General features: G+C 70.8%; 93 protein-coding genes and 6 pseudogenes (1 of these 99 only partly in view). 51 read left to right on the forward strand and 48 right to left on the reverse strand.

What is annotated here, in order from left to right; all coding sequences use genetic code 11:
- From RM704_RS45510 to RM704_RS06935, 4 genes and pseudogenes are all read right to left on the reverse strand, one after another.
- Window positions 1-36, reverse strand: a pseudogene (locus tag RM704_RS45510) (helix-turn-helix domain-containing protein); its annotated part reaches 111 nt to the left of the window's first position; the annotation flags it as partial.
- Window positions 31-404: pseudogene (locus tag RM704_RS06925) on the reverse strand (site-specific integrase); the annotation flags it as partial. The pseudogenes RM704_RS45510 and RM704_RS06925, both read right to left, overlap by 6 nt.
- Before the next feature lie 581 nt (window positions 405-985).
- Window positions 986-1,474: a MarR family winged helix-turn-helix transcriptional regulator gene (locus tag RM704_RS06930; RefSeq protein ID WP_033532268.1), complete on the reverse strand. Its 489-nt coding sequence runs from the start codon at window positions 1,472-1,474 to the stop codon at window positions 986-988.
- A 207-nt stretch (window positions 1,475-1,681) separates the two neighbouring features.
- The gene (locus tag RM704_RS06935) at window positions 1,682-2,149 is read right to left on the reverse strand and encodes a cupin domain-containing protein (RefSeq protein ID WP_033532267.1); all 468 of its coding nucleotides are present in this window, start codon (window positions 2,147-2,149) and stop codon (window positions 1,682-1,684) included.
- Between the two features lie 551 nt (window positions 2,150-2,700).
- Here RM704_RS06935 and RM704_RS06940 point away from each other — a divergent pair.
- Window positions 2,701-3,054: an oxidoreductase gene (locus tag RM704_RS06940; protein ID WP_107072460.1), complete on the forward strand. Its 354-nt coding sequence runs from the start codon at window positions 2,701-2,703 to the stop codon at window positions 3,052-3,054.
- Between the two features lie 258 nt (window positions 3,055-3,312).
- The gene (locus tag RM704_RS06945) at window positions 3,313-4,224 is read left to right on the forward strand and encodes an alpha/beta fold hydrolase (protein ID WP_063774543.1); all 912 of its coding nucleotides are present in this window, start codon (window positions 3,313-3,315) and stop codon (window positions 4,222-4,224) included.
- Window positions 4,225-4,498: 274 nt separating this feature from the next.
- Here the strand turns inward: RM704_RS06945 and RM704_RS06950 are convergent, their stop codons facing one another.
- On the reverse strand, window positions 4,499-6,481 hold the full coding sequence (locus tag RM704_RS06950; RefSeq protein ID WP_033532265.1) for an AfsR/SARP family transcriptional regulator: 1,983 nt from the start codon (window positions 6,479-6,481) through the stop codon (window positions 4,499-4,501).
- A gap of 140 nt (window positions 6,482-6,621) precedes the next feature.
- Between RM704_RS06950 and RM704_RS06955 the strand changes: the two genes are divergently transcribed.
- The 6 genes and pseudogenes from RM704_RS06955 to RM704_RS06980 all read left to right on the forward strand — a co-directional run.
- Entirely contained in the window at window positions 6,622-7,500 is an 879-nt protein-coding gene (locus RM704_RS06955) for an alpha/beta hydrolase (protein WP_033532092.1), read from the forward strand.
- Between the two features lie 425 nt (window positions 7,501-7,925).
- Window positions 7,926-8,249: a hypothetical protein gene (locus tag RM704_RS06960; RefSeq protein ID WP_033532091.1), complete on the forward strand. Its 324-nt coding sequence runs from the start codon at window positions 7,926-7,928 to the stop codon at window positions 8,247-8,249.
- A 152-nt stretch (window positions 8,250-8,401) separates the two neighbouring features.
- Window positions 8,402-9,802, forward strand: coding sequence for an FAD-dependent oxidoreductase (locus RM704_RS06965; protein WP_033532090.1), 1,401 nt, complete (start codon window positions 8,402-8,404; stop codon window positions 9,800-9,802).
- A 102-nt stretch (window positions 9,803-9,904) separates the two neighbouring features.
- Complete coding sequence (locus tag RM704_RS06970) at window positions 9,905-12,001, forward strand: ATP-binding protein (RefSeq protein WP_052146537.1); 2,097 nt, start codon at window positions 9,905-9,907, stop codon at window positions 11,999-12,001.
- Window positions 12,002-13,389: 1,388 nt separating this feature from the next.
- On the forward strand, window positions 13,390-14,640 hold the full coding sequence (locus tag RM704_RS06975; RefSeq protein ID WP_052146536.1) for an eCIS core domain-containing protein: 1,251 nt from the start codon (window positions 13,390-13,392) through the stop codon (window positions 14,638-14,640).
- Between the two features lie 210 nt (window positions 14,641-14,850).
- Window positions 14,851-15,076 (forward strand): annotated as a pseudogene (locus tag RM704_RS06980) (IS5/IS1182 family transposase); the annotation flags it as partial.
- A 58-nt stretch (window positions 15,077-15,134) separates the two neighbouring features.
- Here RM704_RS06980 and RM704_RS06985 read toward each other — a convergent pair.
- Window positions 15,135-16,079, reverse strand: coding sequence for a hypothetical protein (locus RM704_RS06985; protein WP_052146535.1), 945 nt, complete (start codon window positions 16,077-16,079; stop codon window positions 15,135-15,137).
- A complete protein-coding gene (locus RM704_RS06990; protein ID WP_033532088.1) occupies window positions 16,076-16,432 on the reverse strand; it encodes a PadR family transcriptional regulator in 357 nt (118 codons plus the stop codon). Before RM704_RS06990 ends, RM704_RS06985 begins: the two co-directional genes overlap by 4 nt.
- 167 nt (window positions 16,433-16,599) lie before the next feature.
- Here RM704_RS06990 and RM704_RS06995 point away from each other — a divergent pair, with 167 nt between their 5' ends.
- Entirely contained in the window at window positions 16,600-17,820 is a 1,221-nt protein-coding gene (locus tag RM704_RS06995) for an alpha/beta hydrolase family protein (protein ID WP_033532087.1), read from the forward strand.
- A 665-nt stretch (window positions 17,821-18,485) separates the two neighbouring features.
- Here the strand turns inward: RM704_RS06995 and RM704_RS07000 are convergent.
- Window positions 18,486-19,169 (reverse strand): helix-turn-helix transcriptional regulator, encoded by a 684-nt coding sequence (locus RM704_RS07000; protein ID WP_033532086.1) that lies wholly within the window; start codon window positions 19,167-19,169, stop codon window positions 18,486-18,488.
- 83 nt (window positions 19,170-19,252) lie between these two features.
- Here RM704_RS07000 and RM704_RS07005 point away from each other — a divergent pair, with 83 nt between their 5' ends.
- From RM704_RS07005 to RM704_RS07015, 3 genes are all read left to right on the forward strand, one after another.
- On the forward strand, window positions 19,253-19,690 hold the full coding sequence (locus tag RM704_RS07005) for a membrane protein (RefSeq protein WP_033532085.1): 438 nt from the start codon (window positions 19,253-19,255) through the stop codon (window positions 19,688-19,690).
- A 374-nt stretch (window positions 19,691-20,064) separates the two neighbouring features.
- Window positions 20,065-21,924 (forward strand): glycoside hydrolase family 15 protein, encoded by a 1,860-nt coding sequence (locus RM704_RS07010; protein WP_078937514.1) that lies wholly within the window; start codon window positions 20,065-20,067, stop codon window positions 21,922-21,924.
- The gene (locus RM704_RS07015; RefSeq protein WP_033532083.1) at window positions 21,921-22,403 is read left to right on the forward strand and encodes a hypothetical protein; all 483 of its coding nucleotides are present in this window, start codon (window positions 21,921-21,923) and stop codon (window positions 22,401-22,403) included. Before RM704_RS07010 ends, RM704_RS07015 begins: the two co-directional genes overlap by 4 nt.
- A 170-nt stretch (window positions 22,404-22,573) precedes the next feature.
- Here RM704_RS07015 and RM704_RS07020 read toward each other — a convergent pair.
- Window positions 22,574-22,669 (reverse strand): annotated as a pseudogene (locus RM704_RS07020) (SDR family oxidoreductase); the annotation flags it as partial.
- On the opposite strand from RM704_RS07020, the gene RM704_RS07025 reads away from it, so the two are divergent.
- The gene (locus RM704_RS07025; protein ID WP_033532082.1) at window positions 22,638-22,823 is read left to right on the forward strand and encodes a hypothetical protein; all 186 of its coding nucleotides are present in this window, start codon (window positions 22,638-22,640) and stop codon (window positions 22,821-22,823) included. The pseudogene RM704_RS07020 and the gene RM704_RS07025 sit on opposite strands and share 32 nt — an antisense overlap.
- Window positions 22,824-23,211: 388 nt before the next feature.
- Here the strand turns inward: RM704_RS07025 and RM704_RS07030 are convergent, their stop codons facing one another.
- The 5 genes and pseudogenes from RM704_RS07030 to RM704_RS07050 all read right to left on the reverse strand — a co-directional run bounded on the left by RM704_RS07030 (window position 23,212) and on the right by RM704_RS07050 (window position 27,232).
- Window positions 23,212-24,462, reverse strand: coding sequence for a PP2C family protein-serine/threonine phosphatase (locus RM704_RS07030; RefSeq protein WP_033532081.1), 1,251 nt, complete (start codon window positions 24,460-24,462; stop codon window positions 23,212-23,214).
- Between the two features lie 364 nt (window positions 24,463-24,826).
- Window positions 24,827-25,068: pseudogene (locus tag RM704_RS45515) on the reverse strand (transposase); the annotation flags it as partial.
- A gap of 4 nt (window positions 25,069-25,072) precedes the next feature.
- Window positions 25,073-25,315: a hypothetical protein gene (locus tag RM704_RS07040; RefSeq protein WP_052146534.1), complete on the reverse strand. Its 243-nt coding sequence runs from the start codon at window positions 25,313-25,315 to the stop codon at window positions 25,073-25,075.
- Between the two features lie 124 nt (window positions 25,316-25,439).
- Complete coding sequence (locus RM704_RS07045; RefSeq protein ID WP_033532080.1) at window positions 25,440-25,859, reverse strand: hypothetical protein; 420 nt, start codon at window positions 25,857-25,859, stop codon at window positions 25,440-25,442.
- A 353-nt stretch (window positions 25,860-26,212) separates the two neighbouring features.
- Window positions 26,213-27,232 carry a helix-turn-helix domain-containing protein gene (locus RM704_RS07050; protein ID WP_063774542.1) on the reverse strand — a complete coding sequence of 340 codons (1,020 nt, stop codon included), beginning with the start codon at window positions 27,230-27,232 and terminating at the stop codon, window positions 26,213-26,215.
- A gap of 116 nt (window positions 27,233-27,348) precedes the next feature.
- Between RM704_RS07050 and RM704_RS07055 the strand changes: the two genes are divergently transcribed.
- The 6 genes from RM704_RS07055 to RM704_RS07080 all read left to right on the forward strand — a co-directional run bounded on the left by RM704_RS07055 (window position 27,349) and on the right by RM704_RS07080 (window position 33,808).
- The gene (locus RM704_RS07055) at window positions 27,349-28,284 is read left to right on the forward strand and encodes a LysR family transcriptional regulator (RefSeq protein WP_033532079.1); all 936 of its coding nucleotides are present in this window, start codon (window positions 27,349-27,351) and stop codon (window positions 28,282-28,284) included.
- A gap of 287 nt (window positions 28,285-28,571) precedes the next feature.
- On the forward strand, window positions 28,572-28,877 hold the full coding sequence (locus RM704_RS07060; protein WP_078937541.1) for a hypothetical protein: 306 nt from the start codon (window positions 28,572-28,574) through the stop codon (window positions 28,875-28,877).
- A 104-nt stretch (window positions 28,878-28,981) separates the two neighbouring features.
- A complete protein-coding gene (locus RM704_RS07065; protein ID WP_192829857.1) occupies window positions 28,982-29,137 on the forward strand; it encodes a hypothetical protein in 156 nt (51 codons plus the stop codon).
- Window positions 29,138-29,229: 92 nt separating this feature from the next.
- Complete coding sequence (locus RM704_RS07070) at window positions 29,230-31,563, forward strand: DUF6624 domain-containing protein (protein WP_052146533.1); 2,334 nt, start codon at window positions 29,230-29,232, stop codon at window positions 31,561-31,563.
- Window positions 31,560-32,723, forward strand: a complete 1,164-nt coding sequence (locus RM704_RS07075) for a hypothetical protein (protein WP_033532077.1) — start codon at window positions 31,560-31,562, stop codon at window positions 32,721-32,723. Before RM704_RS07070 ends, RM704_RS07075 begins: the two co-directional genes overlap by 4 nt.
- Window positions 32,720-33,808 carry a JmjC domain-containing protein gene (locus tag RM704_RS07080; protein WP_033532258.1) on the forward strand — a complete coding sequence of 363 codons (1,089 nt, stop codon included), beginning with the start codon at window positions 32,720-32,722 and terminating at the stop codon, window positions 33,806-33,808. The genes RM704_RS07075 and RM704_RS07080 overlap by 4 nt, the downstream gene beginning before the upstream one ends.
- 176 nt (window positions 33,809-33,984) lie before the next feature.
- Here the strand turns inward: RM704_RS07080 and RM704_RS07085 are convergent, their stop codons facing one another.
- The 4 genes from RM704_RS07085 to RM704_RS07100 all read right to left on the reverse strand — a co-directional run bounded on the left by RM704_RS07085 (window position 33,985) and on the right by RM704_RS07100 (window position 37,157).
- Window positions 33,985-34,890 (reverse strand): NmrA family NAD(P)-binding protein, encoded by a 906-nt coding sequence (locus tag RM704_RS07085; protein WP_033532076.1) that lies wholly within the window; start codon window positions 34,888-34,890, stop codon window positions 33,985-33,987.
- A gap of 164 nt (window positions 34,891-35,054) precedes the next feature.
- Window positions 35,055-35,252, reverse strand: coding sequence for a hypothetical protein (locus RM704_RS45520; RefSeq protein ID WP_033532075.1), 198 nt, complete (start codon window positions 35,250-35,252; stop codon window positions 35,055-35,057).
- A 51-nt stretch (window positions 35,253-35,303) separates the two neighbouring features.
- Window positions 35,304-35,798, reverse strand: a complete 495-nt coding sequence (locus RM704_RS07095; protein WP_078937512.1) for a MarR family winged helix-turn-helix transcriptional regulator — start codon at window positions 35,796-35,798, stop codon at window positions 35,304-35,306.
- A gap of 132 nt (window positions 35,799-35,930) precedes the next feature.
- Window positions 35,931-37,157, reverse strand: coding sequence for an acyl-CoA dehydrogenase family protein (locus tag RM704_RS07100; protein WP_033532074.1), 1,227 nt, complete (start codon window positions 37,155-37,157; stop codon window positions 35,931-35,933).
- A gap of 63 nt (window positions 37,158-37,220) precedes the next feature.
- On the opposite strand from RM704_RS07100, the gene RM704_RS07105 reads away from it, so the two are divergent.
- The gene (locus RM704_RS07105) at window positions 37,221-38,048 is read left to right on the forward strand and encodes an SDR family oxidoreductase (protein WP_033532073.1); all 828 of its coding nucleotides are present in this window, start codon (window positions 37,221-37,223) and stop codon (window positions 38,046-38,048) included.
- Window positions 38,049-38,301: 253 nt separating this feature from the next.
- On the opposite strand, the gene RM704_RS07110 is transcribed toward RM704_RS07105, so the two are convergent.
- Complete coding sequence (locus RM704_RS07110) at window positions 38,302-39,393, reverse strand: DNA polymerase III subunit beta family protein (protein ID WP_078937540.1); 1,092 nt, start codon at window positions 39,391-39,393, stop codon at window positions 38,302-38,304.
- A 74-nt stretch (window positions 39,394-39,467) separates the two neighbouring features.
- On the reverse strand, window positions 39,468-41,468 hold the full coding sequence (locus tag RM704_RS07115; RefSeq protein ID WP_033532072.1) for a serine/threonine protein kinase: 2,001 nt from the start codon (window positions 41,466-41,468) through the stop codon (window positions 39,468-39,470).
- 661 nt (window positions 41,469-42,129) lie between these two features.
- Between RM704_RS07115 and RM704_RS07120 the strand changes: the two genes are divergently transcribed.
- From RM704_RS07120 to RM704_RS07130, 3 genes are all read left to right on the forward strand, one after another.
- Window positions 42,130-42,945, forward strand: a complete 816-nt coding sequence (locus RM704_RS07120) for a sulfite exporter TauE/SafE family protein (protein ID WP_033532071.1) — start codon at window positions 42,130-42,132, stop codon at window positions 42,943-42,945.
- A gap of 899 nt (window positions 42,946-43,844) precedes the next feature.
- Window positions 43,845-46,772: a glycosyl hydrolase 115 family protein gene (locus RM704_RS07125; protein ID WP_438828903.1), complete on the forward strand. Its 2,928-nt coding sequence runs from the start codon at window positions 43,845-43,847 to the stop codon at window positions 46,770-46,772.
- 564 nt (window positions 46,773-47,336) lie between these two features.
- Window positions 47,337-47,693, forward strand: a complete 357-nt coding sequence (locus RM704_RS07130) for a VOC family protein (protein WP_052146530.1) — start codon at window positions 47,337-47,339, stop codon at window positions 47,691-47,693.
- 243 nt (window positions 47,694-47,936) lie between these two features.
- On the opposite strand, the gene RM704_RS07135 is transcribed toward RM704_RS07130, so the two are convergent.
- Entirely contained in the window at window positions 47,937-49,076 is a 1,140-nt protein-coding gene (locus RM704_RS07135; RefSeq protein WP_033532070.1) for a PucR family transcriptional regulator, read from the reverse strand.
- A gap of 86 nt (window positions 49,077-49,162) precedes the next feature.
- Here RM704_RS07135 and RM704_RS07140 point away from each other — a divergent pair, with 86 nt between their 5' ends.
- Both RM704_RS07140 and RM704_RS07145 read left to right on the forward strand, forming a co-directional pair.
- Window positions 49,163-50,218, forward strand: a complete 1,056-nt coding sequence (locus tag RM704_RS07140; RefSeq protein ID WP_033532069.1) for a ferredoxin reductase — start codon at window positions 49,163-49,165, stop codon at window positions 50,216-50,218.
- 7 nt (window positions 50,219-50,225) lie between these two features.
- Window positions 50,226-51,344, forward strand: a complete 1,119-nt coding sequence (locus RM704_RS07145) for a fatty acid desaturase family protein (protein WP_033532068.1) — start codon at window positions 50,226-50,228, stop codon at window positions 51,342-51,344.
- A gap of 431 nt (window positions 51,345-51,775) precedes the next feature.
- Here RM704_RS07145 and RM704_RS07150 read toward each other — a convergent pair whose 3' ends face one another.
- From RM704_RS07150 to RM704_RS07160, 3 genes are all read right to left on the reverse strand, one after another.
- Complete coding sequence (locus RM704_RS07150) at window positions 51,776-52,102, reverse strand: hypothetical protein (RefSeq protein ID WP_052146529.1); 327 nt, start codon at window positions 52,100-52,102, stop codon at window positions 51,776-51,778.
- Window positions 52,103-52,232: 130 nt separating this feature from the next.
- A complete protein-coding gene (locus RM704_RS07155) occupies window positions 52,233-52,916 on the reverse strand; it encodes a class F sortase (protein ID WP_311590193.1) in 684 nt (227 codons plus the stop codon).
- Window positions 52,909-53,724: a DUF4397 domain-containing protein gene (locus RM704_RS07160; RefSeq protein ID WP_033532066.1), complete on the reverse strand. Its 816-nt coding sequence runs from the start codon at window positions 53,722-53,724 to the stop codon at window positions 52,909-52,911. Before RM704_RS07160 ends, RM704_RS07155 begins: the two co-directional genes overlap by 8 nt.
- 331 nt (window positions 53,725-54,055) lie before the next feature.
- Between RM704_RS07160 and RM704_RS07165 the strand changes: the two genes are divergently transcribed.
- The 3 genes from RM704_RS07165 to RM704_RS07175 all read left to right on the forward strand — a co-directional run bounded on the left by RM704_RS07165 (window position 54,056) and on the right by RM704_RS07175 (window position 56,593).
- On the forward strand, window positions 54,056-54,706 hold the full coding sequence (locus RM704_RS07165) for an RNA polymerase sigma factor (protein ID WP_078937511.1): 651 nt from the start codon (window positions 54,056-54,058) through the stop codon (window positions 54,704-54,706).
- A gap of 224 nt (window positions 54,707-54,930) precedes the next feature.
- Complete coding sequence (locus RM704_RS07170) at window positions 54,931-56,007, forward strand: MerR family transcriptional regulator (RefSeq protein WP_052146528.1); 1,077 nt, start codon at window positions 54,931-54,933, stop codon at window positions 56,005-56,007.
- A 373-nt stretch (window positions 56,008-56,380) separates the two neighbouring features.
- On the forward strand, window positions 56,381-56,593 hold the full coding sequence (locus tag RM704_RS07175) for a DUF6480 family protein (RefSeq protein ID WP_033532065.1): 213 nt from the start codon (window positions 56,381-56,383) through the stop codon (window positions 56,591-56,593).
- 579 nt (window positions 56,594-57,172) lie between these two features.
- On the opposite strand, the gene RM704_RS07180 is transcribed toward RM704_RS07175, so the two are convergent.
- The 3 genes from RM704_RS07180 to RM704_RS07190 form a co-directional block, all read right to left on the reverse strand.
- A complete protein-coding gene (locus RM704_RS07180) occupies window positions 57,173-58,501 on the reverse strand; it encodes an enolase C-terminal domain-like protein (protein ID WP_033532249.1) in 1,329 nt (442 codons plus the stop codon).
- A gap of 77 nt (window positions 58,502-58,578) precedes the next feature.
- The gene (locus tag RM704_RS07185) at window positions 58,579-59,916 is read right to left on the reverse strand and encodes a gluconate:H+ symporter (protein WP_033532064.1); all 1,338 of its coding nucleotides are present in this window, start codon (window positions 59,914-59,916) and stop codon (window positions 58,579-58,581) included.
- Window positions 59,917-60,073: 157 nt separating this feature from the next.
- Entirely contained in the window at window positions 60,074-61,060 is a 987-nt protein-coding gene (locus RM704_RS07190; RefSeq protein WP_052146527.1) for a 5-dehydro-4-deoxyglucarate dehydratase, read from the reverse strand.
- A gap of 115 nt (window positions 61,061-61,175) precedes the next feature.
- Between RM704_RS07190 and RM704_RS07195 the strand changes: the two genes are divergently transcribed.
- On the forward strand, window positions 61,176-61,964 hold the full coding sequence (locus RM704_RS07195) for an IclR family transcriptional regulator (protein WP_033532063.1): 789 nt from the start codon (window positions 61,176-61,178) through the stop codon (window positions 61,962-61,964).
- Between the two features lie 235 nt (window positions 61,965-62,199).
- On the opposite strand, the gene RM704_RS07200 is transcribed toward RM704_RS07195, so the two are convergent.
- Entirely contained in the window at window positions 62,200-63,459 is a 1,260-nt protein-coding gene (locus tag RM704_RS07200) for an NAD(P)/FAD-dependent oxidoreductase (RefSeq protein ID WP_033532062.1), read from the reverse strand.
- A gap of 955 nt (window positions 63,460-64,414) precedes the next feature.
- On the opposite strand from RM704_RS07200, the gene RM704_RS07205 reads away from it, so the two are divergent.
- The 9 genes from RM704_RS07205 to RM704_RS07245 are packed head-to-tail and all read left to right on the forward strand — an operon-like array spanning window position 64,415 to window position 79,256.
- Entirely contained in the window at window positions 64,415-65,932 is a 1,518-nt protein-coding gene (locus RM704_RS07205; protein ID WP_033532061.1) for an acyltransferase domain-containing protein, read from the forward strand.
- Window positions 65,929-72,147: an SDR family oxidoreductase gene (locus RM704_RS07210; RefSeq protein ID WP_033532060.1), complete on the forward strand. Its 6,219-nt coding sequence runs from the start codon at window positions 65,929-65,931 to the stop codon at window positions 72,145-72,147. Before RM704_RS07205 ends, RM704_RS07210 begins: the two co-directional genes overlap by 4 nt.
- Before the next feature lie 19 nt (window positions 72,148-72,166).
- Entirely contained in the window at window positions 72,167-73,186 is a 1,020-nt protein-coding gene (locus RM704_RS07215; RefSeq protein ID WP_033532059.1) for a 3-oxoacyl-[acyl-carrier-protein] synthase III C-terminal domain-containing protein, read from the forward strand.
- An 8-nt stretch (window positions 73,187-73,194) separates the two neighbouring features.
- Window positions 73,195-74,655: a cytochrome P450 gene (locus RM704_RS07220; RefSeq protein WP_033532058.1), complete on the forward strand. Its 1,461-nt coding sequence runs from the start codon at window positions 73,195-73,197 to the stop codon at window positions 74,653-74,655.
- Between the two features lie 4 nt (window positions 74,656-74,659).
- Entirely contained in the window at window positions 74,660-75,769 is a 1,110-nt protein-coding gene (locus tag RM704_RS07225) for an aromatic ring-hydroxylating oxygenase subunit alpha (RefSeq protein WP_078937507.1), read from the forward strand.
- Between the two features lie 38 nt (window positions 75,770-75,807).
- On the forward strand, window positions 75,808-76,698 hold the full coding sequence (locus RM704_RS07230; protein WP_033532057.1) for a 3-hydroxyacyl-CoA dehydrogenase family protein: 891 nt from the start codon (window positions 75,808-75,810) through the stop codon (window positions 76,696-76,698).
- Complete coding sequence (locus tag RM704_RS07235; RefSeq protein ID WP_192829856.1) at window positions 76,689-76,997, forward strand: acyl carrier protein; 309 nt, start codon at window positions 76,689-76,691, stop codon at window positions 76,995-76,997. Before RM704_RS07230 ends, RM704_RS07235 begins: the two co-directional genes overlap by 10 nt.
- Window positions 76,990-78,099 carry an acyl-CoA dehydrogenase family protein gene (locus tag RM704_RS07240; protein WP_033532056.1) on the forward strand — a complete coding sequence of 370 codons (1,110 nt, stop codon included), beginning with the start codon at window positions 76,990-76,992 and terminating at the stop codon, window positions 78,097-78,099. The genes RM704_RS07235 and RM704_RS07240 overlap by 8 nt, the downstream gene beginning before the upstream one ends.
- Window positions 78,096-79,256, forward strand: a complete 1,161-nt coding sequence (locus RM704_RS07245; RefSeq protein WP_033532055.1) for an HAD-IIIC family phosphatase — start codon at window positions 78,096-78,098, stop codon at window positions 79,254-79,256. Before RM704_RS07240 ends, RM704_RS07245 begins: the two co-directional genes overlap by 4 nt.
- Here the strand turns inward: RM704_RS07245 and RM704_RS07250 are convergent.
- Together RM704_RS07250 and RM704_RS07255 are read right to left on the reverse strand one after the other, a co-directional pair.
- The gene (locus RM704_RS07250; RefSeq protein WP_033532054.1) at window positions 79,234-79,896 is read right to left on the reverse strand and encodes an O-methyltransferase; all 663 of its coding nucleotides are present in this window, start codon (window positions 79,894-79,896) and stop codon (window positions 79,234-79,236) included. The genes RM704_RS07245 and RM704_RS07250 overlap by 23 nt on opposite strands.
- Before the next feature lie 175 nt (window positions 79,897-80,071).
- Window positions 80,072-81,130, reverse strand: a complete 1,059-nt coding sequence (locus RM704_RS07255; protein WP_052146525.1) for a methyltransferase — start codon at window positions 81,128-81,130, stop codon at window positions 80,072-80,074.
- A 375-nt stretch (window positions 81,131-81,505) separates the two neighbouring features.
- Between RM704_RS07255 and RM704_RS07260 the strand changes: the two genes are divergently transcribed.
- Window positions 81,506-82,513, forward strand: coding sequence for a helix-turn-helix domain-containing protein (locus tag RM704_RS07260; RefSeq protein WP_063774541.1), 1,008 nt, complete (start codon window positions 81,506-81,508; stop codon window positions 82,511-82,513).
- Between the two features lie 342 nt (window positions 82,514-82,855).
- Here RM704_RS07260 and RM704_RS07265 read toward each other — a convergent pair whose 3' ends face one another.
- From RM704_RS07265 to RM704_RS07275, 3 genes are all read right to left on the reverse strand, one after another.
- Window positions 82,856-83,773 (reverse strand): alpha/beta hydrolase, encoded by a 918-nt coding sequence (locus tag RM704_RS07265; RefSeq protein ID WP_311590208.1) that lies wholly within the window; start codon window positions 83,771-83,773, stop codon window positions 82,856-82,858.
- Between the two features lie 62 nt (window positions 83,774-83,835).
- On the reverse strand, window positions 83,836-84,897 hold the full coding sequence (locus RM704_RS07270; RefSeq protein ID WP_033532052.1) for an alkene reductase: 1,062 nt from the start codon (window positions 84,895-84,897) through the stop codon (window positions 83,836-83,838).
- Between the two features lie 309 nt (window positions 84,898-85,206).
- Window positions 85,207-85,998: an SDR family NAD(P)-dependent oxidoreductase gene (locus RM704_RS07275; RefSeq protein ID WP_192829855.1), complete on the reverse strand. Its 792-nt coding sequence runs from the start codon at window positions 85,996-85,998 to the stop codon at window positions 85,207-85,209.
- A gap of 509 nt (window positions 85,999-86,507) precedes the next feature.
- On the opposite strand from RM704_RS07275, the gene RM704_RS07280 reads away from it, so the two are divergent.
- Both RM704_RS07280 and RM704_RS07285 read left to right on the forward strand, forming a co-directional pair.
- Window positions 86,508-87,074, forward strand: coding sequence for a TetR/AcrR family transcriptional regulator (locus RM704_RS07280; RefSeq protein ID WP_033532050.1), 567 nt, complete (start codon window positions 86,508-86,510; stop codon window positions 87,072-87,074).
- 142 nt (window positions 87,075-87,216) lie between these two features.
- On the forward strand, window positions 87,217-87,951 hold the full coding sequence (locus RM704_RS07285) for an SCO4651 family lipoprotein (RefSeq protein ID WP_498076430.1): 735 nt from the start codon (window positions 87,217-87,219) through the stop codon (window positions 87,949-87,951).
- 168 nt (window positions 87,952-88,119) lie between these two features.
- Here the strand turns inward: RM704_RS07285 and RM704_RS07290 are convergent, their stop codons facing one another.
- The 6 genes and pseudogenes from RM704_RS07290 to RM704_RS07315 all read right to left on the reverse strand — a co-directional run bounded on the left by RM704_RS07290 (window position 88,120) and on the right by RM704_RS07315 (window position 93,411).
- A complete protein-coding gene (locus RM704_RS07290; protein WP_052146524.1) occupies window positions 88,120-88,905 on the reverse strand; it encodes an aminoglycoside phosphotransferase family protein in 786 nt (261 codons plus the stop codon).
- 230 nt (window positions 88,906-89,135) lie between these two features.
- Window positions 89,136-90,152: a hypothetical protein gene (locus tag RM704_RS07295; protein WP_311590214.1), complete on the reverse strand. Its 1,017-nt coding sequence runs from the start codon at window positions 90,150-90,152 to the stop codon at window positions 89,136-89,138.
- Window positions 90,149-91,792, reverse strand: coding sequence for a serine/threonine-protein kinase (locus tag RM704_RS07300; RefSeq protein ID WP_033532049.1), 1,644 nt, complete (start codon window positions 91,790-91,792; stop codon window positions 90,149-90,151). The genes RM704_RS07295 and RM704_RS07300 overlap by 4 nt, the downstream gene beginning before the upstream one ends.
- Window positions 91,793-92,050: 258 nt before the next feature.
- Window positions 92,051-92,319, reverse strand: a pseudogene (locus RM704_RS07305) (IS5/IS1182 family transposase); the annotation flags it as partial.
- Window positions 92,320-92,481: 162 nt separating this feature from the next.
- On the reverse strand, window positions 92,482-93,051 hold the full coding sequence (locus tag RM704_RS07310; protein WP_033532048.1) for a TetR/AcrR family transcriptional regulator: 570 nt from the start codon (window positions 93,049-93,051) through the stop codon (window positions 92,482-92,484).
- Window positions 93,052-93,201: 150 nt separating this feature from the next.
- A complete protein-coding gene (locus tag RM704_RS07315) occupies window positions 93,202-93,411 on the reverse strand; it encodes a WHG domain-containing protein (protein ID WP_192829854.1) in 210 nt (69 codons plus the stop codon).
- A 243-nt stretch (window positions 93,412-93,654) separates the two neighbouring features.
- Here RM704_RS07315 and RM704_RS07320 point away from each other — a divergent pair, with 243 nt between their 5' ends.
- The 7 genes from RM704_RS07320 to RM704_RS07350 all read left to right on the forward strand — a co-directional run bounded on the left by RM704_RS07320 (window position 93,655) and on the right by RM704_RS07350 (window position 101,118).
- Entirely contained in the window at window positions 93,655-94,356 is a 702-nt protein-coding gene (locus RM704_RS07320; RefSeq protein WP_033532047.1) for an SDR family oxidoreductase, read from the forward strand.
- 127 nt (window positions 94,357-94,483) lie between these two features.
- Window positions 94,484-95,362, forward strand: coding sequence for an alpha/beta fold hydrolase (locus RM704_RS07325; protein WP_033532046.1), 879 nt, complete (start codon window positions 94,484-94,486; stop codon window positions 95,360-95,362).
- A 238-nt stretch (window positions 95,363-95,600) separates the two neighbouring features.
- The gene (locus RM704_RS07330) at window positions 95,601-95,795 is read left to right on the forward strand and encodes a hypothetical protein (RefSeq protein WP_311590249.1); all 195 of its coding nucleotides are present in this window, start codon (window positions 95,601-95,603) and stop codon (window positions 95,793-95,795) included.
- Window positions 95,796-96,192: 397 nt separating this feature from the next.
- The gene (locus RM704_RS07335; RefSeq protein WP_033532045.1) at window positions 96,193-97,938 is read left to right on the forward strand and encodes a CocE/NonD family hydrolase; all 1,746 of its coding nucleotides are present in this window, start codon (window positions 96,193-96,195) and stop codon (window positions 97,936-97,938) included.
- Complete coding sequence (locus RM704_RS07340) at window positions 97,935-99,578, forward strand: AMP-binding protein (RefSeq protein ID WP_033532044.1); 1,644 nt, start codon at window positions 97,935-97,937, stop codon at window positions 99,576-99,578. The genes RM704_RS07335 and RM704_RS07340 overlap by 4 nt, the downstream gene beginning before the upstream one ends.
- A complete protein-coding gene (locus RM704_RS07345; RefSeq protein ID WP_033532043.1) occupies window positions 99,575-100,363 on the forward strand; it encodes an enoyl-CoA hydratase/isomerase family protein in 789 nt (262 codons plus the stop codon). The genes RM704_RS07340 and RM704_RS07345 overlap by 4 nt, the downstream gene beginning before the upstream one ends.
- On the forward strand, window positions 100,360-101,118 hold the full coding sequence (locus RM704_RS07350) for an SDR family oxidoreductase (protein WP_033532042.1): 759 nt from the start codon (window positions 100,360-100,362) through the stop codon (window positions 101,116-101,118). The genes RM704_RS07345 and RM704_RS07350 overlap by 4 nt, the downstream gene beginning before the upstream one ends.
- Window positions 101,119-101,130: 12 nt before the next feature.
- On the opposite strand, the gene RM704_RS07355 is transcribed toward RM704_RS07350, so the two are convergent.
- Window positions 101,131-101,469 (reverse strand): winged helix-turn-helix transcriptional regulator, encoded by a 339-nt coding sequence (locus tag RM704_RS07355; RefSeq protein ID WP_033532041.1) that lies wholly within the window; start codon window positions 101,467-101,469, stop codon window positions 101,131-101,133.
- A gap of 63 nt (window positions 101,470-101,532) precedes the next feature.
- On the opposite strand from RM704_RS07355, the gene RM704_RS07360 reads away from it, so the two are divergent.
- Window positions 101,533-102,399, forward strand: coding sequence for an SDR family oxidoreductase (locus RM704_RS07360; RefSeq protein WP_033532040.1), 867 nt, complete (start codon window positions 101,533-101,535; stop codon window positions 102,397-102,399).
- Window positions 102,400-103,115: 716 nt separating this feature from the next.
- On the forward strand, window positions 103,116-103,805 hold the full coding sequence (locus RM704_RS07365; protein ID WP_311590221.1) for a TetR/AcrR family transcriptional regulator: 690 nt from the start codon (window positions 103,116-103,118) through the stop codon (window positions 103,803-103,805).
- 101 nt (window positions 103,806-103,906) lie between these two features.
- Here the strand turns inward: RM704_RS07365 and RM704_RS07370 are convergent, their stop codons facing one another.
- The 7 genes from RM704_RS07370 to RM704_RS07400 all read right to left on the reverse strand — a co-directional run bounded on the left by RM704_RS07370 (window position 103,907) and on the right by RM704_RS07400 (window position 113,299).
- Complete coding sequence (locus RM704_RS07370; RefSeq protein ID WP_052146523.1) at window positions 103,907-105,595, reverse strand: CocE/NonD family hydrolase; 1,689 nt, start codon at window positions 105,593-105,595, stop codon at window positions 103,907-103,909.
- 58 nt (window positions 105,596-105,653) lie between these two features.
- Window positions 105,654-106,799 (reverse strand): serine hydrolase domain-containing protein, encoded by a 1,146-nt coding sequence (locus RM704_RS07375; RefSeq protein WP_033532039.1) that lies wholly within the window; start codon window positions 106,797-106,799, stop codon window positions 105,654-105,656.
- 1 nt (window position 106,800) lies between these two features.
- Window positions 106,801-107,628, reverse strand: a complete 828-nt coding sequence (locus tag RM704_RS07380; protein WP_033532038.1) for an alpha/beta fold hydrolase — start codon at window positions 107,626-107,628, stop codon at window positions 106,801-106,803.
- Between the two features lie 139 nt (window positions 107,629-107,767).
- On the reverse strand, window positions 107,768-108,793 hold the full coding sequence (locus RM704_RS07385) for an ABC transporter ATP-binding protein (RefSeq protein WP_063774540.1): 1,026 nt from the start codon (window positions 108,791-108,793) through the stop codon (window positions 107,768-107,770).
- Window positions 108,790-110,730, reverse strand: coding sequence for a dipeptide/oligopeptide/nickel ABC transporter permease/ATP-binding protein (locus RM704_RS07390; protein WP_033532037.1), 1,941 nt, complete (start codon window positions 110,728-110,730; stop codon window positions 108,790-108,792). Before RM704_RS07390 ends, RM704_RS07385 begins: the two co-directional genes overlap by 4 nt.
- On the reverse strand, window positions 110,727-111,761 hold the full coding sequence (locus RM704_RS07395; RefSeq protein ID WP_311590226.1) for an ABC transporter permease: 1,035 nt from the start codon (window positions 111,759-111,761) through the stop codon (window positions 110,727-110,729). Before RM704_RS07395 ends, RM704_RS07390 begins: the two co-directional genes overlap by 4 nt.
- Window positions 111,762-111,763: 2 nt before the next feature.
- A complete protein-coding gene (locus RM704_RS07400) occupies window positions 111,764-113,299 on the reverse strand; it encodes an ABC transporter substrate-binding protein (RefSeq protein WP_033532036.1) in 1,536 nt (511 codons plus the stop codon).
- 509 nt (window positions 113,300-113,808) lie between these two features.
- Here RM704_RS07400 and RM704_RS07405 point away from each other — a divergent pair.
- A complete protein-coding gene (locus RM704_RS07405) occupies window positions 113,809-114,804 on the forward strand; it encodes a LacI family DNA-binding transcriptional regulator (RefSeq protein ID WP_033532035.1) in 996 nt (331 codons plus the stop codon).
- 282 nt (window positions 114,805-115,086) lie between these two features.
- On the opposite strand, the gene RM704_RS07410 is transcribed toward RM704_RS07405, so the two are convergent.
- Window positions 115,087-115,212, reverse strand: a complete 126-nt coding sequence (locus RM704_RS07410; protein ID WP_311590230.1) for a hypothetical protein — start codon at window positions 115,210-115,212, stop codon at window positions 115,087-115,089.
- Window positions 115,213-115,343: the final 131 nt, after the last annotated feature.

The raw sequence follows: 115,343 nt of genomic DNA on the forward strand, positions 1-115,343 counted from the left end.
CACCCGTCGGGCCGGGACCTGGAAGGACCAGCCGTTGCAGATCAGCGCGGGCCCGGTGTCCGGGCAGACGTTGCGCGGGAGCACCTCGCCGGGCCGGACGGCGGTGAGGTAACGAACACGGGCCCGGACACACCGTTGAGCAGCCGGCCAGTCAGCAGTCGGGCGGGCGCTACCGGCGCGTCCCACCCGAACGGGCTCACGGTCTCGCAGAGCATCTTCCACAGAGTCTTCTCCCGCAGGTGGACGTCTCGGCTGGCTATCAGCAGGTCAACGGCCAACTTCGAGCGCACCGGGGTGTCCGAGTCCGGCGGCGGCCGCCGCTTCGCCCAGGCCGGATCCTCGCCCCCAGCGCGCTCGCGCTCCGCACACCAGCCCGTCCAGGACAGCACCGCGCCGCGGCGGCTTGCTGACACCTCCTCGAACCGCGACATCGGTGACCGCTCCTATGCGCCGCAGTCACACTGGGCGGCGGACGGCTGGCGGATCGAGTTCCGCTGGATGCGCACACACGAGGACTCGGCCTCGGTGGCCCGGCGGCGGGCGTCATGAGCATGACGCGGTACTTCTCTGGCGGTTGGGGGTGAGCCGCTCACGGACTTGCCCCTCCTCCGCTGCCGGCCACTCGTCATCCGGCGTCGGCACGGGCTGTCGGACCGGTGAGACGCTCCGGTCGTGAGAACTTCTACATCCCACCCGGGCCTGGCGCCGTGTCCGCTTCGCCGTCCAGACGTAGTCCGGCGACCTCAGTGACCTGCGGGTCGGATTAGGTCCTCGTCAGGTCGGCGCGGAAGATCTTGACGATGCCCGCGTCCCAGAACAGCCGCAGGGTCCGCTGAGTCCGGTGAACGCCCTCGTCGATGTGCTGATCCTGCCACCGGGCCGGCGCATCACGGGACGACGTCGCAGGGTGCCGCCGCTGGCCGGGCTGCGATGGGCGGGACGCGCATTGCGCCCGGACGCTGGCGGTGTCCTGTGCCGAAGCGCTTCAGTCTTTCGGCCGAAGCTTCTCCACCGCGGCCAGCAGGTTGTTCTCCACCGCGAGCAGTTGGTCGAGGAGTTCGCGCTGTCTGTCAGCGGGCGCGTCGGCAACCGTCAACTGCTCCAGCCGGTTCCAGACGTCCTCCACCTGTCGGCGCAGCACCTGGCTGGCGACCGTGGGCTCGATGAGGCACGCTCGCTTGTCGGTCGGGTCGGGGCCGCGCCGCACGAAGCCGGCCTTTTCCAGACGTTGGACGGTGCGGGTCATCGTGGCGGCGTCGGAGTCGAGCACCTTGGCCAGCTCTGTCTGGCGCTGCGCCCCCGTCTCCCACAGGTGCATCATGACCAACTCCTGACCGGGATACAGTCCCACGTCGCGCAACAGGGAGCCGGCCAGCATGCGGTGGATCCGTGCGACGCGGAAGATCGCGTGGCTGACGGGACCGCTCACAGCCGAAGCTGGTTGGGTGATCCGCTCGCTGGACACTTCGGCCATGAACACACAACCTTTCCTCGCGCTGAGGGCGTGCCCCGCACCCGCACTCAGCCGCTTGCACCTTACAGCGGAATATGTCCGATCAAGTAAGTCGCTCTCGGGTTCCGCTTGGGGTTGCCCGCGCTCTGGCCGCCCCCCTTCCCGTCATGACGCGCTCTTGGCTGCGGCGCCCGAGCGGCCTTCCACGTGGGGGCGGCGGCTCGCCGTTCAGCGGGGCGGCCCGATGACGACCTGGCCGTAGAGGTCGGCTGCTTCAGCCAGCTTCAGGGGATCCAGCGTGAAGTCCTCCGGCCGCGGCGTGCTCACATCGCGCCCCGCATGACGGAACATGCCCTCGATCCCTCCCGGCGTCGCGATCATCAGCAGGTCGGCGGTGTCGGAGGTGATGCGGTATCCGTGCGGGATGTTGCGAGGTAGGTAGACGATCCCGCCCTCGGTCATTTCCATCTCCTCGCCCCCCGCCCACAGCAGGGCGCTGCCGGACAGAAGCATGAAGACCTCGTCCTCGCGAGTGTGCATGTGGAAGGGAGGGGCCTCCCCCTTTTCGACCCGGAAGCGGCCGACGGTCAACTGGCCTTCGGTGGCCTGGCTGTCGAGGAGGACGGAGAACGTGCTCCCGTCGAGCCATTCGAGAGTCTGCTGCTCCGCCGCTTGTGCCAAGTACGGGATGCTCATGTGGATCATCTTCCTTCCGGTCAGCCCAGAGCAGGGCGCTGCGCCACGACATTTACTTGCTCGGACAAGTAATTGACTCACCTCACCGTACGGCATCACCTTGCTTGCAGCCAAAGGCATCGAGGTTGGGCATGCCTGAACACCGATAGGTCTTGCCTCGGTTCGGCCGTCCCAGGACATGGGGCGGCCGGCGCGTTCCGACCGTCCAAGCGGCGGTGGCGAGCGAGGATGCGGGCCGACGGAGCAGCCCGGCCAGGCGCCCTTCGGGGTGAAGGGCAAAGCGGGATCTCACCCTGCGCGCGAACCCCGCATGCCGCGCGGTCCGCACAAGGGTGGTTCGTCAGCGGCAGGCAGACCTTCGCGGTAGGCGCGCCCCGCCCCCTCCTGACCGCAGCGGCCCCCGGGTACCGCCTGCTTCGTGCGGCCGAGCAGGCCCGCAGAGGGCAGCGCCGGGCTAGGCAAACCAACTTGTGCGATTAAGGATACCCCTCTAGCCTGCGCTTAGTTGTTCGGCTAACTATATCTCCACCGGGAAGCGAGCGATGCACGACATGACTCGTCCCTTCGACCCCGTCAAGATCGGCCGCTCCACCCTGAAGAACCGCGCCGTCATGCCTCCCACGACCCGCAGCCGTGCTTACGGCCCCGATGCCAGCCCGACGCCGCTGATCGCCAAGGATCACGCCCCGCGAGCGAGCGCGGGAGTCATCGTCACCGAAGGCAACCAGCCGTGCGTCATCGGACAGGGGACTTCCCCTCCTTCGGGCAGTCGTTCATCGCCACCGCCGACCTGCCGCACCGTCTCGCCACGGGTGCGCCGTGCTTTGCCCGTCATGAGCAAGGCCATGGTGCCGACGCGGCCGATTACACCGACTCCCCCACTCCCACCTCTCAGCGAAGCCTGAACGGACACGGCAGTACGGACCCGAGGGCCGACGGGTGTCCGCCGCAGCCCCGCCGTCACCGATCGGACCAGACGGACAGCGAACCCCTCCTGGCGGCCCGCATCGTCACTGCCACCGGACCGTCCCCCCTCGGCACACAGCTCGTATCCACGGCCGCCGAGGCGCGTCGAAGGCCTGAGTCGGCGTTGTCGGCCCCCGCCGGTCCGGCGCGCTCTCGCCCGCGCACACCTTTGAACGGCCCCTCCCGAAGGAGTAGACATGCCTGACGATCACGACGATGACCTGCCCGACGGGTTTGCCCGCCATCGGATCACGGCCAACGGCACCGAACTGCATACCATCGTGGGCGGTGCCGGCGAGCCGGTGCTGCTGTTGCACGGCTGGCCCCAGACGTGGCGGGCCTGGCGGCACCTGATGCGGCCCCTGGCCGACCAGGGCTACACGGTGATCGCCCCTGACCTGCGGGGAACCGGCCGCTCGGCCCGGGCGGACAGCGGTTACGCCAAGGACGACCAGGCGGAGGACATGCGGCAGTTGCTCGCCGCACTGGACCTGCCCGGGCCCGTGCGCCTGGTGGGCCACGACATCGGCGGCATGGTCGCCTTCTCCTACGCCCGGCTGTACCCGGACCTGGTGCACCGACTCGCGCTGATCGATCTCGCCGTTCCCGGGCTCGGGCTCGAGAAAGCCATGAACCCGGCCACCGGCGGCTCCTTCCATTTCGGACTGTTCATGACCCGTGAGGCGCCCGAGCTCCTCCTCCGCGGCAATGAACGCAGGTTCTTCCAGTGGTGGTTCCCCCGGCTCTCGGCCGCGCCGGGAGTCTTCACCCCCGAGGAGATCGACGCCACCACCGCCTCCTACCGCGGGCACGATGCCCTGCGTGACGGATTCGAGCACTACCGGACCCTGGCAGAAGACGCTCGGGTCAACCGGGCCTGGGCCGACAGCGGCGAAGAACTCCGCGTCCCGCTGCTGGCGGTCGGCGGAGAGTACAACGCAGGCATCAGGGTTGCCGACAACCTGCGCCCTGTCGCACCGCACGTGGAGGCCGCAGTGGTCAAGGGCAGCGGACACTTCGTGCCCGAGGAGCGCCCGCAGGCGCTGCTGGACGAACTGGTCCCCTTCCTTGCCCGGCAGCGCGTTCGCCCGAGGTCAGCACAGTCCTGAGAGCCGGCCACCGGAACACCGGTGTGCCTGCCCGGACAACGCCGGACAGGCCCACCGTGCTGTCATCCCCGCCGGCCCCTCGCGGGCTCCGGACCGGCGGCGGACGCACGCTCACAGCGCCTCAGTCGCACGCGTAGGCGTCGAGAACGACGTCCTGACGTCGTTCTGTCGTTCTGTCGTTCATGACCTCTCCCACGTTCGGTGTGTCATAGCCGCTGTGAAAGGCCGACCCGGTGTAACCGGTGTGGGCGGTGACCCTTGGCGCAGTGGTGGCTCAGTCGTTCGCCCCAGGCATGGCGTCCAGGAACCGCGCGACGGGGCCGAAGTCGAGCAGTCCGCTCTGCGCGCCGGCCAGTTCCGCCGCCGCCGGCCGCAACTGCCGTGCGGCGCGTGTCATGACGTCTCGGTCGCCGACCGCCGTGGCCGCCCTGGCGGTGAGACCCCACATGGCTTCGAACATCAGGTCGCGGGGTGGTGAGGCGATGCCTTCCAGGGAGGCTCGCGCAGCCCGGGTGTCTCCCTCAGCGACCAGCAGAAGGGGGCGCACCCATGTCTCGTAGGGTCCCCAGTCGTCCTCGGCGTTCGACAGCGGCGGAAGACCGTGGCGCAGGCGCAGGCTCAGTTCGGCGAGCGGCAGCAGTCCGTGCTGGAGTCCCGGCATCCCCGCACCGTCCAGGGTGTCACCCGCTCGTCGGTAGGCCGTCTCCGCCTCGGCCAGGGGCCGCGTCGCGGCCGTGCGCAGGGCCCGGAACCAGGTGGTGAAGACCGTGACCAGGGGGAGGTCGTGCTGCTCGGCGAGCCGGTCGGCGGCGCGGGCGTGCCGGTCGGCACCCGCGAAGTCAGACACGGCGCAGAGGGACTGGAGGCGGATGAGGTGACCGAGGATCTCGTAGGTGACCAGGTCACCCCGCTGGGAGACCGCGATCAGCTCGGCGCCGATGGCATCCCGGCGTGCCGAGAGACCGGCACGCTGGAAGCTCTGCATGAAGATCCCGTTGAGCGCGAAGGCGAGGAGCGGCGTGCTGTCCAGTCGGCGGGCGAGCTGCTCGGCCTGCGCCGCCGCCTGAAAGGCGCGCGCTCGCTCCCCGGTGGCCGCCCGGTCGGGCGGCAGGGTTCCCCGGGTCTCCACGGCGATGGTGGCCAGGAGCCGGCAGCGGGCCGCGTCGTGGCCGTCCGGCGGCAGGGCCCGCAGCGTTCGCTCGGCCGCGGCCACCAGCCAGTCGGCTTGTTCGGGGTCGTCGGAGCGGGTCCACACGGCGGGGACGTCGTAGATGCCGATGACACGGGCGGTGATCTCCGGGTCCCCGAGCTGTTCGGCCGCGGCGACGGCCGCCACCCGGTGGCGCCGGGCCGCTTCGAGTCCTGTGCCGCCGGTCACCGCCAGGTCTCGCATCAGTCCTGCGGTTGATTCCAGTCTGGCGGGCGCGGAAGGGGGCACCGCACGCTCGTAGTCGGCAGCGGCCTGTGCCCAGACCTGGGCGGCCGGGCCGCCCGGACCCGGGTCGAGATGATCCGCCTGCCGCAGGAGGTCGGTCTCCAGACGGCGCAGTCTGGGCCCGGGTTCGATGCCCATCCGGTCGCGCAGCGTGCTGCGGGCGCGCCGCACGACGGACAGCGCCTCGGCTTGGCGCCCCGACCGGTACAGGGCCAGGGCGAGCAGGTGCCAGCCGTTCTCGCGCCAGGGGTGCTCGCTGATGTAGGTGTCCAGCTCCGGAACGGCCTCGGCCGCACCGCCCAGGGCGAGTCGCGCCTCGGCGCGGATCTCGACGGCCCGGCATTCCAGATCGGTCAGCCGGGCGCGCTCGGCGCGTACCCAGGGGGCGTCCGGCACGTCGGCGTAGGCGGGGCCTCGCCAGCGGCCCAGCGCCTCGGTGAGCCGGCGTACGGTCTCGGTCGGCGGCAGGTCCGCGACCGTGTGGACCGCGTGCTCGAAACCCCAGGCGTCCACGTGCTCGTCCGCGGCTTTCAGGGCGTAGCCCGGGCCCTCGGTGACCAGTAGCCGGGGCCGGGCGCGCGGAGGGCGGTCGGGTTCCAGCGCGCGGCGCAGTGCGGCCACGAAGGTGCGCAGGGTGCTGACGGCTTCGGTCGGCGGCTCGTCCCACAGGTCCTCGACCAGGCGGCCGACCGGCACGACGCGGCGGCGGGCGACGACGAGTCGGGCCAGGACCGCCCGGTGCATCGGGCCTCTGAGACGGACGGGCTCACCCTCCGCGTCCCAGGCCGCGACCGGGCCCAGGACACCCAGGTCCACGTGCATCTTCGTCGTCCGCTCCCCCGAGATCCGGAGCCCAACGTACAGCGTGCTCATCGGTTGCTCATCCACGGCGCCGAGGGTGGGGATGTCCAAGGCGGCCGCCCGGTGGCGCCGCTCCCTCTTCGCACGGAACGAGTCCTGCCATGTCTCCCACCCTCCCCGGCTTCGCCTACCAGCGCGTGCGTGTCGCTGACGGCGTCTCCCTGAACGTCGCCGTCGGCGGTTCGGGCACCCCCGTGGTGCTCCTCCACGGCTTCCCGCAGACCCACCTGATGTGGCGGGGGGTCGCCCCCGAACTGGCCCGGGACCACACGGTCATCTGCCCCGACCTGCGCGGCTACGGCGACAGCGACAAGCCGACCGAGGACGGCCCGGACGCCTATTCCAAGCGGACCATGGCGCAGGACGTCGTCACGCTCGCCAAGGAGCTGGGGTTCGACCGCTTCGCTCTGGCGGGTCACGACCGTGGCGCGCTGGTGGCCTTCCGCGCCGGCCTGGACCACCCGGAGGCCGTCAGCCACCTGGCCTGCCTGGACGTCCTGCCCACCCTCGACATGTGGGAGGCGCTCCACGGCGTCACCGCGGCCGTCGGCTTCCACCTCTACCTCATGGCGCAGCCGCCCGGCCTGCCGGAGAGGATGATCCAGGCCAGTTCCGACGAATTCTTCGGCCACTTCCTCGACGCGTGGGCCAACCGGTCCGAGGCCATCCCCGCTGACATCCGCGACGCCTACCTCGCGGCTTGCCGCAACGCCATCCCGTCGATCGTCGCGGACTACCGGGCGTCCGCGGGCATCGACGTGGAGCACGACCGGGCCGACCGGGCCGCCGGCCGTCAGCTGGCCATGCCCCTGACCGTGCTCCAGCAGGACTGGGGAGCCGCGCTCGGCTACGAGGCGGCCGCGCTGTGGGGCGCCTGGGCCGATGACCTGAACCATCTCACGGTGTCCTCCGGCCACTTCATGGCCGAGGAGGCCCCGGCGGACATCGTGGAGGCGTTCCGGGAATTGCTGACGCGCTGACCCGGAAGGGGGTCCGGTGACGCGTCGGCCCGCGCGCCTGTCGCCTCTCCTGCTCGACGCCGCGCACCTGCTGCGGGAACCCCTCACTGCGGTAGTGGCCGCGTGAACTCGGTGCAGCTCTCGCGCGGCCACCGATGCCCTTGCGGTGCGCGACCGGGCGCCAGGGGGTTCACCGCCCTCATGCCTGGGTGCGCCGGGCCGGCGGCCGCCTCCACCCAGGGATAGAGGCCGGATTCCTGCCGGCAGGCGATGTTCCCGCCCTTCGAAGACGGAAGGCTTGAGGCATGCCGGTTCCGCTCGGCACGGCGTTACGCCGTCGCGCTTCCGGTACGGCGCTGGTTCTTCTCGTGCTCCCCTCCGTTCCTCCCGGGCATGCCGTCCTGGCTGCCCGTCACCCGTCCCTTCCCAGGCAGAAAGCGACTGACATGCAGATCGATATCACCACTGTGATGGCAGCACTCACCGTGGTCGGCTTGGCGAGCCTCACGGTCTCCCGGGGACGCTGGGCCAGCCCGTTCTGGTTGGTGGTGGTCAGCTTCCTGGTGGCTTACCCGTTCACGCACACCCTGCTGGACCGAGTGGCGGACGCGCCCGACGGATGGTTCCGCTGGCTGTTCCAGCTCGCCTGCGGATCGCTCCTGTCCACCCTCTTGGCTCCGGTCTGGCACGGGCTGCGTCGGCGTTCCGTGCGCGGGCCCGAATCGCCGGGCGAGGCCCCGCAGGTCGATGGCTCTCGTACGTCTTCCTGACCCGCGGCGCTGCGGTTCGGCTGTTGCCGGTGCCCGCTGGGCAGGGACTGCTCATGCCACAGACCTGAATCGGTCATGAAAGTGACCTGTGGAGTGAGTAGTGATCCGCCGCAGGGTTCCCGCACAGACAGCAGGAGTTCTAAGGAGTTCACGTGGCACAGATACTGGTGATCGGGGCCGGGATCGTCGGCACCTTCGCGTCCATGATCCTGGCGCAGGACGGTCACCAGGTCACGGTCCTCGACCGTGACCTGGTGGGCGCCGCGGCGGACCAGCCGCGGCAGGGCGTCAAGCAGTACGAACAGACACACATCCTCATGCCGGGCGGCGCCCGCATCCTCGAGCGTGAGACCCCCGACGCGGTACGCCGGATCCTCGACGCGGGGGGCCGCGTCCACGACATGCTCGGCGGGGTGTGGAACTCCGGGCCCATCGGCCCGCGCAGGCCCGGCGACGAGCAGTTCGAGACGTACGCCGCCCGGCGCCCGGTGCTGGAGGCGGGGCTTCTGGGTGCGGCCGCAGCCACCCCCGGGGTCACGGTGCGCGCCGGTTCCCCTGTGCAGGCGCTGCTGACCGGTCAGCCGCACGTACCGGGCAGTGCGCACGTCACCGGGGCCGTCCTGGACGACGGCACGCGGATCGAGGCCGATCTGGTGGTGGACGCCTCCGGGCGCCGCACCGGCGTGCCCGCGCTGCTGGAAGGTCTCGGCGTGCGTCCCCGGGTCCGACGGGAGGAGACCGGATTCCGCTACTACTCGCGGTTCTTCCGTGCTGACGGCCGTGGACGGCCCACGGCTCCGTTCTGGCCGCTGACGCACCACGACAGCGTCTCGGTGATCACCGCTCCGGGGGACGGGGACCACTGGTCGGTCACGCTGGTGACCTCCGGGCGCGACCAGGCGCTGCGCCCGCTGAGCGACCCGTCCGTCTGGGACGCCGTCCTCGCGCTGTATCCCCACGTCGCGCACTGGGCCGAGGGGCTCCCCGTGGGTGACGTCCGCGTCATGGGCGGCACGGGCACCACGCACCGCCGATGGGTGGTCGAGGGGAAGCCGCTTGTCACGGGTCTGGTCGCTGTCGGTGACGCGCACATGACTCTCAACCCCCAGTTCGGTATGGGGATGACGGCCGGTCTCGGCCAGGCCCAGCTCCTGCGTGATGTCGTGGCCCGTACGGGCACGGATGATCCGGCGGGCCTGGTCCTCGCCCTGGACGGGGATCTGGAGGAGCGGTACTGGCCGATGTGGCAGGAGGGCAACATCTGGGACCAGCACCGGCTCGCCGAGATCGACGCCGAGATCCGGGGCGAGACGTACCGTACCGAGGACCCGGCTTGGGCGCTGCGCATCGCACTGGACATCGCCGCCGGCCTCGACGCCGATGTGGTCCGCGGTTTCGGTCTGGTGGCCTCCCAGCTGGATTCCGCGGACGAGGCCCTGATCAAGCCCGGTCTCGTGCAGCGGATCGTCGAACTGTCCGCCGGGCAGCCGCGCTACGCTCCCGGCGCCCCCGACCGGACCCGCCTGCTGGACGTCGTCGCAAGCCGTTCCTGAACGGCGCCGCAGGCCGTTCACACCCCGCCTGACCAGGGCCGAGGCTCCGGTGGGAGGCCCCGTATCCTCCACAGGACACGCACCGACTCCTGTGAGGTGACCATGAGCGTGGACCAGCGCGGCTCGTTCGCGGGGCGGTTGACCGCCGCACGCGACCGGTCCTTCGTCGGCCGGGATGCGGAGCAGGCTCTGTTCCTGGACGCGCTGGACGACCGGCCCGGCTCATCGCCGGTGCAGTACCTGCACGGTCCGGGCGGGATCGGCAAGTCCGCGCTCTTACGACGGTTCGCGCAGGAGGCGCGCCGGGCGGGGCGTCCGGTCGTCGAGGTCGACGGCCGGACGGTCGCCCCGACTCCCGAGGCGTTCGCCGCGGCGGCCGAGGAGGCGGTGGTGGAATCGGGGGCGGTGCTGTTGGTCGATACGTTCGAGCAGTGCCAGGGGCTGGAGGGGTGGCTGTGGGAGCAGTTCCTGCCCCGTCTGCCGATCGGTGCCGTCGTCGTGATCGCCGGCCGGATCCCGCCCGACGCCCGCTGGGTGTCCGACCCGGGGTGGGCGGGGCTGCTGAACGTGGTCGCCCTGCGCAACCTCGTGCCCGGCGAGGCGTTGGCTTTCCTCTCGGCGAGAGGCGTGCCCGACACTCTGCACGAGGCCCTGCTGGGTTTCACGGGCGGCAGCCCGCTCGCCCTGGCGCTGGCTGCCGCGGTCGCCGTGGACGCCTCCCGCCACGGCTCCGCCGACACGGTTCTGGACTGGGCGCCCAGTGCGGACGTGGTCGCGACGCTGCTGCCCCAGCTCATCGGCGACCCGCCCAGCGAGGCGCACCGCAAGGCCCTGGAGATCTGCGCGCACGCCCATGTCACCTCCGAGAGCCTGCTGCGCGCTCTGCTGGGCGAGCGCGCCCCGGAGTTGTTCACCTGGCTGCGCGCCCAGCCCTACGTCGAGACGACCACGCTGGGCCTCTTCCCTCACGACGTGGTCCGCGAGTCCCTCGTCTCCGATCTGCGCTGGCGTGACCCGGAGGGCTTCGCGGCCTTCCACAAGGAGCTGCACCAGCACCTGTTCGAGCAGGTGCGCGCCGCACCCACCACGCAACTCCTCCAGGCCACCGGCGCGTTGCTCTACCTGTACCGCACCGACGGGCACATGGCGCGTTTCCACGGCTGGCAGGACACCGGTCAGGTCTACGACGGGCCGTGCCTGCCCGCCGACGAGGCGCGGGTGGTCGAGCTCGTAGGGCAGGCCGAGGGGCCCGAGTCGGCCGACCTGGCCCGCTACTGGCTCGACGCACAACCCGAGGCGTTCCGCGTCTACCGGTCCGCCCGCACCGACGGGATCATCGCCTGCTCGGCGTGGCTCAGACTCACCGATGAGCGCGGCTGCGACGTGGACCCGGTGGTGGCGGCCGCCTGGACGCACATGCGCGGCCACGGTCCGCTGCGCGCCGGGGAGCACCTGGCCGTGGCCCGCTTCACCGTCCACCCCGAGCACTACCAGCGCCCCTCCCCGCCGACCACCTTGACCCAATGGCGGGCCATGGGGGAGATATTCCGTGCCGACCACCTGGCCTGGCACTTCATCGTCATGCGCGACGACGGCTTCTGGAACGACCACCTCACCCACTTCGACATGTGGCCCACTGCGGACGCCCCTGTCGTCGGAAGCCACCCCTACCGGCTGTTCGGGCACGACTGGCGCGCCCAGCCCGTCATCTCCTGGCTGGCGGCGAAGACCGACGTGATGCTCACCGGTGTCGACGGCCGGGACGCCGGCGAGGCACCCCGGGCTGCCGAGGTGAGCGTGCTGTCGCGTCCGGAATTCGACACCGCTGTCAGGGACGCGCTGCGCGCCCTGCGACGCCCGAACGTCCTGGCCGACAACCCGCTCGCCCGGAGCAGCGTCGTGGTCCACAACGGGGGGAGCCTCAGGGGCGTTCTGGAACGGGCCGTGGCCGCCCTGACCGGCGAACGCGGCGGGGACAAGCGACATCGCGCCCTGGTGACCACGTACGTCAAGGGCGCGCCGACCCAGGAGGCGGCCGCCGAGCGGCTCGGGCTTCCCTTCAGCACCTACCGCCGGCACCTGACGTCCGCCGTGGACCGGGTCGCCGACCTGTTGTGGCAGCACGAACTGAGCGGAACCCCGCTGCCGGACCCGCCCCCGGCAGGCCAGGACGGCGTTCGACCGACCCACCAAGGGTGACTCCAACTGGCCTCAGCTGGAGGGTGTTGGTGAAGACAGGCCTGCGGTGGTCGTGCGCCAGGGCATGGTCGGCGTTCCGGTCTGTGTGGAACGGCCGCAGACCCGACCTCGAGGCGGCGGGCACGGGCGACGGTATGCGGCCGGGTGCGGGAGGGCGGTCGGTCTTCGCGGCGCGCCGCCTGGCTTCGGGCCCTCAGCACGTCGGCGGCGGGGCGGGCCCGTTCGTCCTGCGAGGCGGACCGTGTGCGGGTCAGCGGGCACAGCACGGCTTGGTCCTCCGTGTCGCGCGGGTACAGGGCGCGCAGGTCGGCGGTCATCATCCGGCCCCGGCCGACGGGGTGGGTGCAGTCGTCGTCGACCGCCTGCACGATCTGGTCGTCCAGGCCCGCCTGGTGCGACCGGCCGCACACGTTGCAGGACAGGTGGCGGCGAGCTTCGGCGAGCAGGTGGTGACGCTTGAACGCGCCGCGCGCGCATCACGAACACCACGGCGACGATGTCGGCGGGGCCCAGGGCAACGTCGACCACCGGCCGGATGCCCGCCCACACGGCCGGCCGCCGCTCTCCCACGCTCCGTCAGCCGGTAGCGGGTGCAGGCGCCGAACGCCCGGATCGCCGAGGTGCGCCAAAGCCGCCGGTCGATGCTCGGCGATCTCCCTGACCGGCCGGCTGCCGGGCGTCACCTCGGCCCGGCTCCCACGCCCGCTCGAGCCGGGCCGACACTTCCTCCTTGAAGGGGAGGTGCAGAGGGTGTCGGCCGTGACGATGTGGGCCGGCAGCGACTTTCTGGAACCAGGGGCCTTATGTCTCACGATCTTGTCCTTTTGCTGCGCGGTCCCCCACTTGGCGGGTTCCGTCCCGAACCCGAGCCGAGGCAGGGAGCTGTGTCGAGCGGGACCCGCGGCACGGGGCCCCACGTAATCGCCTTGGCCTGAGGGGTCCTTGCTGGCGATCAGTGGGCCCGACGTATGCACGGTGCAGGTGTTCTGCCCCCGCGTCCCCATACTGTGCCCGGACGCCTCTGCCGACCTGCCGGCCTGTGCACTAGACCTGAGTGGTCAGCTGGCAACATCACAGAAGGCCACAGGATGCAGGAGCGAATCAGGAACGAGAAGGGCGGGGACGGTGCCAGACCACCGCTCGCGCAACTTCCTGCTCAGCGGAGCGCTTCACTGGCAGTAGCGCGCCACGGGGGCGTCGGGCCTGTCGCAGCGATATTGGCTCTACAGCGGGCAGCGGGGAACTCGGCGGTCACTCGCGCCCTGGCAGCGCAGGGGCACGCAACGGAGCCGACTCAGGAGGAGCAGGAAAGGGAAAATCCGAAGAGGAGCGTCGACTCTGAGCGCCCGGTACAGCGTCACGCGGCAGGCGACGGCTGCCAGGAGTCTGTGCAGCGCCGGCTGGCCGGGCACGACGTACTGGGCATGCCCGGCCAGCCCGATCCCCGGCCGCAGTCGCAGTCGCATGACATGGAGGCGCGGTCCGGCGGCGTCGACTTCAGCGACGTACGGATTCAGGACAACGCGGCCGCGACGAAGTCGGCCCAGGAGAGCGGGACCCGCGCCCACACCTCCGCCAGCCACATCGTCATGGGTGAGGGTGGCAGCGGCAGGCATACGCTCGCCCACGAACTCACCCATGTGGTCCAGCGGCAGGGTCCCGTCTCCGGTACGGACCGTGGCAACGGGCTGAAGGCCTCCGACCCGTCCGACCGGTACGAGGCCGCAGCGGAGGAGAACGCCCGGCGCGTCATGTCCGGGGACACCCCGGCCACCGGGCACACGGCCCAGCGGGCGATGGCTGGCGACGCGGGCCCCGCGCTCACGGTGCAACGCCGCAAACCGTCGGCCGACGCGCCCACGGAGCACTACGCGGCCAAGGCGCAGGAGCACCCCGAATGGGCCGTATTCCAGAAGATGATGCAGCAGGGCGGGTTCCCGGCGGATGTGACCGAGAGCGCCTGGCAGCTTCTGCTGGGCGGGGTCCTGGAGCAGGAGGAGCTGAACCGGCAGTCCTCGGACGACTCGATCGATCCCGCGGAGCGGCGTAAGGTCCGGGCCTCGAACACCTGGTACCGGGAGCTCGTCAACCTCGTGGGCGACCATCTGAGGATCACCACTCCCACCTTGGCGCTCTGGTCGGGCGGCTTCGACGTGAGCGTCTACGCACACGGCAAGGGACACACCTCGTTGGAGTTCACCCGGCTCGGGAAGGTCGTGGACCAACTGGAGCTGCACGCCAACTGGAAGCTCCAGGCGCCGCTGTGGAACGTCCTCTCCACCGCATTCGTCGAGCGCGCGACAGGTCCCGTGCATGTATTCCTGCGTGCCTACAATCCCGAGAGTGTCCTGATCGCGCAGGAGATTCCCCAACTGCGCATGATCCAGCGGCTCAATCCAGCCGTCACCCTCACGTGGCACCCGCTGTACACCACGCCCGACGGCAAGATCAGGGAAATCACCGAGGACTTGCAGCTCACCGACAACGCGGAATACCAGAGCCGCGACAAGTGCGTGAGCGTGATGTACCGCTACCTGATGCGTTTGCACGACGAGAGCAACAGCAAGGCGTCGATGGCGTACGGAGAGATGAACGAACTCCTGGAGAAGAACGTCAACCCGAAGGCGGACGCGGTGTAGAAGAGCCATGGCGCGTCCGAGGGTGTCGAGATCGGTCCCGGCTTCCCGGACGGTGTGGGTGATGCGGGCATGGTCAACGCCACGCAGAGCGGCCAGAGTTGTGCGGGTGGGTACCAGCGGCGCGCAAGGAGGGCGATCAGGACGCGGCGAGCCGCGGACAGCAACCGGGGGCCTGTGCCCGGGCCCCCGTCGGGGGGCTTGCCGGGAAGACACTCCTCCCGCGCCATCCGCAGCCACCTGCGACGTCAGGGCATCCGTGCGGTTGTCCCGCCCGCGCCCCTCCGATCAGGGCGGCCACGGCCTGCGGCGAGGCCGGCTGGGCGGCCGTCCGCCCGCCTTCGACGCGGAGGTCCACAAGCAGCGCGACACCGTCGAGCGGTGCATCAACCGCCTCGTACCGTGGCGCGGCCTGGCCACACGAACCGACAAGCTCGCGATCGCGCGGCTTGCTTCCCCGGGCCGATCCGGGGAGCGGCCCGGGGTCCCGGAGCCAGCTACGACGCGCTCGGCGGGGTTGCCTGGAAGTTGCGCCGGCGCGCGCGGAGGAAGGGCACTGTGCTGCTGAGCAGGACCAGGAGCAGCACAATCACGCCCGCGGGGGTGAGCTGGACCGTCACCTGCAGCGTGGTGGGCAGCACGGCCACCGCCGCGCCCGCGACGGTCAAACGGTCACGTGTGCCGAAGAGCAGGGCGATCACGAGGACCCCGGCCCACAGGACCCCGGCCCACAGCGGGCCGATGACGCTGAGAACGCCCAGCACAAAGGGGTAGTACGTCTCGACGAGTTGCACGCCCGACATGAGGACAGCCGCCAGCACGGTGGTTCCCATGATCGTGCGGCGTTGTGACAGGGACGTGCCGAGCAGATCCCTGGGTGCGGCGAGCAACACGACTCCGGTGAGCAGCGGCACGGCCAGTCGGATCACTGCGATCGAGGGGGTGCCGTGGAAGCCGGAGGAGGCGAGCGCGGCCAGCAGGACGTCGGCCAGGGACAGCACCATCGCCGGCACGACCAGAGCACGGGCCACGGTCCAGCGCCCGCCCCAGACAGCCGCGAGCGCCGCCAGCCAGAGCAGCGGCGTGAGGCCCGTGTTGGCCATGCTCAGCACATTCGGGGCCGAGGACGCCGGCAACGTCCGGACGCCGGGGGCGAAGAGCCACAACAGGCCCGCCACGAAGCTACCCGTCGCCACGGCGACAGCCAGCGGGGCCGCCTGCGCCAGGACCTGACCCGCCATCCGGTCGGAGCTCAGGCCGGTGCGGCGCCGCAGGCCATGGCCGGCGACGTCGAGTGCCTCGCGCAGCCGACCGAGCGGGCCGGCATCCTGCGTCGCCTCGGCATAGATCGCGGTCAACTCGGCTTCGTGCGCAGCGCGGTAGGCGGCCGGGTGGAGGCGCAGCGCCCAGCGGAACGCGAGTGAGCTGTGCTGCTGCGTCATGCCAGGGCCCCCTTCGGGCGGATGGCGGGGGCGCGACGGGCGGCCAGTCGACGCTCCGCCTCGGCGACGACAGCGCGCAGCCGCTCCGTCTCGGCGGCCAGCACGTCCCGGCCGGCCTCGGCCAGGGCGTAGACCTTGCGCGCCCGACCGTCCACGACCTCCTCGCGCTCGACCCGGATCAGGCCCTGCTGGACCAGCCGGTCCAGCGCGCCGTAGAGAGTGCCGGTGCGCATCCGCACACGGCCCTGGGAGATCGCGTCGATCTCCTGAATCAGTCCATAGCCGTGCCTGGGCTCGTCGGCCAGGGCAGTGAGCAGGAGCAGCGTCGGCTCCTGAAGCGGTCGCTCATTCATGCCACCTATATATATCAGCGACCGACATATATTGTCGATCGACTCATCGGCCCACGGGTGTACATCCGTGGGCCGATGCCGTGCGGGAGGGCACGTGACAGCGTTCCCCTGTGCCCACGGACTGCCCGTCGCGGCACCTTGACGATCCGTCACCACGGGAGGGCCCCATGACCACCACACCGTTCATCAGCCGGAAGGGCATGAAGCGCCGCCGCATGCTGGGAACCGCGCTGGCGGCCGGGGCCGCCATGCCGCTCACCGCCGTCGCCGGCCCCGCGTGGGGCCAGCCGGCCGCGGCCGCTCCCGTCGCAACGCGGCTCCTGCTGCCCGTGCCGACCGGGCCGCACCCGGTGGGCACGGTCCAGCTGCACCTTGTCGACCGGTCGCGTCCGGACGACATCGCGGGCCCCGGGCACTTCCGCGAGCTGATGGCCACCGTCTGGTACCCCGCCCGGAATGTCGAGCGCTACCCGGTGGCGCCCTGGATGCCGACGGGTGCCCTTCAGCCGTTCCTCACCGACGCCGGGCTCAGCGCCCTGGTCCCTCTCACGCCGCTCACCGCTGGCCACGTGGGCGCTCCGGTACTGCGGCCGGGCAAGCGGCTGCCTGTGGTCGTGTTCTCGCACGGCGCGCACAGCCACCAGGGCGACCACACCGTCATGGTCCAGGAGCTCGCCAGCCACGGGTACGCGGCTGTGACGGTGGCTCACCAGTACGACACGTACACCGAGTTCCCCGACGGCCGGGTCGCCGTCCCGCTCCGCGACCGGAGAGCACCGACGCTGCCCGGGGACTTCGCCGCGGACCTGCGCTTCGTCCTCGACTGCGTCGAGCAGCTCGCCGCCGGGTGCAATCCGGACGTCGCCCAGCGGGAGCTGCCGGCCGGACTGCTCGGCTCCCTCGACCCGCGGCGCATCGGCGCGTTCGGCTGGTCGAAGGGCGGGACAGCCACCGCCTGCGCCACGCTCGCGGACGAGCGCATCCGGGCCGGGCTGAGCCTCGACGGCCCGATGCGGATGAACCCGCCGCTGGCCGGCGACCTGGACCGGCCGTTCATGATGATGTCCGCCGAGTTCACCCGAGCCACGGATCCCGAGGTCGCCGCGTTCTGGTCGCACCTGCGGGGCTGGCGGCTGAACATCCAGGCCCAGGGCGCCGCCCACGTCTCGTACGGCGACAACGAGGCACTGTTCCCCCAGGTGGCGAAGCTGTTCGGATGGAGCGCGCAGCAGCTTCAGGACGTGATCGGCACTCTCGATCCCGACCAGGCGGTGAAGATCCAGCAGGCTTACCCGCTCGCGTTCTTCGACGAGCACCTGCGCCACCGTCGGGAGCACCTGCTCGACGGGCCGTCCCAAGCCTTCCCGGCAGTGACGTTCCTCCCCTGAGTACCCGGACTACCCGTAGCACCCGGAGTACCCGGAGTACCCGGAGTACCCGGGACCGCAGTACCGGGCCCCACTGTGGTCCACAACGCGGTCCCTCACGGTTTCGGTGATCACCCCTGGAAGCCACGCCACGCCCTTGCCCAACCTGCCCACGGGCCCGAGTCGCAATGCCGACTTCGTTTCGGCAAGGCGGAGAAGACGCACTCCAGCCATCAGGCAAGCGGCGGTATGGACACCCCGGGGACAACGCAGCCCCCTCACATGAAGGGACTGCCGCGCCTGCCCGCCTGCCTGCCTGCCTGGCCGGGGTCGGCGACTGATGGTGTCCATGGGTTGCCGCGGTTCGGGCCAAGGCGCCGGTGCAACTCAGCACGGCGAGCCGCCGCAGGCTGATCCAGTGCGCCGGTGCCAACAGTGGTCCGGCAGCAGGAGCGTGCGGGCCATGGTCGCGCGGCGCCGACCCACTTCGCCCGCCGGGGATACAGCCCGGCACGTCACGGGACGGCCCGCCTTCGAGTCGCGCAGAACCGGCTTCAGCGTCGCGGCGCCGGGGCGGTGCGGGCCGCGGGCGAGCGGCCGGCTCACTTCGTCGCGTTCGATCTGCCGCGGCTGTCCGGGAGCACCGGGACCGCCAGGGGCCGCCCGCCCTTGTGGGCTGTGGGCGGTCAGGAAGCAGGCTGCAGGCGGACGCAGCAGTGGCCAGGGCTGGGCTGCAGGCACGCCTGGAGCCCTTCTCCGTCGAGTCCTTCCAGCACGCCGCGCAGCAGGTGCAGGTTCATGCCGCACACGGTCTGCGTGTGGTCGCGGGCGAGCGCGTGGAAGGGGCAGTTGCCCAGGACGATGGCGTCACCGTCGTAGCGGGGTTCGAACCCGTTGCCTTCCAGCAGGGCGAAGACACCCGTCTGCCTCGGTCCGGCGAGCTGTCTGCCCAGCTCGTGTGCCTTTCGCTGCAGGACGGTCCGCACCGGTTCGCCGGTGACCTCGGATTCCTCCAGGGCCTGGGCGAGGAGCCGTCCGGCGAGTTCGTAGTGCCGCTCCGGCAGGCTGACGGTGACCTCCCTGCTGGAGCGCTTGTAGAGCTTCGCGGGCCGACCGGCTCCCGGGCCGGTGCGTCCGCTGCGCCGCTCGTAGACGACGTCGAGGAGTGATTCCTCGGCCAAGCGGTCCAAGTGGAAGGCCGCGGTCGGCCGGGCGAGGCCGAGGGCTTCGGCGGCTTCGTCGCGGCTGACCGGCCCCGTCTGGCGCGCGACGTGGTCGTAGAGCCTCCTGCGGGTCGGCTCGTCGAGCGCGGCCACGGCGGAGACATCGGTGCTGGGTGCTGCTGCTTCCTTCGAGTCGTCCACGAACACCAGTGTAAAACACACAGGCATTGACTAAAGAAGGTTCGCGTACTTCTATTGCTAATAAGAGTTCTCGATAGAAGGAGGGCGTCATGTCGTCTCCAACCACTACCGCCACGTCCCTCGCCCCGCGACGGGCCGCGCTCACCGATCCCGGCTACCAGGCGTTCGTCATCCTGCGCACCGGGTTCACCGTGGCACCGATCCTGTTCGGGCTGGACAAGTTCACGAACCTGCTCGTGGACTGGCCCACCTACCTCGCGCCGTGGATCAACGACATCGTCCCGGGCAGCGCCCAGGCGGCCATGTACGCCGTGGGTGTCATCGAGATCGTGGCCGGCCTCGCCGTCGCCCTGGCCCCGCGCTTCGGGGGCTGGCTGGTCGCCGGATGGCTCGCCGGCATCATCATCAGCCTGCTGACCATCCCCGGACACTACGACATCGCGCTGCGCGACTTCGGCCTCCTGCTCGGCGCGGTGGCTCTGGCCAGGCTCGCCCAGCGCTATCACGGCAAGCGGCCGTCGCACTGACGGCAAGCAGCAGCCGTAGAAGGCGGAGAGGCGGGTGGGCCCCATCGGCCCACCCGCCTGGCCTGCCGGGGCGCGGGCGGAGTTCAGTGTCGCACCGACTGCGGTGGCGACTGCGGTCCCCAGCAGCCGAGCAGCACATCCACCGCCGAGCACCGATGGAGAGGCTGGCCACCGGGCGGCCGGAAGACCCGGAGGGGATCAGCTCCCTCCCGTCCTGCCGCTCGTACGAGGATCCAGGTGCGGCGGCTACGACCGCCCAGTCCAACCGTTCCGCAGACGGCTCACCACGCGCCTGTGTGCCGTGACGCGCCCGCCCCAAGCCGTTGGGCTGTGCGGCCCATGCGGGTCAGCAGCCCGCGGGGGAAGGTTGTGTCATGGGAAGCAGTAACGGTCGGGCGGAAACAGGAACCGACCCAGACCTGTCGGCCAGGGGTGTGCGCCTGGCCGGGTACGTCCCGCTGCGGGAGTACGCGGTGATCGGTGACGGCCGCACAGCAGCTCTCGTCGCCCGGGACGGGGCGATTGACTGGCTGGGGTTGCCCGACCTGGACTCGCCGGCGGTGTTCGGCGCCGTGCTGGACGCCGTCCGCGGCGGCCGGTTCGCGCTCGCACCGTCAGTGCCCTACCGGGCCGAGCGCCGCTACGTGCCCGGCACCAACGTCCTGGAGACGACCTTCGTCACCGCTGGTGGCACCGTGCGGGTCACCGACGCACTCACCCTCCACGACGACACCACGCTCACCCCGATGCGGGAGCTGCTGCGACGCGTGGACGGCTTGTCGGGTTCAGTGCCCTTGGCCTGGAGCGTGCAGCCTCGCATCGGCTACGGCATCCGGCCTACCCGGCTCGCCCGGCGGGACGGTTTCCCGGTGGCGACAGCCGGACGCGACGCACTGGCGGTCTGTGCCTGGGAGGCGGGCGAGCCCGTGTGCGACGGGGACTCCGTCAGGGGCCGCTTCGAGCTCGTCGGAGGCCGGCGAGCACTGCTGGCCATGCCCTTCGCCCATCAGGAGCCCCTCGTCCTGCCCACCCGCTCCGAGGGCGAGGCACGCCTGGACGCAACACGTACGGCCTGGCAGAGCTGGGCGCACGACCGCCTGTACACCGGGCGGTGGCATCAGGCGGTGATGCGCAGCCTGCTGGTGCTGAAGCTGCTGGTCTACGCCCCTTCCGGTGCGGTCGCGGCGGCAGTGACGACCTCGCTGCCGGAGGAGATCGGCGGCGAGCGCAACTGGGACTACCGCTTCTCCTGGGTGCGCGACTCCGCCTTCACCCTGGCCGCCTTCCTGCGGCTCGGCTGTCCGGCGGAGGCGCACGCCTACTTCTGGTGGCTCATGCACGCCTCCCAGCTCACGCACCCGGCCCTGAACGTGCTGTACCGGTTGGACGGAAGCCACCGCACCCCGGAGAAGACCCTGCCCTGGGAGGGCTACCGCGGCTCGGGTCCCGTCCGTGTCGGCAATGCCGCCGTGGGGCAGGTCCAGCTGGACACCTACGGCGAGCTGATGCAAACCGCCTGGCTCTACGCCCAGGCCATGGGAGGGCTGGACGCGGACGTCGCACGCCGCCTGGCGGAGCTCGCCGACCTCGTCTGCGCCGCATGGCAGCAACCGGACGCGGGCATCTGGGAGGTCCGCAGCGCTCCTCGACACTTCACCCAGTCGAAGATGATGTGCTGGGTGGCGCTCGACCGCGCTTCCGACCTCGCCGAACGCGGCCTGATCCCCGACCGGCACCTGCCCCGCTGGCACAGCGCACGCGACGCGATCACCGCGTTCATCGATACCCGCTGCTTCTCACCCCGCCGCAACAGCTACGTTCGCGCCGCCGACGGCGACGACCTGGACGCCGCCGTTCTGCTGGGCCACCTCTACGGATACGGTGGCGATCATCACCGCATGCGGGCCACGATCACCACCCTGGCCCGCCAGTTGGGGCACGGGCCCTACGTCGACCGGTACTCGGGGGAAGACGGCCTCGCGGGCGGCGAAGGCGCCTTCCTCGCCTGCTCCTTCTGGCTCGCCGAAGCCCTCGCCCGCACCGGCCACCTCCCGCAGGCCATCGAGCTCATGGACGACCTGATCGACCTCGCCAACGACGTCGGCCTCTACAGCGAGGAGATCGACCCCGCCACCGGCGACTTCCTGGGCAACCTGCCCCAGGGTCTCAGCCACCTGGCACTGATCAGCGCCGCCTGCGCCATCACCGCCGCAAGCAGGGACGCAACACGGTGAACGCGTGGGGAACCGCCGCGGGCGCCTTCGTCGGCACCCTGGCACTGACGACCGCACTGCGGGCCGCCAGCGAGCTGCGCCTGACCCGCATGGACCTGCCGTTCCTGCTCGGCACGGCAGTCACCGTCAACCGCACCCGCGCCAAGGCCATCGGCTACCTGATGCACTTCCTCAACGGCCAGATCTTCGCGTTCGTCTACTTCGCCGTCTTCGTGGCCATCGACCAGACAGGCTGGTGGCTGGGCGCCCTGTTCGGACTCGCCCACGGCCTGTTCGCCGGCACCGCACTGGTCAGCATCCTGCTGCCCCTCGTCCACCCGCGCATGGGCAGCCCGCAGACCAGCGCCCCACGGACAGCGCTGCTGGAACCGCCTGGATTCCTGATGCTCAACTACGGACCGAGCACACCCCTGGTCACTGTCTGCGCCCACATCGGCTACGGCGCGATCGTCGGAGGATTCACGTCACTCGACGCCTGACGGTCACGCACGATGGTGCCCCTCTGATGCGCTTGGTCGCGCGTCGCCCGGAGACGCAAGCGGACTCAGGACCGGCCGCCGGACCTCACACGTCGCTGGCCGGCGGCGGGTGACGACCGGTTTCAGAACGGAACGCTGTGTAGCCTCCGTCCACGGGAGGGACGGCGCCGCGCCACCACATTGACGCGGATGTTGCGGGGCGCCCACTCCATGGCAGCGCCACGAGCGAGCACGATGAGCCCGCCCTTGGCCGCGGAGTACGCGGCCGGCATCGTCGACGTCGTCCGAGCCCAGCTCCGCAGGCGGCACCCCGGAGAGAAAGATCAGCTGGACGGCGAGGCCGCCACCCCCAGACTGGCATCCACCGCTCCGCTCTGCGTGCTCGGACAATTGCTCACCGGCTCCTCGGGCAAAGCATGAGGTGCGGCGTCGGCCGCCGGTGTGCGCCGTGGTGGTGGACGGGACCGGACACAGGCCGGACACCGGCCGTGCGCAGGAGCACTGGTGCGCCGTGCACGAATCGCGGGGGTCGGCGGCGCCGCCTCCCACAGGAAGAGGAGGAGACGGCGGCGTTCCGTCGCGGGTGGGGCCCCGGCCTGATCCAGACCCGCTCCCACGCTTCGAGTTCCTCCTCGCTCGCCGCACGCTCCAGCTCCGCTGGGGCGCCTGCTGCTGATCAACAGCCTCGTTGTCGGTAGCGGGCACCGAAGCCGAGCTGCGCCACCTCCGTCTGGTGCCGAAGCCAGGCCTCCGAGATCGGCGGCGCCTGCCTCCATACCCCGCCGGATGGTTCTCCCACTCAGCTCAGTCAGATCATCGGCGACGCCGGCTCGGACGTGCCGTGGTTCTCAGTGGGTGGGGCTGCTTCCGGTGCACCGTGCCATTCGCAGAGCAGGACGGTGGCGTCGTCGTTGAGGTGCCCGTCGTGGTGTTCGAGCACGGCCCGCACAAGGCGGCGCAGGGTTTCCGGGGCCGGCAGGCCGTCGGCCTGGTGGCGGATGATGAAGTCGACGAAGCGGTCGCGGCCGAACTGGCGCCCTTTGGCGTCACGGGCTTCGATGATGCCGTCGGTGTAGAGCAGCAGTTGGTCGCCGGGCTCCAACTGCTCGCGGCAGAGGGTCACGGGAAGGCCGAGGTCGGTGCCGACCGGGTGGGTTGGCGTGCAGGCCAGGTGGGTGCTCCAGCGTCGGCCGCGGATCAGGACGGGTGGGTGGTGACCGCAGTTGATCCAGCTCAGGACACCGGTGGTGAGGCCGAGGTCGGCCAGGACCGCGGTGGCGTAGCGGGTGTGGGCGAACTGTTCGAGCAGGGTGGCTTCGATGGCGTCACGGGCTTCGGCGAGGCTGTTGCCCTGGCGCCGCTGGTTGCGGCAGGTGGCCATGGCGAGGTTCGCGGTCAGTCCGGCCGAGGTGTCGTGTCCCATGGCGTCGAAGACGGCGAGGTGAGCGGTGTCGCCGGCCAGGGCGTAGTCGAAGGCGTCACCGGCGGTGGCGTAGGCGGGTTCCATCGTCGCGGCGATGGTCACCCGCCGGTTCGCGAACGTCCGGGGTGGCATCAGGGTCCACTGCATCTCCGCGGACACCGTCATCGGACTGACACGAGTGAGTCGGGCGTAGGAGTCGCTGTGGTGTCGCTTGGAGACGAGCAGCAGGCCCACCAGCGAAGCCAGGCCTTCCATCGCCGTCCGCGTGGGCTCGTCCGGTTCATCGTCGGTTTCGATACGCAGGACACCGAGGCGTTCGGTGCCGTCCAGCACCGGCAACCAGTGCTGCGTCCGGCCCTCGAGCTGCGCGGAGTACGGCTGCCCGTCGCGGAAGACCCGGCCCGCCAGCGTGGCGTCGACCCGCAGCTCCCGCCCGCCCGCTCCGGCGTCCAGCCCCTGCCCGGTGGCCTCCCGCAGCACCAGTTCCTGGATGTCCGCCACGTAGATACGCGCCCGCCGCAGCCCGACCTCGGCTGCATGGCGGGTCACCAGGGCGGGCAGTTCCTCGAACGCGGACAGGTGGCTGGCCCGCAGCAAAGCGTGGAGCATGTGGGCCGAGTCCTCGAGCGAAGCCATGCTGTCAACCTGTCGGACAGGGGCCACTCGCACCCGCCCGCCACCCACCGCCCCGAGAGGTCCTTGCCGTCGGCAGACGGGACGAGAAGCCCGAAATGGACGTTCGTCACCACATGTAACCCCGACGCGGACATCCACACCCGAAGGCACAGCGCGGAGGCACGGAGGTGTCCCGTCCCGCATGCAGCCGGCCCTACTCGCTCGGGGCGGTGGCGGAGGGCCGGGCGGCGCCCTGCCGAGCAGCATCCGCTCAGGACACTCACGCCGGCCCCGGTGCGCGCGAAGACCGCCAGGGTCTGTATGACCAACGATCACTCGGCGGGTTCGCGGAGCAACAGGATCAGAGCTGCCACGACGATTCCCGGCGCCGCAGCGGGTTCGCCCGGATCCCGTCCGCTTCCCAGCGGGCGAACCACTCGTAGACGGTCTGCCAGAGTCAGTACCGCTCGGGCAGACCGCGCCACGGAGCCCCGGTCCGCAGCCGCCCCAGCACCCCGTTGACCACCTGCCGGTGATCACTCCACGGACGACCACGTCCATCCGCCCGCGGCACCAGGAGCTCCATTCGCTCCCCCGCCGCATCCATCACTCACCTCGACCTGCCACAAGCTCAATGATCAGGGTGCTCGTGCGCGAACTCCCGCCCGGGGTCCGTCACGAAAAGGCTCAGCCGGTACGTGGTCGGCAGCCCGAGGCGCCCGCACAGCGTGTCGATCCGGATCATCGACCCGTCGACTCCTGCCTCCCGAAGACGGCGCAACCGCGTACGCGTCTCCGCCTGGTCCGGAGTCTCGACGACGACTTCCCACTGGCCGGCGTCCGGCGCGGTGCGAGCATCAAGCCGTTGCCGCATGTTCTCTTGCCGCCGCCTTCTTCTCCCCTGTCCTGGCACCTGACCAGGATCACCGGCCGGTGCCAGGACGGCAAGGCAATGGGACCAAGCACGCACACGGTCGGTGATCATCTGTCACGCAGACCTAGGCACAGCCCCCCGGCTCATCCTTGGTCGGTACGAATTGCATCGTGGGCATCCCGGCGGCGTCGAAATTGGCAGTATCCGGGCCGATCAGAGTCATGTAGCCGGCGAGCCTCTGGCTGTCCTGCGAGTGCGGCTCCCCCTTGACCTGCTCGGCACCGGTGAACACGGAGTCCAAGACCCACCAACGGCCGTCGAACCTCACCCATTTGATCCCGCAGTGTGTGTAGATGTCGTAGGGGTAAGGCTTGTGCTGCTCGGGATCTGCCGGCCCTTCCTGCCACTTGCCCTCGGTGGCAGTACGGGCGGGCAGGGTCGGGCCGGTGGAGTTGTCACCCCGGTCGTCGGACGATGACGAGCACCCTGAGAGCAGCAACCCGGCACTCATAAGCAGGACGGCGATGTGGCGCGATACCTTCATGCACCTCAGACGCTGCGGGTACGTGTTCCGTTCGATCCCCGCCGTTGAACGACATGGTCAGGTGCCCGCCAGACCGGAAGCTGCCCAAACGGTGAGTCAGGGGCACCTTGGCGCTGCAGAAGGGGGGCAGCGCCGTCGCCGGGCAGGCGGAAGCGGAACTGGCGTCCGTCCTGCCGCGGCCGGCCGAGGAGATCACCTGGCCCTGGACGAGATCGGGTGAGTGCTGCCTGCTGTCCGCGCTGCGGGACCGGGCACGGGACTCCCCCAGCTCACGGGGCCGTCGAGGCAGTCCACCTCGAGCGCACGTCGGCCGGCCCGGCCCGCGGGGACTTCGTCGGGAACGGAACGGACGCCTACCCGGAGCGGAACATCGCTTCCCCCGGCAGGGGCGACCCGCTGCCGGACAGCAGTCCATGGGCCAATGGTGTCGCCGAGTGCTCGACCCGTTTGCCGGCACGGCGGCTGACGATCAGTCCCGCCCCGCGCAGGACCCCGATCTGATAGCTCGCACTGGCCGGTGCCAGACCGAGCGCCTGGGCCACATCGGTCGTCGTGCGCGTGCGGTAACCGGCCACCTCGACGAGGACCGCGCTCCTCGTCCGGCCCAGCAGCCTCTCCAGCCCTTCCTCGCCGGTGAGCGCGTTGTCGAACGGCCGCTTCGCGACCGGGTAGACGAGGACCGGATCGAGGCCGGGGTCGGCGAGCGCCGTAGGTCTCCGCCAGCAGAAGTACGACGGCACGAGCGTCAGTCCGCGCCCTTCCAGGCGCAGTTCCCGCTCGACGGGGTAGTCGACGTCCAGGTACGGAGGGTTCCATCGGGCGAACGGGTGCAGCCCCGCGAGGAGAGCCCCGGTGCCTCCGCCGAGCGTGGCCCGCGCGCGGACGGCGACATCGTCGCCCACCGCCGAGCGCACCTGCCGCCAGTACGGTTCCAGGAGCACCCGGAAGGAGTCCCGCAGGGCGTCCGCGACCAGGAGCAGTGTGGGGGTGGGCCGTTCGTGCGGGCCCCGTACCCATCCCGGCAACGGCCGCGACAAGGCCAGCCGGGAGAGTTCCGCCACCAGCCGTTCCCGGGGGGTGGTGCGGACCCGTTCGAGCGCCGCGTCCAGGTACTCACCCGTGACCGGAGGCGTCAGGAAGTCGGGGATGTACCCGGTGGCCGGAATGAAGGTGCACAGCGTGTGCAGGGCGGCGTCGGCGCGGCTGTCCCGCGACAGAAGGTGGGTGGACCGCTGGCGCCAGTGTCCGAATTCCAACGGGCCCTGGTCCGTTTGCAGACGGCAGACGGCGCACATCAACTCCCAGAGGGGGTCAGGCTGTTGAGCCAGGCGTACGTTCTCCAGGTCGCGCCAACCGAAGTGGATGCGAAGCACGTGGCTCCCCGCCGCTCATGTCCCGGGAACAACTCCCGTGATCGTGACGCAGATGATCGGTGCGGAGAAGCCGAGAGCGAGAAGAGGATCGGATTCGTGTCTATAGCCTTTTCTCCATGAGCCCTGGTCGCGGCGCTGGTGGTGTCCGAGAGCCCAGCCTGCACCAGCTCCGGCTCTTCCTCGTTCTCGCCGAGGAGCTCCACTTCGGACGGGCCGCGGCACGGGTGTACGTCACCCAGCCCGCGTTCAGCCAGCAGATCAGGTCGCTGGAACAGCGGCTCGGTGTCACGCTCGTGGCGCGCGGCGGGCGCGGAACGCGGCTCACCCCGGCCGGCCAGGCCCTCGCCGAGGAGGCGCGGGCGGTGGTCGACGCCATGGCCCGATTACGGAAGACCGCCGACCGCCACGCCGGAACGGCGCGGGGGCGTCTGCTGATCGGCAGCCTCGGCGCCGAAGCGACCATGCCCTACGCGCATGCCGTCCTCGCCCACCTCCGCGAACGGCACCCCGACCTGGAGATCGAGGTCCGCAACCTGACCTTCGTCGACATGTTCGGCGCCCTGCTCGCCGGGGAGGTCGACGCCGCGTTCCTTCGCGGCCCTCTGCCCGGCGGGATCCAGTCCCTGCGTCTGGCCACCGAGACCCGGGTGGTCTGCCTGCCCGCCGACGACCCCCTCGCAGGCCGGGAGGCCGTCACCCTGGCCGACCTCGCCGACCGCACCGTGGTCGACATGCCTCCGGAAGTGCCTCGCGCGTGGTGGGACCACCTCACCGTCAACCCGCGCCCCGACGGCACGCCGGTCCGCTACGGTCCCGTCATCAGGGACACCGAGGCCATGGTCTTCGCCGTCACCCAGAAACAGGCGATCGCCTTCCTGCCCTCCGCGGCCCGCCACCTCTATCCGCGAACCGGCGTCACCTACGTGCACTGCCCCGAGCTGGGAGTGTCGACGGCCGAACTCGCCTGGCTCCCCGACCATCGCGACGGACCGACCGTGACCGCCCTGCGCGAGGCGGCCCACCACATCCTTCGACAGGCTCAGCGCCCCTAGGGGGTGTTTCAACGGATCTCCGCACGACGTGGAGTGCCCCGGCCGAGGCCCGTCTCGGCGGTTTCCCAGGACCTGGCCGAAAGGGAACCCATGTTTTCGACGAGCATCGAAAACATGGCGGTGGACATGGCTCCCCCGCACGATGTGCTGAGCAGCGGCTCGACCGGCCGCTGCGGCGTTCGGAGGGGGAACCGGCTGTCATGGCCGTGCACAACGGACGAGACGGGTGTGAGCATCGCCGTCGCGACGGGACTTCTCCCTCACTCCTCGTGAAGGGCAGCATCGGCATGAAGTCTCGCGCACGTGTGGTGGCCGTCCTGTGCGCCGCCGCTTCGGCGGCCGCGATCGGCCTGGCGACTCCGGCGGCGGCCCAGCCGGACCGGGCCGACATCGAGTGCAGCACGTACCGGGCCTCCGACGGCAAGAGCGTGGGGGTCAGCTGTACCAGTGGTCGCTACTACGTCGTCGGCACGGCATGCAGCGCGGGTGGCTGCACCACGATCGGCGGCAACATCGTCAGCGCTCCCAACATCTCGTGGGCCCGGGCCGGCAGCGGGTACTTCGGCGGCGACATCAAGGCCGTCTTCGTCTGAGTACCGCCGCACCCGCACCCGCACCCGTACCCGGCCGGGCCCGAACCCGGCTGAATCGCTCCGTCCCTCTTCCGATCACCACTCGTCGACCCAGGAGGATCACCATGACCTACGCCGCGACCCCCGACGCCCAGACCGGTATCGAGACGGGGACGTCCGCCGAGGAGGAGCTCGACCTCGTCATCGGCGAACTGGAGCAGGACATCCCCCACCGCACGCGCGCGGCGGTCAGCACCTGTCGCGCCTGGTACTGCCTCTGACAGAGGCCCCGGCCGAACCGCACCACCGGACATCGCGCAGGTGCCGCCCGGCGACCAGCGGGGCGGCACCGTTCAGGGGGAGGCACAACACCGTGATCGACGTGCTGTGGGACGGGGTACCGGCCGCCGGTTCGCGACGTGCGGGTCCGCACGGCCCGGCCGGCGCCCGGAAGGTGGTGGAGGCGGTACGGGCGGGTAGAGCGGGCGGGTTGTTCCCTCCGGTGCTGCGGGTCGCCGACGACGGCCTGCTCGTGCACGACCGCTTCCTGGCCGGCGACAGCGACGCGGACGTCCTGGCGGCGGCCCTCGCCGCCCCTCGATTCGCCCCCGTCGTCGGGGTGTTGGACGCCCTGGACGCCTGGTGCCGGCACGCCGCCGCCCGGTACGGCACCCTGCTCGCCCCCGGTCTGCTCGACGTGACCGACGACGCCCTCTTCGGGCCGCTCGTGGCCGAGGCGTTCACCGCCTGTGCCGCCGGCGTCCCCTACGCGGCCGACGAACAGCGCGCCCACTGGACGACGTTCCTGGATCGGTTCCTGGAGCGGGTGAGCCGGGACGTCACCGGGCCCTGGTTCGACCGGCCCGCGCTGCGTCCGCCCTTGACGGGCATCGAGGCCCAGGGCGGAGAGACGCACAACGGCCGCGGCAGGATCCTGCGCGTGAGCCTGAGCGGCGGTGGCGTGGTCGCCTACAAGCCTCGCCCGGCGGACGGCGAGCTGCTCTTCCTCGCTTCCGAGGACTCCCTGTTCGCCCTCCTCAACTCCCTGCCTCCCGTGACGGGGCCGGTCGTCCTGCCCGTCCTGCGCTGCACTGCGGGCACCGGCCCCGACCGACGGGACTACACCTGGCAGGAGTGGATCGAGCCGCCCTCGCAGTGGGGCCCGATCCGCTCGGCACCCGGAAGACGGCTCGACGGGACCCGACTCGGCCCGCGCCGGGCGGAACGCCTCTGGCACCGGGCGGGATCCCTGGCCGCCGCGGCGTTCCGCTTCGGCATCGCCGACCTGGGAGAGGGCAACATCCTCTCCGGGACGCGTTCCGACCTGCCGGAACCCCTCCTCTACCCGGTCGACATGGAGATCTTCCTCGCGCCGCTGCCACGCCTCTACGACACCGGACTCGTCGCCGACACCGCAGCCGGGGACCATCACCACCCAGGGCTGGAGGACCAGCCGCGTTGGTGCACCCTGGACGGACCGGTCGCCCACTTCACCGAACATCCCGACGGCGGCCTGCGGTTGGTGCGTAGAAGTCGGCCCTGCACGCGCAGCGAAACCCGCACGGTCGTCGCGGACACCCTGGGCCGTACCGGATACGGGCCTTATCTTCCGGCCTTCCTGCGCGGGATGTTCGACGCCTGGACCCTCATGTGCCGTCACCACGACGTCATCCGGTCCTTTCTGATCCGCGCCGGACGGGAGCGGCACGTCCGTGTCCTGCTCAAGCCGACGGCCGCCTACACCGAGGTGCTCGCCGACCGCCTCACCACGACGGCACCGGGCCCCACCGACACCGTCTTCGGCCCGGAGGAGGCGGCTCAGCTCGACGTGCTGGACGCCCCCTATTTCTTCCGCTCCATGGAGGGCGGGCCGCTGTTGCGCGCCGGACCGCCCCCCACTCCCGTATCGGGACACCCGCACCCGGACTGGCCGCCGTCGGCCACCGTCCGCGACGAACGCGGCCGCGACCTGGCCGGGCTCGGCGTGGCCCTGCGGGACGCGGTGGAGTACGTGTACGACGCCGTCGGGCCCGGTGACCTCCACGGGAACGGCGTCCACGTCCGGCTCTCCGACCGGAACACCGGCGAGGTCGCCTTCGACTGGCCGAAGGCGGGGCGCCGGATCGTGCACACCTGGGATCGCGACACGTCGAGGATCCGCACGGAATCGTCGGCGCGGCCCGCCCTCGCGCTCGATGTGCGGCGGCGCCTGCTGGCGATCGACCGGGTGGACGCGGCACTGCGCACCCGCTGGACCGACTCCCGCTTCACCGACGAGGAGACCGAGGACGGACTGCGCGCCCTGACCGCCGCGGCAGTCCGCTGGCTGGAGGACGTGGTGCGCCGGCACGGCTGGCCGGGCCGGGCGCTCGTCGGTCCGGCCGCGGCGGCCGCGGCCTGCCGGCTCCTCCAGCACGCCGAGGGGCCGGCGGACTTTCAGCACGAGTGCCTCCGGCTCATCGAGCAGGCCGCCCGCGACGGGGATCTGCCCTGGCGTCAGGTGGCGTACGTGACCGACGCGCTGCGTGTCCAGGAGGGCCGGCCGCAGCTGTACGGGACCAAGTTCCGCATGCGGGAAGGGAAGCTGGAGCCGTGCCCCATCGAACAGCCCGAGCAGGTGGACGAACGTCGTCGCCGTCTGAGGATGGAGCCGCTCGCCCGGTACGCCGGCCGGCTGCACCGCCGGTACCAGCCGAACACCGGGTGAGCGGGGCCGCGTGGGACCTCTTCGCCGCCCGCCACTGGGAGCGGACACCCGCGGTGGTGCCCGCGCCGGGCGGCCCGCGCACCGTCGACGCCGACCGCGCCTACACGACGATGGTCGAGGCCGCCCGCCCGTTCCGCGCCGGAACCCGTTTCCAGGCCCTGCCCGATGTCCGCTTCCACGTCGAGGACGGCCGGATCCGGGCTCCGGGTGACCTGCTGCCCGGGCCGCGGGACACGACCGCCGAGCGGTACGCCGAACGCCTCGACCAACGGATGGCGGGACGCGGCCGGCTGCTCGTGGTGGAGCAGGGACTCATGCTCGACCCGCCGCTGTGGGCGCGGGTGCGCTCCCTGGTCACGCCCTTGTGGGAGCGGGTCGGCTGGCCCGTCCTGCCCGTCGTCGCCGAACTCGTCCTCGGCGAGGGCATCGCGGAGAGCCACGGCTCCCCCCACTCCCCCCTGATCTGGGTGCTGCGCGGCAGCCTGACCGCCACGCCCCGGGACTCCGGGCCCGCCCTCGACGCCGGAGCGGGCGACCTGCTCCACTGGCCGGCCGACCGGCCGCACACCCTGACCTTCGGCCCCCGAACCATGGCCCTGCGGCTCCTGGTGCCCCGCGACCCCCGACGGGCGACCGCGGCGGTCAAGGACATCGTGGCCGGCCTGGTGCACGCCCGGCGCGGCCAGGACCGCGTCCCTTACCTGCCGTACCCGCCCGACGGCCCGACCCCGCCCGACATGCCCGAACTGGCGAGCACGGCGGAGTTGATGCGCGAGGTGACCGCGACGCCACGGCTCGGCCGACTGCTGAGTGCCCTGTGGGCGCGCAGGGTCAGCGCCGCCGGTCTCGAACCCGCCCCGGACGCGCGGCCACCCGTACGTCTCTCCCCCGACGACCGCCTGCGGCCGGCGTCCGCTGTCGTCCGGATGCCCCTCGACGACGGGCGTACATGGCTCTGGGCGGTCGACGGCCACGCCTTCTCGCTCCGCGGCACCCTCGGCGAACGCGTCCTGGACCGCCTGCGGCAGGGCGACACCCCCACGGTCCGTGACCTGTGCGCCGTGGCGGGCCCCGGCCACGACGAGGCCGTCGTGGCACTGCTGGAGAAGCTGTACACGCTGCGCGGCGTGGACGTGGACGGACGGGAGAGCGGCGCGTGAGCACCTCGGTGGCGGTGGAGACGGAGTTCGACTGGACCCTCTTCGCGGAGCGGTACTGGGACCGGTCGCCCGTGCTGTTCCGTGCGCTGTCGCCCGCCCCCTTCGAGGCATCGGAGGTGTTTCGGGCGGCTGTGCACGGCAGCCCTTGCGCGGGGCCGGAGGAACGGATGCCGCCCCACGCGCAGTTGACGGTCGAGCGCGTCCAGCGCGACACCGCCGACGGCCTGCTGCCGACCGCCGAGGACGGCGGCTTCGACGGATACGACACCCGGCTGGCCGCCCGTCTCGGCGGCCTGCGGTACGCCCTCGTCGTCAACGACTTCCACGCGTTCGACGCCGCCCTGTGGTCGCGTGAACGCGCCTTCTACGCCGGCCTGTGGGAAGAGGTCGGCCTGCCGGTGACCGGCGCCATCACGACCTTGTTCCACGGCACCTACGAGCACAGCCCCGTCGGCGTCCACAAGGACCGCTTCGCCACCTTCATGTTCGGGCTCCGCGGCCGCAAGCGTATGCGGTTCTGGCCGCGCAGGCCGTGGGACGAGGCCGTCTCCACCAAGGTCGACTACTCCGGCCACCTGCCCGAGTCCTTCTCCGCCGACGTGGGCCCCGGCGACCTGCTGTACTGGCCCTCCGACTACTACCACGTCGGTGAGAGCGCCACGACGTCCCCCGCGACCAGCGTCAACGTCGGTGTGCCCCGGGACGAGCACCACGCCGGTTACGAGGTGGAGGCCCTGATCGCCGACCTCGACCCGACCCGGCTCACCGGCCGCGGCAGCCTGGACACCCTGCTCCACGTCCCCGAGGCCGAGGTCAGCGCACCGGGCCCCGGTCCGGACGGCCTGCTGTCTCCCGTGCTCCCCGAGGCGCTCGGCGGTGCGGCGCGGGCGCTCGCCGACTTCGCCCGGCCCGAGCGTATAGACCCCCGCGTCACCACCGTCTCCCTGCGCCACTGGACGGCCGGGGGCTTCGCGCCCGCACCGACGGCCGCCGCATCGCGTGACCTCGCCGAGGCCGACCACCTGCGGACCGCACCCGGCGCGCGCGTCCTGTGGGCACCGGACGACGACGGCGGGACGCTCTGACAGGCGCCGGACTGCGGGAAACCGAACCAGGACAGGACGGACGGGACGGACGGGACGTTGCCCGGGCTGACCCCGGCCCCGGCCTCGGCGAGGGAGTCGAGCGCGGCGGGGTCGCGGCACCCAGGACGGGTCAGCGACTTCGGTGATGCCCCCTCCTCCTGGGATTCCTGCGGCAGTCAGCCGAGGTAGAAGTCCTTGCGGACGGCGACGAATTCCTCGACGGTCAGGGGCCGCTTCCCGGTGATGCGCTCGACATCGGTGGTCGCCCTGTCGTAACGGTTCGCGCGGTGCAGCTGCGCCATGGTCGCGATGTGCTGCTCGGTGTGCTGTGGCAGGCCCGCGTTCGCGAGTACCTCTGTGCGCCACCGTTGCAGGGGGACGTCCACGTAGGTCACCGTGCGGCCGAGTGCTTTGGAGAACTCCTGGGCTACTTCGGTCATGTCGAGCGCCCGCGGTCCGGTCAGCTCGTACACCTTCCCGGCGTGCTCCGTGGGATCGCGCAGGATGGTCGCGACCACCTGGGCGACGTCGGCGGCGGCGACTGGCGAGGTGCGTCCGGTCCCGAACGGCAGCGCCAGCGTGCCGTTCTCGCGGATCGAGCGCGCCGCGAGAGCGGTGAACAGCGGATTGTCGAGGAACGTCGTCGGGCGCACGTGGACCACGGGCAGGCCCGACCAGTCCAGCACCTGCTCCGCCAGCCAGTGCAGCCGCTGCTGGTGGGACTCCGCGGTGCTCGTGGCAGTCATCTGCGACACCGTCATCTGCGACATGTCCACCAGCACGTCGAGTTCGCCGTGTGCCTTCGCGACCGTGGCCATGACGGTCGCCGCCAGCAAGTGGTCCGGGGACACACTGAGTCCGAAGTACGCCCGGCGGACGCCGTCGAGCGCGGCCGCCACCGTTTCGGGCCGGGTCAGGTCCCCGGTGACGACCTCGGCACCCCATGCCCGTACCTCGGCCGCGCGGTCGTCCTCGCGGCGGATCAGAACGCGGACCGGCACGTTCTGGGCGCGCAGCCGCTCGGTGACGAGCCGGCCCATGCCGCCGGCGCCGGTGACGAGAACGAGGTCGTGATCAGTCATCGGTGGCTTCCTTCCGGAGGTGTTCGCCTCGGCCAGGCTCTGGCCGCTGCCCGGGTGGTAGTGCGTTGCGGTGCTCGATGTCGCCGATCGGTCTCGACGCACGGCCGGCCGCACTTGTGTGTGGCTGTGGTGCTCTGGGCCTGCGGGCGCCGGTGGTGCCTCCTTCATCGGAGGAAGAAGTTGAGGAGCGTTTCGGTGCGCTTGCCGAAGGGGGCGCGCAGCAGGCGGGTGGCGTTCCAGCGTCCTTGCACGTGGATGCCCTTGGGGTGGCTGAGGGTGCGGAAGCCTTCGATGCCGTGGTACTTGCCCATCTCGCTGGCGCCTACGCCGCCGAAGGGGAGGTCGTCCTGCGCGACGTGCATGAGGGTGCCGTTGACGATGACGTGGCCGAGGTCGGCGTGGTCCTACCGCTGTCAAGCCCTCTTGGCGCCGTTCCGCTCGCGGGCGGCGTCGAACATCGCGGTGAGAGCGGGGCTCTCGGCGAGGCTGCCCAGCAGGGCGTGGAGCGAGTGCCGTTCAGTGGTGCTCAGGTCGGCGAGGATTTCGCTGTCGAGACCGACGAGTGTGCGGTTGAGGTCGGCCAGAACTTTGCGCCCCTCGTCGGTGATGTCGACGGCGTACCGGCGTCGGTCCTGCGGATCGCGTGTCCGCTCGGCGTATCCGGCCCGCTCCAGGTCGTCGAGGCTCGTCACCATCGTCGCCGGGTCGATGCGCAGGAACGAGCCGAGCGCCAGTTGCGGCATGGCCCCGTTGTCCGCCAGGGCCTGCAGGACGCTGTAGTGGCGCACGCGCAGGCCGGTCGCGCCGATGCCCTCTTCGGCGATCCGGAATGCCACCTGACCGAGCTTGACCAGCAGGCAGATGGTGTGTTCGGCCACTGTCCCCGGTACCAACGGAGCCTCGGACATCGTTTATCCCGCCCATGGTTAGCCCTGCATATCGTCTGGGTCCATCGTACGAGAAGGCCTGAGGTGGACGGACCATGGCAGCGATCTCGGTGGGCTGAGCGGGGCTCGCGGGGCGGGGGATGCGCGGGGCCGTCAGCCGACGATGGTCCGGCCGAAGATCTGCCGGGCGATGACCCACTTCTGGATCTCGTTGGTGCCTTCGTAGATCTCGCCGATCTTGCTGTCCCGGTAGATCGCCTCGACGGGGCCGGGGCTGCCGTCGGCGCCCAGTTCGCGGGCGAAGCCGAGGCCTCCGAATGCCTGGACGGCGTCGCGCGCCATGTCCACCGACAGCTTGGTGGCGTAGTACTTCGCCATCGCGGCCTCGGGCTCCGGGGACGGGTTGCCGGCGTCCAGGCGCAGGGCGGCCTTGGTGACGAGGGTGCGGGCGTTGTCGATCTCGGTGGCCCGCTCGGCGAGCAGGAACTGCCAGTGCTGGTTGGCGGCCACCGGCTTGCCGAAGGCGTGTCGCGTCGACAGATGGGCCACGGCGTGGTCGAAGGCGGCCTGTGCCATGCCGACCCCGGCGGCCGCGATGCCGATCCGGCCGTAGGTCAGCGTGGACAGTGCGTGGCGCAGTCCGTGCCCCTCGGCGCCGCCGAGGAGGTCGGCGTCGGACAGGTGTACGTCCGTGAAGCGGATGTCCGCGGTGAGCTGGCCGCGGTTGCCCATCTTGCGGTCGGGAAGGCCGACTTGAACGCCCGGAAGCGTTGTGTCGACGATGAACATGCTCAGCCGCTCGCCGGTGCGGGCGAGAACCACCACGATGGAGGCCACGGGCGAGTTCGAGATCCACCGCTTGTGGCCGTTCAGCACCCACCCGGTCTCGGTGCGTACGGCCTCGGTCCGGACAGCCTGCGGGGACAGGTCGCTGGAGGCGTCCGGCTCGGTGGTGGCGAACGCGCCGACCACCGAGCCCTCTGCGACCTTGGGCAGCCAGCGCTGTTGCTGTTCCTCGGTGCCCTGCCGCAGGGCGTTGCCCGCCAGGATGCAGTGCACGTCGAAGACGGCCGCGACGCTGCTGGAGTAGTAGGCCAGTTCCTCGATCGTCGCGGCGGTGGCGGTCGCCGGGTGGGACAGACCGTCGCCGCCGACCTCGCCGGGGAAGGGGATCCGGAAGACGCCCGCCGATGCGAGCGCGTCGAACACCGGCCGGGGGAAGCCGTCGGCGCGCTCGTCGCCGTTCGCTATCGCCGCGGCGTGCGGTGCCACCTCTTGCTCCGCGATCCGGCGCACGGCGGCGCGAACGGACTGGGTCTCTTCGGGGGCGAGGAGCTCGTGGTAGAGCCGGTCGCTCTGGCGTACGGGAGTGGAAGTCATACGCGGACGATATCATTCGCACCACATACGATTAGCTCACCAATCGATTTTGGAGGTTCGACCATGACACGAACCCTGGCCGACAAGACCGTCCTGATGTCGGGAGGCAGCCGCGGCATCGGGCTCGCCATCGCCCTGCGCGCGGCCCGCGACGGTGCGAACGTGGTGATGCTCGCCAAGACCGCCGTACCGCACCCGAAGCTGGAAGGCACGGTCCACACCGCGGTCGAGGAAGTCGAGCGCGCGGGCGGCAGGGGGCTGGCCGTCGTCGGGGACGTCCGCAACGAGGACGACGTACGCACCGCCGTCAACGCCGCGGTCAGTGCCTTCGGCGGCATCGACATCGTGGTCAACAACGCCAGCGCGATCGACCTGTCGTCGTCGGAGCAACTGGAGATGAAGCGGTACGACCTGATGCAGGACATCAACACGCGTGGCACGTTCCTGCTGAGCAAGGCCGCGATCCCGCACCTGCGTGAGGCGGACAACCCGCACATCCTCACCCTCTCGCCGCCGCTGAACCTCGCGCCGCACTGGGTGGGCAGGCATCTCGGTTACACGCTGTCGAAGTACGGGATGAGTCTGTGCACCATCGGGCTCGCCGAGGAGCTCGCCGCCGACGGGATCGCCGCGAACTCCTTGTGGCCGCGGACCCTGATCGACACGGCCGCCGTACGCAACGTGGTCGGCGGCGCCGGACAGGCCCGTAGTCCGCGCATCATGGCTGACGCCGCGTACGTCGTCCTCACGCGTGACGCGCGCACGTGCACCGGCAACCTGTTCATCGACGACGAGGTCCTGTCCGACGAGGGCATCACCGACCTGGCCGCCTACAGCCCTGCCGGCTTCGAGGGTGATCTCGCGCTCGACATATTCGTCGACCCGGCCTGATCCCACCCGGTTCCGAGGCGTGGGCGGGCCTCGCCCCATGGTGGCGAGACCCTCCATCAGACGGGCGTGCTTCGGCGGGAGCCACGAAGAGGTGCTGGCCGACCGCCAGGCAAGTGTGCTCCTGGTGGCGGCCGGTGTGGTCCTCGCTCTTGCACGCCGCTGCCCGCCAGTCGGCGACGCTTCGGTCGAAACCAGCCCCGGTCTCGCAGCAGTTGCCCGCTGGAAACGGAACCTGTCACGCCGGAAGCCGGTCCTAGTCCTGGTCCTCCAAGCGGACCGGCATCAGAAGCGAGAAGGCGTGCTCGTCGTCGGGCCGACGGATCGCGAGCGGCGCCGTGGGCGCGCCCACCTCCAGGATCAGTTCGTCCCGGGCCCCGGCGGTGAGCGCGTCCAGCAGGAACTCTCGGTTGACGGCCACGTTGTTGAGGTCGTCGTCACCGTCGCCACAGACGATCACGGTCCCGTTCTCCGCCACCCGGAGCACGCTCAGGTCGTACGGTTCGCCGTCCCGCTCACGCTTCTCGCCCTCGCGGACCGAGTCGGTCTCCAGGGCCTGGCGGAAGGCCGCCGTCCCGACATGGGCCCGGCGACCGGCCGGGAGGTGGACGAGGCGACGGTAGTCGGGGAACTCCCCACCGAGGCTCTGCCCGGCCGTCTGCCTGTCCCCGGCCTCAAGCGTCACGCGGTCACCGTCCACCATGAGCCGGGCGGGCTCATCGCCGGTCAGCAGGGCCCGCATCGCGTCGGCGAGCGGAAGAGGCACGACCACCTGCGTCCGAGGTCCGCCGTGCCCGGCCGTCCGTGCTCGCGCGACCGCCATCCGGTAGCGGTCGGTGGCCACGAGGTGCAGCAGTTCTCCCTCGATGTCGAACAGGATCCCGCCGAGCGTCGGCAGCTCCGCGTCGGTACCGGCGGCGAAACGGACCGCGTCCAACGCGGCGGCCAACTCCGGCGCCGGCGCGGAGAACCGGGCGGTGGTGGTGTGGAGCGAGGTCATGGGGGCTGTCTCCCTGTGGTCGAGTTGAGCTCGGAGCGTGGAGAACTCACTGCGGGCATCGGACAGCCCCAGTTCGAGACGGCGCAGGTGCGCCTGGAGAAGACCGCGCACCAGTTCCGTGTCCACGCCGCCCCAGGCGGCCAGGACGAGCCGTATGTCGGCCAGCGGCATGCCCGCCCGACGCAACCGGGCCAGCAGCCGAGCCTCTTCGAGCTGCTCGGGTTCGTACCAGCGGTACCCGCTCACCGGGTCCACCCAGGCCGGGACCAGCACTCCGGCACGGTCGTAGAACCTCAGGGCGCTCACCCCGAGTCCGCTGTCCCGGGACATTTCTCCAATGCTGCGCATCTCGTTCTCCACACCCGGGACTCTGGTGCCTCGACCATGTCGAGGGTCAACCTCGGCCCCTCCCCCTTTCTCGATCAGGTGGGACAGTCGTCGAGCGTGGTGGCCGTACCCCAACGGATCATGAGATAGCCCGACCCGCCGATCTCCGCCACGGCGTAGCGCGTGTACGGCCAGCCGGAGCCCGCGTTCTGCCGCTGGCTCACCAGGGCGCGGCATGCCTCGCGCGCGGCCATCTCGGCCCAGGTCTCGACCTGCCCCTGGTTCCACATCAGGTAGTCCGACCACACGTACATGGCCGAGTTCGCAGGGTCGAAGCCCACCTTGATCTCTTCGTGGCCGAGGACCTGGCCGGTGCCGAGCGTCGGGCGCATCTCGTTGCTCCGCTCGATGACCTTCTTGGCGGCACGGTCGGCAACCCGGATCTCGTCGCGGTCGGTACTGGGGACCATCGCCTCCCCGAGGCCGTTCTCGTCCGGCTCCCAAGCCGACTCCGCTTCGGAGGGGTCGCTCTGCGCTGTGCCGTCCTCGGCGGCCGACCGGCACCGTTCATCGGCGATGAAGTCCTCCTGCCACGTCACCTGCGGGGCGCGGCCCGGCTCCTCCCGCACCGTGACGTAGGTGCGATACGGCAGATCCGGGTGGACGTTGAGAACCACGTCGCGCAACGCGAAGCACATCGCTCTGGCGATCTCCGTCTCCGCGATCAACGTCCCGTGCGCGTCGGTGTCCAGGCTGTACGAGAAATAGACCTCACGGCGTGCCTCATGGAACGTCACACTCCCCGGAGAGAGCCGGACGTCGCTCATCTCCCCGGACAGAACACTCTGGTCGTGCAGTACGGACCTGGCCACGTCGTGTTCGCCCTGGCCCTGAGCCGTACGGGATTCCGCCCAGCTCACCGCACTCGCCGCGCCGTCGCTCACGGCCTTGCCCCGCTCCGCGGCGGTATCCGCCTCGTCGGTGTTCAGGGCCTGCGGTCCGGACCCGGCGGGCGCGGAGGGTGAAGCCGATGCCACGCGCTTCCCGTCGGCGGTGGTGTCGGGCATCAGGGCCGTCGCTCCGCCGACCAGGCCGCCCATCACCGCCGCCGCCACGACCACGGCGCCGATCCGTCGCTTGGCCGACCGGTCCGGCGGCACCTGCCATGCCGGGTCGTCCCCGGCGGGCACGTCCCAGAGTTGGGCGACCATGTCACCGGTCTGGGTCGGCAGCGCGTGGACGCCCACGATCTGGGTGGCCTGGGAAGCCAGCAACGCCCCGCACAGCTGGGCCACTTCGGCGGCCGCCGGACGGTCCCCCGGTTCCTTCGACAGCGCCTTCTCCAGAATCCGGCGCAGGGACGCGGCGACGCCGTCCAGGTCCGGTTCCCCCGACATCACGCGGAAGGCGACCACGTCGGGTGCGCCGGCGCCGAAAGGCAGCCTTCCGGTCGCCGCGTAGGCCACGAGCGCTCCCCACGCGAACACGTCGCCCGCCGGCCCCGCGGTCCCCTGCCGGTACTGTTCGGGGCTGATCCAGCCCGGTGTCCCGGTCATGATCCCGGTACGCGTGACACTGGTTCCGTCGAAGGCGTGTGCGATACCGAAGTCCAGAATGCGTGGGCCGGAGGGCGTGAGAATGACGTTCTGAGGCTTCACATCGCGGTGCACCACGCCGACGGCATGGATGGCGGCCAGTGCCTGCGCGGTGGCCGCCGCGAGAGCGTACAAGCTCCCTTCGGCGAGGGGCCCACGCTCGTGCACATGCTGGTCCAGGGTCGGACCGGGAACGTAGGCGGTGGCCAACCACGGGGTCGCCGCAGCGGTGTCGGCGGCGAGCAACGGAATCAGATACGGGCCGGTGACACGGGAGGACAGTGCCACCTCACGTGTGAAACGGGCCCTGAACTCCGGGTCCTGCGCCTGCTCGGAATGGATCACCTTGACCGCCACGCGTGTTCCCTCCGCGGTGACTCCGGCGTGGACTGTGCCCATGCCACCCGCGCCGAGACGGCCGACGATGCGGTAGGGGCCTATGCGGGAGGGGTCGCCGGGACGGGCCGGTTGGACTCTTCCGCCGGAGCCGATTGCGCTCACGCGTACTTCCTTGCACTGAGGGGCGGCCTGGAACAGGCCGACAGGGAGTGACGGATCGAGAGAGTGGCGTGCTGCCGGAAGAGCGGAGGCCGGCGGGCGGACGAGGTGTCCCATGGGCACGAGTAGCGGCTCCTCGAGCCCGCAGCCGCGGCCGCCGCGCCACCGGCCACCCCACGCGCGCCCGCGGCAGCTGCCGATTCGGACTCTCCGCCGGGCCCGGCCCAGCGCCCCCGATGTCGCCATTCATCGCATCATCGTCCCCGATCCCGTACCTCGCCGTGGCGTGAACAGCGCGAATACACGCGCCCGTTGAAGACATCTCGCAGCCCGGAGTCGGTCTGCTCGCGGGTCTCGGCGTGGACAGCAAGCCGGCCGACTGCCCTGTCGCAAGCCCGCCTGCGCGCCGAGGCGCATGCCGGTCGGCTCGCCGCCGCCCTCCACGAGGTGCTACCCCTCTGCGTTCTCGGGTTCCGCTCGCGTCGCGGGGCAGGCCCTCGGTGGTGGGGCACAACGGCCCTCCTCTTCCGTGATGGGATCCGTCAGGGGTCGGCCTGCCGGTTCGCGGAGGTCCGGACGAATCCTGAGTAGGTGACCCGTGCCTATCCCCGAAGGTGGGGCCGTGCCGTAGTGGCAGGGGCGGCCACCGGCGAGGATGTTCGTCATGACCATGGACCAGGACCTCGCTCCTCCTCGCCCGGCGCGGTCTGCGCCCGTGGTGTTCGGTGCCGGAGCGGCCATCGGTGTGCTGGGCGGGATGATCGGACTGGGCGGAGCCGAGTTCCGCCTGCCGCTGCTGATCAGCCTCTTCGGGTTTGCCGCGCTCTCGGCCGTCATCCTGAACAAGGCGATGAGCCTGGTCGTGGTCCTTGTCGCGCTGCCCGCCCGGCTGGCAGCGGTCCCTGCCGCGGAGGTGGCCGCACACTGGCCGGTCGCGGTCAACCTGCTGGCCGGCAGCCTGCTTGGGGCCTGGGCCGGGGCGACCTGGGCGGTACGCATGCGCAGCGGCACCCTCTACAAGGTGTTGGCCGCGCTGATGGTGCTCATGGCGACCGCCTTGATGGTCACGCACACGACCACCTTGGGCGCGCTTGCGCTGCCGCTGTGGGCACAGGTTCCCTGCGGCGTCGTGGCAGGGTTCGGCATCGGGGTGGTCGCGGCGATCATGGGTGTGGCCGGAGGGGAGTTGCTGATCCCGACGATCGTGCTGCTGTTCGGCCAGGACATCAAGACGGCGGGAAGCCTTTCCCTGCTGGTGTCGCTGCCCACGATGCTGGTGGCCTTCGCCCGCTACAGCCGCGACGGCAGCTTCGCCGTCCTTGGCACCAACCTCCGCTTCACCATGGTCATGGCTGCCGGATCGATCGTCGGCGCGGTCCTGGGCGGACTGCTTCTCGGGGTGTTCCCGGACCTGGTACTCATGCCTGTGCTGGCCGTGATCCTTCTCGTTTCCGCGGTCAAACTGGCCCGTCACGACTGACCGGGCCAGGACGGCTTGAGCTTGGACCGCACGGTGACGTCCACCTCAGCGTCTCGCCGACCTGCCGGGTCATGACCGGTCCGGCGGCCTGCCGTACGACGGCGGCAACGTGCTGGTGGTCCGGCGGGATCGCAGTCTGTCTCCTCCACCTCCGCCGCGCGACCGCCCACCTGTCCAGGCGCTGGCGCGGCCGAGGCACGTTCGTCGACAAGCTGTTCACACCCGCTCAAGGACCCGTCCAGCGACAATCAGTTCGTCCCGCTCTGCCCGCACCTCCGCCGACTCCTCGGTCAGCCGTTCCCTGCGGCTTCAAGGTGGCGGAGGCTCAGCGCTGCCCCCAACCGGACGGCGGTGCGCTCAGTCGCCCTCACTTCATCCCTTTCTCTTCCGCGCCCACGCGACCGGTGACACCGCGTTCGCAGTGAGGGCGCCCCATGGCGCGCCGGTCGAGGCCGCGCGACGCTCACGGTTTCCCGTGGCCGGCGCAGCAGCCGCATCGCCTCGCGGCCTCCGTGCCGGCCCCGCCAGCTCGGGCAAGTGCCGCGCGGCAAGCCCGAGGACGGTGACAGACGATCCGCGCGCTCGTCTCCCCGTGACGGCGTACCACGGCGGCCGTACGAGAAGGCTCCCCCGCGTCTGGACGCGTCCGCGTGCCTGACCTAGGGTACGCAGCAAGCGCTTTCTGACCCGGTCATGCCAACCCGCGACCAGGTCGTGCCCCACGCCGACAGCACCGCCTCCCCGCCTCCCGCCTCCCGCCAGCGAGTCATGCGTCAGCCCTGCCCGACGGCCCGGACGTGGCGTCGGGCAGGGCTGACGCGGAAAGGCAGCGCCCCGTGCCGCACGACGAACCACAGAGCCCGTCGCCCGCGTGGACCCGTAAGTCGTTCCTCCGGGGACTGGCGGCAGTCGGTGTGGCCCCGCTGCTGCCCGGGGTGCTGCCCTCGCCGGCCCTGGCCGCCTCGTCGGGCGATGCCGCCGGCTTCCCTCTGCTGCGGGACGGCGTGGTCGTCGACCTGTTCGTCGACCCGGCCGACGATCCCGCCGTGGCCCGCGCGGTCGGGGATCTCCAGGCGGACGTGGAGCGGGTCGGCGGGGTGCGTCCGCGCCTGCTGCGCGCCCTGCCCCAGGAGGCCTCGCTCCTCGTCCTGGTGGGCACCATCGGCGCGAGCCCGGCCATCGACCGGCTCATCGCGGACCGGCGGCTGGACGTGTCCCGGGTGAAGGGTCGTTGGGAGGCGTCCGTGACCCAGGTCGTGGACCGCCCGCTGCCCGGCGTGGAACGCGCCCTGGTGATCGCCGGCAGCGACCGGCGCGGCACCGTCTACTGCGTCTACGACATCTCGGAGCGCATCGGGGTGTCGCCGTGGCACTGGTGGGCCGACGTTCCGGTCGAACGCCGCGACACGGTGACGGTCCCGTCGGGCACGCGGAAGAGGTACGAGCCGTCCGTCCGCTACCGGGGCATCTTCATCAACGACGAGCAGAACCTCACCACCTGGTCCCACCGGACGCAGGAACCGGACAAGCACATCGGCCCCGAGACCTACCGACGCGTCTTCGAGCTGCTGCTCCGTCTCAAGGCGAACTACCTGTGGCCCGCCATGCATCCGTACTCCGACTTCTTCAACAAACACCGCGCGAACCCCGAACTGGCCGACCACTACGGCATCGTCGTCGGATCCAGCCACCCCGAGGCCATGCTGCGCAACGGCGTCCACGAGTGGGACCCGTGGGCCAAGGAGCACCCGGCCGCCGACGGCAGCCTGCCGGTGTACGACTACACGGTGAACCCCGCCGTCATCTCCGACTACTGGCGGGCGAGGGCGCGGCAGAACGCCGGTTACGAGAGCAGTTGGACCCTGGGGATGCGCGGTCTGCACGACAGTGCGCTGGAGACGAAGCACGCCACGACCCTCGCGGAGAAGGTCGTGGTGATGAACGACATCATCGCGGACCAGCGCCGCCTCCTGGCCGAGGAGGTGGGCGCCGCGGCCGAACCGCAGATCTTCATCCCGTACAAGGAGGTCCTGGACCTGTACAACGCGGGTGTCCAGGTGCCCGACGACGTCACGCTGATCTGGCCGGACGACAACCACGGCAACATGCGCCAACTGCCCGACGAGGCGGAGCGGCGGCGAGCGGGCGGCAACGGCATCTACTACCACCTCTCCTACTGGGGCCGCCCCAAGAGCTATCTGTGGCTGGACACCACCCAACTCGCCAAGATCTGGCAGGAGTTGCGTCGGGTCTACGAGCACGGCGCCGACCGTATGTGGATCTTCAACGTGGGAGACATCAAGTCGATCGAGACCGGGCTGTCCTTCTCCATGGACATGGCCTGGGACGTGGACCGGTGGGACGCCGACGAGGTGGAGGGCTTCCTCGTCGAATGGGCCGGGCGGCAGTTCGGGCACCGCCACGGCGCGGAGATCGCCGCGATCCGCACCGAGTACTACCGCCTCGCGGCGGAGCTGCGGCCGGAGTTCGTCGCCCGCGGTCTGCTCTCCGTGGTCCACCACGGCGACGAGGCGGGCCGCCGGATGTCCGCGTACGACCGCCTCCTGCGGCGGGTCCGCGCGCTCGGCGCCAAGCTGCCGGAGGCCTACCGTGACGCCTTCTACGAACTGGTCGAATACCCGGTCCATGGCGCCTACTTGATGAACCTGAAGTTCTACTGGGCGGAGCGCAACGCCCTCGCCGTCCGCCAGGGGCGCGGGGCCGGCGCCAACCGCTTCGCGGACCTGTCCGACGCCGCCCACGCCGAGGAGGCGGCGATCACCAGGCGCTACAACACCGAGGTGGCCGGCGGAAAGTGGAACGGGATCGTCAACCCGTACCCCTCGGAGATCCCCAAGGCGCCAGGACGTCCGAGCGTCACCAGGGTCGCCCGGAAGGAGACCTCGGGTCTGGGCGTGGCGGCCGAGGGCAACGAGACCGGCACCGGACGGCCTCTGTCCTTCTCCTCCTACACCCGTGACCGACGCTTCGTCGACGTGTTCAACACCGGCTTTCTGCCCCTGGACTGGGCTGCCGAGGCAAGCCACCCGTGGGTACGGCTGAGCACCTCCGGCGGCACGATGACCGAACAGACCCGGGTGTCCGTGGAGATCGACTGGGAGCGGGTGCCCAAGGGCGCACACGAAGCCACGGTGACCGTCACCGGTGCAGGCAACAGCCTCGCCGTACCCCTACGGGTGCTCAACGACGGGAGGCGGGCGCGCCGGCGGGCGCGCGGCTTCGTCGAGGCCCATGGGTATGTCTCGATGGACGCCGCGCACTACGACCACCGGGTGGCGCGCGGCGGGGCCCGCTGGCGGACGGTACGCGGGCTCGGCCGCCGTACGGCCGCCATGGAGGCGGTGCCTTCGACGGCGGCGCCGATCACCGACGAACTCACCACTCGGGCACCGGAGTTGCGCTACCGGGTCCGTTTCGCCGGCACCGGGGACTTCCGGGTCACTGCCTTCAGGCTCCCCTCCCTCGACGAACGCGGCCGTCGCCGGGTCGCCCTGGCCCTCGACGACCAGCCTGTCGCCGTCCTGGCGGGACAGGCCGTCGCCACGGGCAACCGCGGCGACGCCTGGGCCCGCAACGTCGAGGACGGCATCGAGAAACTGACCACCACCGTGACCGTCACCGAACCCGGCGAACACGTCCTACGGCTCTTCATGGTCGATCCCGCGATCGCCGTGGACCAGATCGTCATCGACACCGGCGGGCTGCCCGTCACCTACCTCGCGCCGCCGGAGAGCTACCACCACTCCTACAACCCCGATCCCGTGCCGGAGGAGCCGTGGGGGCTGCCGGACACACCGGTCCGGTAGGCAGGCGTCACCACCCCTCACGGCGGACGCCGCGACGGCCCACGTCCGGCTGCGGCGTCCTCGTGCACTGTCAGGCTCAACGACCCAACATTTTCCTGCGGATTCGGAAGGAGCGCTGGTTGCGAGGGAGGGACGCGTCCATGAGGGATGCGATCAGGGGAGTGCGAACCTTTTCCGTGATTGCGATCATCGGCGGCATATGTGCGTGCCTCGCGGGAGCAGTCACGGGCGACACTGTGCCCATTGTGCTCGGAGTGATCGCAGCAGCAGGCGGAGCGCTTCTGGCGGTCTTCGCTTTCCTCGCCCATCGGAAGACTCGCTCCTGACACGAGCTTCGGGCAAGTTCTCGCGGATGGCCATGGGACGACTCCGTCTCCATCGGAATGACCGCACGCCAGGAAGCCGCCGTTCTGGACGATCCCGATCGCCCTGCGGCGTTCCCGCTCGTGCTGCGGCCAATGTGATCGAGGCCGTGAGCTCCGGCAGCGTGCTGGTGAGCGCCCACGAGGGTGGAATCAACCGAGACGGCCCAATCGAGGTCCTCTTCGGGCGTCGGCCTGCGCGATGAGCGCAGTGAAGACACGCAGTGCAGACCCGCAATGCAGGTGCGCTCCCACGAGCGACCTCCTCGACATGAGCCCCTCGTTCGAGACTCCGGGATACATCACCTTCGACCTCGGGCCGGGCGCTGACCTCGGTCTGTGGTCTGGCCAGTTCGAGCATCTGTCACCGGACGTCCCGCGTACCAGTGAGGTCTGCCTGGCCATCGACGGTGGTCCCGACGAGCTCAACGCGATCTTCAAGCAGTGGCAGTCCAAGGGCGTCACGATCGTGCGCGAGCCTCACGACGCGGGGTTCGGGCTGACCTTCCTCGCAGCCGATCCTGACGGGAACCGTATCCGCGTCGCACCGCGGGACTGAAAGGCCGCAATGCGGCAGGCGCGCACGCCAGGTGTCGCGCCTGCCGTCGTCTGGCTTCGAGAGGACGACGAGTCCCCCCACGGCGGGTCCGCACGGCCCACATCAGCTGGGGTGATGCTCCTCGAATGCCTCATGTGGCGGGGAACGGCGGGCAACCGCCGGGTCGGGTGATCTTCCGGCCGTAGGGGCATGAGGGCAGGGACTCCTGGCCCGCGGCGAGCCGCAGAAGGTCTGAAGAACGTGTCAGCTGTCCCGAAGACCGACCGCCAGCGTCAGTTCAAGGACCCGGTGCGGCGACCCGAGGTCGGGAAACAGCTCCCGCAGCTGCGACATCCGGTACCGGACGGTCTGGGGATGGACGAACAACGCCGCCGCCACCTCGTCCCGCCTCCCCTGGTGCAGCAGCCACGCCCGCAAGGTCTCCTCCAGCCGCCGCGCGGTCGCGACAGGCAGGGTCCGCAGCGGTGCGAGGGCTCGGGCGCGCAGGTCCGCGAGTGCGTCCCCGTCGGCGCTCAGTACCAGCTCGGGCAGGTGCTCCTCGGTGTCGCGAATGTCGCAGGAGAGTGAACGCGCGCGCACGGCTCGTGCGTACGAGGCGGACGCACGAGTCCATGGCCGGGCCGGGCCGACCACGGCGGTGCGGTCGGCCAGCTGGCGCAAGAGATGTGGTCGGTCGGCATCGGGGACGAGCAGCACGCCCGAGGAGTCCGGCAGATCGTCGAGGACGAGGGTGCTCGGGTCGAGCACCCGGTAGGCAGGCCGGGCCTGGGCGGCGGGCAGCAGGACCGCGGTCAGCGAGACCGGAGGCTGCCACCCTGCCCGTTGGACAGATGCCTGCAGCACGTCCGGGCTCGCGCCGGCGAGGAGGTCCCGGACCAGTTGTTCCAGGTGACGCTCATGCACCCGGCCCCGGGCGGCCAGTTCGTCGGCGTGGCCCGCGGCGCTCGCGGCGGAGAGCTCGTCGATGTAGGCGAAGGTCAGCTCGGCGAACTTGGCGACCTCGGCGGCGGGCAGACCTGCGGGTACGGCGCCCGCGGCCAGGCATCGCCAGGCCACGCGGGCGCCGACGCGGTAGGCGCTGAGCAGGGCGTCCATCGAACGGCCGTCGCGCACCTCGCCGCGGCCCAGCTCGTAAGCCGCGTCACCGGCGTCGCCGCCCGTGGCGTTCCCGCTCGCCACGTCCAGGTAGTTGCCCAGGGCGGTGCGGACGGCTCGTCGGATGGTGCCGCCCATGCGGCCCGACAGGGCGTTGGCGTAAGGAGGGACCTCGTCGATGATCGCCTGGACGACCTCGTCGGCGGTGGTTCTCAGCGCGGCCCGGAGCGCGGCGACCGTCGTCTCATCCAGGGCCAGTTCGGTGGCCCTCCGGATTACATGGCTCATATTTTGTTCCCTGTGAACAATTCAGCCGATCAGATTCACGTCCTGCGGACAGGACTTTACGCCCTGCGGCGCATCAAGCTGGACTCATGACGAGTGCAGCCCTCCGCAGCAGGGCGTGGAAAATGCTGGAGATGGTCACGACGCCGCTGCTGCCGTCGGACTACCTCGACCTGGTCAGCCCGCTGCGTGCGGGCGCCGACCTGCGGGGTCGTATCGAGGCCGTGCACCCCGAGACACGTGACGCCGCGACCATCGTGATCAGGCCGGGACGGGGCTGGCGCGGCCACACAGCCGGTCAGTACGTGCGGATCGGGGTCGACGTCGACGGGGTGCGCCTGTGGCGCGCCTACTCGCTCACCTCACCGACAGACCGCCAGGACGGCCGCGTCTCGATCACCGTGAAGGCGATCCCGGACGGCAAGGTCAGCAACCACCTGGTCCGCAGGGCGAAACCGGGCACGCTGATCCAGCTCGACCAGGCGACCGGTGACTTCGTGCTGCCGGAGGCCAAGCCCGCCAAGGTGCTCTATCTGACAGCGGGCAGCGGCATCACGCCTGTGATGGGCATGCTGCGCGACACCGAGTTCGACGACGTCGTCATGGTCCACTCCGCGCCACGCCCGCAAGACGTGATCTTCCGCGACGATCTGCACGGCCTGGTCGCGGACAAGAAGCTGCGTCTCACCGAGCTGCACACCGACACGCACGGCATGCTCGACATCTCCCGTCTCGACGAACTCGTGCCCGACTGGGCCGAGCGAGAGACCTGGGCCTGCGGGCCCACGGGCCTGCTCGACGCCGCCGAGGAGCACTGGACCGAGCACGGCGTCCGAGAGCGTCTGCACACCGAGCGCTTCCGCCCCAGCGTCGTCGCCGTCGGCGACGGTGGCGAGGTCACGTTCAGCACCACCGGCAAGACCGTCGACGCGGACGGCGCCACGCCGTTGCTGGATGTCGGCGAGGAGGCCGGCGTGCTCATGCCGTCCGGGTGCCGCATGGGCATCTGCTTCGGCTGCGTCACGCCGCTCAAGGCGGGCGCCGTCCGCGACCTGCGCACCGGCGAGATCACCGAGGCCGAGCCGGGCGTCCTCATCCAGACCTGCGTGTCCGCCGCGGCGGGCCCCTGTGACATCGAACGGTAGGAGCACCTTGACCGCCATCGACCCCACCGCCCACCTGACCGCGGAGCAGATCGAGGAGCTCGGCCGCGAGCTGGACGCGATCCGCGACGAGGTTCTCGCCGACCGCGGCGAGAAGGACGCCGCCTACATCCGCAAGGTCATCTCGGCGCAGCGCAAGCTCGAGCTGGTCAGCAGGGGCGTGCTGCTGTTCTCGTTCTTCCCGCCCGCGTGGCTGATCGGCACCGCCGGTCTGTCCGTGGCGAAGATCATGGACAACATGGAGATCGGCCACAACATCCTGCACGGCCAGTGGGACTGGATGCGGGACCCGAAGATCCACTCCACCACCTGGGAATGGGATCACGTCTCGCCGGCCGACCAGTGGAAGCACTCGCACAACGAGCTGCACCACACGTACACCAACGTGATCGGCAAGGACAACGACCTCGGCTACGGCATCATGCGCGTCGACGAGGACCAGCGGTGGCACCCGTTCCACCTCGGCCAGCCGCTGTGGAACTTCATCAACGCCTGCTTCTTCGAGTACGGCATCGCCGCGTACGACCTGGAACTCGGCAAGAACCTGCACAAGCGCCGCCGCAAGAACCCGGAGTTCCGCGCGCGGGCCAGGGCCGTGGGCCGCAAGATCCGCAAGCAGGTGCTCAAGGACTACGTGATCCACCCGCTGCTGTCGGGCCCGTCGTTCCTCACCACGCTCGCCGCCACGTTCACCGCGAACCTGGTCCGCAACCTCTGGACCCACTCGGTGATCATGTGCGGGCACTTCCCCGAGGGCGTGCAGGTCTTCGAGCGCCGGTCGATCAAGGGCGAGACGCGCGGCCAGTGGTACCTGCGCCAGATGATGGGCTCGGCGAACATCAGCGGCAGCAAGGCCATGCACTTCATGACCGGCAACCTGTCGCACCAGATCGAGCACCACCTGTTCCCGGACCTGCCGAGCAACCGGTACGCCGAGGTCGCGGTGAAGGTGCGCGCGTTGTTCGAGAAGTACGAGCTGGAGTACGTCACCGGGCCGCTGCCCAAGCAGGTGTTCTCCGCGTGGCACAAGGTCTTCCGGCTCTCCCTGCCGAACAAGAAGCCCAAGGTCAAAACCCCGGACCGCGAGCAGGAACTCGTCGCGGCCTGATTCTGGGATCGGCTCCGGCCGTGAACGACATCGCAAGCGAGGCCTGTTCCGACGGTTCAGAGAGGGAGCCGCTGCCGCCGGGTTCCCGCTCGCTTCGGCGGTACCGGGTCAGCCGGCAGGGGGCCGCGAACGACGCTCCGGTTGGAATGGGCCGGGTTGCCGTCGTCCTCCTGCGCCGACACGTCGATCAGGGGGTCCCGGCCGAGGTCGCCCAGTAGCCGTCCGTGCGGGGCAGACCGGTTGACGGTCACCGTGACCTCCCGTTCTGCCCCGGAGCCGCGGATCAGGCGCACTCCCCTCGGCCCTCGGTGTGTCGTCGGCGAGCCGCCATGCGGTGACGGCACTGCATAGCAACCCCCACGACGAGACTCGCGGAGGCGACCGCCAGGGCGGGCGGGGCGGCGCAGCCACGCTGGACCGCGTCCGCCGCTTCAGTCGGTTCCGTCGGTTTCGTCGGTTCCGTCACGTCCGTCGCTTCGACCCGGCACCGGTGGGGTGTCGCGGCTCCCGGCCTGCCGGTGCGGGGCCGTGTCCGACTCCAGTTCCGCCGAGATCGAGCGCCACACCTCGTCGGGCGGTGCGGTCAGGAGGTCGTCGGTCGAGACGGTCCGGGCGGCACGGACCACGCGTCGCAGCTGGTCGAGTTCATCGCGGCACGCCGGACACCGTGCCAGATGAGCGTGCTGGCCCGGGGTCGGGCGGGCAACGGGTCCGAGTGCGAGGTCGGTCAGCTCGTCGGGGTCCAGGTGCTGCGCCATGCTCCGCCTCCCCTCGTGCAGCCGGTCGCCCCTCAGGCATGGTCCCCTCCCCCGCCCCGGGCATGGACAGCAATTGACGGCAATCGACGGCAATCGACGGCAGCGTAAGCGGGCGCACCGGGCCACGGGCTCATTCCGTGGAGGTGATCGGGACCGCCGTCACCACCAGGTTCCGCTGGTAGCCGCCTCGATCCCCGTCGAAGGGGGGCGCGCAGGTGATCATCGTGAGGACCGGTTCGCCGGTCCTGGCGAAGGTCGAGGCGGGCAGCCGGTCCTTGTCCACCTGTATGCGCGCGACGACCTGGTACATGACGGGCGGTGCGGCGGCCCGCCGAACGGTCACCTCGTCGCCCGCGCGTACGTCGAAGAGGGCGGCGAAGGCCCCGAGGTCGCCCGTGCGGGAGTCCACGTGTCCCACCATGACGGCGGAACCGGACGGTTCGCCCGGAGCGGGACCGAAGCGGTACCAGCCGATCTTCTCCGGGTCCTCGGGAATCTCGGCGGTGCCGTCCGGGGCCACTCCGCCGGGCTCGACCGCGGCGCTGAGACCGACGCGCTCGATGTCGAGCCGCCTCGGGTCGGAGGCGGGGCCCAGGTTCGCCGCCGTGGCCGGAGTGCTGGTGCTCTCCGCGCGGTCGGGCGGGGCCATGGGCGACGAGTCGGCGGCCCTCGCGTCGAAGTCCGCGGTCGGCGGAAGGCTCTCACCGCCGGACGGTGCCAGTGCCAGCACCGTGGCTCCGGACACCGCCAGCAGGGCTGTCACCGCTGTCTGGAGACGCCGCCGGAACCACGGGACCGGCCCGGTGTCACGCACGGCCTCGGGACACCACACGGCGGGCGGTCAGCGCGCCGGCGAGGCCGAGGAGGCCGGCTCCGGCGGCGTAGGCCAGCCATGCGTCGGTGTCGTTGGTCGAACCGGCGTTCACACCGGAGGGCGAGGAGTGCATGCCGGTCAGGGTCTGCACCTTCAGAGCGAGGTTCTTGTCATCGGCGCTTCCCCAGGCGTAGACGATGTTGGAGGTGCCCTCCTTGAGGGCGAGGTCGGCGGGACCGATGGCGACGTCGTCGGTGCCGGCCAGCACGACGTCCGCCGAGACCGTGCCGGCGTCCACGGTGGCGGTGTCCTCCTTCGGGTTGACGAGATCCTTGAAGACCGGTGTGCCGCCAGCCCTGACATCGACGGCCGGAGCCGCCGCGACATGACGGACCGTCAGTCGGGCCTGGCCGGCAGCCACTTCGGAGGTGTCGTTGACGTAGGCGTCCAACTGTGGCGCACCGTCGGCGTTCAGGTGGGCCACGACGGTCGCGTCGGCCCCCGCGGGAACCTCGACAGTCTTCTGGATGGCGGGCTCGCCCTTCGGGTCCGCCCCTGCCTCGAAGACCTTCAGGTCGTAGGAGCCGGCGGGAAGGGGCTGCGGGTCGGTGAGGGTGCCCGGTTCGAAGTCGGGAATCAGTTCGTCGCCGTTGGCGTACACGTCGACGTTCAGGCCGGGAACGGCGTGGAAGACGGAGACCATGGCCTTGTCGTCGTCGGCGGCGGCGTTCGCTGTTCCGGCGCCGCACAGCACGAGCGCGCACACGCCGAGCGAGGCTGCTGCGGCAACGGGGGTCCGGGAGATCATGGCTGGCTGTCCCTTCGAACTGCCCACTCCCTGTGAGTGAGTGCACCTGGTCTTCGGTGCGTGCCGCGGCGGGGGATGCAGATTCTTTCCGGGCGTCTTTTTCGGGGCGTCTTACCCGGGGCGTCTTTTCCTGGCGCCCTTTGCGGGTGGACGAAACGTGTGCTTGAAGGGCTTGCGTCGCTCGAAGGCCCTGTGCGTGGGCTCCGGAGAAGCGGGCCGGCCGCATGGGCGCTTGAGTGGAGCATTTCGATGCGCTAACGCTGCACGTTGCCCGCCGCATCGTTTCGACGGACGGTCGTCGTGTCGTACTCCTTCGACCTCGGAGCTCACGATGACCACTGCACCGCCCGACACACACCTGAGCGCCGACGCGGAGCGCACCCATCCCCGCCACCCCGATCCCCGCAGGGTGACCGGTCCGCTCCCGGCGCCCGAGGAAACCGATGACACCGAACTCGCCCGGCGGTTCCACGCCGGGGACGAGCAGGCGATCGCCCTGGCGTACCGGCGGTGGGGTTCCCTCGTCCACACGCTCGCCCGGCGCTCGCTGAACGATGAGCGGGACGCCGAGGACGTCACCCAGCAGGTCTTTCTGGCCGCCTGGCGGGGACGTGAGCGGTACCGCCCGGAGCGCGGCGCGCTGGGCGGATGGCTCGTCGGCATCACGCGCCATGCGATAGCGGACGCGCATGCGGCGCGGGCGCGCAGGGCCGACGTCGAGAGCATGTCCGCGGCCCAGCAGGAGGAGGCGGTGCGGTACTGGGGCGTCGACGAGAGCCAGGCCGCCGTCGACCGCGTCCTCGTCCTGCAGAAGCTCCAGCGTCTGACGCCGGTGCAGCGGCGTGTGCTGGGCATGGCCGTGTACGGCGACATGACCCAGGCGCAGATCGCCGAGCTCACGGGGCTGCCCCTGGGCACGGTGAAGAGCCATATCCGCCTGGCCCTGCACTCGCTGCGCCGGGTGATGGAACCCGCTGTCTGACCGCGTCCCGGCGCTCGTCGCCCGCCGCGTTCCCGGGGCGCCCGCCCTGGACGGCGGGCGCGCTCACCGCGCCTGCCCCCAGACATCGTCTCGGCGCATCATCTCGGCGCCTTGCCCACATCGCCCGCATCGCATCCGTCCGCACGCCGGACGGTGAATACCTCCCGTGCCCCGAGGCCCGGGACATCGAGGCCAGGGACATCGGCTACGGCGGAGGCGACAGGATGGACGCGCACGAGGAACCCGGCGCCGGGGCCGGCATGACGACCGGGATGCTCGCGCGCAGGCTCGGCATCTCTCCCACCACACTGCGTTCCTGGGACCGCCGCTACGGTCTCGGGCCGGCCACCAGGGTCGAGGGGCGTCACCGGCGATGGACGGCCGAGGACGTCGCCATGGTGCGGGAGATGTGCCGCATGACCGCGGAGGGCCTCCCTCCCGGGGAGGCGGCCCGGGCCGCCAAGGCCCAGGCGCTCAGAACCGGCACCGTGCGCTCCCCGGCCGCCGAGACACCCCTGGCAGGCCACCCGCCTCCCCGCCCTCTCGCACCGGTCGACGAGCCGTTCTCACCCGTGGACGCGGCCCCGGCGGATGTCCCGCCGATCGCCGACTCGCGCCGACTGTGCCGGGGGCTCGCGCAGGCGGCGGTCCGTATGGACGCCGAGGCCGTACAGGAGCAGATCACGGCGACGGTGGACGCGTACGGCCTGGTGGCCGCGTGGGAGGAGATCCTCGTTCCGACGCTGCGGTACGTCGGACGCAGGTGGGAGTCCTCCGACGACCGGTACGTGGAAGTGGAGCACCTGCTGTCCTGGCACATCTCCACGGTCCTCCGGTACGCCTACGCACGCGCCACGGCCCAAGGCCGAGCCGCAGGCACGCGCCAGGTCCTCCTGGCGTGCCTGCCGGGCGAACAGCACACCCTCCCGCTGGAGGTGCTCACCGCCGTACTGGCCGAGCGGGGGCTGCGCGTCCTGATGCTGGGCGGTTCGGTGCCGGTCGAAGCGCTGGAGGCCACGGTCCGCAGGGTCGCCCCGGCCGCCGTGGTCCTGTGGTCGCAGTCCCGGAGTACCGCGAACCTCCCGCTCGCCCGGCACCTCGCGGCCATACGCTGGGGGATCCACGGTGCCCGGACCCGCAGTGATGTTCTGCTGTGCGGCCCGGGATGGGGGCTGCGTTCGGATCCGGAGCTCCTGCGCCCCTTCGGTCTGGGCGACGCCGTGAGGATCACGGTCTCCGCCGGTCGCCCCGGCGACGACGCGTCCACGGCGAGTGAGGAGCACGCACCGGAGTCCGTGTGATCCGCTGCGCCGTGAGTGAACCGGGAGGCCGGACCACCGAGTCGCCCGGCGGCTAGGGCGCTTCTGATGGATCTCCGCGGCGTCGCGACGCCCGGCACGCCCTCTCGCCGCACCGCGCGAAAACCCCAGTACGTCCAGTACGCGGGCTTCCGCGCGGCACGCCGAGAGCACGCTCCCCCAGTCTCGGCTTCGCTCGACCGGGAGGGGCCCCCACGACGCCGCTCCTTCTCCCACGGAGATCCATCAGAAGCGCCCTAGCTCCGCACACGCATCCGGACTCGCCCTCCAAGCGGAAGAGCAGCTGTGATGCGTCCCCGCATACGGCTTCTGTTCCGTAGCGGACGACGATCGTCCCGAGCCCGGAGGAGTGCTGATGAACCCCAAGAGGCCGCACGAGGCAGGTGCCGGGAGCGAGCAGCTTTCCCCGCCCGGTGAGACCCCCGCCGCCGAAGGGTCGACGGCCGAGGCGCACCGCGAACGACCGGACGGAGGCCTCTGGGAGCATCCGCACCTGTGGCTGTTCCTGCTCGCGGTCGGCGGTCTGCTCGTCGCCGCCTTCTTCCTGGTACGCATGGTCACCCTGTGACCCCGCCACGTCCCCCGAGGGCCTGCCCTGATCGCGGGGCGGGCCCTCGGGGTGGTTCCACGGGGGTGGGCAGGCGACTCCTTCACGCTCAGGGACGGGTCCCCGATTCGGTCCGGGGGCTGCGTGAGCGCGGGCGCCGGGGTGGAATCCGGTGCGGGGCCGAGCGCCGCCCGGCGTGCCCGGCGTCGTGCGGCGAGGGCTTCCCGGACCGCCTCTCGGGGGTGGCGGCGCCGCCGGTACGGGTCGTCGTGGGGCAGTGTGGCCGTAGCAGCGCACGCGGGACGGCTTCGAGACGCAGTTCGACACGAACCACCTGGGGCACGACGGGGACACGGTTTCCGCTGGAGACCGCCGTACGCGGCTGAGTGCGGCCCGTCGGATGGGCGAAGACCACCACGTCGGAGTCCCGGTGCCCGACAGCGGCGGCCACGCCCAGCCCCGCAGGCATCGGCGCTATCGGTCCATCGGCGGTTGCGCCCCATGCGCATCGCCGAACCGTGCTGGTCCGAGGCGAGCAAGGTTGCCACGGCGGCGATGCCGGCGGTCCACCAGGAGCTCTTGGCGACCTGCGAACGTCGCCTACCGCACCAGGCAGGGCCGCTTGTTGTCGAATGCCCAGGCAGGGATGAGGTATTGCATGGTGACTGCGTCGTCGCGGGCTCCCAACGCCTTCTGCTGGTAGAGCTCGTGAGCCGCGAGCAGTCGGTCCATGTCGAGGTGGACCCCCAGGCCCGGGGCGTCCGGAACGGCGATCTCGCCGCCGCTGATACGGGGCGGTGCTGTGGTGAGCCGTTCCAGTCCCTCCTGCCAGATCCAGTGCGTGTCCAGGGCGTTGTACTCACCGGGGGCCGCGGCGCCGCAGTGGGTCACCATGGCCAGGGAGATGTCGAAGTGGTTGTTGGAGTGACAACCCCAGGTCAGGCCCATCGCGTTGCACAACTGTGCTACGCGGACCGAGCCCTGCATGGTCCAGAAGTGCGGGTCGGCCAGCGGAATGGAGACCGACTGGAGGGCCAGGGCATGGGTCAGCTGGCGCCAGTCGGTGGCGATCATGTTGGTCGCGGTGGGCAGGCCGGTGGCGCGACGGAACTCGGCGAGGATCTCCCGTCCGGAGTAGCCTCCCTCAGCTCCACAGGGGTCCTCGGCGTAGGCGAGCGTGTCGGTGAGCGGACGGCACAGCTCGACCGCCTCGCGCAGTGACCAGGCGCCATTGGGGTCGAGAGTGATCCGCGCCTCGGGGAAGCGGTTCTTGAGGGCACGTACGGCCTTGACCTCCTCGGCGCCCTCCAGGACACCGCCCTTGAGCTTGAAGTCCCTGAACCCGTAGAGGTCGTAGGCCGCCTCGGCCTGCCGGACGATCGCCTCCGAGGTGAGGGCCTCCTCGTGCCGGACGCGGTACCACTCCACCGGGGAGTCGGGTTCACGGACGTACTCCAGGTCGGTGCGGTCCGGGTCGCCGACGTAGAAGAGGTAGCCCAGTACCCGGACGGAATCCCGCTGTTGGCCGTCGCCGAGCAGCGCCGCGACCGGTACATCGAGGTGCTGTCCCAGGAGGTCGAGCAGTGCCGACTCGACGGCGGTGACCGCGTGGACGGTGGTGCGCAGGTCGAAGGTCTGGGTGCCCCGCCCGCCGGCGTCGCGGTCGGCGAACCGGTCACCTATGGCGCGCAGCACCCGCTTGTAGTCGCCCACCTTGGCCCCGACGATCAGTGACTCGGCGTCCCGCAGTGTCCGCGTGATGTTCTCCCCTCCGGGCACCTCCCCCAGTCCGGTGCGCCCCTCGGAGTCGGTGAGGACGACGACGTTGCGGGTGAAGTAGGGGCCGTGCGCGCCGGAGAGGTTCAGCTCCATGCTGTCCCGTCCGGCGACGGGGTAGACGGCGAACGCCGTGACGGTCGGCTGTCCGATGCTCATCGGGTGCCCTTCTGGGGTGAGGTGGTACGGGGCGCGCGGAGTGTTCCGAGCCAAGGGGTCGTGCGTGTGGTTCAGAGGTTGAGAACGTCGAGTACCTGCTCGGCGACCAGGACGCCGCCCAGGCCGAGGATGGCGAGCACGGTCGTGTAGCTGGTGCGGACCTTGATCGCTTCGATGACGGAGAGGTTGAAGTACTCCTTGAAGAGCCAGAAACCGGGGTCGTTGACGTGGGAGAACGCGATGGAGCCACAGGCGACGGCAAGGACCATCACCTCCGGGTGGACCCCGCTCCCCGCCAGGAGCGGCAGCACCACGCCGGAGGCCGTGACGACGGCCACGGTCGCCGAGCCAAGGGCTATGCGGAGGATGACGGCGACGAGCCAGGCCAGAATGATCGGTGAGATGGACCAGCCGTCGGTGGCGTCCTTGATGTAGTCGGAGATCCCGCCCTCGACGAGGACGTTCTTGAACGCCCCGCCCGCGCCGATCACCAGCAGGATCATCGCCATCGCCTTGGCCGCGGAGGAGCAGGAGGCGCCGACCTCCTCCAGGCTCCGGCCGATCCGCGGCCCGCACGCCCAGATCGCCAGGCACAGCGTCAGCAGCAGCGCGATCGGTGCCGAACCGATGAAGGCGACGAAGTGCAGGAACCCCGTCTCGGCGGAAGTGGCCATGTCCGTCACGGCAGCCGCCACGATCAGCGCCACGGGGAACAGCGCCACGAACAGCGACCAGCCGAGGCCGGGCATCTCCTCGTCGGTGAACTCGCGTTCGCTGACCAGACCCTGGGGAATGGAGGGCGTCATGGCCTTGATGAACGGCAGGCGGGGCCAGACCAGGGCGATGAGCGCGCCGGCGGGGACGGCGATGAACAGGCCGTAGAACAGGGTCAGCCCGACGGAGGCGTCGAAGCTCGCGGCGACGGCGGTGGGACCGGGGTGCGGCGGCAGGAAACTGTGCATCGTCGACAGCGTGATGGACATCGGCAGACCGACCCACAGCAGCGGTGCCCCCGTGACCCTGACCAGTGTGAACGCGATCGGCACGATGATGATGAAGGCGACCTCGTAGAACATGGTCACGCCGATCAGCATCGCGGTCACCACCATCGCCACCTGCACCCAGCGCGGGCCGAAGGCGTCGAGGAGCTTGCCTGCGATGCGCTGGGCGGCGCCGGAGTCACCCATGACCCGGCCGAGCATGGCACCGAGCCCGATGGTGAGCATGGTGTCGCCGATCTGCCCCCCGATGCCCTCGGAGAGGACGTCCGGGATGGTCGCCACCGGAATCCCCTGGACCAGCGCGACGCCGACCGCCACGAGCAGCAGTGCCGCGAAGCCGTTGAGTTTCAGCCTGGTCATGAGGAGCAGCAGGACCAGGACACTGATCCCGACTACGAGAAGAGGCATGGCAGTTCTCCTTTGAACTGTCGAGCGAGAGGAGGCCGCAGGGCGGAGAGGGGCAGTGAGGCGCGGAGGAGCCCGGCAGGCACGGCGAGGTGCCTGCGGCCGCGTCGGACGACTCGCCGTGCGGGATTCGTCAGGCGGGTGAGGCGAGTCAGGCGGGTCAGGCAGGTCGTCGTTCCGCGCCGACCAGGCTCAGCCCGTGGTCCAGCACCTTCTCCAGGTCGGACAGGTCGGCCGGGCCGGGGTCGACGAGCGGGGCACGCACCGGGCCGACCGGGAGGCCGCGCAGCCGGGCGGCGGCCTTCACCAGGGACACGGCGTAGCCCGGCACCCGGTCTCGGAGTTCGACCAGCGGGACGTAGAAATCGCGCAGCAGCTTGCCGACCGTGCCGTGGTCGCCTTGCCCGAGGGCGACGAAGAAGGCGTTCGCGATCTCAGGGGCGAAGGCGTGGACGGCAGAGGAGTAGGCCGGGACGCCGACGGTGGCGTACGCGCGGGCCTGGATCTCCGCGGTGGCGGCCCCGTTGAAGAAGAGGAAGTCCTCGGGCGCGGCGAACGTGAGGCGCTGGAGCCGGTCGAGGTCGCTGTGGCCGTCCTTGAGCCCGATGACGTTCGGAATCTCCGCGACACGCCGCAGAGAGGCTGCCGTGAAGGCGACCTGTCCGCGCTGATAGGCGATGAGCGGCAGCCGGGTGCCCCCGGCGATCCGGCGCAGTTGCTCCACGAGGCCGTCCTGCGGGGCGCTGACCAGGTAGTGGGGCAGTACCAGGGCGGCGTCGGCGCCGGCGTCCTCGGCGATGCGAGCGAACCGGATGGCCTGGGCCCAGCCGTAGCCGATGCCCGCGACCACCGGGAGGCGCCCGTCAGCGACTTCGACCGTTGCCTGCACGACCGCCCGGTATTCGTCCTCGTCCAGCGAGAAGAACTCGCCGGTGCCGCAGGCGGGGAACACCGCGCCGGGGGCGGTGGCCAGCCGGTCGGCCAGGTACACCCGGTATGCGTCCAGGTCGAGGCCTCCGTCGTCCCGAAAGCTGGTGAGGGGGAAGGACAGAACCCCACTCTCCATGCCGCCCCGGAGCCGCTGAGCGACCTGTGCCACCTGTGCCACCTGTGCCACCTGTGCCACCTCGATGCTGATCCCTGCCATGAAAGCCGTCCCTGTATACAGATGCTGTCTGCGTATGCAGATGGAGGCTAGATCTGTGAACGGAGTGGGTCAATGGGTATGCCGACACGAATTCGCGCGCGCCTACGATGAGTTCATGGTCGAGAAGACGGGTGTCCGTGGGGTGAAGTCGGCGGCCCGAACCGTCGCGCTGCTGGAACTCCTGGCCGGGCGGGGCGAGCAGCCCTCACGCCTGGACCAGCTCGCGGAGGAACTGGACGTGCCGCGCAGCAGCATGTACCAACTGCTGCAGACCCTCGTCGACTGCGGCTGGGTCCGCACCGACGTCACCGGCTCGCTCTACGGCATCGGCATCCGCGCACTGCTCACCGGCACCAGCTATCTCGACGGCGACCGGCGCATCAGGGTCGTCCGCCCCTACCTCGATGAGGCGTCGGACGCCCTCGGTGAGACGATCCACATGGCCCGGCTCGACGGCCCGGACGTCGTCTACCTCGCCACTCGCGAGTCCCACGAGTACCTGCGCACCATCAGCCGCGTCGGCCGTCGCGTCCCGGCCCATGCCGGCGGACTCGGCAAAGCCCTCCTCGCCGAGCTCCGCGACGACGACCTCCCTCTTCCGAATGGCCCGTTGACCGCCCTCACGGAGAACACACACACCACCCGCGCTTCCCTCCACGCCGACCTGGCCCGGATCCGCGAACGCGGCTACTCCATAGACCGCGAGGAAACCGTCATCGGCATCGCCGGCTTCGGGTTCGCTCTCCGCTACACGACCCCGGCCACCGACGCCATCAGCTGCTCGGTCCCGGTGGCCCGTCTGACCCCCGAGCACGAGTCCCGCATCGTCTCCGTGATGCGGGAGATGCGAGCGAAGATCGAATCCCAGCTACCGCCGGTCTCGGGCGTGCCTGACTGGCGCTGAGGCTCTGATGAGGGCATTGGTCCAGCACCGGCACCGAGCCCGCCTGGAGCGCCATCTCCGGATGGCTCAGCCGGTCCGCGAGCTGGATCGTCTCGCGGTTGTGGACGAGCTGCGGCGCCAGGAGAGCCGGCGCGGCGACGGTCCGCGCTGACGACAGCGGCTCCCGACGACCGCCCACCCCGACGACATCGGCTCCCAGCGATTGCCCACCCCGACGGGACGACGGCCACGCGCCTCAGCGTCGTAGGTCCCGCAGTACCTCGCGCGCCGCCCGTGCCCCGGAGGCCAGCGCGCCCTGGACGGAGCCGGTGGCGCGGTGGTCGCCGCACACGTAGCGGCCCGGTGCCACGCGTGTGGTGCGGGTCAGCGGCTGCGGCGGCGCCATGGCGGGCAGCGCGTCCCCGATGCGGCGGACGGTCAGCAGGCTCCAGTCGCCCGTCCCGGTGCCGTACGCCTCGCCGAGGGCCTCCCGGATGCGCCGCTCCCCCGCCTCCCGGGGCTCCCCGTCCTCCTCCCCTCGGCCGAGGACCGACGTGGCTACGAGGGCGTGGCCCGGCGGGGCGCAGGAGGGCACGACGTCGCTGAGGACACAGGTGTTCAGGAACCGGCGCCGGGTGTCCACGAGCAGGGTCGGCTCCCCGAGCGGGGAACGCGAAGTGACGTGGTAGTACGTCGTCACGGTCCGGTAGCCGGGAAGGGCGACCTCGGGCAGCAGCACGCCGACGGAGCCGGGGCCCGTGGCGACCACGACCGCGCGTGCGGGGATCTCCCGACCCTCGGCCGTCAGCACCCCGTCGTCCGTGAGCCCCGCCACGGGGCTCTCCAGCCGCACGGCACCCTGGGGCAGGGCGGCCGCGAGGGCCCGGGGAACCGCTCCGACGCCCTCGGCGGGCAGGCACAGGGTGCCGCGCAGCATGCTCCGCCACACCAGGTGGAACATCCGGGCTGAGGTCTCCAGGTCGTCCTCCAGGAAGACTCCCGACAGGAAGGGGCGGAAGAAGCCTTCGACGAAGCTCTCGGAGAACCCGGCGTCCGCGAGCGCGGTGCGGGTGGTGGTGTCCGCGAGCCGTTTCAGCCGACGGGGGGACGAGAGCATGTCGCGGGCGGACAACAGGCCGAGGGCGGCCAGGTCACGAGGCCCGGCGAGACGGCCCGGCAGCAGGTCGGGCAACGTACGGGGCCGGCGGGTGGGGTCGCTGAAGCGGAGCCGGCCCGAGGGGCCCTGGATGAGGACGCCGGGGGTGAAGGGCCGCAGTTTCAGGTCCTTCAGTGTGACGCGGCGCCGGAGCTGTGGGTACGACGTGTTGACCACCTGGAACCCGCGGTCCACCACGAACCCCTCGACCCGGTCCGAACGCATCCGCCCGCCGACCTCGTCACCGGCCTCCAGCACCCGTACCCCGACACCGGCCGCCAGCAGATCCCGCGCGCACGCGAGCCCGGCCACGCCGGCCCCGACCACCAGCACGTCCCTCGTGTCCTCGGTTGCGGACACACGACCACCTCTCCCGCCTGCCGGCGCGGCCCACACCGCCCCTACACCGCAGTGTTCCGCGCGCGACCGGCCCACGGATGCACCACCGGCCCGGTACGGCTGCCGCTCCCCGCAGACCGACGTCGTGGCGAAGTACGACCCAGGACCGCGGGCGAGGGCCCACCGCCCCCTTACTCGCGACTTTGGAGTAGTCCCTCGCCGAATTCCGGCCGTCGCCATCTCAGCCATCGAAGATCTCCAGTTCGGCTTTCCGGCCATCGGCCTGTCTCCGCCGCCGAAATCAGGTCACCGCGGCGGCGCGAGGTCACGGACCGCAGCTGCCGCCGAGAAGTGAACGTTCCGTTGGCCGTTCAGCGGTGGTGCCGCTAAAACCCGACTCCGCCTCGCGTCCCCGCCGATTGGCCGATTGCCGAATTGGTGCACCGGGTGGAGGCCCGGACCGGGGCGGGCGACGGTAGGCGACCGGCGCCGCCCCTGCGACGTTCTCGGCCCCGTCGGATCGTCGCAGCCAAGCCGGCCGGGCGGGCGAATGGGGCGTTAGCGTCACAAAATAAAACACATCAAAACGGTCCTTTGAGTGACCGATCCGGCGACTGGCCCACCTGACTGACATGCAGCCTCGCGCAGCCACAAGGGCGCCTGCATGTGATTGGCCGATTCGAGTTCCTGATCGATGTAGGCTGAAAATAGTTTCCTGAATATCATTGCCCTCTCGGAAGAGCCCCAGATACCGTCAATGCGGTTCCCTTTCGACAAGAAACAAACAGGAAACAACATGCCGCCGGGGTCCACTTCACCGGACCCGCCACTCTCGTATAGCGCAACAAGTGAACGTATCCCGTCGGTTTGGTGCGCCGCCATGGCGTTTCAGAGCCCGGCTGGCCCCACGTGACATCGCCGCGGAGGCCGCCGGGACGGAATGAGGGTGATGTATATGATGGATGCTGTCTTTGTCATGCCCGGAACCGTGGCGGCTCCACGCGGGGGACTCCTTCGCGACCTCCACCGCCGTTACGAGACCGTCCGTGACGCGCTGTCCCGCATCGACAAGGCAGCCGAGGGCCTGGGGCTGCCCGACATCAGCAGTCGGCTGATCGAGGGCAACGGTACGAGTGACCAGCGCGGTCCCGAGGTCCAGTACCTGGAGATCTTCGCCGTCAGCCTCGCGACCCACCAGATGCTGATCGCCGAGGGCGTCGAGCCCATCGCGATCGTCGGGCAGAGCATCGGGGAGCTGTGGGCCCTCGCCGCCGCCGGCCACCTGTCCGTGGAGGACGCCGCGCGCCTGGCCGTCGCACGCTCCCAGGCACTGACCCGGCACAGCTGGAAAGGGAAGATGCTCGCGGTCGGCGTGGACGGCCGTCGGGCGGAGTCTCTCGCCGGGCTGATCGACCATCCCGACCTGGTACTGGCCTGCGAGAACGCCCCTCGACAGAGTGTCATCAGCGGGCCCGAGGAACTGATCCGGCATGTGGAGCGGGTGGCCGACACGCTCGGCTGGCCGAGCCTCCCGCTGGATGTCCCGCATCCGACGCACACTCCCGCGATGGCGGGGGCAGCGCGGGAGCTGCGGGCGACCGCACCGAGGGTCGCGTACGGTTCCGGGCGCTGGCGGGTCCGCTCTCCCTGGCTGGGACGGGACGTCGCCGACGACGACCCGGTCGACCTGGTGGCCGGCGCGCTCACGGCCCGCGTCGCCATGCTGCACACGGTCCGCGAACTGCACGCGGCGGGCGCCGACGCCTTCGTGGAGTGCGGGGAGTGGCCGGTTGTCACCAAGTTCGTCGAGTCGTCGATACCTGGGGTGCGGTGTGTCGTACCGCTCAGCGACAGCGATCCGGTCGGCGCCGTACGGGCGTTGGCGGAGGACTCCACCGCGATCGGCGCGTTCCGCTCCCGTCTGCCGGCGCGGCCGAGCGAGAGGCTCCTGCCCTCCGCGCGGGTGAGCGCGCCCGAGCCGGACGGCCCGGCCTCCCCCCTCACCGTCGCCGTCACCGTCGCCGAGGCACCGACCCCGGCCACCGCCGTAGCCACCCCCGCTCCCCTGGAGTCCTACGCGGAGCCGACCGCTGCGGCCACCGCTGCGACCACGGCTGCGGCCACCGCCGCGGTCGCCTCCATCGCGCCGTCCCCTACGGTCACCTCCGTCGCTCAGGCCGCTACCGCCACGCCGGTCGCTCCGCCGGCCGCGGTCGCCCCACCGTCCGCCGGGCTGGACTACGAAACGGTGCTCACCGAACTGCGCACGCTCTACGGCGACTTCCTGGGATACCCGCCGGACCTGCTCGGCGAGGACGACGGCCTGGAGTCCGAGTTGGGCGTGGAGTCGCTCAAGCAGGTCACCCTGCTCGGCCGGGTCTCCGACCGGTACGACCTGCCCGATCTGAGGTCGAACTCCTCGCTGCTGACCGTCGGCACACTGCGCCGGATCGCGGAGAGCGTCGTCCAGGGCAGGGCGGAGGCTGCCGGGTGACGGACGACAGCCTGAGGGGCAAGGTCGCCCTCGTCACGGGCGCCGCGAAGAGCCTGGGCGCGGACATCGTGCGCCGCCTGGCGCAGGGCGGCGCACATGTGATCGTGAACTACTTCCACTCGGTCGACCAGGCGAAGCTGCTCCAGGAGGAACTGGAGCAGGCCGGCCACAGCTGCGAGTTCATCCGCGCCTCCGTGGCCAAGACCAGCGAGATCGACCGGATGTTCGACCTGGTTCAGGAGCGCCACGGCGGCCTGGACATCCTGATCAACAACGCCGCGGGCGGGGCGTTCCTGCCCCTGTTCGACGTCGACGACACCTACTGGCAACGGGCGTGGTCCACCAATGTGATGGCGGCCTACCACTGTTCTCGCCGCGCGGCCGAGCTGATGGCGGGACGGGAGGGCGCGAGCATCCTCTGCCTGTCGAGCGTCGGGGCACATCAGCCGGTCCCGGGCTACGGCCCCGGTGGTGTCACCAAGGCCGCCCTGGAGTCACTGGTCCGCTATCTGGCCCTGGAACTGGTCGGCCGGGGCATCCGGGTCAACACCGTGCTGTTGGGCTCCGTCGCCAGCGAGATCGTCGTGAACCTCGACGGACCGGCGGCGCGCGGCGGCCCGGCCGCGGCCGACGAGTTATTGAACCGCACCCTCTCGACGCCGGAGGCGGCCAGGTTGATCGTGCACTTCCTCCACGAGGACGCCGGTTTCATCACCGGGCAGACCCTCGTCGCCGACGGCGGCATCAGCATCGGTGGGATGCGAGGTCTGCGACTGCACAGCAGGCTGGCCGACCAGGTGAGCAAGCCCGCCCGCCGCCCGGTCGCGTCGCCGCCGGCCCCGTCGCCGCCGGTGCCGACAGCGCCGGTGCCGACAGCTCCCGTCGCGGGTCTGCCCGCACCCGGGCGGCCGCAGCCCGCCCGCCCCGCGCCGCCCTCCACGTCATCCGCACCATCCGCGTCCGCATCATCCGCGTCCGCACCATCCGGGTCCGCACACGTATCTCCCCCGGCACCCCCGACAGTGGCGGCCCCGGCGGTGGCTCAGGCACCCGACCGGTCGGCCGCGGCGGAGGCGGACCCCGGCGCCGTCGCGGTTGTCGGGCTGGGCCTGGCACTGCCCGGGGCGAACAACGCGGCGGAGTTCTGGGACCGGCTGCGCGAGGGCGTCCTGCTCTCCAGCGAACCGTCCGCCTTCGACCTGAAGCACTTCTGGGCTCCGACCCGCGAGGAGACCGACGCCTTCTACGTCCGCGAGGCCGGATATCTCCACGACTTCGTCCCCGACCCCGCCTCGGTCGCCGAACCGGACGGGAACGTCGGACACCCCGGCTGGCCGCGGACCACTCGCTGGCTGCGGCACTGTGCCGTCCAAGCCCTGGCGGGAGTGCGCCGACGTCCGACGGACCGCTGGCTCACCGCGACCACGGGCATCCACGACCAGACGGGGCTCGGCCCCCAGGGCGTCGTGCTCGGCGATGAGTACCGGCGCATGGTGCGCGAGGCGCTCCCCGACGACCCGGACGGCGACTGGCTGGCGGAGCTGGCCGACCACGCGATCAGCGCGCACTACGGCGGTGACGGCGGCGACCCGCAGGCATACCTGCCCGCGTCCGTCGTCCGCAACGCGTTGCGCGGGCTGATCCCCGGCGACACACAGCACCTGACTCTCGACGCGGCCTGTGCCAGTGGGCTGTTCGCCCTGGACGCGGCGGTCAAGGCGCTCCGTGAGGGTTCTTGCGACATCGCGCTGGCCGGTGGCACCTCGGTGATCGAGCCGATCGGGTTCACGCTGTTCTGCCGGGCCCAGGGCATCTCGATGAGCGGAAAGGTGCGGCCCTTCGACCGGGCGGCCGACGGCACCCTGATCGGTGAGGGCGCCGTCGCGCTCGTCCTCAAGCCGTACGCGCGGGCCGTGGCGGACGGCGACCGGGTGCTCGGTGTCATCCGGGGCACCGGTCTCGCCGCCGACGGCCGGGGCAAGGGCATCCACGCCCCGGCCACGCGCGGGCAGGAACTGGCGATCGACCGGGCCTGGGCCGACGCGGGTGTGGAAGCCGGCGACGTGGACTGGATCGTGGCGCACGGCACCGGCACGCCGGTGGGCGACGAGATCGAACTCCGCTCGCTGCTGTCCCGGCTCGGGCCGCGCGAGCGGGCCTGTCTGCTGACGTCGAACAAGCAGGTCTTCGGGCACACCGGGGTGCTGGCGGGCCTGGTCTCGGTCGCACACGCCCTGGTCGCCCTCGAACGCGGAGCGGTGCCCGGCCAGCCCGTGGTCACCGATCCGCATCCGCTGCTGGGCGACGGCGCGCGGCTGACCGTGCCGGTCGGGGACGCCCCCTGGCCGGCCGACGGGGCGCGACCGCGCGTCGTCGGGGTGTCGTCGTTCGGCCTCGGTGGGGCGGACGCGCACGTGGTCCTGTCCGACCACGCGCCACGGTCCGTCCCCGTGCGCAGGCGGGGCATCGACGTGCGCGACGACAGGGAGGACCTGGTCGTCGTGGGCTGGAACACCCACCTGCCCGGCATGGAGCCCGACCAGGTGCCCGCCTGGTTACGTGGCGACGGGCCGCTCCCCGAGCCCGGTTTCGGCCTGCCGTACCCCCTGCCCTCCCCGCGTGACGTACGGATCCCGCCGCTGACGATGCGGCACATGGACGCCGCCCACCTGATGGTGCTCCAGGCGCTCGGCCCGCTGCTGGAACAGCTCGGCGAGCCGGGCACGAGCCTGCGGCCGGACACGGCGATCGTGGTGGGCTCGACCCTGCCGACCACGCACAACACCCAGGCGGCGCTGCGGGTGCACGCCGCCGAGTGCGCCACCGCGTTCGATCTGCTGCCCGACCCGGCGCAGGCCAGGCTGCTCAAGGAGTACCTCGCGAAGGGCATGGCGGAGGCCGAGGGAGTGATCCCGGGCGACCTGAACGAGGACGACTTCACCGGGGCCGTCTCCTGCATCCTGTCGGGCCGGGCCGCCAACTACTACGACTTCCGGGGCCTGGGGTCCAGCGTCTACTCCCAGCGGGACTCCGCGCACACAGCCGTCGATCTGGCACTGCGCCAACTCCGGCACCGGGCCTGCGACCTCGCCCTGATCGGCGCCGTGTGTCTGCGGCCGATCAGCGGCTGGGACCGACACCTCGACCAGTTGGTGCCGGAGGGCCGGTCCATCGCGGAAGGTGCCGCGTTCCTGGCGGTCACCCGGCGCTCGACCGCGCTCGAGCATGGATTCCCGGTCCTGGGCACGCTCTCCACCGAGGTCGCCGTCGCCGACTCCCGCCATCCGGCCGTGCCCTCGCACGCCCTTCCCGTGCTGGCCCGCACCGGACACACCTATCTGTCCCTGGACGCCCTGCTGACGGTTCTCGAAGCCGTCGTGACCAGGACGGACACCGCGGTCCGGCCGGCCGCCGCCGGCTCCCCGCTGATCCGGTTCACCCCGCCCGCCGACCCGTGGGACGCTCCCGGAGCGGACCGGGGGGAGACGGGGAACCAGGCCGAGCTCACCGGCCCGCAGTGGGCCGACGCGGTACGCGACCACCCAGAACGCGCGGGCACAGTAGCCGACGGCTCCGGGCACACCGACTCGGCGCACACCAACCCCGAACCTGCCGGGTCGGACCGTCCCGGGCCGGACCGCACCGAGTCCGAGCAGGCCGGGTCGGGACCGGCCGGCACGGAACGGACCGAGGACTTCACCGGCCGCCGTCAGACCTTCCGGCTCGTGCCGACCGACCGGCCGCCCACGGAGTCGGCCGTGCCGTCGATCCCGCCGGGCACCGTCGTCATCACCGACGCGCCGGAACTCGCCGAGGCGGTCACCGGCCCGGACACCGCCGTCTGGTCACCGCGACCCGGAGTCGCGGGGACCGCCCATGTCCCGCCCGAGGAAGCGCCCGGCGCGCTGAGCGGCCTGCCGTTCGTCCCGCGGCACATCCGGGTCCTGTGCCGGCTGCCCGTCGACGACGACGCGTACGGGGAGGCCGAGGCCGCCCGGGCGGAGGACCTCCAGGACCTCGCGTTCACCACGCTGCAGGCGGCGCTGCCCGCGCTGCGTTCCGGCGGCTCGCTCGGCGTACTGCTGCTCGGAGAGCTGCCGGACGATCTGCCACCCCCGCTGAGTGGGCTGTTCACCGGACTCGTCCGCTCCGTACGCGCCGAGGTGCCGCAGTGCGGCGGGGTGACCCTGATCAGCGACGCGGCGGATGTGGCGACCGCCCTGGACCAGTTCGCACGGGCGGGCGCCGTCCGGGTGCCGACGCACACGCTGGCCTGCCGCGGGGACGACTGGTTCGCCCTGGCCGTGGCCGACGACCCCGTGTCCCCGGCCGACGGCGTCCCGCTGCCCTCCGGCGCGGTCGTGGTCGCCTTCGGCGGTGCCCGGGGGATCACTCCCGAACTCCTGCACGAGGTGGCCCTCGGCACCGACCGGCCCCATGTCTACGTCATCGGCCGCACCCCGCTGCCGGAGAGCGACGCCCCGCTGCCACCGCAGACCGAGTTCATCGCCGCCGAACGCCGACGGCGTCCCGACGCCTCCCTGCGCGAGTTACGCGTCGCCTACGAGAAGGCCCAGGCACGCCTGGAGGTGCGCCGTACGGTGCGACGGCTGACGGAGCTGTGCGGCCCGGACCGGGTCCACCACCGCGTCTGCGACGTCCTCGACGCCGAAGGCACCACCGCCGTCCTCGGCGAGATCCTCGACCGGCACGGACGGATCGACCTGCTCATCAACACCGTCCTCGACCTGCGCTCACGTGCGCTGCACGCCAAGACCCTCCCGGACTTCCGGGCCGTGCGGGCCACCAAGGCGACCGGCTACCGCAACCTGAAGCGGGCCCTGGCCGGACGCATGCCCCGGATCTGGTGCAACTTCAGCACCCTGGCGACGCTCGCCCCCGCACCCGGCGACATCGACTACTGCGCCGTCAACGAGTACCTCGCGTACGCGAGCGCCCGGGCGCAGCGGCGCGCGCCGGCGGGCCGTCACGAGGTCGCCGTCCTGTGGAGCGGCTGGCGCGAGGTCGGTGTCGCCAGCAGCGTCACCATGCGGGAGACCCTCAAACGCAACAAGATGGACGCCTACATCAGCACGGCGCAGGGCCGCGCGCAGTTCCTGTCCGCGGTGACCGTGCCGCCGGCCAACGGAGTGGCGTTCTTCATCCGGGAGGAGGAACGTGTCCTGCTGGCCCGGCGCGGTATCAGCACCCACGGCTCGCGAGCGGAGCCTGCGGTCCCGGCCCCGGACGCGCCACCTCCGGCGCCGCCGGACCCGGAGCTGACCACACCGCTGCTCGACGGAGTGCTGTACCGCGGCGACGACTGGGCCGTGTTCACCAAGACCTGGGATCCGCGCACCCTCGCCGAGCGGGACGGGCGGTGGATGCGTCATCACCAGGTCAACGGTGAGTACACGCTGGCGGGGACGTTCACCCTGGAGGCGGCGGCCGGCGCGGCGGCGGCCCTCTGTCCCGGGCTGCGGGTCACCGGGTTCCGCGGTCTCGTCTGCCGGTCGTCGATCACGGTGAGGCTCGCCGGCCCGCCGCGCACCGTCGCGGTGGAGGCCCGGGTCGTGCGCCGGGAAGGTGCCCGCGCCGAGGTGGCCGTCAGGATCACGGCACACCGGATCGGCAAGAACGGCAAGGTGCTCCGCTTCAACGACCTGCTGTGCGAGACGCGGGTGCTGCTGGCGGACCGTTTTCCGGCGCTCACGGGGCCACCTGACTTCTCGGCACACGAACCCGAACCCGACTTCGCGATGCCTGTGTACTCCCCGGACCCGCCGATCTCCCTCACCGGACCGTTCGCCGGCACCGGTGACTACGCCCGCGGACCGGACGGCAACAGCGCCAGGTTCCGCCTGGACCACGACACCTGGGGTCCGGCCCTGGCCGGGATGACCGTACCGGCGATCCTGCTGGACGCGATGGTGCACCTGTTGCTGCTGCCGCCGCGCGGTGACGTTCCGCCGCGGGTCGGGCCGATGGCCGGCCTCGACGAGGTCGATCTCGGCGGGCCGGGCGACGACTGCCGGCTCAGCGCGCTGCATCCGACGATCCGGTTGCACTGCGACTTCGCCACCGGGGAGCTGACCGCGGTCGCCGGTGACGGGCAGGTGCTGGCCCGGGTGTCCGGGGTCAGCGCGTATGCCCTGGACCACAGCGGAGAACTCGTCCGGCCCCGCGGCGACGCGCCACGACCGGTCCGTTCGTGACAGCCGAGGAGGCAGCACAGTGTTGTGGCAGGACATCACGATCGCCGGTACCGGTGCGTGGATACCGCCGATCAGGCAGAAACACGAGCCGTGGGACAAGCCCGTGGACAACGGGCCGCCGTCCTTGACCGCGCTCAACGGATTCACCTCGGCCGCCGTCTCCACGGACAGCTCGCCGTCCCAGATGGCCGCACGCGCCGGCCTCAAGGCACTGCGCCACGCGGACGTCACGGGCGCCGACCTGAGCCTGCTCGTGCACGCCAACTTCCAGGACGAGGACCACTACGCGCCCTCGGCCTATCTGCTGCGGGTGCTCGGAGGCCCGGACACCAACGCGATCGAGCTGGGCGCCGCCAGCGACGGCGGCGGCGCCGCGCTGGTCACCGCGGCCGAACACCTCACCGCCAGACCGGCCTCGAAGGCCGCGCTGGTGACGGCCGGTGTCCGGTTCCGGCCCGAACGGTGGGGCCATGTCGCGGAGATGGGACACCTGGCCGGTGACGCCGGTGCCGCCGCTGTCCTCACCCGGGGCACGGGCTTCGCGCGGCTGATGGCGACCGCGCAGGCCGCTCAGCCACAGCTGGAGGTGCTGACCCGGGCCCGGACGGCGGCCGACGGCAGCGGCCGGCCGCTGCTCGTCCAGGAGACCGGACTGATGCCGCACGTCGACGCGCTGCGGCAGTCCACGCGCCGCTGTGTGGAGACCGTCCTCGACGAGACCGGCGTACGGCCGGAGGGCATCGCGCGCGTGGTGCCCATCGCCATCGGGGCGGAGGTGCTGGACCTGCTGCTCGGCGGTGCGCCCCTGGGCCTGCGCGCCGCCGACACCAGCTGGACCTTCGGCCGGCACCTCGGTCACGTCGGACCGTGCGACGTGCTGCTGGCCCTCGACCGGGAGTTCCGCTCCGGCACGCTGCGGGCCGGGGAACGGGTCCTGGTCGTGAGTTTCGGGCTCGGTTTCCGCTGGACCACCGCGCTGCTGGAGATCACCCGCGATCCCGCCACCGGGGGGCCGGCCGGCCGCTCGACGAAGAAGTGAGGTTTTCCATGACAGACACGAGTGCGGTCTCCGCCGAGTCGGTTCCGCTCGCTCCGCGGGCGTGGCCGCTGCTGGGTCACGCGTTGCCTCTGCTGCGTGATCCGCTGGCGTTCATCACGTCGCTGTCCGGGTACCGCGAGATGGTTCGCGTCCGGCTCGGTCCGAGTTCCGCCGTGATGATCTGCGATCCCGACCTGACCCGGCAGGTGTTCCTCAACGACCGGACCTTCGACAAGGGCGGCCCGATCTACGACCGGATCCGCGAGGTGATCGGCGACGGCCTGTCCACCTGCGCCTATCCGCTGCACCGGCGGCAGCGCCGGCTGTGCCAGCCGTCGTTCCACCCGGCCCGGCTCGCCGGGTACGGCGCGGTGTTCGCGCGGGCGGCCGAGGCCAAAGCGGGCTCCTGGCGTGACGGCGACGTCATCGACGTCACCCAGGAGATGATGACGCTCACCACGCGGGCCACCATGGAGACGATGTTCAGCGGCGCGCTGCCGGAGGAGACCATGCGGCGGTCCCTGGCGGACACCGCGGTCGTCGTCAGCGCGTTCTTCCGCCGGATGATGACGCCGGCCCTGCTGCGGCGGCTGCCGACCCGGCGGAAGCGGCGTTACGACGACGCCCGCACCCGGCTGTCCGCCACCATCGCGGAGATCATCGCCGAGCGGCGGGCCGACCCGGCCGACCACGCCGACCTGCTCTCCACACTGATCGCGGCGGTCGACGAGGAGAGCGAGGACGGCCGACGGCAGCTGAACGACGCCGAACTCGCCGACGAGGCCCTCACGTTCTTCCTCGGTGGCATGGAGACCACGGCCATCACCCTGGCCTGGGCGCTCCACCTGCTCTCCACGCATCCGGACGTCCAGCGGCGGCTGAAGGCCGAGACCGACCGGGTTCTGGAGGGCGGGAAGCTCGACCCCGCGCGTCTTCCCTCGCTCGGCCTGGCCTCCCGGGTCGTGACCGAGACGCTGCGGTTGTACCCGCCGGCCTGGATGATGACCCGCGTCGTGCGGGAGGACGCCGAACTGGGGGGTGTGCGGTTCAAGGGCGGCAGCACCATCGTGCTCAGCCCCTACCTGCTGCACCGCAGGCCCGACCTCTACGAGGAGCCCGACCGGTTCGACCCGGACCGCTGGCTCCACGCCCAGCCCGACCGGGCCACCTACATCCCGTTCGGCGCCGGTGCCCGCAAGTGCATCGGGGACCAGTTCGCCCTCAACGAGGCCATCTTGGCGCTGACCGCCATCGTCGCCCGCTGGGAGCTGCATCCGGTGGGTGACCGGCCGTTCCTGCCGAAGGTGGAGACCAGCCTGAGTTCACGGGGGCTGCGCCTGCGGCTCACCGAGCGGAGGTCCGCCGACGCCGACGGCGCGGAGCACGGCGCCGCCGCACCGCTGTCCGCCTCCGGCCGGCCGTCCACACAGCCGGGCGTCGCCGCCTGCCCGGTGAAGCACGGGGAGTGAGCCCATGAGACCTCACCTGAAGCCCCTGGTGAAGCATCTGCTCGACTCCAGGGCGATCAGCCTGCACGGTGCGGAGCCGGCCGACACCCTGCACGCTCCCTCGCGCCCTTACCCGAACGGCTGGTTCTGTGTGGCCTTCAGCGACGAGCTGCGGGCCGGATCCCTCACCACCCGACGGCTCGCGGGCGCCGAGGTCGTCCTCTACCGGACGGCCAAGGGCGTGCTGCGGGCGGTCAGGCCCCAGTGCCCGCACCTCGGAGCGCACCTCGGCGTCGGTGGATCGGTCGAGGGCGAGAACATCGTCTGCCCCTTCCACCGGTTCGCGTTCGACCCGTCCGGTACCTGTGTGCGCACGGGTTACGACCAGCAGCCGCCGAAGGCGTCGCTGACGCAGTACCCGGTGTGCGAGGCCAACGGCTCGGTCTATGTGTGGTCGCACGCCCTGGGGATGCCCCCGCAGTGGGACGTCCCGCTCTTCCCGATGGACGACCGCCAACCGTTCAGTCATCGCACGTTCGACATCGCCGGCCACCCACAGGATGTCATCGAGAACGCGTTCGACTGGGGGCATCTGCCGGCCCTGCACGGTCTCGAGGAGGTCGACATCGGGGGCCTGCCGGTGACCGGGGAACCGATCAGCACGGTCACCGCGACCGCGCGCAACACGATGATGCGCGGATTCCACCAGTCGTACACGCTCACGGTGATCGGACTGGCCACCATCGCGGCGCGGACGGTCCTGCCCGCGGGCGCGGGGAACCTCTACGTGATGCTCCACGCGACCCCGACCGGCCCGGGCCGGATGCAGGTCCGCTTCGGCACGAAGCTGGAGCTGAACGGATTCCCGGGTGTGCCGGACTGGCTGGGCCGCCCGGCGGTCACGCCCCTGGCCCGGCTGCTCAGCGAGGTCCTGCAACGGGTGGGCAGCGTCGACACCGGCGCGGACCTGCTGATGTGGCACCACCAGGAACACGTCGCGCGTCCCCGGCTCGCCAAGGGCGACGGTCCGATCGGCCGGTACCGGCAGTGGGCGCAGCAGTTCTACACGGAACCCACGGGCGACCTGGTCCCGCCTCGGCCCGAGCGCTCCGAGGCGAGCCGCTCGGAGGAGTGAGCACAGGCGTCGGGGTCCAGCACCGGAAGAGGGAGGATATGGCAGCGCAGAGGGGTACGCCCGGCACCGGGCGGCGATTGGCCGTGCTCGGAGCGGGAGTGATGGGGTCGGGCATCGCCGCGCTGGCGATCGGGCACGGGATGGCGGTGTCGTTGGTCGACCTGGACCGGCGCCGCCTGGACGAGGCTCCGGGGCGGATCGACCACCAGCTGAGGACGGCGCGGCTGATGGGCGCGCTGCCGGAGGAGGCCGTGCCCGGCGCCCTCGTCACCGGCCGGTCACTCGCCGACCTGATGACCGACGGCCCGGCGTTCACGGCGGTCGTCGAGGCCGTCACCGAGGACCCCGACGCCAAGGCGAAGGTTCTGGCGGACGTGTCCGCGCTGGCCGCGCCGGGCACCCCGATCATCTCGAACACGTCGGCGATCCCCATCGATGAGCTGGCCCGGGCCACGGCCCGTCCGGTGGATCTGGTCGGCACCCACTTCATGAATCCGCCCTGTCTGATACGGACGGTCGAGGTCATCCGGGGCACCCAGACGAGCGAGGCCACGCTGGACGCGCTGCGGGCGCTGCTCGCGGCGCTCGGCCGGGAGTCCGTCGTGGTCGATGACGCGCCCGGCTTCGTCACCAGCCGGATCCTGCACCCGATGATCAACGACGCGGTGAGGGTGGTGGCGGCGGGCACCGCGAGCGCCGAGTCGGTCGACCGGCTCATGCAGGGGTGCCTGGGGCATCCGACGGGTCCGTTGCGCACCGCCGACCTGATCGGGCTGGACAACCTCGTCGACTCGCTGTGGGTGCTCCACGGCCGGACCGGCGACGAAGGCTGCCGCCCCTGCGACCTGCTGCTGGAGATGGTGCGGGCGGGGCACCTCGGCCGCAAGAGCGGGCGCGGCTTCTACGAGTACGAGGGAGAATGGGCATGACCATGCCATCCAACCGCGCGGTACCGGAGCCCCTGGGCGACCCCGGCGACATCGAGAGGGAACTGCTGCGGTTCCTCGAACTGCGTACCGGGAAAACCTGGTCGGCCGACATGGACGTCTTCGGCTCCGGCGGGCTGTCGTCGCTCTTCGCCATGGAGCTGGTGGTGCATCTGGAGCGGACGTACGGCATCGCCGTGCGAGGCGCGGATCTCCAGATGGACAACTTCCGGACCGCGCGGAGGATGGCCGCGCTGGTCGGCCGGCTCCGGCGACCGGCCGTGGGCGGCTCCCATGGGTGACGCCGTCGCCGCGGCGGCCTCCGCGGTCACCGAGCTGGTCGGGGACCGGGCCGCGGACTGGGACCGCGCGGGGCGGCTGCCCGAGGAGGTGGTGCGCGAACTCGGTGCCGCAGGGCAGCTCGCCCCGCAGATCCCGGCGCGATACGGCGGAGCGGGGTGGAGCAGCGCGGACAACGGTGAGTTCACCGCTCATGTCGGCACCCTGTGCGGCTCGCTGCGCAGCGTCATGACCTCCCAGGGCATGGCCGCGTGGACCGTCGAACGGCTCGGCGACCCGGCGCAGGCGGCGGAGCTGCTCCCCCGGCTGGCCTCGGGCGACACGGCGGCCGTGGCCTTCAGTGAACCGCGGGCGGGCAGCGACCTGTCGGCCATCGCGACCACCGTCACCGTCGACGGCGACACCCTCGTGCTCGACGGCCTCAAGACGTGGGTGACTGCCGCCGAGCAGGCCGATCTCCTCCTGGTCGTCGCGCGGATGGGCGCGGACGGCGCCGTGGTCGTGGTGCCGAGGGACACCCCCGGGGTCCAGGTGCGGCGGGTGGGCGATCCGATGGGCTTCAGGGCGGCCGGGCACGCGGACATCCTGCTCGACGGGGTGCGGCTGCCCCTGAGCAGCCTGCTGGGCGGCGGGCGGCAACCGCTGTCCCTGCTGGTGACGACCGCCCTGGCCTTCGGGCGGCTCTCCGTCGCCTGGGGGTGCGTCGGAATCCTGCGGGCCTGCGTCGCGGCGGCCGTCGGCCACGCCGCGTCCCGGCACCAGTTCGGCCGGCCGCTGGGGCGGCATCAGCTCGTCGCCCGGCATCTGGCCGATCTGTGGACCGGCGAGCAGATCGCCACCCGGGCCTGCGAGCACGCCAGCCGCTGCTGGGACGAGAACGCCGCCGATCTGAGCGCCGCCATCGTGCTGGCCAAGTACGTCGGCGCCGAGCACGCGGCCAGGGGCGCGGCGACCGCGGTCCAGGTGCTCGCGTCGGCGGGGGCGAGGGACGGCCACGTCGTCGCGCGGGCCTATCGCGACGCCAAGCTCACGGAGATCATCGAGGGCACCGACGAGGTGTGCCAGCTGATCCTGGCCGACCATGTGCTCGGGAGCCGGGGATGAGCGTGAGGGGGGCGGCGGCGACCGCGACCGTGAAGTGCCTGGTCTGGGACCTCGACAACACGCTCTGGAACGGCACGTTGCTGGAAGGCGACGACGTCGTCCTGGCCCAAGGGATCCACGAGGTGATCACCCGCCTGGACGCGCGAGGCATCCTCCAGTCGGTGTGCAGCCGCAACGACCACGCCGTCGCCTGGGCGCGGCTGGAGGCGCTGGGCGTCGCCGACTACTTCGTCCTTCCGCAGATCGGCTGGGGGCGCAAGTCGGACGCGGTACGCCGGATCGCCGAAGGCCTGAACTTCGCTCCCCGCGCCGTCGCCTTCATCGACGACCAGCCGACCGAGCGGGCCGAGGTGGCCCACAGCCTCCCGGACGTGCGCTGCTACCGGGCCGAGGACGCCGCGCTCCTGCCCGGCCTGCCCGAGTTCAGCCCCGGGACCGTGACCGTCGACGCGCGACAGCGCCGCTCCATGTACCAGGCCGGATTCCGGCGCACGGACGAACAGGCGCGGTTCACCGGCTCGCACGAGGACTTCCTGCGGTCGCTGGAGATGGTGCTGCGCATCGCGCGCGCCACGCCGGAGGAGCTGGCGCGGATCGAGGAACTGACCCAGCGCACCAGCCAGATGAACGCGACCGGGGTGCACTACCCGGACGCGACACTGCGCGCCCTGCTCGCCGACCCGGGCCACGAGGTGCTGGTGACCACGCTCACCGACCGTTTCGGACCGCACGGCGCCGTGGGCGTGGTGCTGCTGGAGAAGCACCCACGGGCCTGGCATCTCAGGCTGCTCGCCACCTCGTGCCGTGTGGTGGCGTTCGGCGTCGGCACCATCCTCCTGAACTGGCTGGCCGACCAGGCGGCGCGGGCCGGTGTCCACCTGCTGGCCGACTTCCGGGCCACCGAGCGCAATCGCATGATGGAGATCGCCTACCGTTTCGCCGGGTTCGGAGACCAGCCCTGCGCCTGCCGGGGCCTGGTCCGCGAGGGCTCGGCCCACGGGAGCTCGGGCGAGGGCGGGAGCGAGGCCGGAGCCGAAGAAGCGAACTCCGTCGCCGCCGAGGACGTCCAACTGCTGCACCTCGCCCCCGAGCGGCGCCAGGCGCCCACGACGCTCCGGCTGATCGCTCCCGATCTCACTTCCGGCGGACCAGGGTGATGCCGTCGGCCACCGGGAGCATGGAGACATCGATCCGTCGGTCGTCCCGGATGATCGCGTTCAGCTCACGTACCCCGGCGGTGTCCGCGTCGTCGGCGAGCGGGTCGATGACCCGGCCGAAGAAGAGCGTGTTGTCCACCACCAGCAGCCCGCCGGGCCGGACCAGCCGCAATGCCAGTTCGTAATAGCGCGGATAATTCACCTTGTCGGCGTCGATGAAAACAAGACCGAAGCTTTCGGACAATCCGTCGGCGCACATTTTCTCCAATGTGTCCGCCGCCTCGCCGATACGCACTTCGATTCGCTCAAGAACACCGGCGCGCCGCCAGTACTCGACACCGATCTCGGGCCACCGCTCACTGATGTCACATGTGATCAGTCGCCCCTGCGGCGGTAGGGCACGCGCCATACAGAGCGTGCTGTATCCGGTGAACGTACCGACCTCCAGCACGTCCGTGACACCGGTCGCGGCGATCAGGAAAGCGAGGAACTGGCCCTCCTCCGCCGTGACCTGCATGGCCTCTCCGCCGGGCAGTCCCGAGGTCAGCAGGCGCAAGTCACGCAGAATGTCGTCTTCTCTGAGCGAGAAGTCCCTGACGTATTGTAAGAGTTCCGGCCCGGCTGCTATCTGATTCGCCATGAATAACAGGCTAGAAGAGCGTCAGGTGAAATACAACAGCGCATTTTCGCACGCTCGGCCGCAGTGAGGTACCGGCTACCGACGAGTTCCGCGTCGACGGCCGACCCGGCCGTGGTGGGGCTCATCACCAGTCCTGCGCGGCGTGGAGCCAATGGCAGCGCGCGCCGCGCAACCGTCAGACGGCCAGGAGCTCCATGCCGAAGTATCCGCCACCCACGGGATACGTCCGCGAGCGGCGCCATCCCGAGGCCGCGAAGAGGGCGTCGAACTCGTCCAGATCGCGTTCCATGCCGTTTGTCATGGCGAGCATGGTCATGTCGGCCCGGGTGGCGAAGTCGGGCTCACCGATCTCACCGATGACCGTCTCGACGACCAGGACTCGTCCCCCCTCGTTCACGGCTGAACGGCAGTTCCGAAGGATCACGGCGCACTGGGTGTCGTCCCAGTCGTGCAGGATCGTCTTCAGGAGGTAGAGGTCCGCCGGAGGGACCTCGGCGAAGAAGTCGCCGGCGACCGCGTGGAAGCGGTCGGACAGACCACGTTTCGCGGCCTCGCCGCGTGCGCCCTCGACGGCGTGAGGCAGGTCGAGTACCTGTCCGCTCAGCTGGGGGTCGGCCTCCATCAGCGCCAGGACGAAGTCACCGTTCGAACCGCCGACGTCGACCACGGTGGATACACCGACGGTGGAGACCGCGCTCACGGCGCCCCGCGTCACCAGGCCGGACAGGTCTCCCATCGCCTGAGCGAAGAGCGCGGCCTCGTCAGCGTTCTCCGGTCGCGCGAAGTACTCGAAGATGTCCGCTCCCAGCGCCTTCCTGGTCTGAGTGGCTCCCTGCCGCACCGCTTCGGGGAAGTGGGCCCAGGCCTGCCAGTGCGCGTGTCCCGTCTGGGTCAGTACCAGTGAGCGCAGGGAGCCGGGCACACCTGAACGCAGCAGCCGCCCTCGCCCGGTGAGGGCGAAGCGACGGCGCCCTTCGTAGCTCAGCAGGCCCGAGGACGCGGCCGCGCGCATCAGCCGGTACGTGGCCTGCGGATGGCTGCCCTCGCGCTCGGCCAACTCCTCGGCCGTCAGGGGTCCGTCGGCGAGATGATCGGCTATGCGCAGGGCGGCCAGGGCCCGCAGGATCTGGGCGACGACAAGGCCGCCCAGGAGGTCGAAAACGGCAGCAGTGTCCGCTGCTGGATCGCTCGGCTCGACTTCGATGCCACGCGTAGTGTCGGTCGTGTCAGTCATGACAGCCAGTAACCTCTCAGGATTCAGGATGGGTCGGAGCCCGTGGGGGACGAGGGGCGGGAGGTCCGGTGTCAGGCGACGCGGCGGCTCCTTGAGCGGCACGACGCCGGAGTAGCGCCGCGTCGGCTTCGGCTTCCGACGCCGCCCCGTGCTCTGCGGTTCAGGCTCCACCGCTCACCTTAGGGAGATCGTTGCGGCGCACGCTTGTACTGCGGCGCCACTCCGATGGAACGTCAGTGCCAAGGGCGGTGTGGCAAGGTGAAAGGTGAAGCGGGCCGCGTAAGTCCTGCGATCCGTTGTCGAGTTGGGGCGTCGGCCATGAGCAACACAGGAAGCACCGCACCGAGATCCGGCGGGCCGGGCAGGAATTTCTTCGTGGACGTCACCGCCCCGAGCACCGCGCGGGACGGCTTCGACGTCTTCCGACGCGAGTGGGAGGGACAGGTCGGAGAGGCGCTCCCCCTGCCACCCCTCGAACCGCTCGGTTCCGGTGACTTCCGGGTCACCGTCCGCGCCTCCAAGATGCACGACGCGGTGATCGCGGACCTGCAAGGTGAGTCGTTGGCCGGCGGCACCCGGGGCGCCGGTCACCACCTCGACGACCGGGTCCTCGTGCATGTGGTGCGGCGCGGCGAGTGGCGCTTCGTCCGACCGCGCGAGCGCGGTGAGTTCGCCGTCCCGGCCGGGCAGTTCATCGCGCGGCACAACGGTCCGCCGGTGCGGTTCGAGATGGAGCCGCGCACGACGGCGAAGGTGCTGATCCTGCCCGCCGCACAGCTCAGGCCGCTGATCGGCGACCGGCCTGTCGTCGGACCGGCCGACTCGACCGAAGTACGTCTGCTCATGGGCTACGCCGGGTTGGTGGATGCGAGCCTGAACGACCTCACGCCCGCCGGTCTACAAGCCGCCCGCAACTCTCTGATCGAACTGACCAAGGGCGTGCTGACGCAGGGATTCGACGACCACGAGCCCTGGCTGGCCCCCGCGCTGGCCGAAGCGGCGAAGGGCATCGTGGACAGCCGCCTCACAGATCCTGAGCTCTCGCCCTCGGCCCTGGCCCGCGAACTCAACGTCTCCGTCAGGACGCTGCACCGGGCGTTCGCCGCGGCCGAGGAGTCGGTGAGCGCGTACATCCGGCGCAGGCGGCTGGAGCAAGCACGCCTTGAGCTCGCGTCACCGCTTGGCCGACCGAGCATCTCGGAACTCGCCGCCCGCTGGCGATTCGCCGACAGCAGTCACTTCGTGCGTGCCTTCAAGAAGCGGTACGGCCAAACGCCCAGCCAGTTCGTCCGGTCGAGGAGCACGGTGCCCGGACCCCGCCCCACGGGCAGCGGCACCGCCCCCGGTCGTCGGCCGACAGCCCCTGACGCCGAACGGAGCTGAGCCGGTCCAGGGTGAGATCGATGGCCGGCACCGACCCCGCCCCCGGAGTCTGCTGCCGGTGGAGGCCATCAACACTGACCGCGCTCGCTTCTCTGGCCCATGACTGGGAGCTGGGCATCCGGTCCGCCTACCTGCCCGAGTCGCTCATCCGCGAGCGCTGATCGGCCGGCACATCCAGCGGACGCAGTGTGGCGGTGAGCCAGTCGTCGGCTTCGGCGCCAGTGCGAGCTCGGTCGCGCACGCCGGTGCGCGCGACCGAGCTGAGGCCGTAGTCGTGGTCTGCTGGACCAGGACGAAGTCGCGCTCCGGCAGGCGCGGATCCTGCACCTGCCGAGCGCTCGGTCAGATCTTCGTCTTCTCCCGGACCCACGCGCCGATCCGCGCGATGGCGGCGTCGGTCTCCGGAACCCGGCCGGCACCGTAGACGTACGAGTGCTGGCCTCCGGAGACCACCACGGTCGTGGTGTCGATGCCGGCGTCCTTGACGCGGGCGGCGAACTCCTCGTCCTCGCCGGCCAGCACCTCGTACGTTCCCCAGGACACGAGGGTCGGGGGGAGACCGCTCAGGTCCGCACGGTTCAGATTGATCCTGGTGTCCGTGAACTCGATGCCCGTGCCGCCGATCCAGGACTCGCGGAAGAACTCCAGCAGATCCTTGCTGAGTATCTTGTCCGTCCCGGCGTTGGACGCGATGGTCTCGTTGGCGATCTCGAGGTCGCACCACGGGGAGATCGACACGATGGCACCGGGCAGCGGTTGCTTCTTGTCGCGGAGGCGAAGCGCCACGGCGACGGCGAGGAACCCGCCGATCGAGTGGCCGATCGTGATGATGTTCCCCGGCTCATACCCTTCGGAGAGCAGCCAGTTGAAGGCCGCCTCCACGTCGTCCACCTGAGCCGGGTACTTGTGTTCCGGCGCCCGCCGGAAGTCCAGGACCAGGACGGGGGCCCCTGCGGCCTTGGCGATATGGCCTGCGAGCTTCCGGTCAGCGTGTGCCGACGCCAGAACGGAGCCGCCGGCGTGACTGTGCAGCAGGACGTGGTCGGTGTTGGCGTCGACGGGTTCGCACCAGATTCCCAGCACGCCACCCGCGTCCACCTCCCGATAGGTGACGCCTTCCGGCTCCCGGGCCGCGAGATGGACCTGCTCCCCCTGGATGCGCGCCGCATCCAGCTCGGACGGGGGCTTCGCCCCCTCGGCCAACCATTCCGCGAACTGGATCGCTTCCGGGCTCAGTTCAACTGCAGTGTGCTCAGACACGTGTACCTCCATGGGGCCATCCGGGCATACCGGCCCGCCAGGACCGGTGTCGCCGGCGTTTGTCAGGCAGTGAGGGTGGGGTAGTCGGTGTAGCCGGTTGCGTCGCCGCCGTAGAAGGTGGCGGGGTCGGGAGTGTTCAGCGGTGCGCCGGCGCGTACGCGCTCGACCAGGTCGGGGTTGGCGAGCGCCATGGTGCCGACGGTGACGATGTCGGCCAGGCCGTCTTCGACGTCCTTGGCGCGGGTGGCGATGTCGGTGCCGGCCCGGTTGAGGACGAGGGCGGTCGGCCACACCTTGCGCAGGGTGTGCAGAAGTTCGTCGTCGCCGCCGTGGGCGATGTGCAGGTAGGCGAGGTCGAGCGGGGCGAGGGCGCTCACGAGTGCCGGGTACAGCTCGTGGGTGTCGCTCTCCACGATGTCGTTGAAGGGGTTCCCGGGAGAGATCCGGATACCGGTGCGGCCGGCGCCGATCTCGTCGGCCACGGCGGTGGCGACCTCGACGGCGAAACGGATGCGGTTGTCGACGGAGCCGCCGTACTGGTCGGTGCGCTGGTTGGTGTTGGTGGCCAGGAACTGGTGCACCAGGTAGCCGTTGGCCCCGTGGATCTCGACGCCGTCGGCGCCGGCCGCGACGGCGGCCGCGGCGGCGCGCCGGAAGTCGTCGACCGTCGCGGAGACCTCCTCCGTGGACAACTCACGCGGCACCGGCATCTCCTGGAGCCCGGACGCGGTGAACATCTCGCCCGCCGGCCGGACGGCGGAGGGGGCCACCGGCTGCCGGTGGTGGGGGGTGTTGTCGGGGTGGGACATCCGTCCGGCGTGCATGAGCTGGATGACGATGCGTCCGTCGGCCTTGTGCACGGCGTCGGTGACCTTGCGCCAGCCGGCGATGTGCTCATCGGTGTAGATGCCTGGCGTCACCGGGTAACCCTGGCCGTCGGCGGAGGGCTGGGTGCCCTCGGTGATGATGAGGGCGTGCGAGGCGCGCTGGGCGTAGTACTCGGCGTTCAGCTCGGTCGGCACGCCGTCCGGTGTGGACCGGTTCCGCGTCAGGGGGGCCATCGCCAGGCGGTGCGGCAGGGAGATCTCCCCGGCGACGATCGGGTTCCACAGGGCGTTCAACATGGATGTTCCTTAAGTAAACGGGTGAGAGAACCGGGGGGGGGTGGCAGGCAGCCCCGCGGCGGGCACCTACGCGCGGACCGGCCGGATGGGACCGGCGGGCTCTATGCGACCGGTGGGTCGGATGGGACCGGTGGGTCGGATGGGACCGGTGGGGCCGAAGGGGACCGGTGACTGCACCGAGGCGGCACCGGACTGCGTGGAGGGGTAATCGACGGTGTGGTCGGGCATGGGGCGCACATGACCGCCGCCGTCGCGCGTGCCGTTGGCACGGGGTCAATCAGGACTTCCGCACCCGAGTCTGAGCGGTGTTCAGCCGCGGTAACGATCAGCCGGGACCCGCTGCGACAGGTTCGGGACGAGCGTCTGACGGGCCTTCTCGAACGCTTCCCAGTCACTGATCTGAGGCAGTGACGGGATGGTGACGGGCTCCCCCGCGTCGAGCCCGGCGAGTGCCGCGTCCACAGCGTCGTCCGCGCTCATGATCCACTCGTCGGGAAACGCCGCGAGATCGAGGCCGGAGCCGTCCCAGAACTCCGTGCGGACGGCCCCCGGCAGCACGGCCTGCACCACGACGGGGCTCTCGGCGAGCTCCTGCTGCAGCGCCTGAGTGAAGGTCAGCACGTAACTCTTGGTGCCGCTGTAGACGGCACTGACGGGCAGGATGTTGAGAGCAAGCGCCGAGGACACATTCACCACGGTGCCGTGCCCCCGGGCTGTCAGGCCCGGCAGGACCGCGATGGTCAGCCTGGTCAGCGAGGTCACGTTGAGGTTGATCAATGCCTCGGCGTCCGCGGCGTCGGAGGTCGCCAGCGGGGTGAACAGCGACCCGCCGGCGTTGTTGATCAGCACCTCGATGCTCTCGTCGGTCCGCAGACGCTCCTCGACCACGGAGATCTGCGCCGCGTCGGTGAGGTCGGCGGTCACGACGTCCACCGAGCGGCCCGTACGGCTGCGGATGTCCGCCGCCAGCGTTTCCAGCCGCGCGGTGTTCCGGGCCACCAGCACCAGGTCGTAGCCCCGGTCTGCGAGCCGCTGCGCGTAAGCGGCACCCAGCCCGGCGGACGCGCCGGTGACGACCGCGGTCTTGTTCTGCGTGGTCATGGAGGTGGATCTCATTTCTGGTCTCGCGGAATGAGTAGCGGGCCGGAACCATCGACCTCGCTTTAGATTACGTTAGTTATCTAAAGCGTGCCAGTCAACGGCCCCGATGCCGTCAGTCACCGTCCGCGGCTGGAGCACCTCGACGCGCATACGGGACTACGGCGTCGACAGTCGATCAGGTGCCCCCGATCCGGTGCGCGCGAAGGGAGATCCCTTCCGGCGTATGGTCGCCGTGGACGATTGCGGGCATCGCCGCCCTCGCGACGATTGCGCGGGACGGCGAACGGCACGCCGGCGGAGACCCGCACGCCGCACACTCGCCGTGCGCCGCGTGAGCCGCCCTCGACCCGGCTCCAGATCCCCCCGACCCCTCGGAATAAGCGCGGGCCCGCCTCGGCCGGCCGCGCATGGACCGAGAGAAAGAGCCCAGAGAGAGGGCGCCGCAGCCGCCTGCCCGGCGCTTCGCATATGATAGATGCGATTTACTATCTAACGTGGGCAGGTGACTGATGAGTCGCGTTTCGCAGGCTCAGGCGCTCGAGAACCGCAGGCGCGCGGTCGCCGCAGCCTCCCAGCTCTTCCGGGAGCGCGGCGTGAACGGCATCAGCGTTGCCGATCTGATGAAGTCCATCGGGCTGACCACCGGCGGCTTCTACAAGCAGTTCTCGTCCAAGGAGGCGCTGGTGGCCGAGGCGGCCCATGCCGCTTTCGGGGACCTCGACCTGCTCCTGGAGTCGTTCGACACGGCCCACGGCGATCACGACACCGCGCGCGGCGCCCTGCTCGATTTCTACCTGTCGGCCGAGCACCGAGACCAGCCCGGCACCGGTTGCCCCACCGCGGGATTCGCAGGGGACATGGCTCGCGAGCCCCTGGCTGAGGAGGTGCGCGCAACGTACGCGACCGGAGTCGAGGAATTCGCCGCGTGGATGGCCACCGACGCCGCCGACGGCCTTCCCGTCGTGGCCACTCTGGTCGGCGCGATCCTGCTCGCACGGGCCACGGCGGGCACAGAACTGTCGGAGAAGATCCTGGAGTCGACCCACAAGGCCCTCACTGCGGCGCCCGGGTCATGACCTGGATTGCTGGACACCGCGGGCGAGCAAGGGATGGTGGCGCCGTGAGAAGGGGTGGAGGGCTCGCGGCTGTGCCCATGACAGACTCAGCGGTCTGTGAACCACGCTGAGGAGGTCCCCCGCCATGCCCCACTTGGCCACCGTGACGGCCGGAATCGCGGCCGCCGTCCTGCTTGCCGGTTGTGGCGCCGGAGATGCCGGGAAGGCTCCCGCATCCACGTCGAAGACGGGAGCATCGGCCACACCAGGGTCCAAGGGCGCGTTCGAAGTCGAGGCGGCGCTCAAGAACGCCGATCCAGCGCCCTACTCGGTCGAGATCACGACGAAGAGCTTTACGGGCTCCACCCTGACGGTCGTCATGACCGGTCGGATGAACTTCAACGGGTCAGGCCCGACAGGAAAAATGACCTTGAAGTCCTCCGACAGTGTCCCGAAGGACCAAGCGTTCGAAGCGGAGACGATCCTGCTGGAAGACGCCACCTACACCCGAACACGGGGTGCGGACGGGGCACTTGGGAAGTGGCAGCGTACGGAGCTGGGCGCCTCGTACGCGGGCGCGTCCGACTACGGTGCCTACGCACAGCTGCTCTTGGACCTCGGGCCGAAGGCCCGAAAGGGCCCCACGGAAGTGGACGGAGCCCCGGCGTACCGACTCTCGGGCAACCTCACCCAGGACCAGCTCCGGAGCGTGGACCGTCGGCTCTACGACAAGATGCGCGCCACGGGCACCGAGGAGTTCGCCTGCGACGTGTGGGTCAACGAATCCGGCCGAGTCGTGCGCTTCGAACAGTGGGTGGGAGCGTCCGGCAACTCGGCACACAACGTCGCGACTTTCGAGGGTTTCAGCGCCCCGGTGCCTGTGAACGCACCCAAGTAGCTCCATCTCCCCGACTACGCGGTCATCGCCCCTACCAGCACGAGTACAGGTAGGGGCGGTACAGGTACGGGCGGACCAGGCGACCACCTCGAGCCGATACGTGCTGGAGCCACTGCCGAAAACCTTGCGGACACCCTCCCCCTTGACCGGCGCCTCCAGCCTTGGCTCCTAGCCGGACTCAAACAGGTGTCGGTGCGCTTGGCTCCATGCCACCTTCTCTTCGAGATCCCGCAGATAACCGTCGGCCGCCCAGGTCGCCTGGGGTTCGTGCCCGGCATCGGCCAGCCTGCGTACTCGTTCGACGTTCGCCCGCTGCTCGCGGATGACGGCGTCGACGATGTCGGCGGTGTCGGCGGTGGAGAGAAGGCCGTAGCCAGCGCAGAACCGTTGCAGGCGCCGACGGCGATCGGGGGGCTGCGGATAGCGGAGCCAGCGGGTGCACTCGGTGTCGTCCCTGAACGGTGCGATGTACTGCAGTGCGTAACCGATGTCGTGCAGGCGCGCTGCCGGGCGAGCGAAGTCGAAGTCGATGAGGCCAACCGGCTGCTGTCCTTGCCAGACCACGTTCCACGGACCGAAGTCGCCGTGACAGATCACCTCACGGTCATTGGACTCCGTCGCGCCGAAGGCCCATGCGGCATTGTCGGGCGGGACAAAACTCGCGGTGGCGTCGTGGTACTCGCGCAGCAGCCGGGCGAAGGCGGTCAAACCGTCGTCCTCCACCACCTTGGCCCACCCCAGCGGACCCGACTCTCCGTCGATATAGCTGAGGACCTCGCGGCCTTTCTCGTCGATCCCCAAAGCCCGCGGAGCGTAAGGGAAGCCCACTGCTTCGAGATGGCGCAACAGTGCGTGCACCGTCTCGGTCCAGGGCTGGACGGGTCGGCGGACGGTGTCGCCGACCCGCACGACCTGCCGGTGAGCGTGATCTTGCAGCACGTCCTCGTTCGTCACCCGCAGAGGCTATCCGCCGCGCCGACAGCGCCGTGCCCCCACGCTCCGGAGGTTCGGTGCTAGCGCTCTCGCCGCCGGTCGAGCCAGCACCGCCACATCGATCGCCAGGACCACTTGGCCAGTCCTCCCCCACAGACACCGCACGTCCCAGCCCACAGGTAGCCCTGAATCACCCCTTGCGGCGGGCCAATTCCTCTTGCGAACTCGCGGACGGCTCCCGACAGCGGCGGTCAAGAGCAGTCGTACGTGAAGCGGGTCGTGGCCGTGCGGGGGCCTGCGGAGAGGATGCGCAGTTCGGCTTGCGCCGTGCGGTGGCCCTTGCCCTGGAAGGTCCATCGCAGGTGCACGCGTGCCTGTCTCTGTCCCTGGACCATCACCTCTTTCAGGACCTGCGACTTGGTGCCGTCGCTTCGGATCCAGCGGTAGGAGAACGTGCCCGGACGGCCGTTCGTGGCGACGACACCGACGATGTCCGCGGTGCCCTCGCACTTCAGGGCGGCAGGCCGCGCCGTGACCGTCACCGTGCCGACCTTGAGGGGCGGCCCGACCCGCTGCCAGGCGAGGAACGCGAGGACACCGAGGACCACCAGCACGGGCAGAGCGTGTCGGCGCAGCCGTCGGCGCCGGGGTACGGGGGCCGGCGGCAGGGCGGGCAGCGTGCGGTGGGTTCGCTGAGCGACGGCGTTGGTCACTCCCGGGCCGAAGCGCAGCACCGTGCCTTCGATGCGATCAGGCGGCGGCGACCCGTTCATCGTGGGCCCGGAGCGCTGTTCGACGGTCTCCTCGACGAGGGTCTCGTCGGCTTCGGGTCTCTGTATCCAGTGGCTGCCCAGCACGGTGGCGCTGTACTCGGCGTGCTCGGCGTGCTCCGAGTGCTCCGAGTGCTCGGCGTGCTCCGAGTGCTCGGCGTGCTCGGTGTCGGCCGGGGCCGCCTCGTCACCAGGGACGCGCCCGTCTGCGGGGCCGAGGTGCAAGGTGGAGGCGGGGCCGAGGTGCACAGTGGGGGCGGAGCCGAGGCGCACGGTAGAGGCGGGGCCCAGGTGCACAGTGGGGGTGGACGCGCCGGCGGTCGGTAGAACCGTGGTGGGCTCGTCGGCTTCGGTGCCCGCCGGCACCTGTGTGGGTGCCTCGCCGAAGCCCCCCACCAGCGTCACCGAGTCCACCAGCGTCACCGCGTCCGGCAGCGCCAGCGTGGGCTCGACGGCTTCCGTCGGCGTGGGTCTGTGGTCGTCGTTCTGCGCGGTCATCGGATGTCACACCGTCTGGTCAGAAGCTGCTGCGAGGCGCCGCCGTCGGCGGAGGTCGGGGTGGTTGTGGCCTGCACCGCCCAGTAGCAGGCGTTGCTCCGGAAGGCGTGGTCGACGGTGAGTGTGTACTGGGTGGCGCCGCTGCGTTCGAAGGTCTGGGACGCGCCGTCCGCGGTGCCGAGTTGTCCTCGTGAGTCGCCGGCGTACCACGAGACGGTGAGGGAGACAGGTCCGGTGCCGTCCGTGACGATGTCGATGGTTGCCGTGGCGGTCGCCGGACCCGTCTGCCGGAAGCCCGTCACCGCGACGTCCTTGACTGCTGGGGCGGTGACCGGGGTGGGGGAAGTCGTCGTCGGTGGCGGCGTGGTGGTCGCGCCTCCGGGCTCGGTCGTCTCCGTGGTCCCGTCCGTGGTGGCCGAGGACGAGGGTTCATCGGTAGGGGTGGTCTCGGCGTCCGAGGGCGGGCTGGGAGAGGGCGACGGATCGGCCGAGTCGGTGGGTGTCGGGGATGAGGAAGGGGAGACCGTCGGGGCCGGGGGCGCCGCCGTGTCCTCGACTCCCTCGGCACCGGTGGTGGCAAGGGCCTGTGCCACCTGCCCGGTGCCGCCGGGGATGTGCTGGACCCCGAAGGTGAGGACGGCTCCGAGGAGCAGTGCCGCACCGGAGACGAGCATGCCGGAACGGCCGGGCAGCCACGCCTGTGCGCCGCCGCGACCCGGCTCCTGGCGCAGGACCGTGCGAGCGGTGTCCGTGGTGGTGCGGGGAGTGCCCCGGGTCGACGGCAGCAGCAACGGCAGCAGGGCCACCAGCGCGGCGAGCCGTCCACGGCCGCGCTCCTCCCAGTCGGGCCCGTAGCCGGTGACGGCGGCCGCCTCCAGTTCCCTGACGAACGCCTCGGCCTGTGCGGGCCGTTCTTCCGGATCCTTGGCCAGGCCCCGGCGCACCAGCTCACGCACCGCTTCCGGCACCTCGTCGGCGGGAACGGGTGCGTCGACGTGCTGCAACGCGAGAGCCGCGAGGTTGTCGCCACGGTACGGCTTGTGGCCCGTCAGGCATTCGAAGAAGGTGGCGGCGGCCGCGTACACGTCGGCGGCGGGAGAGGCGGGCGCACCGGTCCACTGTTCCGGGGCCATGTAGGAGGGGGTTCCGGCCACACCCGCGCTGGTGCCCGCGTCCACCGCGATACCGAAGTCGACCAGCTTGGAGGATCCGTCCGGCGCGACCAGGACGTTCTCGGGCTTGTAGTCGCGGTGGACGACGCCGACGCGGTGCGCGTCGGCCAGACCGAGCAGTGATCCCTTGAGGATGACGAGCGCGGCCTCCGGGCCGAGCGGGTCCTCCCGCTTCAGCATGGCACGCAACGAGACACCGTCCACCAGCTCCATCACGATGGCGGCGCCGTCCGGGCTCTCCACGTACTCGTACAGCTCGGTGACGAAGGGGCTCTCCAGCCCGCCGAGCAGCCGGGCCTCGCTCCGGAAGTCACGCACGAAGCCGGGCCGGGTGCGCAGAGACTCGCTGAGGTATTTGACGGCCACCGGCATGCCGGTCTCCTCGTGCACGGCGAGGACCACCCGCCCGCTCGCCCCCGACCCGAGTTCGAACGACTCGGTGTATCCGGGCAATGCCCATGTGTTCATTACAGCCCCCCAAGGCCACCGTGCGTCGAAGCCCCACCCTCTGGCGCATCGCCCCGCCGCGCGTTGAGAGACACATTTTCGGCCACTCCGGTTGCGGTACGCCATACTCCGCTGCGCATCGCCGGGTCCGGGACACCGCCGATGATGATCTTGGTGGTCGAGAGGTGGGCCGTCGCTCGGGGGCAGGTTGCGTGGGCGGCTTCAGGAGGCAGGTCGGGATGGTTGCACAACGCCTCGCGGACGGGGGGCAGTTCAGCGTCTGCCACGCCGGGTGATCCCCGCTGTGGTGCGGCGCTCGCGCAGGAGGCGGCGGCAGATGTCGTTGCCGTAGCCGCGGTCGGCCTATGCCGTGAGGGCCTGCGCCGGGGTCCGCCTCGTTTGCCCGGCTCCGGCCCGAGAGTGTCGACCAAGGGCGGCAGCTGAGGGCAGCAGCTGGGTGGCGCATTGCGGTGCCCACCGGTCGGCGACATCCGCAGGCGGTTGCCGTGCGCCTCGGTCAGCACACGACGCGTCGAGCCCGGCCGAGCAGGGGTTCGGCATGATCCGGTTCCATGGAGCGTGGGGCGACGGCCTCCATCCACAGTCGGCCACGGCGCGGTCCGCTCCGAACCGGCGAGGTCCGAGGACTTCGGCGGTCGCCGTGCGGAGCGGCAGGACGCGGCCTCACACCTTCCCGGAGAGACGATGCGTCAGCGCACGCCTGCCGCGTCGAGCAGGGTGATCGTCGTGGGCGCGATGAGGCCCGTGAGCTTGTCGGCTCCGATTCCCGCGCGTGCGCTGGCACCGTCGAACACCAGGCTGAGTTGTCGGGCCAGCAGGCCGGGATCGTCCGCCCCGCCCTGCTCGGCCTCGGAACGGAAGAACTCCGTCAGGTTCGCCTTGATCTGGTGGGCCACCCGGCTCGCGGGGTGACTCTGATCCTTGAGCTCGACCTGTGCGGCCAGGTAACGGCAGCCGCGGAAGTCGGGTGCACCCGACTGCGCTTCCACCTGCTCGAAGACATGCAGGATGCGCTCGCGGTGCGACCGGCCGTCGTCCGCCGCGGGCAGGAGAGTCGCGACGAAGGCGGAAGCGCGCTGCTTCAGGCTCGCTGCCAAAAGTTCGTCCTTGCTCTCGAACAGCTGGTACATGGAGCGCTTCGACACTCCCGCAGCTTTGCAGAGAGCCTCGACACCGATGCCGACACCGTCTCGGTAGGTGAGTGTGGCCGCTGCCTCCAGCAACCGCTCCCTCGGGCTTGCTTTCACTTCGGTGGTCATACCGCGAGATTAACCCGAATCACGGGAAATGGAAAACGATCGGTTTCCGACATCGGAGCCCAGGCGCGCACCGAGGGCAGGTGCGCCGATCCCGGCTCACGTCACCTCCGCCGCGCCCGGAACCGACTCCTCGCCACCCCCGCCACCCCGTCACCCCGTCACCAGCGCCCGAAGCGCCCGCTCGTAGCAGTCGGCGACCGCGAGCCCCGGCGGCTCGTTCCCGGACAGCACAAGGGAGACCAGGCCGTGGGCCGTTCCCCGGACCGACAGCGCGATGACCTCGGGCTCGGACGCGGAACCGAACTGCCCGTCCCGCCGCCCCCAGCGCACAGCGTCGACGAGGGGCCGGTACGCCTCCACGACCTCACGCGGCCGGTCCGCACGACCGGTTCGGCATCAAGGAGGGTCACGTACCGGAAGAGGAGGACATCGAGAGGCCGGTGGCCGTAGGGGTCCGAGGGCCGCGCCGGGCCGCAGCGCTCCCCCGCGGATGGCCGACTCGCGCTCGCGACGAGGATCCCGTCCCTCGTACGACTTGCGCTCGGAAACCGATCGGTTTACTGTAGTGGAAACCGATCAGTTTCCAACTCTGTGGAGGCAGTCATGACCGCTCTGAAGGGCGCGAACGTCTTCGTCACCGGCGGCAGCCGCGGCATCGGCAAGGCCCTGGTGGAGGAGCTGTACGCGCGCGGCGCCGGCAAGGTGTACGCCACGGCCCGCGACCCGCGGACCGTGACGCATCCCGACGCGGTCCCGGTGGCGCTGGAGGTCACCGACCCGGCCTCCGTGGCGGCCGCCGCCGCACAGGCACAGGATGTCACCGTACTGATCAACAACGCCGGTGCCGCGGTCGGCGCCTCCTTCCTCGACTCCCCGGTCGACGACGTACGCCGGGAGTTCGAGACCAACTTCTACGGGCCGCTGCTGCTCACCCGGGCCTTCGTACCGATCATCGAGGGCAACGGCGGCGGCCACATCCTCAACGTGCACTCCGTGCTCTCCTGGCTGGCCCTCGGCGGCTCCTACAGCGCCTCCAAGGCCGCCCTGTGGTCGCAGTCCAACTCCCTGCGCCTGGAGCTCCAGCCCCGCGGCATCGCCGTCACCGGACTGCACGTGGCATACGTGGACACCGACCTGGCGGCGGGCGCCGAGGGCCCCAAGTCCGACCCGCGCGACGTCGCCGCGCTCGCCCTCGACGGCGTCGAGACAGGTGCGCACGAGGTCCTCGCCGACGACATCACGCGGCAGGTCAAGGCAGGCCTCGCCGGCGACCTGGCCGGGCTGTACCCCCAGTTGGCGAAGTAGGCCACACGGCGTGAGGGCCGCCGGCGCCGCGCGCCCCGGTCCCTCACGCCCCTGCCGGACCGCACCCGAGTCACCCAAGACCAGCGCTCACCCGTTCACGCACGATCACACACGAGGAGTCCGCGAGATGCCCAGCCAGGAAACCCGGCCCACGATCCACGTTCCGGGGACCACGACCCACACCATCGCCCCGCGCACGGGACGTGACGGCCGCGAGGGAACGCTGCGGTACCTCAAGGCTGGCACCGGTGCCCCGCTGGTCCTGCTGCACACCGTGCGCACCCAGGCCGAGCACTACCGCCACCTCATCCCGCTGATCGCGGACCGGTACACCGTGTACGCCCTGGATCTGCCGGGGATGGGCTATTCCGAGATCGTGCCCGGGGCGTCGTACGACGAGCCGGCCATGTGTGCGGGCGTCGAGCGGCTCCTCACCGAACTCGACCTCCAGGACGTGACGTTGGTCGGGGAGTCCATGGGGGCGGTCCTCGCCCTGACCACCGCGGCCGACCTTCCGGAGCGGGTGCGGCGTGTCGTCGCCGTCAACGCGTACGACTTCCGCGACGGAATCGCCCGGTCCAGCCTCCTCGCCCGCGTGGTGATCACCGGTGTTCTCCTGCCCGGAGTGGGCCCGGTGATCGCCGGGGTCGAGCCCAAGCCCGCGCTCACCAAGATCCTCCAGGGTGGCCTGGGCGACAAGGCCGCTCTGCGGGACGACTACGTGGACGAGCTCCTTCAGGTGGGCAGCCGCCCCGGCTATCCGACCGTCGCCCGGGCCGTGTACCAGAGCCTGCCCAGCCTCATCGCGGCCCGCTCGCGCTACCCCGAGGTCAAGGCACCCATCCACCTCGTCTACGGGGAGCACGACTGGTCCCGGCCCTCGGACAGGCTGGCCAACAAGGACCTGCTGCCCGCCGCCGACTTCACACAGGTGCCGGGGGCGGGCCACTTCATCGCCCTGGAGAGGCCCGAGGTGCTGGCCGACCTGTTGAACGCGGCGGCGTGACGACCCCGCGAACGCTGTGACCACCCCCGTTCGGTGTAATGCGTGAGGGTGGCCGGGTTCGACCATGTCGCGTGACACCGTCATCGCACGCGAGGGTGCAGCACACGGCAAGGATCCGGTTCGAGGTCGACGTTCCGGCCGAGATACGTGACGGCACGGTGCTGCACGCCGATGTCTACCGCCCCGCCGCGTCGTGCGGGTGCGCGCGGCGACGCCGGGCGAGCCGACCGAGCACGTCGTGGACCTGTGGTCGACCAGCATCGTCCTCCGCGCAGGGCACCGCATACGCGTGCTGGCCACCTCCAGCAACTCCCCCGCTGTGACCACAACCTCAACACCGGAGAACCCGAAGACAGCACGACCACGGCCCGAGTGGCCCGCCAGCACATCTACCAGGACCCCGAGCGACCCTCTCGCATCGTCCTGCCGGTGATTCCGCGCTGACAGGGCACCAGGACACCGACGCCGCCCGCCGCTGCTCGATCGCTGATCGAGCAGCGGCGGGCGGCTGTGTGCTACGGATGCCGGCCACCGCAACCCAGGAGTCCGCAGAGCGGTAATCACGGTGACCTTGGCGCGGCGAGCGGGAGACTCGCCCGCCCGGCTCTGGGCGAGGGCCGTGGAGCCAGGCGATCGCGGACTCGGCGGATGCCCCGACCTGGCTTCGTCACGTCGAAGACGTTGACCCCAACACCGAACAGCGGGCGCCCGAGAACCCCCATGGAGGAAATAAGGCGAGGTCACCGCGTGCGGTAATTGACAGGGTACGAACGTACCTCTTAACGTACCCGCATTCACCCACCATGCCGTCGGCTCAACGAGGAGCACCGATGCAGCACCTGTACGAGATAGATGTCCGAGTTCCGATGCGTGACGGCGTGGCCCTCGCCGCCAACGTGTGGCGTCCGGTCGAGGGGAAGGCTCCGACCCTGCTCGTGCGCCTGCCGTACAGCAAGGAGTCGACCATCCTCGGCCTTGGCGCCCTGCCCAACGTTCTGGCTCTGCTGGAGGCCGGCTACGCGCTGGTGGTGCAGGACTGCCGGGGCACGTACCGCTCGGAGGGCGAGTTCGTTCCTCATATGGCGGACCGGCACGACGGCGAGGACACCGTCGCCTGGATCACCGAGCAGCCGTGGTCGGATGGCACGGTGGGCATGTACGGGCCGTCCTACCTCGGGATGGTCCAGTGGGAGACCGCCGTGACCGGCGCCCCGGGTCTCAAGGCGATCGCGCCGGCCTACACCTCGATCGACAATTACGAGGCACCCTGGTACTCCCCGGGCGGTGCCCTCTCACTGAGCCTGGTCACGATGTGGAACATCATGATGTACGGGGCTGACGCGCGGCGGTCTCTGACCCTCGGCGAGGACACCCTGCCCTACCTGCAGGAACTCGGTCAGGCAGCGCTGTCGATGGAGTCGCTCAACGACGTGCTGCCGACGGCCGAGGTGCCGGTCCTGAGGGAGTACGGGAAGTGGTGGGACGACTGGATGGCCCACCCCTCCCACGACGGGTACTGGGACGCCATGGAGCTCACGCCCGAGCTGAAGAACGTCACCGCTCCGGCGCTGAACATCGGCGGCTGGTACGACCTCTACATCGGCCAGACCCTGCGCACCTACACCACCGCCCGCGAGCAGGCGGGCAGTGTCCAAGCGCGTGAGGGGCAGCGGCTGATCATCGGTCCGTGGGACCACATGTCCGCGAGTGGCGTCTATTCCGACCGGTCCTTCGGCCCGCTGGCCGACGCCCAGATGATGGGCCTGACCGACCTGCATGTGAAATTCTTCGACCGCTGGCTGCGCGGCGACACCACCGCTCTGGACGGCGTGGCGCCGGTGAAGATCTTCGTGATGGGCATCGACCAGTGGCGTGACGAGCAGGAGTGGCCGCTGCCCGACACGAGGTGGACCGACTTCCACCTCACGAGCACCGGTCGCGCCAACACCGCCGACGGCGACGGCGTGTTGACCACCGAGGCGCCCACCGACGCCGGGCACGAGACCTACCTCTACGATCCGCGCCGCCCGGTTCCCTCGGCCGGCGGGGCGTCGATGCCGACGACGCCGGGGTTCTGCGGCCCCGTCGACCAGCGGACGGTCGCCGCCCGCGATGACGTCCTGTGCTTCGCCACGCCCGTACTGGAGGAGGCTGTCGAGGTCACCGGCCCGGTGAGCCTGACCCTGTTCGTCGCCTCGTCGGCGGTGGACACCGACTTCACCGCCAAGCTCGTCGACGTCTTCCCCGACGGCAAGGCGATCAACCTGTGCGACGGGATCCTGCGCACGCGCTACCGGGGCGGCCTGGCCACGGAAGAAATGATGGAGCCGGGCACGGTCTACGAGATCACCATCGACATGACGGCCACCTCCAATGTGTTCCTGCCCGGTCACCGCATCCGCGTGGACGTCTCCAGCAGCAACTTCCCCCGCTACGACCGCAACACCAACACCGGCGGTGTCATCGCTCACGAGGGCGAGGAGCAGATGATTCCCGCGATCAACCACATCCACCACGGGCCGAACCACCCCAGCCGTCTGGTACTGCCGGTCATCGACCGCAAGGACCACTCGTGAGCGCCGCGGACCGCGTCGCCGAGCTGACCGCGACCTTCGCGGCTCCCTCACTCGACGTCGCCGGGCTGCTGTGCGACCGTCACCCCGCCGACCGCACGGCGTTCACCGTGGTCGACAGCGCCGGGAAGACCTCCGCACTGACCTTCGGCGAGCTCGCCGCGGACTCGCACCGCTGTGCGCGGGCGTTGCAGGGCCTCGGCGTCGGACCGGGTGACCGGGTGGCGACCCTGATGGGCAAGAGCACCGACCTGATCACGGTCATCCTCGCGATCTGGCGGCTCGGCGCGGTCTACGTCCCGCTGTTCACGGCGTTCGCACCCCAGGCCATCGCCCTGCGTCTGGAGGGAGCCGGTGCGCACGTGGTCGTCGTCGACCCGGACCAGCGCCACAAACTCGACCCGGGCCCCGACATGCCGGACGACCCTGAGCGCCGCATCGTCGTCACCGGAGCCGGCACTTCGCTCGGTGACATGTCGCTGGACGACCTCGTCGCGGCCGCGTCGCCCGAGCCGGTGCCCCCGGTCACCACGAGCGGGGACGGCCCGCTGGTGCACATGTTCACGTCGGGCACCACCGGCAAGCCCAAGGGCGTCATCCACCCCGTCTCCTACATCGCGGGATGGCAGATCTACCTGGAGTACGGTCTCGGGGTCACCCCGGGCAGCAGCTACTGGTGCGCCGCCGACCCCGGCTGGGCCTACGGGCTGTACTCCGCCATCGTCGCTCCGATGGCCGCCGGTATGCGCAGCCTGCTGCTGTCCGGCGGGTTCTCCGCCGAGACGACCTGGCGCACCCTCGTCGACCACCGGGTCACCGACTTCGCTGCCGCCCCCACCGTGTACCGGGGACTGCGCTCCTCGTCGGTGCCTGTGCCAAAAGGCTTGCGTCTGGAGCGGGCGTCCAGCGCGGGTGAGCCGCTGACTCCCGAGGTCAACGAGTGGGCCGGCGCCGCGCTCGGCCTGGCCGTGCACGACCACTTCGGCCAGACGGAGGTCGGCATGCCCCTGGCCAACCACCACCACCCCGAACTCGCCCGTCCGCTCAAGACGGGGTCGATGGGCCGGGCGGTGCCCGGCTGGAGCCTGACCGTCCTGGCCGACGACAAGGACGAGCCCGCCGGCCCGGACGTGCTCGGCCGGGTCGCGATCGACGTCGCCGAAAGCCCGCTGATGACCTTCCGCGACTACCAGATCCCCGGGCAGAGCCACTCCAAGTTCACCCCCGACGGCCGCTATTACCTCACCGGCGACGCCGGGCGGGTCGACGCCGACGGTGACTTCTTCTTCTCCTCACGCGACGACGACGTCATCATCATGGCCGGTTACCGGATCGGGCCGTTCGAGATCGAGAGCGTCCTCGCCCAGCATCCCGCCGTCGCCGAGTGCAGCGTCATCGGCGCGCCCGACGACGTCCGCGGCGAGGTCATCGAGGCGTACGTCGTCCTGCGCGACGGCGGCGAGGGCTCACCCGAACTGGTCGGCGAACTACAGCAGTTGGTCAAGACCCGCTACGCCGCCCACGCCTACCCCCGCTCGATCCACTTCATCGACGCCCTGCCCAAGACGCCCAGCGGCAAGACCCAGCGCTACCTGCTGCGCAACCGCCGACGCGCCGAACTCTCCAGCCGAGAGGCACAGTGACCGACACGGACCCCCTCATCGTCGAGCAACGCGGCCCCGTCAGGTGGCTGTTGCTCAACCGCCCCGAGCGGCGCAACGCCCTCGACGTCACCCTGATAGAAGCCCTGGACAAGCAGATCACCAGCGCCGAGGCGGACCCCGGCACAGCGGTCGTCGCGGTGGCGGGCAAGGGACCGAGCTTCTGTGCCGGCGGGGACTTCCACCAGTTCCTTCACCTGCACGAGCGGGGCGAGAACCCGGTCGACTTCCTGACCGACGTGTCGGCCTGCTTCAGCCGTATCGCGGCCAGCCCGAAACCCTGGGTCGCCGTGCTGCACGGTCATGCCGTCGCCGGGGGCCTCGAACTCGCGCTGGCCTGCGATGTCGTCGTGGCCGCCGACACCACGCTGATCGGCGACGGTCACCTCCAACGGCGTCTGGTACCGGCCGGCGGGTCCAGCGTCAGGCTGCCCGGCGCGGTCGGGCGGGGCCTGTCCCGCCGGCTCCTGCTCACCGGCGAGCTGCTGCCCGCGACCGCTTTCGAGCACACCGGATGGATCCAGGCGATCGTGCCCGAGGCCGACCTCGACGCCACCGCCACCCGTATCTGCCACCAGTTGGCCGACCGCCACAGCCCCGCACAGCAACGGCTCAAGACGCTGCTGCACCGGATCGACGGCATGGCCCCCGAGCAGGCCCTGCGCGAGGAACTGGCCACCTTCGCCGACAACTGGCAGGCGAGCTCGGTGGCCGACGCCCTGCGGGCCTTCCTCGCTCCCCCCACCACGAAAGCAGACACCAAGTGAATCGCTACCAGGGACGGGTCGTCGCCATCACCGGCGCCGCACAGGGTCTCGGCCTGGCCATGGCGACCCGGTTCGCCGCTGAAGGCGCCACCGTCGCGCTGGCCGACGTCAACGAGCAGGCCCTCACCGACGCCGCCGGGACCATCACCGACGCCCACGACGCGAAACTCCGCACCGACAGGGTGGACGTGACCGACTCGGCCCAGGTCAACGCCTGGATCGACGGTGTCACCGGCGATCTCGGCCGCCTCGACGTGCTGGTCAACAACGCCGGCATCATCCGCGACAACCGCGTCGAGGACATCACCGACGACGACTGGCACGCGGTCGTCGGCGTCAGCCTCACCGGCGGCTTCCACTGCGCCCGCGCCGCGTTCGGCCCGATGAAGCGGCAGGGCTACGGGCGCATCGTCAGCTTCTCCTCCATGTCCTGGCGCGGGAACTTCGGCCAGACCAACTACGTGGCCGCCAAGGCGGGCATCGTCGGCATGACCCGCACCCTCGCGCTGGAGGGCGCTCGCCACGGCATCACCGCCAACGCCATCGCCCCCGGCCTCATCGAGACCCCCATGCTCGCCTCCATGAACGGCCCCGCACGCGACAAGCTCACGAACAAGGTCCCCATGCGCCACACCGGCAGGCCCGAGGACATCGCCGAAGCCGCGGCCTTCCTCGCCAGTGAAGCAGCCGGCTACATCACCGGTGTCGTCCTCGACGTGGACGGCGGCATCTCCATCGGATCCTCGATCCGGTAGCGGCTTCGACGATCACGCGGTGACGGGGGCTTCGCCGTCGGGGACCGTCACGGCCCAGGCGGCCATGGTGTCGAGGACGGCGCGCAGTCCCTCGCCGAGCGGGGTGAGCCGGTACTCGACCCGCGGAGGGATCTCCGCGTAGGCGGTGCGCGTGACGATGCCGTGCCTCTCGAACTGACGCAGCCGGCTGGTCAGCGTGTGCGGGCTGATGCCGGGCAGCGCGTCGCGCAGCTGTGTGAAGCGATGGGGCCCGCGCAGGAGTTCGCGCACGATGAGGGTGGCCCACGGCCCGTCGAGCAGCGTGATGAACCGGGCGACGCCGCACTCCGGGAGGCGGGATTCAGCAGTCATTTTTCGATCGTAGCCCATTAGTGCAGTTGATGTAACCGGTGCATCCCATGCACTAATAGCTCCATGACCTACATGATTCACGGCGCCACCGGCGCCCAGGGTGCCCCCGTCGTCGCCGCCCTCACCGCCGCGGGCAAGCCCGTGACCGCCCTGACCCGCAACGCGGGCACCGTCGTGGACGGTGCCCGTGTTCTGGCCGTCGACTACTCCTCCACCGCGAACCTGACCGACGCCTACCGTGGCGCGGAGGGCGTGTTCGTCCACCTGCCGGTGGCCCCGGAGGAGGACCGCCTGACCTTCGCGCGCAACACCGTGGCCGCCGTCCGCGAGGCCCGGCCCGCCCGCGTGGTGTTCTCCACCAGCGGCGGCCTCGTGACCACCGACGGCGACGGCGGTCGGGGCGACTCGGCCGAGAGCGCCGTCTCGGTGCTCGCCACCGGGCTGGCGGACAGCGGCGTCTCCCACGCGGTGATCGAGCCCCGGTTCTACTTCGAGAACCTGCTGCTGCCGAACGTCATCGCGGGCGTCCGCGAGGAGGGCGTGCTGCGCTACTCGCTGCCCAGCGGCTTCCGCGCCTCCTGGGCCTCGCACCTGGACATCGCCGACGCAGCCACCGCGCTGTTCGAACGCACGGACATCAGCGGCGTCGTCTCCGTCGGGCAGTACCCGGCGATCAGCGGAGAGGACCTGGCCGAGGCGTTCAGCACCCGGCTCGGACGGACCGTGACCTACGAGGCCACCGACCCCCACGCCTTCTTCGCGCCCCTCGCACCCATGCTGGGCGAGCAGGCCACCGTCGCCATCGCGGACATGTACCGGGCCCTCAGCACACAGCCGGACCACTCGATCGCGGCCGAGCGCTCCGCCCAGAAGCTCCTCGGTGTGACACCACGGACCGCGAGCCAGTGGCTGGCCGACATCGCGCTCTGACCTGGAGCGGCGGAGCTCGATCACCTTCCGTCAGCCGACGCCGCCCGGTGCGGGCCGCGTACGAAGCCGGGACCGGCACGTCAGGGACGAAGCCCCCTGTCAGGACCGGCCCGGCCGGCCACACACCCTTCGGTACGGCGCGTCCGGTACGTGTGCTCCACTCCGCTCTCGCCAGGTCGGTGTTGCCGGCACGGGCACAGACCCGGGCCAGGGCTCGGCTCGCGTCGACGCCGAAGCTGGGAGTGCCCCTGGGCAGCCCCCTCCGGGGCCACGGCGAGCCCGCCGCCTACCTCGCTTTCAGATCCATCGACACCACCCCTCTCGTCGAGGGCGGCCACGTTCCCCTCCGCCGTCCGGCACCAACGGCGTGGACCTCCAGGCCCGGATGCAGAACGCCACCTGGGGATCCGCCAACTTCCCGCTGAAGGACGGCCGCTTCGACGACGAGCTCAGGGCGGCCAAGATGGGCGCCGCCTGCGCGACGGCCACCCCTGGCCCGCACCCGCGCCCGCACGCGCCCGGCTGTCGGCGGCGGCGTGCCTCGCCGCCTCGCGAAGATCGACCGCGCCGACCAGCTGCTCGACCTCACGCGAGAGCGGCTCGGGCGGCCGACCCCAGCCCTGCGAGAGGTCCCTGCGCCCCCTCGCAGGGCTCGGCCTCCCCGCCAGGAGGACCACCCGGCGCTTCGGGCAGGACCCGCATGGGAGACTGCTGCCGTGACGGCCCAAACTGACCCGCGCGACCGACGCCCCCGCCGAACTGCACGCAGGCGGGTCGTCGACACTCGTCGACGGGAGGAGCTGCTGCGCCAGGCCGAGGCCATCATCCTCGCCGAAGGCTTCACGGCGGTGACCATGGATGAGCTGGCCCAACGACTGGGGTGCTCCAAGGCGACGCTGTACAGCCTCGCCTCCACGAAGGAGCAGCTGGTACTGGCGGTCACCCGCACCTTCTTCCGGAATGCGACAGCCGAGATCGAGCAGGCGGTTCAGGCCGAGCCCGATCCGAGGCAGCGCATCAGGGTCTACCTCGCCGGCGTCGGCACGGCCATGCGTCGGCATTCCCACGCCTTCTACGACGACATGGTGGGTTACGAACCGACGGCGCGGATCTACCACAAGAACTCCGCCGCTGCCGCGCACCGCGTCCACGAACTGATCGAGGAGGGCGTGCGGGCCGGCGTTTTCCGCGCGCTCAACGGACACTTCGCCGCCCAGGTGGTGGCGGTGACCATCGACGCAGTCCAGTCCGGGGCCCTTCTGGAGAGCACCGGCCTGACCGCCGGCGATGCCTTCTCCGAGCTCGGGGACCTCCTGCTGGGCGGGCTCAGTTCGGGGCAGGACGCATCCGAGCCTCCTTCCGCGGCTGTCAGTTCACCCGGGGATCAGGTTTCGACGCCCAGGTAGAGCCCGGCGGCAGGGATGCGTCGCTCGGATGGGGTGGTGCAAAGGTCTGTTCCGCTCGGATGATCTTGCCCTTGGGCGACGAGGAGCAGGCGCGTCCTTGCTCACCCGGACGGCGTCGGCAGGACCACGCGGGACACCGCGCCGCTGTCGTGGTGGACGGTGTGCGTACACGGCCGCAGCTCACTTCCGGTGCCGGGCAGTGCACCGGTGCCCTCGTTGCGTGCGTAGCGCGGGTGGGAGCCGCCCGCTATCAGCAGGCGGATCCGGTGTCCGGCCTTGACCTCGTGTGCGCAGGCGTCCAGCCGCACGCGCACGGTCTGCACCTGGTCGAGGGGCGAGGTGGGATCCAGGCGGAGGAGTCCTTCCGCGAAGTTTCGGGACACACCGTCGCGATCGACGTCGCAGAGCCGTACGAAGACGTCGGCGTGCGGGTTGCTCCGGGTGTGCGCCAGTTCGACGACGGGTGTTCCCATGATCTCCAGCGGCGCGGTCAGCGGGGCGGTGGTGAAGGTGAGCACGTCGGAGCGGCTCTCCAGAGCGGCGTTGTCCTTGATGCCGGCGTCGAGGGTGAGCAGTGGGCCGCCGAGGGTCGGCGTGGGGTGCGCCGGGTCGTAGACGTACGTGGACGGTGCGCCGCCGATCGGTTCGTCGGCCAGGAGTCCGCCGCCCGGCTGCAGGTGGCGGACGGTCTCGTGCGCCGCCGGTGGCCATTCGGCCAGCTGCCGCCAGGCTTCCTGCCCGGTGACGTACACCTCGACGGGAGGTGCGGACCGTGGGCGAGCGGGCGCTTCTGCGGCGAGGTGGGTCTGAAGCCATTCGAGATTGCCGCGGAGCAGACCTCCCATGCCCTTCTGGCCCAGTTCCTGATGGGTTCCCGGGCCGACGGTGAGCGAGACGTCGACCCCCCGGGTGCGCAGCGACTGGTACTGGTGCAGGGTCTGGTCGAGGAAGAGGTCCTGCCAGCAGGCGGTGAGCCGTACCGGGACGTTCACCCGCTCAAGGGCGTCGTCGAGTTTGAGGCGGTCCCACACGGCATCGTCGCGCTCCGGAGTGGTCAGCCATTCCCGGAGCCACGGCGCACGGTGCCCGGTCGCCTCGTCGGCCGCGTCGGCCAAGGGGAGGGCGCCGAAGACGGGGGCCAGCCGCCGGTTCAGGGTGAGCAGCCGGGTCACAGCCCGCAGCCCGGTGAATCGCTCCTGGTCGACCACCATCTCCGCGAAGGACAGGAAGTCACCCAGGCGGAACGCTCCGCTTCCGTGGGCCGCGTCGTGCATGTCGTGCGGGGCCACGGCGATCAGGGAGGTACGCAGTTCGGGGGGCGGGTCCATCAGCAGCGCCCACTGGGTCCAGCCCACATAGGATCCCCCCGCGGTGGCGAGCCGCCCGTCGAACCACGGCTGGGTTCGCAGCCAGGCCACCGCGTCCTGGGCGTCGTCGGCCTCGTTCGCCATCGGGTAGAAGTCTCCCGTGGAGCCGAACGTGCCTCGGCAGCTCTGCAGGACGACGTGGTACCCGCGGTCCGCGTAGACCCTCGCCTCCAGGTTGCTGGGAAACCCGCGCCCGTACGGGGTGCGTATGAGGACCGTGCCCTTCGGCCGGCCGGTGAGAGGGGCGTAGTGGTCCGTCACCAGGACGGCGCCGTCGCGCGCGGGCGTCGGCAGGTTCCGCTCGACCCGGTAGCCGTGTCGGGTGCCCGGCAACCGCATCAGGCGGGTCAGGAGCCGGTCCGCCGTGCGGACGGCCAGGCTCGGGGGTGTCAGAGCGGTGGGACGCGGAAGTGTCGTGGTCATGGCCTGATTTCTCGTTCTTCGGTGGACTGGTGTGGACGTGGCCTGGCGGGGCCGGGCTTCACAGGCAGGCGCGCAGCGCGCGGCTGAGCGCGTCGGCCCGGTCGTCGGGAAGGGCACCGGGCTGTGCGGTCTGGTAGGCGAAGGCGATCTCTGATTCCAGGTGGGCGAAGCCGAGGCAGCCGCCCATGCCGTCGTGGCCGAAGCTGCCGGGGCCGATCATCGGCCGGTGGGTGGAGCTGGTCATGAAGCCCGTGCCCCAGCCGCTGCCCGCGTCGGGGCCCACGAACGGGCGGCCCTCGGAGCGCACCACGAGGGCATCGCGGACGACGTCCGGGCCCAGCAGCCTGACTCCGTCGACCTCGCCGACCGTGGCCGCGTACAGCCGTGCCAGGCTGCGGGCATTGGTCACGAGATTGCCCGCCGGGATCTCCGCCGAGAGCCATGCTTCCGTGTCGGCGACCTGGACGATCCGGGCGGCGTCGAAGACACCGCCCAGGCTGATGGAGCGTTCGATCATCGGTGCGGCGAGAGCCGCGGCCATCATCGCGACGGCCTCGGGATCGGTGCTGGGCAGCGGGTCCGCCAGAGGGTGCAGATCGGCGGCCGTGGGGTCGGCGCCGAACGTCATCGCCAGCTTCAGGGGATCCGTCACGTGCTCGCGCAGCCACTGGCCGGGCCGCAGCCCCGTGGCCCGGCGCAGCACCTCGCCGGCCAGCCAGCCGAACGTGAGCGCGTGGTAGGCGTACGCCGTCCCGGGGACCCAGGCCGGCGCCTGCCGGGCCAGCGCGTCCGCCACCGGCACCCAGGCCCGCAGATCCTCCGGCGTCACCTCCGCGTCGGGCGCCACCAGGCCGGCCCGGTGCGCGAGAAGGTGCCGTACGGTCGTGGTCTCCTTGCCGTTCCGCGCGAACTCCGGCCAGTACGTCGCCACTCGGGCGTCGAGGTCGATCAGGCCTCGCTCGGCGGCCATCAGCAGACAGACGGTGGTGACGCCCTTGCTCACCGAGAACGTCACGGTGCGGGCGTCGGGGGTCCAGGCTCCCCGGGCGGTCCGACCGGCCCAGATGTCCACGACCGGAACTCCCCCGGCGTACACGACGCAGGAGGCCGCTGTGTCGCCCCGGTGGCGGAAATTGTCGGCGAAGGCGTCCGCGACGGGCTCGAAGCCGCTGGACACGTGGCCTTGCACGAGTGCCGCTGTCATGTCACGCCCTTCCTCGTGCCGTGTTGTCCTGGATCTGGGTGATGATCTGAGGCCAGAGCGGCCGGGGAAGCTCATGGCCCATGCCGCGGTGGACGGTCAGCTTCGAATCCGCGATCAGTTCGTGCATGACCCTGGACCCTTCGGGGTCGATCAAGCGGTCTCCGTCGCCGTGCAGGATCGTGGTGGGTACGGCGATGTGGTGCAGGTGAGACGTACGGTCCGGAGAGTGGTCGAGCGCCTCCACCTGCCGCAGGACGCCGTCGGGGTCGTAGTCCCGGTCGTACATCTGGCCGCCCAGCTCGCGCAGCCAGGCGATGTCCTGAACGTATCCGGGTGAGGCGCACACCGCTTCGTTGTCCAGGTACAGCGCGATCGCCTCGTCGCGGTCCCGGGCCCGTGGGCGTTGCGTCCGCTCGTCGACCAGGTCGCGTCCGGCGATGAAGTCCGTGCTGGGCGCCGTGTAGAGCAGGGCGAGGGTCAGCACCCGCGTGGGGTGGTCGAGGGTGAGCTGCTGGGCGACCATGCCGCCCATCGACTGTCCCACGATGTGCGCCGCGGGAATACCGAGCGCGGTGAGGAGGCCCGCGGTGTCGTTCGCCATGTCGGTCAGGGTGTAGCCGCCCTGCGGGAACTTCTGCGACAGGCCGACGTCCCGGTTGTCGAAGCGCAGGACGTGGAAGCCCGCGTCGGCGAGCTGTCGGCACAGATCGGCGCGCCAACCGAGCATGTGGGCACCGAGCCCCTGGATCAGCAGCAGCGGAGGGCGGTCGGGGTCGCCGAAGGTGTCGTAGTTGATCGACACCCCGTCCGGCGTGGTGACGATGGTCATGGCGGTCTCATTTCGATGGTCGGATCGGGCGATGCCCATGGGCGCACCGGCGACGGGGTCGGACGCGCCGCTGAAGGGGAACAGCGAGCGGTGGCCGCCGGGCGCCGACGCATGGGCGGGCGACGGCAGGCGGTGCCCCCTAGGGCAGACCGGTGGCGACGTTGAGCCTGCGTCCGGGTTCGACCGGCGGGGCGGCGCCGAGTTCTCGCCACCGGTGACAGGCGACGGTCGTGCCCGCGGGGGTCTGTTCGAGCGGTGGCCGTTCGGCGTGGCACAGCGGGGCCGCGTGTGGGCAGCGGGCGGCGAAGGGACATCCGGCGGCGGACGTGGGGCCGCTGTTGTCACCCGTGCGTACCCGTCGCAGGCGGCGTTCCGCTTGGCGCACCGGGTCCGGGACCGGCGCTGCTTCGAGCAGGGTCCTGGTGTAGGGGTGCGTCGGCGTGGCGTAGAGCGTGTCGGCGGGGCCCTGCTCCATGATCTGCCCGCGGTACAGCACCATGATGCGGTGCGAGAGGTGCCGGACGACGTCGAGGTCGTGGGCCACGAACAGGTAGCCGAGGGCGAACTCGTCCTGCAGTTCCCGGAGCAGGTTGAGCACTTGGGCCTGGACCGAGAGGTCCAGCGCGCTGACCGGCTCGTCGCAGATCACCAGCCGCGGTCGCGCGACGAGAGCCCGGGCGATGGCGATGCGCTGCCGCTGGCCGCCGGAGAAGCCCGACGGGTGACGGTCCGCGGCGGACGCGGGGAGTCCGACGCGCTCCAGCATGGTGACGACCCGGTCGCGGACCTCGGCTGCGGCCAGTTTCTCCGCCCGCAGCGACTCGCCCAGCGTCTGAGCGACGGTTCGGGTCGGGTTCAGGGAGCTGTACGGGTCCTGGAAGATCACTTGCAGGTCGCGGCTGAGCGCGCGGCGCCGCTTGTGGTCGGCTCGGGTGATGTCCTCGCCCGCGAACTCGATGTGGCCCCCGGTCGGCGACACCAGGCCGAGCACGGCCCGGCCGATGGTGGTCTTGCCGGAGCCCGATTCGCCCACGACGCCCAGCGTCTCCCGTTCGGCCACGGAGAAGCTGACCTGGTCGACAGCTCGCAGGACGGGTGAGCCCTGTCCGCGGCGGAAGTGCACCGACAGATCGCGGACTTCGAGGAGGTTGGTCTCGTCGTTCACGCAACACCTTCGATCTGGTGGGCGTGGAGGCAACGGGCCTCGTGGGAGGCACCGATCTCCAGGAGGGGGATCGCGCCGCTGCCGCACTGCTCGGTGGCGCGCGTACATCTCGGCCGGAAGTGGCAGCCTCGTGGCCACGAGCCCGGCATGGGGACCGCGCCCGGGATGGTGGGCAGCACCGCCGAGCCGTGCTGGTTGTGCGGGTTCGAGGCGAGCAGCGCCCGGGTGTAGGGGTGGTGCGGGTCGCCGAACAGCTCCTTCACTCCGGCGCGTTCGGCGACCTGGCCGGCGTACATCACCACGACCCGATCGCACATGTCGGCGACCACACCCAGGTCGTGGGTGACCAGCATGATCGCCATGCCCCGGTCGCGCTGGAGCGTGCGCAGCAGATCGAGGATCTCCACCTGGATGGTGACGTCGAGGGCGGTGGTCGGCTCATCGGCGATCAGGAGCTTCGGTTCGCCGGCGAGGGCACGCGCGACGACGACGCGCTGGGCCATGCCGCCCGACAACTCGTGCGGGTAGCGGCGAGCCACGAGACGGGGCTCGGGAAGCTGCACCTGTTCCAACAGCTCGACGGCGCGCTTCTTGGCCTTCGCGCGGCTCATTCCGGTGTTGGTCCGGACGGCCTCGGCGAGTTGCCGGCCGATCCGGAAGGCGGGATCGAGCGCGACCATCGGCTCCTGGGACACGTAACCGATCTCGGTACCGCGAACGGCCTGGAGTTCGGGCTCCGACAGGGCCGTGAGGTCCCTGCCGTCGAAGAGGACGTGTCCGGAGTCGATCCGTCCGCCGCCACCGAGCAGCGCGATGACGGCGAGTGCTGTCGTGGTCTTCCCGCAACCGGACTCGCCGACGACTCCGACGGTCTCCCCGCGGGCGATGTCGAAGGTCACGCCGTCGATCGCACGGATCGGGCCGGTGGGCGTGGCGTAGGACACCGTGAGGTCGCGGACCGAGAGCAGGTCGGCGTTCGTGCTCGCGGGAACGACGACGGCGGCGGCGCGCGCGGGCGCGCTTCGACGCTTGTCGTGGAGCGGGAGGGCCGACTTCGGGGACCAGCCCTCGGCGCCGGCGTCTCTGACCGCGTCACCCAGAAGTCCGAACGCCAGCACGGTCAGTGCGATCGCCAGGCCGGGCGGCCAGATCAACCAGGGCTGCTGGAAGAGGGCACCGACCCCGTCGGCGACCATGCCTCCCCAACTGGGCTCCGGAGGCGCGGCGATGAGGGCGAGGAAGGCCAGACCGGTCTGCACCAGCAAGGCGGTTGCCGCCAACAAGGATGCCTGCACGATGATGGGTCCCATGACCCGCGGCAGCACGTGCCGGGTGATGATGTACGTCCGCGACATGCCGGACACCCGGGCGGCGGCGACATAGAGCTGTTCGCGCACCGGCAGGGTCGCGGCTCGCACGACGCGTACGAGGCCCGGCGCGGCCAGGACACCGAGAGCCACCATCGCGGCTGCGACGCTCTGCGGGAAGACCGACAGCACGACGATGACCAGGATGATCGCCGGCAGCGACAGCACGAGATCCGCCAGCCAGGTGATCGCCCGGTCGACCTTGCCGCCGACGTAGCCGGCCACGAGCCCGATGGGGATGCCCAGCGCCAGGACGACCACCATCGCCTCGACGACTCCCGCCAACGTGCCACGGGTGCCCACCAGCAGTCGCTGGAGGACATCGCGGCCGAGACTGTCGATGCCAAGGGGGTGAGCGGCGCTCGGGCCCTGCAGGGCGGTTCCGAGGTCACCGGCCCTTTCGGTACCGACATGCGGCATCAGCATCGGGGCGGCGACGGCGACCACGACGAGGATCGCCAGGTACGCCAGGCACACGATGGCCGGCGGCCGTCGCAGCAGGCGGCGCGCGAAGCGGGGGGTCACGGAGGGCGATGCCGACAGTTGGGCATCGGGCGCGGTCACGGTCATGCTGCGCTCACTCTCGGGTTGAGCAGCCCATAGGCGAGGTCGACCGACAGGTTGACGACGATGACCACCACGGTGAAGAACACCGCGACCGCCTGGACCGTCGGGATGTCGTGGGCCAGGGCCGAACCGACCACGAGCGACCCGAGGCCAGGCACGGAGAAGACGTTCTCGATGAGAACCGCGCCGCCGAGCAGGCCGACGGTCTGGACACCCAGGACGGTGACGACCGGGATGGCCGCGTTCTTGAGGGCATGCCGATAGATCAGCGAGGTCCGGGAGACCCCGTTCGCGGCGGCCATCCTGATGTACTCGCTTCCGAGCACGTCGAGCATGGATTCCCGGGTCTGCTTCAGCACGGCGGCGACGGAGCCGAGGGAGAGCGCGGTCACCGGCAGCACCAGCGATCGGGCCCAGCCCTGGGGCGATTCGGTGAACGGCACGTAGCCCAGCGCGGGGAACCACTGGAGCTTGATGGCGAAAACGACCACCAGCACGGAGCCGACCCAGAAGACCGGCAGTGCCCAGCCGAGGAGGGCGAGTGCGTCGACCGCCCTGCCGATCACCCCACCACGGACGGCACTGAACACGCCGAGGCCGACGCCCACCACGACGCTCACCAGCAGAGAGCCGACGATGAGCGACATGGTCACAGGCACTCGGCTCATGACCGACTCCAGGACCGGCGTGCCGTTGGTGATCGAATTGCCGAAGTCACCGGAGACCGCACGGGTCAGCCAGTGCCAGTACTGCTCGTAGACCGGGAGATCGAGCCCGAGTTGCCGACGCAGCGCCTCGTACTGTTCCGGTGTGCCACTGGTGCCGAGGATCTGGCGTGCGGCATCTCCCGGGGTGAGCGACAGCAAGAGGAAGTTGCAGCTCGACACGACCAGCAGCAAGGGGGCCGCCGTCACCATGCGGCGTGCCAGCAGCGAGGTCAAACCGCCGCCCCCGGTGCCGCGTCTGCGGAGGGCGCGCCCGCGAGGGGAGCGCGTGAGCGGCGCTCCCATCGCGTCGACCGACGTGTTGGCCATCGTCAGCCCTTCCAACCGAGGTCGGCACCGAAGACCACCCAGGAGCCCTTCTTGACCCCGGTGATGTGCTCGTTCATGCCCCACGGGATGTGGTACTCGTAGATCGGCACGTTGAACGCCTGTTCGGTGACCATGCTGTTGAGCTTTCCGAACGTCTTCGCTGCCTTGCCGCCCTGCTCCGTCTGACCCTTGCGGTAGAGCGCGTCGATCTCCGCGTTCGAGGCACCGAAGGGGTTCATCGAGGCCTTGGGGCCGTACAGGAGCGAGTACGTGATCGACGTCGGGGAGGTGTCCGGTGTCCACTGGAGCGCGGCGAACTTCTTCGAGAGCGCCTGCTGGACGAAGTCGGTGGTCGCCTGGGTGACCTTGACGCGGACGCCGACCTTCTCCCAGTACTTCGCGACCGTCTGCATCGTCGGGTCGCCCCAGTTGCCGATCATGGATCCCGGGTCCACCACGTCCATGCTGAACCCCTTCGGATAGCCGGCCTTGGCGAGCAGTGCCTTCGCCGTCTTCGGGTCGTAGGGGTAGCGGTCTTCCAGGGCCGGGTCGGTGTAATCGGTCTGGTACTGCGAGGTGGACCGGCCGTACTTGCCGACCATCGCCTTGGTGATCGCCTCACGGTCGACGGCGTAGTTCAGCGCCTGTCGGACCCGGACGTCGCCGAGCGGCTTGGTGGCGGTGCCGTCGCGGTCGGCGAGCGTCACCGCCACGGTGCCGCTGCGCCAGTGCATCACCTTCACGCCCGCCTTCTCGGCCGCGGGCGCGGTGGACGGGTCCAGGGTGCCGAAGTCGATCTGCTTGGCCTGGAACGCGCGCAGCATCGCGGACGGGTTGGAGATGATCCGGACGGTCACCTTCTTGAAGCGGACGGCCGACGGATCGTGGTAGTGCTTGCTGGGCACGAGGGTGTAGTGGTCGCCGGTCACGGATCGGGCGGGGTCCAGGACGTAGGGACCGACGCCGTACGTGCCCTTCGCCAGGCTTGCGGGGTCGGCGACGGACTTGGGGCTCGAGAGGGCGCCCCGGTTTCCGTACTGGGACAGGAGCAGGGGCACGATCGGAGACGGCGAGGCGAGGTTGAGCCGGACCGTGTACTCCCCCTTGGTCTCGACGGAGCCGATCGAGAGCGAGGAGACGTACGGCCCGGGCTGCTTCGCGAAGTACTCCAGCCAGGTCTTGACCGCCGCCGCGTCCAGCGGACTGCCGTCGGTGAAGCGGATCCCCTTCTTGAGGGTGAACTCGAAGACCTTGTTCCCTTCTCCGACGTACTTGTAGTCGCTCACCAGGGCCGGGCTGGCGGTGTAGTCGGCGTTCATGTGGAAGAGGGACTCGTTGGTCAGCGAACGCATCACGTTGGGCGCGCCGCCGCCGTCCTTGGCCGGGTCGAGTGTGAACGGCCCGAACGAGAGGCCGATACGCAGCTCGTTCGCGCTGGTGCGGGCGGGTCCGTCCGCCTCGCTGCCGGCGCCGCATGCTGTGGTGCCGAGCGCCAGCGCCGATGCGGCGAGCAGCGCGATCAATGAGGTGCGGTTCATGCGTCTTCTCCTGAAAGTCTTGGCCGGGCCACGAGCAGGCGGTTGCGGAGCCGCGTGGTGGCACGCGTCGATCACGTGCGTGAGGACTGCGGGTGGTCGTCGGTGGGGCGCTCCACCTGGCAGTCGAGGCGAGTGCGTGGTGACCACGTCAGGCGCGTCTGGATCCGGTCCGTCGCGCGGGCAGTCGGGCTCGGGCATGTCGGAGCGTGCTGCGTGGAGGTGCCGTGGTCACCGGAGCGGATCGGCGGCGGCTGGGACGCGGTCGGGTGTCGCGTCGGTACTGACGGGGATCGTGTCGTCCATGACAGATCTCTCTTCGTGTGGATCCACCCCGTCGACGCGCGCGAAGACGGTGATCAGCTGGGGGTGGGCGGCTCAGGCAAAGCGGATGCGGGGCGTCTCCCCCGCGGGCCAAACGGCGACCGAAACGGCCATCTAATACGTATTAGACCGGCTGACGCCGTACCGTAGCCTGTGTGTGCAGACGCGGCAAGGGGTCGGGAGGGGCATTGCCAAGGGTCACCAGCAAGGACGTGGCGCGGGAGGCCGGCGTCTCACAGACCACCGTGAGCTTCGTGCTCAACGGCAGGGAGGAGCACGGCCTCTCCGCGGAGACCCGGCGTCGCGTACTGGAGACGGCGAAGCGTCTCGGCTACGTACCGTCGGGGGCCGGCCGTGCACTGCGCAAGGGCCGCAGCAACGTCGTGCTCTGCGTGGTTCCGGACTTCCCCGTCGCCGAGGCCATGGAGCAGTTCAAACTGGCCCTCGGCCGATCACTGAGCGAGGCCGGCTACACCTGCGTGTACCTGCACCACGACGGGACGGCCACGCCGCTGGCCGAGCTGTGGCAGCACGTCCAGCCGGCGGTGGTCGTCTCGTTCGGCAGCCTGCCGTCCGCCGACGCGCAGTCACTGCGTGGGGCGGAAATCCCTCTGCTCGACGGGGTGTTCACACCGGACAACACCCGCCTGACCGGGCTGAGCCAACAGGACATCGGACGACTGCAGATCGAGCACCTCGCGGCACGCGGGCACCGGCACATCGGCTACGCCGCGCTGGACGACCCCCGGGAGCGGCCCTTCTCTCTGCCTCGTCTGCGGGGAGCCACCCTGGCCTGTGACGACCTCGGCCTGCCGGCGCCGCAGGTGGTCAGCATGCGCTACTCACGGGCCAGCGCCCGGGACGCCGTCGCTGAGTGGACGCAGGGTGCCACCCCGGTCACGGCGGTCGCCGCGTTCAACGATCTCCTCGCTCTCGCCGTCCTGGCGAGCTGCCGCACACAGCACATCGACGTCCCGGACGACCTGGCGCTCATCGGCGTCGACGACCTCCCCGTGAGCTCGCTCGCCGTACCGGCCCTGACCACCATCGGCATGGACCTCACCGGAGCAGCCGACAACCTCACCGCCGGCATCCTCTCGACGGTCGGAGCTCCGGCCCCCGCAGCGCCGTGCCGACCCGCCGCGGGGGACATCCTCACCCTCATCCATCGCGAGACGACGTAGGCACCATGGGTCCCGGCTGTTCGTGAGATAGATCCGATCACCGTGCTTTGCGGGGAGCGCCGGCGGACGGCGGGTGGGTGAAGGGCTTGACGGCGGCCGTGTCGCCCGCGCGAGCGAGGCGTCAAGGCATGGGCGAGTACGACGAGCGCGCCCGGCATGACCACCTCGCGTGGCGGGGGGACTCACTGGTCGCGGTGCACGAAGATCGGCAGGCGCCGCGTCGGGGCGGCGCCTGCCGATCAGGAGTCGGAGGCGGGCCTTGGTCGGAACAGACCCCGGCCTTCACGCCGGCTGTACGCCGCCGCTGATCTGCTGGGTGAGCTTGAGCAGTTCTTCGACGTGGTAGATCTCGGTGCTCTTGCCCTGGCGACGAACCCGAAGGCATCTCCCGTGTGGAATCGCGGTCATCCTCCAGATCGACGCTCGCATGCCGTCGATGCCGGAGGCGGCGTCAGTGGCGGGGTGTGGTCGATCACTCCGGGGCGAACACCTCGTCCGCCCCGTCGACGTCGCCGGTGTCATAGAGCTCCAACTCGCGC

Source organism: Streptomyces gottesmaniae, assembly GCF_031845845.1.
Lineage (GTDB): Bacteria > Actinomycetota > Actinomycetes > Streptomycetales > Streptomycetaceae > Streptomyces > Streptomyces akebiae.

Excerpts from the sequence above, each read along its gene's own strand:
- RM704_RS07355 (WP_033532041.1), bottom strand. The coding sequence starts at position 101,469 with ATGACTGCTGAATCCCGCCTCCCGGAGTGCGGCGTCGCCCGGTTCATC.
- RM704_RS07320 (WP_033532047.1), top strand. The coding sequence starts at position 93,655 with ATGACCGCTCTGAAGGGCGCGAACGTCTTCGTCACCGGCGGCAGCCGC.
- RM704_RS07175 (WP_033532065.1), top strand. The coding sequence starts at position 56,381 with ATGAACCCCAAGAGGCCGCACGAGGCAGGTGCCGGGAGCGAGCAGCTT.
- RM704_RS07140 (WP_033532069.1), top strand. The coding sequence starts at position 49,163 with ATGACGAGTGCAGCCCTCCGCAGCAGGGCGTGGAAAATGCTGGAGATG.
- RM704_RS06985 (WP_052146535.1), bottom strand. The coding sequence starts at position 16,079 with ATGACGCAGCAGCACAGCTCACTCGCGTTCCGCTGGGCGCTGCGCCTC.
- RM704_RS07170 (WP_052146528.1), top strand. The coding sequence starts at position 54,931 with ATGGACGCGCACGAGGAACCCGGCGCCGGGGCCGGCATGACGACCGGG.
- RM704_RS07390 (WP_033532037.1), bottom strand. The coding sequence starts at position 110,730 with ATGACCGTGACCGCGCCCGATGCCCAACTGTCGGCATCGCCCTCCGTG.
- RM704_RS06970 (WP_052146537.1), top strand. The coding sequence starts at position 9,905 with ATGAGCGTGGACCAGCGCGGCTCGTTCGCGGGGCGGTTGACCGCCGCA.
- RM704_RS07095 (WP_078937512.1), bottom strand. The coding sequence starts at position 35,798 with ATGTCCGAGGCTCCGTTGGTACCGGGGACAGTGGCCGAACACACCATC.
- RM704_RS07060 (WP_078937541.1), top strand. The coding sequence starts at position 28,572 with ATGAAGTCTCGCGCACGTGTGGTGGCCGTCCTGTGCGCCGCCGCTTCG.
- RM704_RS07360 (WP_033532040.1), top strand. The coding sequence starts at position 101,533 with ATGACCTACATGATTCACGGCGCCACCGGCGCCCAGGGTGCCCCCGTC.
- RM704_RS06960 (WP_033532091.1), top strand. The coding sequence starts at position 7,926 with ATGCAGATCGATATCACCACTGTGATGGCAGCACTCACCGTGGTCGGC.
- RM704_RS07030 (WP_033532081.1), bottom strand. The coding sequence starts at position 24,462 with ATGGCTTCGCTCGAGGACTCGGCCCACATGCTCCACGCTTTGCTGCGG.
- RM704_RS07055 (WP_033532079.1), top strand. The coding sequence starts at position 27,349 with ATGAGCCCTGGTCGCGGCGCTGGTGGTGTCCGAGAGCCCAGCCTGCAC.
- RM704_RS07275 (WP_192829855.1), bottom strand. The coding sequence starts at position 85,998 with ATGACCACGCAGAACAAGACCGCGGTCGTCACCGGCGCGTCCGCCGGG.
- RM704_RS06955 (WP_033532092.1), top strand. The coding sequence starts at position 6,622 with ATGTCTCCCACCCTCCCCGGCTTCGCCTACCAGCGCGTGCGTGTCGCT.
- RM704_RS07280 (WP_033532050.1), top strand. The coding sequence starts at position 86,508 with ATGAGTCGCGTTTCGCAGGCTCAGGCGCTCGAGAACCGCAGGCGCGCG.
- RM704_RS07230 (WP_033532057.1), top strand. The coding sequence starts at position 75,808 with ATGGCAGCGCAGAGGGGTACGCCCGGCACCGGGCGGCGATTGGCCGTG.
- RM704_RS07100 (WP_033532074.1), bottom strand. The coding sequence starts at position 37,157 with ATGACTTCCACTCCCGTACGCCAGAGCGACCGGCTCTACCACGAGCTC.
- RM704_RS07130 (WP_052146530.1), top strand. The coding sequence starts at position 47,337 with ATGAGCGCAGTGAAGACACGCAGTGCAGACCCGCAATGCAGGTGCGCT.
- RM704_RS07005 (WP_033532085.1), top strand. The coding sequence starts at position 19,253 with ATGTCGTCTCCAACCACTACCGCCACGTCCCTCGCCCCGCGACGGGCC.
- RM704_RS07335 (WP_033532045.1), top strand. The coding sequence starts at position 96,193 with ATGCAGCACCTGTACGAGATAGATGTCCGAGTTCCGATGCGTGACGGC.
- RM704_RS07375 (WP_033532039.1), bottom strand. The coding sequence starts at position 106,799 with ATGACAGCGGCACTCGTGCAAGGCCACGTGTCCAGCGGCTTCGAGCCC.
- RM704_RS07135 (WP_033532070.1), bottom strand. The coding sequence starts at position 49,076 with ATGAGCCATGTAATCCGGAGGGCCACCGAACTGGCCCTGGATGAGACG.
- RM704_RS07295 (WP_311590214.1), bottom strand. The coding sequence starts at position 90,152 with ATGACCGCGCAGAACGACGACCACAGACCCACGCCGACGGAAGCCGTC.
- RM704_RS06930 (WP_033532268.1), bottom strand. The coding sequence starts at position 1,474 with ATGGCCGAAGTGTCCAGCGAGCGGATCACCCAACCAGCTTCGGCTGTG.
- RM704_RS07185 (WP_033532064.1), bottom strand. The coding sequence starts at position 59,916 with ATGCCTCTTCTCGTAGTCGGGATCAGTGTCCTGGTCCTGCTGCTCCTC.
- RM704_RS06945 (WP_063774543.1), top strand. The coding sequence starts at position 3,313 with ATGCCTGACGATCACGACGATGACCTGCCCGACGGGTTTGCCCGCCAT.
- RM704_RS07395 (WP_311590226.1), bottom strand. The coding sequence starts at position 111,761 with ATGGCCAACACGTCGGTCGACGCGATGGGAGCGCCGCTCACGCGCTCC.
- RM704_RS07025 (WP_033532082.1), top strand. The coding sequence starts at position 22,638 with ATGAGCCCGCCCTTGGCCGCGGAGTACGCGGCCGGCATCGTCGACGTC.
- RM704_RS07220 (WP_033532058.1), top strand. The coding sequence starts at position 73,195 with ATGACAGACACGAGTGCGGTCTCCGCCGAGTCGGTTCCGCTCGCTCCG.
- RM704_RS07065 (WP_192829857.1), top strand. The coding sequence starts at position 28,982 with ATGACCTACGCCGCGACCCCCGACGCCCAGACCGGTATCGAGACGGGG.
- RM704_RS07105 (WP_033532073.1), top strand. The coding sequence starts at position 37,221 with ATGACACGAACCCTGGCCGACAAGACCGTCCTGATGTCGGGAGGCAGC.
- RM704_RS07045 (WP_033532080.1), bottom strand. The coding sequence starts at position 25,859 with ATGAAGGTATCGCGCCACATCGCCGTCCTGCTTATGAGTGCCGGGTTG.
- RM704_RS07225 (WP_078937507.1), top strand. The coding sequence starts at position 74,660 with ATGAGACCTCACCTGAAGCCCCTGGTGAAGCATCTGCTCGACTCCAGG.
- RM704_RS07040 (WP_052146534.1), bottom strand. The coding sequence starts at position 25,315 with ATGCGGCAACGGCTTGATGCTCGCACCGCGCCGGACGCCGGCCAGTGG.
- RM704_RS06995 (WP_033532087.1), top strand. The coding sequence starts at position 16,600 with ATGACCACCACACCGTTCATCAGCCGGAAGGGCATGAAGCGCCGCCGC.
- RM704_RS07235 (WP_192829856.1), top strand. The coding sequence starts at position 76,689 with ATGGGCATGACCATGCCATCCAACCGCGCGGTACCGGAGCCCCTGGGC.
- RM704_RS07380 (WP_033532038.1), bottom strand. The coding sequence starts at position 107,628 with ATGACCATCGTCACCACGCCGGACGGGGTGTCGATCAACTACGACACC.
- RM704_RS07250 (WP_033532054.1), bottom strand. The coding sequence starts at position 79,896 with ATGGCGAATCAGATAGCAGCCGGGCCGGAACTCTTACAATACGTCAGG.
- RM704_RS07240 (WP_033532056.1), top strand. The coding sequence starts at position 76,990 with ATGGGTGACGCCGTCGCCGCGGCGGCCTCCGCGGTCACCGAGCTGGTC.
- RM704_RS07245 (WP_033532055.1), top strand. The coding sequence starts at position 78,096 with ATGAGCGTGAGGGGGGCGGCGGCGACCGCGACCGTGAAGTGCCTGGTC.
- RM704_RS07190 (WP_052146527.1), bottom strand. The coding sequence starts at position 61,060 with ATGGCAGGGATCAGCATCGAGGTGGCACAGGTGGCACAGGTGGCACAG.
- RM704_RS07400 (WP_033532036.1), bottom strand. The coding sequence starts at position 113,299 with ATGAACCGCACCTCATTGATCGCGCTGCTCGCCGCATCGGCGCTGGCG.
- RM704_RS07150 (WP_052146529.1), bottom strand. The coding sequence starts at position 52,102 with ATGGCGCAGCACCTGGACCCCGACGAGCTGACCGACCTCGCACTCGGA.
- RM704_RS07085 (WP_033532076.1), bottom strand. The coding sequence starts at position 34,890 with ATGACTGATCACGACCTCGTTCTCGTCACCGGCGCCGGCGGCATGGGC.
- RM704_RS06940 (WP_107072460.1), top strand. The coding sequence starts at position 2,701 with ATGACTCGTCCCTTCGACCCCGTCAAGATCGGCCGCTCCACCCTGAAG.
- RM704_RS07325 (WP_033532046.1), top strand. The coding sequence starts at position 94,484 with ATGCCCAGCCAGGAAACCCGGCCCACGATCCACGTTCCGGGGACCACG.
- RM704_RS06990 (WP_033532088.1), bottom strand. The coding sequence starts at position 16,432 with ATGAATGAGCGACCGCTTCAGGAGCCGACGCTGCTCCTGCTCACTGCC.
- RM704_RS07195 (WP_033532063.1), top strand. The coding sequence starts at position 61,176 with ATGGTCGAGAAGACGGGTGTCCGTGGGGTGAAGTCGGCGGCCCGAACC.
- RM704_RS07270 (WP_033532052.1), bottom strand. The coding sequence starts at position 84,897 with ATGTTGAACGCCCTGTGGAACCCGATCGTCGCCGGGGAGATCTCCCTG.
- RM704_RS07205 (WP_033532061.1), top strand. The coding sequence starts at position 64,415 with ATGCCCGGAACCGTGGCGGCTCCACGCGGGGGACTCCTTCGCGACCTC.
- RM704_RS07410 (WP_311590230.1), bottom strand. The coding sequence starts at position 115,212 with ATGACCGCGATTCCACACGGGAGATGCCTTCGGGTTCGTCGCCAGGGC.
- RM704_RS07255 (WP_052146525.1), bottom strand. The coding sequence starts at position 81,130 with ATGACTGACACGACCGACACTACGCGTGGCATCGAAGTCGAGCCGAGC.
- RM704_RS07010 (WP_078937514.1), top strand. The coding sequence starts at position 20,065 with ATGGGAAGCAGTAACGGTCGGGCGGAAACAGGAACCGACCCAGACCTG.
- RM704_RS07165 (WP_078937511.1), top strand. The coding sequence starts at position 54,056 with ATGACCACTGCACCGCCCGACACACACCTGAGCGCCGACGCGGAGCGC.
- RM704_RS07310 (WP_033532048.1), bottom strand. The coding sequence starts at position 93,051 with ATGACCACCGAAGTGAAAGCAAGCCCGAGGGAGCGGTTGCTGGAGGCA.
- RM704_RS45520 (WP_033532075.1), bottom strand. The coding sequence starts at position 35,252 with ATGCACGTCGCGCAGGACGACCTCCCCTTCGGCGGCGTAGGCGCCAGC.
- RM704_RS07160 (WP_033532066.1), bottom strand. The coding sequence starts at position 53,724 with ATGATCTCCCGGACCCCCGTTGCCGCAGCAGCCTCGCTCGGCGTGTGC.
- RM704_RS07300 (WP_033532049.1), bottom strand. The coding sequence starts at position 91,792 with ATGAACACATGGGCATTGCCCGGATACACCGAGTCGTTCGAACTCGGG.
- RM704_RS07110 (WP_078937540.1), bottom strand. The coding sequence starts at position 39,393 with ATGCGCAGCATTGGAGAAATGTCCCGGGACAGCGGACTCGGGGTGAGC.
- RM704_RS07120 (WP_033532071.1), top strand. The coding sequence starts at position 42,130 with ATGACCATGGACCAGGACCTCGCTCCTCCTCGCCCGGCGCGGTCTGCG.
- RM704_RS07370 (WP_052146523.1), bottom strand. The coding sequence starts at position 105,595 with ATGACCACGACACTTCCGCGTCCCACCGCTCTGACACCCCCGAGCCTG.
- RM704_RS06935 (WP_033532267.1), bottom strand. The coding sequence starts at position 2,149 with ATGAGCATCCCGTACTTGGCACAAGCGGCGGAGCAGCAGACTCTCGAA.
- RM704_RS06950 (WP_033532265.1), bottom strand. The coding sequence starts at position 6,481 with ATGCACGTGGACCTGGGTGTCCTGGGCCCGGTCGCGGCCTGGGACGCG.